Source organism: Bacillota bacterium (genome assembly GCA_012518215.1).
Taxonomy (GTDB): Bacteria; Bacillota; Dethiobacteria; order DTU022; family PWGO01; genus JAAYSV01.
Genome location: JAAYSV010000008.1, coordinates 115,344 through 230,686 on the forward strand (window position 1 = coordinate 115,344; position 115,343 = coordinate 230,686).

Annotated in this window: 103 protein-coding genes, 5 tRNA genes, 1 other RNA gene and 1 other annotated feature (2 of these 110 cut by a window edge); of the genes, 12 read left to right on the forward strand and 97 right to left on the reverse strand. The window is 52.2% G+C overall.

What is annotated here, in order from left to right:
• From nrdG to GX364_01980, 39 genes are all read right to left on the reverse strand, one after another.
• Positions 1-144: the start of an anaerobic ribonucleoside-triphosphate reductase activating protein gene (gene nrdG, locus GX364_01790; protein NLI69586.1), read on the reverse strand. Its footprint begins 363 nt before the window's first position; only the first 144 of its 507 coding nucleotides appear in the window; the start codon lies at positions 142-144; its stop codon lies off the left edge, out of view.
• Positions 141-2,240: an anaerobic ribonucleoside-triphosphate reductase gene (gene nrdD / locus GX364_01795; protein ID NLI69587.1), complete on the reverse strand. Its 2,100-nt coding sequence runs from the start codon at positions 2,238-2,240 to the stop codon at positions 141-143. Before nrdD ends, nrdG begins: the two co-directional genes overlap by 4 nt.
• A 36-nt stretch (positions 2,241-2,276) precedes the next feature.
• On the reverse strand, positions 2,277-2,741 hold the full coding sequence (gene nrdR, locus GX364_01800) for a transcriptional repressor NrdR (protein ID NLI69588.1): 465 nt from the start codon (positions 2,739-2,741) through the stop codon (positions 2,277-2,279).
• 114 nt (positions 2,742-2,855) lie between these two features.
• Complete coding sequence (locus tag GX364_01805; protein NLI69589.1) at positions 2,856-3,101, reverse strand: YlmC/YmxH family sporulation protein; 246 nt, start codon at positions 3,099-3,101, stop codon at positions 2,856-2,858.
• Positions 3,102-3,195: 94 nt separating this feature from the next.
• Positions 3,196-3,972, reverse strand: coding sequence for an RNA polymerase sporulation sigma factor SigG (sigG, locus tag GX364_01810; GenBank protein ID NLI69590.1), 777 nt, complete (start codon positions 3,970-3,972; stop codon positions 3,196-3,198).
• Between the two features lie 80 nt (positions 3,973-4,052).
• Positions 4,053-4,778: an RNA polymerase sporulation sigma factor SigE gene (gene sigE / locus GX364_01815; GenBank protein ID NLI69591.1), complete on the reverse strand. Its 726-nt coding sequence runs from the start codon at positions 4,776-4,778 to the stop codon at positions 4,053-4,055.
• A 39-nt stretch (positions 4,779-4,817) separates the two neighbouring features.
• The gene (locus GX364_01820) at positions 4,818-5,693 is read right to left on the reverse strand and encodes a sigma-E processing peptidase SpoIIGA (protein ID NLI69592.1); all 876 of its coding nucleotides are present in this window, start codon (positions 5,691-5,693) and stop codon (positions 4,818-4,820) included.
• A gap of 179 nt (positions 5,694-5,872) precedes the next feature.
• Positions 5,873-6,934: a cell division protein FtsZ gene (gene ftsZ, locus GX364_01825; GenBank protein NLI69593.1), complete on the reverse strand. Its 1,062-nt coding sequence runs from the start codon at positions 6,932-6,934 to the stop codon at positions 5,873-5,875.
• Between the two features lie 26 nt (positions 6,935-6,960).
• Entirely contained in the window at positions 6,961-8,196 is a 1,236-nt protein-coding gene (gene ftsA / locus GX364_01830; protein NLI69594.1) for a cell division protein FtsA, read from the reverse strand.
• Positions 8,197-8,364: 168 nt separating this feature from the next.
• Entirely contained in the window at positions 8,365-9,264 is a 900-nt protein-coding gene (gene murB / locus GX364_01835; GenBank protein ID NLI69595.1) for a UDP-N-acetylmuramate dehydrogenase, read from the reverse strand.
• Between the two features lie 15 nt (positions 9,265-9,279).
• Positions 9,280-10,377 (reverse strand): undecaprenyldiphospho-muramoylpentapeptide beta-N-acetylglucosaminyltransferase, encoded by a 1,098-nt coding sequence (gene murG, locus GX364_01840; GenBank protein ID NLI69596.1) that lies wholly within the window; start codon positions 10,375-10,377, stop codon positions 9,280-9,282.
• 20 nt (positions 10,378-10,397) lie between these two features.
• Positions 10,398-11,534, reverse strand: coding sequence for a putative lipid II flippase FtsW (ftsW, locus tag GX364_01845; GenBank protein ID NLI69597.1), 1,137 nt, complete (start codon positions 11,532-11,534; stop codon positions 10,398-10,400).
• Complete coding sequence (locus GX364_01850; protein NLI69598.1) at positions 11,531-12,967, reverse strand: UDP-N-acetylmuramoyl-L-alanine--D-glutamate ligase; 1,437 nt, start codon at positions 12,965-12,967, stop codon at positions 11,531-11,533. The genes ftsW and GX364_01850 overlap by 4 nt, the downstream gene beginning before the upstream one ends.
• Entirely contained in the window at positions 12,968-13,936 is a 969-nt protein-coding gene (locus tag GX364_01855) for a phospho-N-acetylmuramoyl-pentapeptide-transferase (GenBank protein ID NLI69599.1), read from the reverse strand.
• 23 nt (positions 13,937-13,959) lie between these two features.
• Positions 13,960-15,351: a UDP-N-acetylmuramoyl-tripeptide--D-alanyl-D-alanine ligase gene (locus GX364_01860; GenBank protein NLI69600.1), complete on the reverse strand. Its 1,392-nt coding sequence runs from the start codon at positions 15,349-15,351 to the stop codon at positions 13,960-13,962.
• A 43-nt stretch (positions 15,352-15,394) separates the two neighbouring features.
• Positions 15,395-16,885, reverse strand: coding sequence for a UDP-N-acetylmuramoyl-L-alanyl-D-glutamate--2,6-diaminopimelate ligase (locus GX364_01865; protein NLI69601.1), 1,491 nt, complete (start codon positions 16,883-16,885; stop codon positions 15,395-15,397).
• A gap of 78 nt (positions 16,886-16,963) precedes the next feature.
• Positions 16,964-19,051 carry a PASTA domain-containing protein gene (locus GX364_01870; GenBank protein ID NLI69602.1) on the reverse strand — a complete coding sequence of 696 codons (2,088 nt, stop codon included), beginning with the start codon at positions 19,049-19,051 and terminating at the stop codon, positions 16,964-16,966.
• Positions 19,052-19,105: 54 nt separating this feature from the next.
• Positions 19,106-19,507 (reverse strand): cell division protein FtsL, encoded by a 402-nt coding sequence (gene ftsL, locus GX364_01875; GenBank protein NLI69603.1) that lies wholly within the window; start codon positions 19,505-19,507, stop codon positions 19,106-19,108.
• A gap of 3 nt (positions 19,508-19,510) precedes the next feature.
• Positions 19,511-20,419, reverse strand: a complete 909-nt coding sequence (rsmH, locus tag GX364_01880; protein NLI69604.1) for a 16S rRNA (cytosine(1402)-N(4))-methyltransferase RsmH — start codon at positions 20,417-20,419, stop codon at positions 19,511-19,513.
• 68 nt (positions 20,420-20,487) lie between these two features.
• Positions 20,488-20,919 carry a division/cell wall cluster transcriptional repressor MraZ gene (mraZ, locus tag GX364_01885; protein ID NLI69605.1) on the reverse strand — a complete coding sequence of 144 codons (432 nt, stop codon included), beginning with the start codon at positions 20,917-20,919 and terminating at the stop codon, positions 20,488-20,490.
• 248 nt (positions 20,920-21,167) lie between these two features.
• Positions 21,168-22,487: a magnesium transporter gene (gene mgtE, locus GX364_01890; GenBank protein ID NLI69606.1), complete on the reverse strand. Its 1,320-nt coding sequence runs from the start codon at positions 22,485-22,487 to the stop codon at positions 21,168-21,170.
• A gap of 67 nt (positions 22,488-22,554) precedes the next feature.
• A non-coding RNA gene (gene ssrS, locus GX364_01895) (6S RNA) lies at positions 22,555-22,736 on the reverse strand.
• 184 nt (positions 22,737-22,920) lie between these two features.
• Positions 22,921-24,714 carry an aspartate--tRNA ligase gene (gene aspS / locus GX364_01900; protein NLI69607.1) on the reverse strand — a complete coding sequence of 598 codons (1,794 nt, stop codon included), beginning with the start codon at positions 24,712-24,714 and terminating at the stop codon, positions 22,921-22,923.
• 12 nt (positions 24,715-24,726) lie between these two features.
• Positions 24,727-25,989, reverse strand: coding sequence for a histidine--tRNA ligase (locus GX364_01905; GenBank protein NLI69608.1), 1,263 nt, complete (start codon positions 25,987-25,989; stop codon positions 24,727-24,729).
• Positions 25,990-26,317: 328 nt separating this feature from the next.
• Positions 26,318-26,767, reverse strand: coding sequence for a D-tyrosyl-tRNA(Tyr) deacylase (locus GX364_01910; GenBank protein ID NLI69609.1), 450 nt, complete (start codon positions 26,765-26,767; stop codon positions 26,318-26,320).
• A gap of 18 nt (positions 26,768-26,785) precedes the next feature.
• Positions 26,786-28,882 carry a bifunctional (p)ppGpp synthetase/guanosine-3',5'-bis(diphosphate) 3'-pyrophosphohydrolase gene (locus tag GX364_01915; GenBank protein ID NLI69610.1) on the reverse strand — a complete coding sequence of 699 codons (2,097 nt, stop codon included), beginning with the start codon at positions 28,880-28,882 and terminating at the stop codon, positions 26,786-26,788.
• A gap of 89 nt (positions 28,883-28,971) precedes the next feature.
• Entirely contained in the window at positions 28,972-31,419 is a 2,448-nt protein-coding gene (gene recJ / locus GX364_01920; protein ID NLI69611.1) for a single-stranded-DNA-specific exonuclease RecJ, read from the reverse strand.
• Between the two features lie 33 nt (positions 31,420-31,452).
• Positions 31,453-32,394, reverse strand: coding sequence for a protein translocase subunit SecF (gene secF / locus GX364_01925; protein NLI69612.1), 942 nt, complete (start codon positions 32,392-32,394; stop codon positions 31,453-31,455).
• Positions 32,391-33,617, reverse strand: coding sequence for a protein translocase subunit SecD (secD, locus tag GX364_01930; GenBank protein ID NLI69613.1), 1,227 nt, complete (start codon positions 33,615-33,617; stop codon positions 32,391-32,393). The genes secF and secD overlap by 4 nt, the downstream gene beginning before the upstream one ends.
• A gap of 50 nt (positions 33,618-33,667) precedes the next feature.
• Positions 33,668-34,327 carry an HD domain-containing protein gene (locus GX364_01935; GenBank protein NLI69614.1) on the reverse strand — a complete coding sequence of 220 codons (660 nt, stop codon included), beginning with the start codon at positions 34,325-34,327 and terminating at the stop codon, positions 33,668-33,670.
• Between the two features lie 98 nt (positions 34,328-34,425).
• Complete coding sequence (gene aroB / locus GX364_01940) at positions 34,426-35,529, reverse strand: 3-dehydroquinate synthase (GenBank protein ID NLI69615.1); 1,104 nt, start codon at positions 35,527-35,529, stop codon at positions 34,426-34,428.
• 34 nt (positions 35,530-35,563) lie between these two features.
• Complete coding sequence (gene aroC, locus GX364_01945) at positions 35,564-36,760, reverse strand: chorismate synthase (GenBank protein ID NLI69616.1); 1,197 nt, start codon at positions 36,758-36,760, stop codon at positions 35,564-35,566.
• A 162-nt stretch (positions 36,761-36,922) separates the two neighbouring features.
• The gene (locus tag GX364_01950; GenBank protein ID NLI69617.1) at positions 36,923-37,732 is read right to left on the reverse strand and encodes a histidinol-phosphatase HisJ family protein; all 810 of its coding nucleotides are present in this window, start codon (positions 37,730-37,732) and stop codon (positions 36,923-36,925) included.
• Positions 37,716-38,372, reverse strand: a complete 657-nt coding sequence (locus tag GX364_01955; protein ID NLI69618.1) for a bifunctional phosphoribosyl-AMP cyclohydrolase/phosphoribosyl-ATP diphosphatase HisIE — start codon at positions 38,370-38,372, stop codon at positions 37,716-37,718. Before GX364_01955 ends, GX364_01950 begins: the two co-directional genes overlap by 17 nt.
• A complete protein-coding gene (gene hisF / locus GX364_01960) occupies positions 38,372-39,121 on the reverse strand; it encodes an imidazole glycerol phosphate synthase subunit HisF (protein ID NLI69619.1) in 750 nt (249 codons plus the stop codon). Before hisF ends, GX364_01955 begins: the two co-directional genes overlap by 1 nt.
• Positions 39,122-39,132: 11 nt before the next feature.
• The gene (gene hisA, locus GX364_01965; protein ID NLI69620.1) at positions 39,133-39,861 is read right to left on the reverse strand and encodes a 1-(5-phosphoribosyl)-5-[(5-phosphoribosylamino)methylideneamino]imidazole-4-carboxamide isomerase; all 729 of its coding nucleotides are present in this window, start codon (positions 39,859-39,861) and stop codon (positions 39,133-39,135) included.
• 13 nt (positions 39,862-39,874) lie between these two features.
• Positions 39,875-40,462, reverse strand: coding sequence for an imidazoleglycerol-phosphate dehydratase HisB (hisB, locus tag GX364_01970; protein NLI69621.1), 588 nt, complete (start codon positions 40,460-40,462; stop codon positions 39,875-39,877).
• On the reverse strand, positions 40,440-41,738 hold the full coding sequence (gene hisD, locus GX364_01975; GenBank protein ID NLI69622.1) for a histidinol dehydrogenase: 1,299 nt from the start codon (positions 41,736-41,738) through the stop codon (positions 40,440-40,442). Before hisD ends, hisB begins: the two co-directional genes overlap by 23 nt.
• A gap of 185 nt (positions 41,739-41,923) precedes the next feature.
• Positions 41,924-42,196 carry a YkuS family protein gene (locus tag GX364_01980; protein NLI69623.1) on the reverse strand — a complete coding sequence of 91 codons (273 nt, stop codon included), beginning with the start codon at positions 42,194-42,196 and terminating at the stop codon, positions 41,924-41,926.
• Positions 42,197-42,501: 305 nt separating this feature from the next.
• Here GX364_01980 and GX364_01985 point away from each other — a divergent pair, with 305 nt between their 5' ends.
• Complete coding sequence (locus tag GX364_01985; GenBank protein NLI69624.1) at positions 42,502-42,912, forward strand: hypothetical protein; 411 nt, start codon at positions 42,502-42,504, stop codon at positions 42,910-42,912.
• Between the two features lie 91 nt (positions 42,913-43,003).
• Here the strand turns inward: GX364_01985 and aroA are convergent, their stop codons facing one another.
• The 17 genes from aroA to GX364_02070 form a co-directional block, all read right to left on the reverse strand.
• Entirely contained in the window at positions 43,004-44,293 is a 1,290-nt protein-coding gene (gene aroA / locus GX364_01990) for a 3-phosphoshikimate 1-carboxyvinyltransferase (GenBank protein ID NLI69625.1), read from the reverse strand.
• A gap of 18 nt (positions 44,294-44,311) precedes the next feature.
• A complete protein-coding gene (locus tag GX364_01995) occupies positions 44,312-45,427 on the reverse strand; it encodes a prephenate dehydrogenase (GenBank protein ID NLI69626.1) in 1,116 nt (371 codons plus the stop codon).
• The gene (aroF, locus tag GX364_02000; GenBank protein NLI69627.1) at positions 45,399-46,427 is read right to left on the reverse strand and encodes a 3-deoxy-7-phosphoheptulonate synthase; all 1,029 of its coding nucleotides are present in this window, start codon (positions 46,425-46,427) and stop codon (positions 45,399-45,401) included. Before aroF ends, GX364_01995 begins: the two co-directional genes overlap by 29 nt.
• Before the next feature lie 49 nt (positions 46,428-46,476).
• Positions 46,477-46,734, reverse strand: a binding site (T-box leader).
• Positions 46,735-46,886: 152 nt separating this feature from the next.
• Positions 46,887-48,143, reverse strand: coding sequence for an aspartate kinase (dapG, locus tag GX364_02005; protein NLI69628.1), 1,257 nt, complete (start codon positions 48,141-48,143; stop codon positions 46,887-46,889).
• Positions 48,144-48,169: 26 nt separating this feature from the next.
• Entirely contained in the window at positions 48,170-49,189 is a 1,020-nt protein-coding gene (gene asd, locus GX364_02010; protein NLI69629.1) for an aspartate-semialdehyde dehydrogenase, read from the reverse strand.
• Positions 49,190-49,313: 124 nt separating this feature from the next.
• A complete protein-coding gene (gene dapF / locus GX364_02015; GenBank protein NLI69630.1) occupies positions 49,314-50,129 on the reverse strand; it encodes a diaminopimelate epimerase in 816 nt (271 codons plus the stop codon).
• Positions 50,126-51,475 (reverse strand): diaminopimelate decarboxylase, encoded by a 1,350-nt coding sequence (lysA, locus tag GX364_02020; protein ID NLI69631.1) that lies wholly within the window; start codon positions 51,473-51,475, stop codon positions 50,126-50,128. Before lysA ends, dapF begins: the two co-directional genes overlap by 4 nt.
• Positions 51,445-51,675, reverse strand: coding sequence for a hypothetical protein (locus tag GX364_02025; protein ID NLI69632.1), 231 nt, complete (start codon positions 51,673-51,675; stop codon positions 51,445-51,447). Before GX364_02025 ends, lysA begins: the two co-directional genes overlap by 31 nt.
• Before the next feature lie 268 nt (positions 51,676-51,943).
• On the reverse strand, positions 51,944-52,390 hold the full coding sequence (locus GX364_02030; protein ID NLI69633.1) for a SoxR reducing system RseC family protein: 447 nt from the start codon (positions 52,388-52,390) through the stop codon (positions 51,944-51,946).
• Between the two features lie 250 nt (positions 52,391-52,640).
• The gene (locus GX364_02035) at positions 52,641-53,489 is read right to left on the reverse strand and encodes a heterodisulfide reductase subunit F (GenBank protein NLI69634.1); all 849 of its coding nucleotides are present in this window, start codon (positions 53,487-53,489) and stop codon (positions 52,641-52,643) included.
• Positions 53,486-54,523: a 4Fe-4S binding protein gene (locus GX364_02040; protein ID NLI69635.1), complete on the reverse strand. Its 1,038-nt coding sequence runs from the start codon at positions 54,521-54,523 to the stop codon at positions 53,486-53,488. The genes GX364_02035 and GX364_02040 overlap by 4 nt, the downstream gene beginning before the upstream one ends.
• A 12-nt stretch (positions 54,524-54,535) precedes the next feature.
• Entirely contained in the window at positions 54,536-55,519 is a 984-nt protein-coding gene (locus GX364_02045) for a coenzyme F420 hydrogenase (protein ID NLI69636.1), read from the reverse strand.
• A gap of 13 nt (positions 55,520-55,532) precedes the next feature.
• Entirely contained in the window at positions 55,533-55,964 is a 432-nt protein-coding gene (locus GX364_02050; GenBank protein ID NLI69637.1) for a hydrogenase iron-sulfur subunit, read from the reverse strand.
• Positions 55,961-57,958 carry a CoB--CoM heterodisulfide reductase iron-sulfur subunit A family protein gene (locus GX364_02055; GenBank protein ID NLI69638.1) on the reverse strand — a complete coding sequence of 666 codons (1,998 nt, stop codon included), beginning with the start codon at positions 57,956-57,958 and terminating at the stop codon, positions 55,961-55,963. The genes GX364_02050 and GX364_02055 overlap by 4 nt, the downstream gene beginning before the upstream one ends.
• A 59-nt stretch (positions 57,959-58,017) precedes the next feature.
• Positions 58,018-58,995 carry an electron transfer flavoprotein subunit alpha/FixB family protein gene (locus tag GX364_02060; protein ID NLI69639.1) on the reverse strand — a complete coding sequence of 326 codons (978 nt, stop codon included), beginning with the start codon at positions 58,993-58,995 and terminating at the stop codon, positions 58,018-58,020.
• A gap of 1 nt (position 58,996) precedes the next feature.
• Positions 58,997-59,785, reverse strand: a complete 789-nt coding sequence (locus GX364_02065; GenBank protein NLI69640.1) for an electron transfer flavoprotein subunit beta/FixA family protein — start codon at positions 59,783-59,785, stop codon at positions 58,997-58,999.
• A 32-nt stretch (positions 59,786-59,817) separates the two neighbouring features.
• Positions 59,818-60,945, reverse strand: coding sequence for a (Fe-S)-binding protein (locus GX364_02070; protein NLI69641.1), 1,128 nt, complete (start codon positions 60,943-60,945; stop codon positions 59,818-59,820).
• A gap of 410 nt (positions 60,946-61,355) precedes the next feature.
• Here GX364_02070 and GX364_02075 point away from each other — a divergent pair, with 410 nt between their 5' ends.
• On the forward strand, positions 61,356-61,535 hold the full coding sequence (locus tag GX364_02075) for an aspartyl-phosphate phosphatase Spo0E family protein (GenBank protein NLI69642.1): 180 nt from the start codon (positions 61,356-61,358) through the stop codon (positions 61,533-61,535).
• 16 nt (positions 61,536-61,551) lie between these two features.
• Here the strand turns inward: GX364_02075 and selD are convergent, their stop codons facing one another.
• The 5 genes from selD to GX364_02100 all read right to left on the reverse strand — a co-directional run bounded on the left by selD (position 61,552) and on the right by GX364_02100 (position 69,456).
• Positions 61,552-62,595: a selenide, water dikinase SelD gene (gene selD, locus GX364_02080; GenBank protein NLI69643.1), complete on the reverse strand. Its 1,044-nt coding sequence runs from the start codon at positions 62,593-62,595 to the stop codon at positions 61,552-61,554.
• Between the two features lie 14 nt (positions 62,596-62,609).
• Positions 62,610-64,523, reverse strand: a complete 1,914-nt coding sequence (gene selB / locus GX364_02085) for a selenocysteine-specific translation elongation factor (protein NLI69644.1) — start codon at positions 64,521-64,523, stop codon at positions 62,610-62,612.
• 37 nt (positions 64,524-64,560) lie between these two features.
• Positions 64,561-65,979, reverse strand: a complete 1,419-nt coding sequence (locus GX364_02090; protein NLI69645.1) for an L-seryl-tRNA(Sec) selenium transferase — start codon at positions 65,977-65,979, stop codon at positions 64,561-64,563.
• A gap of 395 nt (positions 65,980-66,374) precedes the next feature.
• Positions 66,375-67,562 (reverse strand): acetyl-CoA C-acetyltransferase, encoded by a 1,188-nt coding sequence (locus GX364_02095; GenBank protein NLI69646.1) that lies wholly within the window; start codon positions 67,560-67,562, stop codon positions 66,375-66,377.
• 109 nt (positions 67,563-67,671) lie between these two features.
• A complete protein-coding gene (locus GX364_02100) occupies positions 67,672-69,456 on the reverse strand; it encodes an acyl-CoA dehydrogenase (protein NLI69647.1) in 1,785 nt (594 codons plus the stop codon).
• 467 nt (positions 69,457-69,923) lie between these two features.
• Here GX364_02100 and GX364_02105 point away from each other — a divergent pair, with 467 nt between their 5' ends.
• Entirely contained in the window at positions 69,924-72,368 is a 2,445-nt protein-coding gene (locus GX364_02105) for a glycogen/starch/alpha-glucan phosphorylase (protein ID NLI69648.1), read from the forward strand.
• Positions 72,369-72,483: 115 nt separating this feature from the next.
• Here GX364_02105 and GX364_02110 read toward each other — a convergent pair whose 3' ends face one another.
• Together GX364_02110 and GX364_02115 are read right to left on the reverse strand one after the other, a co-directional pair.
• Positions 72,484-73,089, reverse strand: a complete 606-nt coding sequence (locus tag GX364_02110; protein ID NLI69649.1) for a hypothetical protein — start codon at positions 73,087-73,089, stop codon at positions 72,484-72,486.
• Between the two features lie 133 nt (positions 73,090-73,222).
• A tRNA-Sec gene (locus GX364_02115) sits at positions 73,223-73,318 on the reverse strand.
• 187 nt (positions 73,319-73,505) lie between these two features.
• On the opposite strand from GX364_02115, the gene GX364_02120 reads away from it, so the two are divergent.
• A complete protein-coding gene (locus GX364_02120) occupies positions 73,506-74,951 on the forward strand; it encodes a 4-hydroxybutyryl-CoA dehydratase (protein NLI69650.1) in 1,446 nt (481 codons plus the stop codon).
• 2 nt (positions 74,952-74,953) lie between these two features.
• Here the strand turns inward: GX364_02120 and tatC are convergent, their stop codons facing one another.
• From tatC to GX364_02160, 8 genes are all read right to left on the reverse strand, one after another.
• Positions 74,954-75,709 carry a twin-arginine translocase subunit TatC gene (gene tatC / locus GX364_02125; GenBank protein NLI69651.1) on the reverse strand — a complete coding sequence of 252 codons (756 nt, stop codon included), beginning with the start codon at positions 75,707-75,709 and terminating at the stop codon, positions 74,954-74,956.
• Entirely contained in the window at positions 75,706-76,374 is a 669-nt protein-coding gene (locus tag GX364_02130; GenBank protein NLI69652.1) for a hypothetical protein, read from the reverse strand. Before GX364_02130 ends, tatC begins: the two co-directional genes overlap by 4 nt.
• A gap of 26 nt (positions 76,375-76,400) precedes the next feature.
• On the reverse strand, positions 76,401-77,135 hold the full coding sequence (locus tag GX364_02135; GenBank protein ID NLI69653.1) for a hypothetical protein: 735 nt from the start codon (positions 77,133-77,135) through the stop codon (positions 76,401-76,403).
• A 67-nt stretch (positions 77,136-77,202) separates the two neighbouring features.
• Positions 77,203-78,315, reverse strand: coding sequence for a Nif3-like dinuclear metal center hexameric protein (locus GX364_02140; GenBank protein NLI69654.1), 1,113 nt, complete (start codon positions 78,313-78,315; stop codon positions 77,203-77,205).
• The gene (locus GX364_02145; protein ID NLI69655.1) at positions 78,287-79,000 is read right to left on the reverse strand and encodes an SAM-dependent methyltransferase; all 714 of its coding nucleotides are present in this window, start codon (positions 78,998-79,000) and stop codon (positions 78,287-78,289) included. The genes GX364_02140 and GX364_02145 overlap by 29 nt, the downstream gene beginning before the upstream one ends.
• Before the next feature lie 453 nt (positions 79,001-79,453).
• Positions 79,454-81,265: an elongation factor 4 gene (lepA, locus tag GX364_02150; protein NLI69656.1), complete on the reverse strand. Its 1,812-nt coding sequence runs from the start codon at positions 81,263-81,265 to the stop codon at positions 79,454-79,456.
• 202 nt (positions 81,266-81,467) lie between these two features.
• Entirely contained in the window at positions 81,468-82,454 is a 987-nt protein-coding gene (gene dapA / locus GX364_02155; GenBank protein NLI69657.1) for a 4-hydroxy-tetrahydrodipicolinate synthase, read from the reverse strand.
• 327 nt (positions 82,455-82,781) lie between these two features.
• A complete protein-coding gene (locus tag GX364_02160; GenBank protein ID NLI69658.1) occupies positions 82,782-83,186 on the reverse strand; it encodes an iron-sulfur cluster assembly scaffold protein in 405 nt (134 codons plus the stop codon).
• 364 nt (positions 83,187-83,550) lie between these two features.
• On the opposite strand from GX364_02160, the gene GX364_02165 reads away from it, so the two are divergent.
• Together GX364_02165 and GX364_02170 are read left to right on the forward strand one after the other, a co-directional pair.
• Positions 83,551-83,835: a hypothetical protein gene (locus tag GX364_02165; protein NLI69659.1), complete on the forward strand. Its 285-nt coding sequence runs from the start codon at positions 83,551-83,553 to the stop codon at positions 83,833-83,835.
• Positions 83,836-83,837: 2 nt separating this feature from the next.
• Entirely contained in the window at positions 83,838-84,212 is a 375-nt protein-coding gene (locus tag GX364_02170; protein ID NLI69660.1) for a hypothetical protein, read from the forward strand.
• 92 nt (positions 84,213-84,304) lie between these two features.
• On the opposite strand, the gene GX364_02175 is transcribed toward GX364_02170, so the two are convergent.
• Complete coding sequence (locus GX364_02175; protein ID NLI69661.1) at positions 84,305-85,522, reverse strand: 6-phosphofructokinase; 1,218 nt, start codon at positions 85,520-85,522, stop codon at positions 84,305-84,307.
• A 234-nt stretch (positions 85,523-85,756) separates the two neighbouring features.
• Entirely contained in the window at positions 85,757-85,897 is a 141-nt protein-coding gene (locus GX364_02180; GenBank protein ID NLI69662.1) for a hypothetical protein, read from the reverse strand.
• Between the two features lie 206 nt (positions 85,898-86,103).
• On the opposite strand from GX364_02180, the gene GX364_02185 reads away from it, so the two are divergent.
• Positions 86,104-87,525, forward strand: a complete 1,422-nt coding sequence (locus tag GX364_02185) for an aspartate aminotransferase family protein (GenBank protein NLI69663.1) — start codon at positions 86,104-86,106, stop codon at positions 87,523-87,525.
• Positions 87,526-87,697: 172 nt separating this feature from the next.
• On the opposite strand, the gene GX364_02190 is transcribed toward GX364_02185, so the two are convergent.
• Positions 87,698-89,083, reverse strand: a complete 1,386-nt coding sequence (locus GX364_02190) for an aminotransferase class III-fold pyridoxal phosphate-dependent enzyme (protein NLI69664.1) — start codon at positions 89,081-89,083, stop codon at positions 87,698-87,700.
• Positions 89,084-89,313: 230 nt separating this feature from the next.
• Between GX364_02190 and GX364_02195 the strand changes: the two genes are divergently transcribed.
• The gene (locus GX364_02195; protein ID NLI69665.1) at positions 89,314-89,562 is read left to right on the forward strand and encodes a hypothetical protein; all 249 of its coding nucleotides are present in this window, start codon (positions 89,314-89,316) and stop codon (positions 89,560-89,562) included.
• Positions 89,552-89,746 carry a helix-turn-helix transcriptional regulator gene (locus GX364_02200; GenBank protein NLI69666.1) on the forward strand — a complete coding sequence of 65 codons (195 nt, stop codon included), beginning with the start codon at positions 89,552-89,554 and terminating at the stop codon, positions 89,744-89,746. Before GX364_02195 ends, GX364_02200 begins: the two co-directional genes overlap by 11 nt.
• Positions 89,747-89,888: 142 nt before the next feature.
• Here the strand turns inward: GX364_02200 and GX364_02205 are convergent.
• The 8 genes from GX364_02205 to GX364_02240 form a co-directional block, all read right to left on the reverse strand.
• A tRNA-Val gene (locus tag GX364_02205) sits at positions 89,889-89,963 on the reverse strand.
• Between the two features lie 4 nt (positions 89,964-89,967).
• Positions 89,968-90,043: transfer RNA gene (locus GX364_02210), tRNA-Glu, on the reverse strand.
• A gap of 29 nt (positions 90,044-90,072) precedes the next feature.
• Positions 90,073-90,148, reverse strand: a tRNA-Ile gene (locus GX364_02215).
• Between the two features lie 4 nt (positions 90,149-90,152).
• A tRNA-Asn gene (locus tag GX364_02220) sits at positions 90,153-90,227 on the reverse strand.
• Between the two features lie 105 nt (positions 90,228-90,332).
• A complete protein-coding gene (gene rpoD / locus GX364_02225; protein NLI69667.1) occupies positions 90,333-91,481 on the reverse strand; it encodes an RNA polymerase sigma factor RpoD in 1,149 nt (382 codons plus the stop codon).
• Positions 91,482-91,483: 2 nt separating this feature from the next.
• Positions 91,484-93,319, reverse strand: coding sequence for a DNA primase (locus GX364_02230; protein ID NLI69668.1), 1,836 nt, complete (start codon positions 93,317-93,319; stop codon positions 91,484-91,486).
• A 408-nt stretch (positions 93,320-93,727) separates the two neighbouring features.
• Positions 93,728-95,809, reverse strand: coding sequence for an FAD-dependent oxidoreductase (locus tag GX364_02235; GenBank protein ID NLI69669.1), 2,082 nt, complete (start codon positions 95,807-95,809; stop codon positions 93,728-93,730).
• A gap of 117 nt (positions 95,810-95,926) precedes the next feature.
• Positions 95,927-96,538 carry a flavodoxin family protein gene (locus GX364_02240; GenBank protein ID NLI69670.1) on the reverse strand — a complete coding sequence of 204 codons (612 nt, stop codon included), beginning with the start codon at positions 96,536-96,538 and terminating at the stop codon, positions 95,927-95,929.
• Positions 96,539-96,681: 143 nt separating this feature from the next.
• Between GX364_02240 and GX364_02245 the strand changes: the two genes are divergently transcribed.
• On the forward strand, positions 96,682-97,887 hold the full coding sequence (locus GX364_02245; GenBank protein ID NLI69671.1) for a D-alanyl-D-alanine carboxypeptidase: 1,206 nt from the start codon (positions 96,682-96,684) through the stop codon (positions 97,885-97,887).
• Positions 97,888-98,104: 217 nt separating this feature from the next.
• Here the strand turns inward: GX364_02245 and GX364_02250 are convergent, their stop codons facing one another.
• The 14 genes from GX364_02250 to GX364_02315 form a co-directional block, all read right to left on the reverse strand.
• Complete coding sequence (locus GX364_02250) at positions 98,105-100,756, reverse strand: pyruvate, phosphate dikinase (GenBank protein NLI69672.1); 2,652 nt, start codon at positions 100,754-100,756, stop codon at positions 98,105-98,107.
• 158 nt (positions 100,757-100,914) lie between these two features.
• A complete protein-coding gene (locus GX364_02255) occupies positions 100,915-103,002 on the reverse strand; it encodes a glycine--tRNA ligase subunit beta (protein ID NLI69673.1) in 2,088 nt (695 codons plus the stop codon).
• A complete protein-coding gene (glyQ, locus tag GX364_02260; protein ID NLI69674.1) occupies positions 102,992-103,879 on the reverse strand; it encodes a glycine--tRNA ligase subunit alpha in 888 nt (295 codons plus the stop codon). Before glyQ ends, GX364_02255 begins: the two co-directional genes overlap by 11 nt.
• 23 nt (positions 103,880-103,902) lie before the next feature.
• Complete coding sequence (gene recO / locus GX364_02265; protein ID NLI69675.1) at positions 103,903-104,652, reverse strand: DNA repair protein RecO; 750 nt, start codon at positions 104,650-104,652, stop codon at positions 103,903-103,905.
• A gap of 8 nt (positions 104,653-104,660) precedes the next feature.
• On the reverse strand, positions 104,661-105,593 hold the full coding sequence (locus GX364_02270; GenBank protein ID NLI69676.1) for a GTPase Era: 933 nt from the start codon (positions 105,591-105,593) through the stop codon (positions 104,661-104,663).
• 135 nt (positions 105,594-105,728) lie between these two features.
• Positions 105,729-106,154 (reverse strand): cytidine deaminase, encoded by a 426-nt coding sequence (locus GX364_02275; protein ID NLI69677.1) that lies wholly within the window; start codon positions 106,152-106,154, stop codon positions 105,729-105,731.
• 15 nt (positions 106,155-106,169) lie between these two features.
• Positions 106,170-107,252, reverse strand: coding sequence for a DUF881 domain-containing protein (locus tag GX364_02280; protein ID NLI69678.1), 1,083 nt, complete (start codon positions 107,250-107,252; stop codon positions 106,170-106,172).
• A 191-nt stretch (positions 107,253-107,443) separates the two neighbouring features.
• The gene (gene ybeY / locus GX364_02285; GenBank protein NLI69679.1) at positions 107,444-107,896 is read right to left on the reverse strand and encodes an rRNA maturation RNase YbeY; all 453 of its coding nucleotides are present in this window, start codon (positions 107,894-107,896) and stop codon (positions 107,444-107,446) included.
• Positions 107,877-110,000, reverse strand: a complete 2,124-nt coding sequence (locus GX364_02290) for an HDIG domain-containing protein (protein NLI69680.1) — start codon at positions 109,998-110,000, stop codon at positions 107,877-107,879. The genes ybeY and GX364_02290 overlap by 20 nt, the downstream gene beginning before the upstream one ends.
• A 30-nt stretch (positions 110,001-110,030) precedes the next feature.
• Positions 110,031-110,993, reverse strand: coding sequence for a PhoH family protein (locus GX364_02295; protein ID NLI69681.1), 963 nt, complete (start codon positions 110,991-110,993; stop codon positions 110,031-110,033).
• Positions 110,994-111,057: 64 nt separating this feature from the next.
• Positions 111,058-112,230: a sporulation protein YqfD gene (gene yqfD, locus GX364_02300; protein ID NLI69682.1), complete on the reverse strand. Its 1,173-nt coding sequence runs from the start codon at positions 112,228-112,230 to the stop codon at positions 111,058-111,060.
• Positions 112,231-112,245: 15 nt separating this feature from the next.
• On the reverse strand, positions 112,246-112,527 hold the full coding sequence (gene yqfC, locus GX364_02305; protein NLI69683.1) for a sporulation protein YqfC: 282 nt from the start codon (positions 112,525-112,527) through the stop codon (positions 112,246-112,248).
• Between the two features lie 175 nt (positions 112,528-112,702).
• On the reverse strand, positions 112,703-112,879 hold the full coding sequence (locus tag GX364_02310) for a 30S ribosomal protein S21 (protein NLI69684.1): 177 nt from the start codon (positions 112,877-112,879) through the stop codon (positions 112,703-112,705).
• A gap of 72 nt (positions 112,880-112,951) precedes the next feature.
• Positions 112,952-113,311, reverse strand: a complete 360-nt coding sequence (locus GX364_02315) for a histidine triad nucleotide-binding protein (GenBank protein NLI69685.1) — start codon at positions 113,309-113,311, stop codon at positions 112,952-112,954.
• Between the two features lie 86 nt (positions 113,312-113,397).
• On the opposite strand from GX364_02315, the gene mnmH reads away from it, so the two are divergent.
• Together mnmH and GX364_02325 are read left to right on the forward strand one after the other, a co-directional pair.
• Complete coding sequence (gene mnmH, locus GX364_02320) at positions 113,398-114,642, forward strand: tRNA 2-selenouridine(34) synthase MnmH (protein ID NLI69686.1); 1,245 nt, start codon at positions 113,398-113,400, stop codon at positions 114,640-114,642.
• Complete coding sequence (locus GX364_02325; protein ID NLI69687.1) at positions 114,639-114,971, forward strand: hypothetical protein; 333 nt, start codon at positions 114,639-114,641, stop codon at positions 114,969-114,971. Before mnmH ends, GX364_02325 begins: the two co-directional genes overlap by 4 nt.
• A gap of 67 nt (positions 114,972-115,038) precedes the next feature.
• Here GX364_02325 and GX364_02330 read toward each other — a convergent pair whose 3' ends face one another.
• On the reverse strand, positions 115,039-115,343 hold the 3' portion of the coding sequence (locus tag GX364_02330) for a hypothetical protein (protein NLI69688.1). 211 nt of this gene lie beyond the right edge of the window; 305 of the gene's 516 nt are visible here — the last part of the coding sequence; the start codon falls outside the window, past its right edge; its stop codon occupies positions 115,039-115,041.

A 115,343-nucleotide genomic window follows, 5' to 3' on the forward strand; every position in this document is an offset into this window, starting at 1 on the left:
CTCCACCCCGCCGTCGAACGGCTGCGCTTCAGGATTGTGGCACCCCGGGCAATTGTGGTTACAACCCTGCACGAAGATCACGTAACATACGCCCGGCCCATCGACCAGACTCTCTTTCTTTATCCCTGCAATACGTAGCTTCATCTTTTCTCCCGGTAAACATGAGCTTTCCTGTCCTTCAATTCGGATATCTTGGCCTCGTTGAAGCGGTCTTCCGTGGAGAGATAACCCGTGATACGCCTGATCCTTCTGATATCGGAACTGCCACACGAAGGACACTCTTCGGGAATCAATCCGTTGTAAGAACAGCCTCTGCACTCATCCACCGGATAGTTGACCCCTCCGTATCCGACGTCCGAGTCGGCCATGTGCCGGATGATTTTTTCCATGGCACCAAGATTATGCTCCGGTGGAGAATCAAGCTCAACATAGGTGATATGCCCGGCATTGCAGAAACGATGGTAATCACCCTCGATCGATATTTTATCAAAGAGGGAGATGGCATAATTGACCGGTATATGAAATGAATTGGTATAGTAGTCTTTGTCCGTAACCCCGGGGATAATGCCGTACTTCTCCCGGTCCATGGCCACAAAGCGGCCCGCAAGTCCCTCCGCCGGAGTTGCATAGAGGACAAAGTTCAGATCGTATTCATTTTCGAATGCATCCGTGTTACGGCGCATCTGCTCGATGATAGCCACTCCCACCTCATGGGCTTCACTGTCCTCCCCGTGGTGCTTCCCGATCAAAGCCACCAGCGTCTCGGCAAGCCCGATAAAGCCGATGGCCAGTGATCCGTTCTTGATAGCCGCACCGATAAAATCTTCGGGGCCAAGATCCTCTGAACCGATGTAGAGGTGCTGCCCCATCAGAAACGGCAGATCTTTGAGCTTCAGACGGGAAAGAACTTCAAATCTGTGAAGCAGCTGGCTCACCGCCAGGCGCATAATACGGTCGAGTTCATCCGTGAACTGCTTGAGATTGCCCTTGCTTTCCAGGGCCAGTTTCGGAAGGTTGATGGTTACAGGAGCGATATTGCCCCTGCCGGCAGACACCTCGGGCCCATGGCGGTTGGCAATCACCCGGGAACGGCAGCCCATATACGAGACTTCATCGCCATACTTGCGGTTGATCGATGCGTCCATGAAGCTGAAAGTCGGGTTCAGCCGGCGGGAAGCAACCTTGACGGCCAATTGAAAGAGATCGTAGTTGGGATCTCCGGGATCAAGGTTTATCCCTTTCTTGAGGCGGAATACCAGGTTGGGGAAGATCGGGCTCTCTCCGTTTCCCAAACCTGCATGGAATGCCTCAAGCACGGCCCTGGTGGCGTTCCTGCCTTCGGGTGTAACGTCGGTTCCAAAATTCAGGGAGGAAAAGGGAACCTGGGCACCGGCACGGCTATGCATGGTATTCAGATTGTAGACAAACCCCTCCATGGCCTGGAATATTTCCTCATATTCCACCTTTTTCCCCATATTGCGGATGACCTCTCCTATACTTCTGTCAAAATGGGGGAAACTCTGACCGCCGAACATGTCATTCTGGTTGCTCTGCAGGATAATGGCCGCCTGGGCGGCAGCGGAAGCAATCCTCTTGGGCGGCCTTATATAGCCATAACCGGTATTGAATCCTTCTTTCAACAAACGTGTCAGATCGATTTGCAGGCAATTCAAAGTCTTGCTGTAATAATCAAGGTCATGGATATGAATGCTACCCTCTATATGCGCCCTTGAAAACTCCCTGGGCAGAAGGTTGCTCAAATAATATTTCTTGCTGGCCGCACTGCCTATCTGCAACATCTTCGCCGACGGGGAATTGCTGACATTTGCATTTTCACGGCTTGTTTCCACCAGAATCTCCTTGACTGCATCCATCAGTTCCGATTTGGCATCGCGGATACGCGTTCTCTGGGCCCGGTACAAAATATAAGCCTTGGCTGTCCGGGCATGTCCATTTTCAATCAAAACCTTCTCCACCACATCCTGGACATCCTCAACAGCGGGTATGATGCCACTGTATCTTTCTTCTTTTTTCAACGATCTGATCACATGCAAGGTCAGATTTTCAGCAATACTGCGATCCCGGCCGCCGACTGCACAGGCAGCTTTGAAAATGGCCTCGGTTATCTTTTCGGGCTCAAACGGTACGACCCGGCCATCCCTTTTTCTTATTTCGGCAAAATCCGTCCCCTTCTGTAAACCTTCCTCACCTTCAACTGAATGCACAAACGCCTTTGCCATGCGGTTATCCTCCCATTCAATCGATTGCCTTCATTGTCAATCGGTCTCCCTCGTCTTTATCATCTTTTCCAGTTCTTTCTTGAAAGTCTCTATATCCTGGAATTGATGAAAAACTGAAGCAAAACGCACGTAGGCAACCTCATCAATTTTTCTTAATTTGTTGAGCAGTATGTCGCCGATCTGATCGGCATCAACCTCGTGGGTGTAGGTTACACGAAGTTCCTGTTCCAGTTCTTCAACCAAACCTTGTAGTATTTCTACAGGCAGGTTTCTTTTTCTACTGGCTATCAGCAAACCGGTAAGTATTTTGTTTCCATCAAATATTTCACGGCGCCCGTCCCTCTTTATGACCATGATCGGGTTCTCCTCGACTTTTTCCATCGTGTTGAACCTTTTCTCACAGGAAATACATTCGCGGCGCCGTTTGATCGTTGTCCCTTCCTCTGTCATCCGGGAGTCGGTAACCCTGCTTTCCAGCTCTCCGCAGAAGGGGCATTTCATCTATTCATACTCCTCCTTTCCTACATGTTGTTGTAGTCATGATTATAATACACAACATATAGGATGTAAAGAAGTTATTTCGGATATTTTATTTTTTTATTTTAACAATAATCATTACAAGATTTCCCGTGGATAGTCCACCAGAATCGTGTCCACACCGATCCTGACAATCTTGCTCCAGGAGATTATGTGGTCCTTGGGACCCGACAATCTGCCCCAGAACCCTTTCTGTGACGGGACGACAATGGAGTTCACCACCCCTTTTTGAAGATCGATGTCAAGATCCATGATTGTTCCCAGGCGGCGGCCATCATTCACATTGACCACATCACGATTTTTTAACTCCGATATCTTTATCATCATCTTTCTCCCCCCGGTGGCAGGTTACATTGTGTACAAAACCGGATTCTTCCGCCGACCCTTTTTGTTGAATACCCGGGCTTGCGGAACCATTTTACTGTATCTGTTTCCTCAAGAACTTCAGGGCAGCTTTTTCCAGCCGCGACACCTGAGCCTGCGAGATGCCAATCTCGTCGGCCACCTCCATCTGCGTCTTGCCCTTGAAAAAACGCATGGTCAGAATCAGCCGTTCCCTCTCGTTCAGTTTTGTCAACGCCTCCTTGATGGCCAGATCAACGAGCCACCTGTCATCTGCACACTTCTCGTCGCTGACCTGATCCATGACAAAGATGGGATCTCCCCCATCATAATATATCGGTTCAAACAGCGATATCGGTTCCTGGATTGCATCGAGGGCAAACACGATATCTTCCCTCGGCAGGCCCAGTTCACCGGCTATTTCCCGGATGGAGGGTTCTCGTGACAGCCGATTAGCAAGTTTATCCCTGATCTGCAAAACCCGGTAAGCGATATCACGCAGTGAACGGCTCACGCGAATAGGATTGTTATCCCGCAGGTATCTTCTTATTTCCCCTATAATCATCGGCACAGCATATGTAGAAAATTTCACGTTCTTGCCAAGATCAAAATTATCGATGGCCTTGATAAGACCGATACATCCCACCTGAAACAGGTCATCCACATTTTCTCCCCGGTTGTTGAACCTCTGGATTACCGATAGCACCAACCTGAGATTTCCCTTGATAAGCGCCTCCCTGGCACCGGGTTCATTGCGGAGCATGCGTTCAAAAAGTTCGGTCATCTTCTGATTGGGGAGAACCGGAAGTTTGGAAGTATTGACACCACATATCTCCACTTTATTCAAAGCGATTACCTCCGTGATGCAATTAAGGGGTCAAATAAAGTATTTCCTGCCCTCCCTTTTTTATACTGTGGCAGAACAAAAGTTGTCTATTCCATCTTTTTTATCTCTTTCTGCAATCTTTTGATGATCCTTTTCTCCAGGCGGGATATGTAGGATTGCGAGATGCCCAGCATCTCGGCAACCTCTTTCTGTGTTTTCTCCACTTCCCCCTCCAATCCAAACCTCAGCTCCATGATCCTTTTTTCCCGGTAAGTCAGTTTTTCAATGGCCAGATAAAGCAACTTCCTTTCAATTTCCTGCTCTATGCTTTTGATGACCAGATCCCCTTCGGTACCCAGAATATCGGAAAGGAGGAGCTCGTTCCCATCCCAATCAACATTCAACGGTTCGTCGAAAGAAACTTCCAGTCGGACCTTGTGATTGCGCCGGAGAAACATGAGTATCTCGTTTTCAATGCACTTGGAAGCATAGGTGGCCAGTTTGATATTCTTGTGAGGGTCAAACGTATTCACGGCCTTGATGAGCCCGATTGTTCCGATGGAAGACAGGTCATCGATGTTCACACCCGTATTCTCGAATTTGCGGGCAATGTAAACCACCAGCCGCAGATTGCGTTCAATCAAGGTTGTTCTGACCGTGTAATCTCCCTTTTTGAGTTTGTTCAACAGATCGTCTTCTTCCTCATGGCTCAATGGCGGAGGCAAGGTTTCACTGTTGCTTACATAGAAAAGATAGCGGTATTGTTTCAACCTTTCCCAGGGAAATAAACGAAAAACAAACAATCTCAATCTGGAGCGAAACCGATTTAACATTTTGTACATATTGGCCACCCTTTCAGATCATGAATTTGATTAACTGACGAGCTGCAACACCTCCGGAGGAATCAAAGCTTCATATTCCCCCGAATTGTTGAAGTTGTGTTTATGAATACCGATTGCCACCTGCGACCCGATTTCCCGGCTTTCCCTGCCCCGCATTATTTTGATCCGATCGGGCCTGAATCCAAGCAGAAGTTCTGTCCTCCCTCCCAATCCCGTGACGGGGATAAGGTAGAAACGAAGGCTTAGATCCGGATCGGAGATGCTTTCCATCACTTTTACCGAATCAAAATCGCTCTTGAACAGTTTATAAACATCACCGGGGATTATCTTCTGAAGGCTTTGATGGTTCACGATTATTACCGGTTTCCTGGAAAAGGGCTCCCTGACACGGTTTCCCGTGTCAAGATAGGCTGCTATGGTCTGCTTCCTGTCATCCATGCAGACCTGGACTCGCGCATGCATGAGAGCCTGCCATTTGCGTCCTTCCAGGAAAGGTTGAAAAAAAGAGAGTACGCCGGTGAACAGAAAGCCGACCATCAATAAATGGAACAGGAACACAGGTTTGTCTACGGCCATTGCGACCGGTTGCAGATTGAGAAGCACCAGAATGCAACCGCAGAAGACAAAGGCCAGCAGGAACATGAGGCTACCCATGAAAATAAAATCCCTTCTCCTGAGAGGAAAATAGGCAAGGCCCACCATGAAAAACGGCGTGATCATCACGAAGACTATCCAGAGGAAGTTTGAAGCGGGAAAAATCGTAAAGCATATTGCCGGCAACACACCGGCCAGCGCCCCGAGAAGCAGTTTGCCGGCTCCGGACCGGCGATGGGTCAATCTGCCCACCGCATACAACAAACAATAATCCATGCACAGATTGGCGATGATCAGTAAATCAAGATACACCTTGTTCTCCTTTGGGTACAGTTGCTAATTATTTTTATGACATTGCATAATCGGGTATGCTTGATTATACATGAGGGTGGGCATATAATTTGTCGCTCGTTGGGGATGTTAAAAAAAAATAAAAGGCTTTAATCAGCCTTTTATTGAGGTTTTTTTCTTTCCGGTCCTGTGAAGATTGATTATTCGTCTTTTTTCTGATGGCGTATGAACGCCGGCGTATCTATATCGCTCCCATCCGCAAATCTGGCTTTCCCGAAATCAGCCTCAACCACGTTCTGGTGCTTGCTTTTCCGGTCAAACCCCGTGGCGATGACCGTGACCCTGATCTTGTCTTCCATCGATTCATCGATCACCGCGCCAAAGATGGTGTTTGCTTCAGAATCGGCTTGCTTGGAGATAATGTCCGCAGCTTCCGTGATCTCGTACAGGCCCAGATCCTTCCCCCCCGTGATGTTGATCAATATCCCCTTCGCCCCCTCGATCGATGTTTCCAGCAAGGGGCTGGTGATGGCATTCTTGGCTGCATCAACGGCTCTATTTTCACTGTTGGAAACCCCCACACCCATCAGGGCCGTGCCTGTTTCCTCCATTATGGTTTTAACATCGGCAAAATCCAGGTTGATGATCCCCGGCACAGCAATCAGGTCGGAAATACCCTGAACCCCCTGGCGCAACACATCGTCAACCATACGGAATGCTTCCAGTATGGGGGTTCTTTTCTCCACAATCTGCAACAACCGCTCGTTGGGAATGACGATGAGCGAATCGACCTCATCCTTCAACCTTCTGATACCTTCCTCGGCCTGTTCATGGCGTTTGCGAAGTTCAAAAGGAAACGGTTTGGTGACCACCCCGACCGTCAATGCACCCAGTTCCTTGGCAATTCCGGCAATAACCGGTGCCCCGCCGGTTCCAGTCCCCCCGCCCATCCCGGCGGTGATAAAAATCATGTCGGCACCTTCCAGGGCCTCGCGGATCCGGTCCTGGCTTTCCTCCGCCGCCTGCCTCCCTATTTCAGGATTGGCTCCCGCTCCCAGCCCCTTGGTGAGTTCCTCCCCGATCTGTATTTTGGTGCTTGCTTCGGTCAAATACAGAGCCTGGGCATCAGTATTGACCGCAAGGAAATCAACTCCCTTGAGGCCCACCCCGATCATACGGTTCACGGCATTGCTTCCACCCCCACCAACGCCGATAACCTTGATTGTTGCGAAATGTTCCATCTCGATATCAAAATCAATCACCGCGTTACCCCCCTTGTGCATTCAGATTACTCAAAAAAATCGTTGAACCAGCTCAGAATCTGCTTCCAAAGCTTTGCAAAAAAACCGAATGACCCGGCCGCTTCTTTTTTCTCGGAATAACTTACCCCCACCCCGATGTTGTGGATAACATAATAAATGATACCCACGGCAGTGGTATAGATGGGACTCTGAACACCGACCAGCTGCGGTTCCCCGATCCTGATGGATGTCCCGATCACTTCCTCGGCTATCTCGGTCAACCCTTCCATCAGAGAAACCCCGCCGGTCAAGACCACCCCGGACGACAATGCATCGCTTCCGGCCATCTTGAACATCTCTTCCCGTGCAAACTGAAGGATTTCCTGAACGCGGGGGCCTATGTAGCGAGCCAGATCTTGCGCGGATACTTTTACTTTTTCCTTGCCCCCGACAGTGATGATCTCTATCTTTTCTTCCGTATTTGCAGCCGACTGGAGGGCACAGCCGTACTCGATTTTCAAGTTCTCGGCAGCATAATAACTGGTATGCAGGCCCACGGAAAGGTCGTTGGTAATAAGATTACCGCCGATGGGCAGAACGGAAAGGTCTTGCAAGATCCCATTCTTGAAGAAAGCAATCTCCGTCGTTCCCCCACCTATGTCTATAACAAATACCCCCAGTTCTTTCTCGTCCCTGGTAAGCGTGATTTCCCCGTTGGCAAATGATTGCAGTACGATTCCCTCTATTTCGATACCCGCCCTCTTGATGCACCTGATGAGGTTCTGCAAGCACGTTGCCGAGGTGGTCACGATCACGGCGTCGACTTCAAGCCGCACTCCCAACATACCCACCGGATCCTTGATACCATCGTACCCGTCCACGATATATTCATGCGCGATTACCTCTACAATTTCGCGTTCGGAAGGAAGGGCCACCTTTGTATTTTCCAGCGCCCTTTCCACATCCTGGGGACGTATTTCCCTGTCTTCGGCCGTTATCGTAGCCACGCCACGGCTTTTGAGCAACTGCACATTCAAGCCCACCAGGCTGATAAAAGCGGATTCTATCCTTATCCCGGCCATCCTTTCCGCTTCCTCGACCGCCCGGCTTATTGCATCTATGGTCTTGTCCTGATCAACGACAAAACCCTTTCTTATCCCCTCGGAGGGGCTCAAACCAACGCCGATTATATTTATAGTTCCATCGGAACGGTGTTCCCCGACAATCACTCGTATATGCGATGTTCCTACATCCATTCCAACAATTATTTCCTTTTGTTTCAAACTGTTACCTCCTAGCCGGCTCTATTCCATATATAAAGTTAGATTCAACAACGAAATTAATTATCCTCTAATATTTTATTTTTTTGCCATTATTTTTGCCCCGAACCAGGCATTGGAAGCTTGTCCACTTTTAACTTGAATTCCCTGCACCGGGAGATGAAACCCCGATCATCGATCTTCGCCAACGATCTCGATTTCGAGTTCCAGATCGATACCATGAGTCTTCATCACTCTCTCCCTGATCATATCGATGAGATCCAGAATGTCCCCTGCCGTTGCCCCACCCGCATTCACAATAAAATTGGCATGCTCTTCCGATACCCGGGCACCCCCCACGCACAATCCTTTTCCCCCCGCCGTTTCCACCAACTTTCCCGCAGGGATACTGGGGTGGTTTCTGAAAACACTGCCGGCGCTGGGAAGCCGTGGCTGTCTTTGCCGCCGGACTTCTATCATTTCACGCATACGTTCTGCAATCTTCCCGGGATAATCTTCCTCCAATGACAGACGACAATCGGTGATCACCCCTTTGTTTTCCCGGAGGCTGCTCCAACGGTAACCGAATACAATTTCCTCATGCCCGATGCGCCCGGGTTCACCGTCGAAGTTCACAAAACCCAATTCCCTGACAAGACCCCCGACCGTGCCCCCGAAAGCCCCCGCATTCATGATCACTCCGCCCCCCACGGTACCGGGGATACCGGAAGCAAATTCAAGCCCGGATAGCCCACCATCCACCGCTTTCCGGGCCAGATGCGAAAGAAGGGCCCCCGCACCGACTACCACTTCTGTACCCTCGGCCCGGAAATAGTTGAAAGCGCTGCCCAGCTGCACGGCCACCCCCCTCAGGCCGCCATCCCTTACCAGCAAATTGGTACCCTTTCCCATGATCAGGAGGGGCACCCCGGCTGATTTTACAGTTCCGAGCAACAGCTTAATTTCATTTACATCAGCAGGGAAAACCAGGTAATCGGCACTTCCGCCTACCCCGAAAGATGTGTACCTGGACATCGGTGCATCTTTCTCGAATTTGACCTGGATCGATTTCAACAACCGCTCCGTATCCATTTTTTCCTCCCGATCTTATTGTTCCATCGCTTCCAGAAGGCAACGATACATCCTGGAGGCGGCATCAGGTGTCCCCATACCCCTGCTCTTTCGGGCCATTTCTTTCAACTTTTCCGGAGCGCCGAACATTTCCTCCATCATTCCGGCCAGCCGAACCGCGGTAAAATCCTTCTCCATCATGATGCGGGCGGCGCCTTCCCCTTCCAGTAACCGCGCATTGAAATATTGATGGTTGTGAGCAACATTGGGAGACGGTACAAGAAAGGCCGGCACCCCCCGCGCCGTTATCTCCGCAAGGGCCGTGGCCCCTGCCCTGCTGATGATCAGATCCGCAATGGCAAGAGCCGCCGGCATATCATGCAGGTAGGGCATCAGCAGTATCCCCGGAAGCGATTCTCCCCCTATCTTTTCCTTCACCCATCCGTAATATGAATTTCCCGTGATGTACAGAAGCTGGCTTCCCGAAGGAAGACCACCACGCGTGACAAGGTCAACCATGACCTCGTTCATTCTGAGAGCCCCCTGGCTGCCACCCACGACCAGGATGGTCCTTTTACGTGGATCAAGGCCTTCAAACCGTTCAAAGCCTTCTTCACGTGTCAGATCAACCACCTCACCGGCCCGTGGATTTCCGGTAAGTACCACTCTTTTATCCTTGAAATGAACACGGGAAGCCTCGAAAGAAATGCAGATCCTGTCGGCCCAACGTGCCAGTATTCTGTTGGTTCGGCCAGGTATAACGTTCTGCTCATGAATGACGATCGGCCGCCGTCTCATTCTTGAAGCCAGAACGGCCGGCCCGGCCACGTATCCCCCGGTGCCGACAACAACATCGGGCTCGAAATCTCTGACAATCTCGAGGGATTGTTTGATACTCCGGCATAGATCGACCGTTGCTCCCCACAATTCTGCCGGGGGATATTTTTTGAAAGCCCGCACCGTTATTTCTTTCAGGTTGAAACCGGCCTCCGGGACAATTTTTTTTTCCAATCCCCGCGCTGTTCCCACGAACAGGATCTCGGCATCCTGCCTTTTTTTCCGGATGTAGCGAGCCAGTGCCAGGCCGGGGTAAATATGCCCTCCCGTTCCCCCGCCACAGATCAAAATGCGCATTTTTGTCCTTTCTCTTACCCTTATTGATTGGCATATCTGGATATATTCAACAGAATGCCGATACCGCAGAGGTTGAAAAATAACGAACTTCCTCCGGCACTGATCAGGGGGAGGTTCAGCCCCGTGACCGGAAGGCTACCGGTTACCACACCGATATTTATCAAGGCCTGGGCACCGATCATGAATGTGATCCCCGCCGCCAACAAGCCTCCAAAAAGATCCGGTGACGACAGTGCCACCTTCATCCCCCTCCATACCAGGATGAAGAAGAGGAGAATAACCGCCGTCGCCCCCACGAAACCCAGTTCCTCCCCGATGATTGCGAATATAAAGTCGTTGTAGGGTTCCGGCAGATAGTACAGCTTCTGCCTGCTTCTTCCCAGCCCCACTCCGAAGATGCCCCCTGGCCCCAGGGCATAGAGAGATTGGATGATATGGTAGCCGTCTCCCAGTGGATCCGCCCAGGGATCAAGAAATGATGTCAACCGTTTGAGACGGTAAGAGGCGCTGAACACAAGATAGATGATGGCCGGAAAAGACAGGCCGGCCAGCGCCGCTATCTGTTTGAAAGGCATTCCGGCCAGAAAAATGACCATGGCAATACCCAGAAGAATGATCAATCCGGTACCCATATCCGGCTGCCACAGTATGAACAGAAAGGATAGCCCGGCTACCGACAGGGGGATGAAACTGCTGGACCAGAAATTTTCCATACGGATACTCTTGCTGCTGAGGTACGCCGCCGTGAAAATAACCAGGGCAAGCTTGGTAAATTCGGAAGGCTGGAAAGTCAGAAAAGAACCGATTCCGATCCACCTTCTGGCATCGTGAATTTCTATCCCCACCCCTGGTATATATACGGCTGCCAGCAAAACAAAACTGATGATGACCATGGCCGGGGAAAGCCGTTTCAGATGACGATGGTCAAAACGTGAGAAAAACAGCATACCCGTGATCCCCAGCAATGCCCAGAATATCTGACGTCTAAGAAAAAAATAAGGGTCTCCCCTGCTTTCCGCGGCATCCACATAGCTGGCACTGAAAACCATTACCAGTCCGATACCCAGAAGAATAAGGGTTACCAGAAAGATGGTGAAATCGGGATCCTTTTTTTTCCCTTCCTGCCCGGGCCTGGCCCGCAACCTTCTTCTGCTCATCCCCTCAAGGCGTTGACCACTTCCTTGAAACGCCGACCCCTTTCTTCATAATTGGCGAACATATCCATGCTGGCGGAAGCAGGAGAGAGAAGGATGATATCCCCGGCTACCGCGTTCTTCCATGCCCCCGCAACTGCCTCCTCCAGCGAGGCCACGATCTGTGTATCCTCAAATCCTGCTTCATGCGCGGCCTCTTTAATTTTATGGGCTGTCTCCCCCAATAATACTATCATTTTAACTCTGTTTGTAATGGCCGCCCTGACCAATCCCTCATAATTCAGACCTTCTTCCTTCCCTCCCGCAATGAGGATCTTCTCCTTTCCGGGAAAGGCCTCCAGGGCGCCGATCGATGCTTCCGGGTTGGTTCCCTTGGAATCATTTACAAATGTAATGCCGTCCATGACCCTTACATGTTCGAGTCGGTGTTCCAAACCTTCAAAAGACTCCAGCACATCGCCGATCGTTTTCAAGTCCACGCCGCCGGCCCAGGCAGCGGAAGCCGCCGCCAGGGCGTTCTCCAGATTGTGATTGCCGGGAAGGGCCACCTTTTCCCGGGAGCAGAGCGGTTCAAATACCCCCTCCCTGTTGAGGCCGATCGTTCCCTTCCTGACACAGAAACCTTCCACCATTTTTTTTCGGCTGAAAAACAGGGGAGAAGCCCTGGTTTTGTTTTTGAAAGATAATACGAGCGGATCATCGGCATTCAGAACGGCTACATCCGATTCCGTCTGATTGGCCAGGATCTTCTTCTTTGCGTCGGCGTATTTCTCTCTTGTAAGATGATAATCCAGATGGTCTTCCCCGATGTTCAGTATGACCGCTATCAGGGGACGGAAATTGATGGTGTTGTCAAGTTGAAAACTGCTCAATTCCGCAACGATCATGTCCCCGGGGGTGGCTCCGGCCTCCCTTGCCGCATCAACGAGGGGACTGCCGATGTTGCCTGCCGTAAAAGTCCTTCCGAACCGGGCTCTCTGGAAAATTTCGGAGACCATCATGGTCGTGGTTGTTTTACCATTGGTTCCCGTAATGCCTATTATTGGCACTCTGGTAAAATGATATGCCAGTTCAATCTCTGAAATTATCGGTATTTTTGCATCATGCGCTTTTTCCAGGATTCCAAGATGTGGGTTGACACCCGGGCTCTTGACAACCAGCCCCGTTTTCTCGTTGATCAGCGAAGTTGGATGCTCACCCGAAACCACGGATATCCGGGGATCATTCTTCAACCGGGTCATTTCCTGTTCCAGTTCGCAAAGCCTGCGGCGGTCATTGACCACCACCTTGCTGGCACCCAGTTCCAGCAGGAAACATACCGTTGCCAGCCCGCTGAGCCCCAGGCCTACAACCACCGTTTCTTTTTTTCTGATCTTCTCCAGTAACATCTCCGGCCACCTCTGCTCGATAACGATTCGAAAACCATGACCGACCATTCAAAAATATATCTTTCCCGCACCCATGAGCCCTATCAGGGCAAAGATGAATGAGAGACCCCAGAACCCCATGACCACCTGCCATTCGGAATAGCCTTTCAACTCGTAATGATGGTGGAGCGGGCTCATCAAAAACACACGCCTGCCTTTGAAGCGAAACCACAATACCTGCATGGCCACGGAGAGGGTCTCGATTACAAATACCGCCCCGATAATGACCAGGTGCAATTCACACTTGGTAAGGATGGCCACCACCGCCAGGCTTCCCCCCAGCGCCAGGGAACCCACATCGCCCATGAATAACCTGGCCGGATGCAGATTGAAGATCAAAAAACCGAAGGTCGCTCCGATCAGCGCACCACAAAAAAGGGCTATCTCCGGCAGGCCCTTCATGGAGGCAATGATCATGAAAGCCATCAGCGCTATGATCGATGTACCGGCGGCCAGGCCATCTATACCATCGGTCAGATTGGCCGCATTGGTCGCACCCATGACCATGACCAGTACCACGAGCGGGTAGAACCATCCCGCTTCGAAAGTAATATGTGTGAAAGGTATCTCCAGGGTCGTCGGATGGCCGGTTTGATACAAATATATGACGAGCAAGGCCGCAACCAGAAACTGCCCCGCCAGCTTGGTTCTCGCCTTGAGCCCCAGGGACTGGCCGCGCACCACTTTGCCGTAGTCATCAAGAAAGCCAATCGCTGCATTGCCGATGACCATCAACAGGCAAACATGGACCAGGACACCCGGCCGGGGCTGAACAATGAAGAGTGAAATCGTGGCCGAGACCAGAAACACAATCCCCCCCATGGTGGGTGTGCCTGTTTTGGAAAGATGCCGCTGCGGTCCGTCTTCCCTTACGTTTTGCTGAAATTGCCTGCGCCTGGCATAAAATATATACAGGGGGCATCCAACAACGCTTATTGACAAAGACAATAATATGGCTTTTGATACCGTCGATAACATCCTTCCCTCCATTTTTGAAAGGGTCAGTTTTCCTGCAGCCCGTGATATTTTTTCAATCTGTGGATCATCTTCTCCAGTTCCATTCCCCTGGATCCTTTGAAAAGGATCATGCTACCCGCTGTAATGGGTATATCATGCAATTTGTTCCAGGCCTGTTCCCTGTCCTTGCAAACCCGCACCTTCACTTTGCCCCCGTGGGCCTCTTCGGCGATGAACCGGGCCCATCCCCCGATTGTAATCAGATAATCAATGCCGCTACCGGCTATTTTCCTGCCAACTTCCCGGTGGGCATCTTCCGATATCTCGCCAAGTTCCAGCATATCCCCAAGGACGGCAATCTTCAGGCCGGGCACTTCCATCTCCTGCATCACTTCGATGGTAGCTTTCATGGAAGCGGGATTGGCATTGTATGTGTCATCGATGATCTTCAGCCCCCCCATTTCCGTTATCCGCAGCCGGCCCGGTGAATGATGAAAATCCCATAGATCAAAATTCAAAGCATCGATATCTATTTTGAAAAGAAAACCCAGCGCCAGAGCGGCAAGGGCATTGCTGACATTGTGTTTCCCGGGAAGGGGCAGCTCAAATGGGCGCCTCCGGCCATCGGGAAAAGCCACTTCAAAACTTGCCCTTTGGCCATGGCCGGCATATGCACAAGCCCGAAAATCAACGTTCTTTCCCCAGCCATAATAGAAAACCTGTCGGCAGCACCCCTGCCCCAGTTTCCGCAGGTGCGGATCATCCCCGTTGAGGATGGCAACCCCGCCATCACCCAGATTTTCGAGCAGTTCACCCTTGGCCCGGGCAATGCTCTCCACCGATCCTAGAAGCTCAAAATGCGCCGTGCCTATATTGGTGATGACTGCCCAGCGGGGAACCGCGATCCGGGCCAGATGGGCAATTTCACCCGGGCCCCGCATGGCCATCTCCAGAACTGCCACCCGATGACCTTCATTCAGGCCCAGTAGAGTCAGGGGCAGGCCGATATGATTGTTGTAGTTACCACCGGTTTTCAGCAGGTTGAAATGGCTTCCCAGCACCGTGGCTGCCAGATCCTTGGTCGTGGTTTTCCCGCTGCTACCCGTTATCCCGATCACTTCCGTATCGAATCGGCGTCGGTAATACCCCGCCAACTTTTGCAATGCATCGAGCGTGTCACCGACCCTGAGGACAGCCCCGGAACCCGCACCCCGGGGGGGATCCTGTGCAGTGAATACCCCACCGGCTCCCTTCCGGAAAGCTTCGGAAATGTAACGATGGCCATCAGTTCTCTCCCCCTTCAGGGGGACAAACCAGTCCCCGGGTTCAAGACTGCGGGTATCGATTGAAATTCTTTCTATCAGCCTGCCGGGGTCACCTCCAACGAGGGTCCCCCCCGTAGCCGCGGCAAGCTCGCGTAAAGTAAGTTTCATCATGATATTCCTTTGTTACAGACATTGCAAAATGGACAGGCCCGGTTCAGCTATCTCCCGGTTTTGCGACAATCAATTCTTCCACTGTTTTCCGGTCGCTGAAATATATGGTCCTATCCTTGAAAATCTGGTATTCCTCATGCCCCTTGCCGGCAATGACGACGATATCCCCCGGTGCAGCCAGATCAACCGCCTTCTTGATCGCATCATGGCGGTCCACCCTGACATGGTACCCGTCTTTTACCGTCTTTTCCAGGCCCGGGATGATCTCGTCTATTATTGCCCCGGGATCTTCCCCCCGCGGATTGTCCGAAGTAACGATACATATTTCACTGTATTTCCCGGCGATCTCTCCCATCAGGGGCCGCTTGGACCGATCACGCTCCCCGCCGCAGCCGAAGACCGTGATCAGCCGTCCCTCTTTCAGGAGCTGCCTGGCCCCCTGCAGTATGTTCTCCAGGCCGTCTGTGGTGTGTGCATAATCAACGATCACCAGATAATCCTGCCCGCATTCCACCAGTTCAAATCGCCCCGGTATCCCCGTGACCGCTTCCAGCCCCTTTTTTATATCCTCGATCTTCATCCCGTCAGCCAGCCCGGTAGCAACGGCAGCAAGGGAATTGTAGACATTGAACATACCCCTCAATTTCAGGTCAAGATCAAACTCGCCGGCAAAGGAACGCACCCTGAAGCGAGTACCCCCCCGGTCGACAACCGGATTTACCGCATATACATCGGCAGGCTTTCTGACCGCGTATGTAACTTTTTCCACGGGAACAAGTGAGGAAAAATAATCAAAATGGGGATCGTCCCTGTTGAGCACGGCCACTCTGGGGCGCCCCATCTTGGAAAGTCCCCCCCCCATCCCGGCAAAAAGCTTGCCCTTGGCTGCACGATAGGCTTCAAAATCATGATGAAAATCAAGATGCTCCTCGGTTATATTGGTCAAAACAGCGATATCGAACTCGCACCCGGAAACCCGGTGCCAGTCCAGAGCGTGGGATGAAACCTCCATCACAGCATAAGGAACTTCTTTTTCGACCATGAGAGCCAGCAAAGCTTGAAGTTCCGGGGCTTCCGGGGTTGTGGAAAGGGCCGGAAATGTTTCCCGGCCGATTCTGTACTCCACCGTCCCCATCAGGCCGCCGGTAACTCCCTTTGTTTCCAGCAGTTTCTCGATGAGGAATGTGGTCGTCGTCTTCCCGTTTGTCCCCGTTACCCCCACGAGGCGTAATTTTTTTGAAGGATGGCTGTAAAAAGCCGCCGCCAGCGCTGCCATGGCCAGGCGGACATCGGGGGTGCGGATACAGGGAAGATCCATGCGAGGTGCATCTTCCCCGACAACTACGGCCAGTGCCCCCTTCCTCATTGCCTCCCGGGCATACTCCCAGCCCGCGGCTTTTGTTCCCGGCAAGGCAAAAAAAAGGTACCCTTTCTTAATCCTGTCGCTGTGGTACGCGAGTCCGGTAACCTCACCGTCGATTCTGCCATTGATCTCCTTCAACAGCAAGCTGTCTAGCAACCTGTTTATATGCATGGACCTTTCCTTCTGTTCAATTTTTGGCTCCAGATTTATTATAAACTAATCAAGAAAAAGATAAACTTTCACCGCGGGTCACGGCCCGCCAGAACCGGTTCTGCGGAAGACCACGCTGACTTCCCTCCCGGGGCTCATTTCGGTACCTGACTTGGGATACTGTTCAACGACCGTGCCGCTTCCCTCTTCATTAAGTCCCAGTCCCAACCATTGCAGGATCTCCCTGGCCTCCTCCATGGTCATGCCTTTCAGGTCGGGAACAACAACTTTCCCGGTAGGCAGTACCTTGCGGTCAAGGTAAACTATTATACGCGAATGGATCGGAACCCGCCCCCCTCCCTTGGGGGTCTGATCGACGATCCTGGCACCCTCGCCTATTGTCTTCAACAACAAACCTTTGTTATCCAGTATCTGCCCGGCTTCGTCCAGAGTAAGATCGATCAAATCGGGCACCTCGATGACCCCGCCCTCGGGAAGCACGGTGTCCTCTCCCGGTTGCACACCCATATAATTGAGAACATCCTTCATGATACGATGAAAGATCGGTGCACAGATCTGTGATCCCCATTGAGATCCCCTCGTCGCCCCGTCTACGGCAATAAAGAGTATGATTTGCGGTTTTTCCATGGGTGCAAATCCCACAAAAGAAAGGATCAAGCCTCCGTGGAGATAACCTCCGCCGGGGCCCACTTTCTGAGCGGTGCCTGTCTTGCCGGCAACCCGAAACCCTTCTATGTAGGCGTTTATCCCGCTGCCGCTGCTGACCACTTTCTCCATGATCCCCGCTATTTTGCGGGACGTTTCGGTGGAAATCATCTGCCTCACGGCCTTCGGTTCATTCTTCACCACCACATTACCTTCATGATCTTTTATCTCCTTGACCACGTAGGGTTTCATGAGATACCCCCCGTTGGCGATGGCCGCATAGGCCATGACCTGCTGCAAGGGGGTGACGGATATTCCCTGCCCGAAAGATGAGGTGGCCAGCTCCAGCGGCCCCACCTGGGATGGTTCAAAGATAATCCCGCTCCCCTCACCTGGATAATCGATCCCGGTCCTTGCTCCGAAACCGAATGTCTTGTAATATGAAAACAATTTTTCTTTCCCCAGCCGCTGTCCCAGAACCATGAATGCAGGGTTGCATGAACCGAGTACCGCCTCAAGATAATCTATGCTTCCATGACCGCCACGCGAGGAAGTCCAGCACCCTATTTTTGTGCCGGCAACCTCCAGGGATCCGGAGCAGTAGAATCTTTCATTCTCATTGTAAATACCCTCCTCCACTGCAGCCATCAATGTGGCAAGTTTGAAGGTAGACCCCGGTTCAAAAGTACCGGTAAATGGCGTCAGCTTCCAGTACCTGGAGTCGTATTTGGAATACTGTGCGGGATCAAAATCGGGTTTGCTGCATACAGTCAACACCTCGCCGGTAAAAGGGTCAACACCGAGTGCGATCGCCTGTTTGGCTCCATATTCATTGAGAGCCCTTTCCAGTTCCCTTTCCACGATATACTGGATCGTATCATCGATGGTCAGATAAAGATCTTTTCCATCCCTGGGGGGAACAAATCTTCGCACCTCATGGGGAATGGGCCTGTTCCGGTTGTCTGAAGGGAAGTAGAGATGGCCTTCTTTCCCGCGCAGCTCTTCCTCGTACATTATTTCCAGGCCGCTCCAACCCTGATCCATGCCGACAAAACCAAGAAGCTGCGATGCCAGCGTACCCTGCGGGTAGAAACGCTTTCCCTCCGTGGTAAATGTGATGCCGGGTAATTTCAGGTCGCGAACTTTCTGGGCGACATCTTTATCCACTTTCCTTTTGAGATAAACTGCTGCACGGGAGCGGGTGAGAAGTTCTTTCAGCCTCGCCGGATCCTCTTCAAGAACTTCTGACAGCAGAGTTGCGGTTTCCTGTGGATTTTCAATCTGTGCGGGGATGGCCACCACCGTTTCGACGGTACAACTGCCCGCCAGCAACCTTCCGTTCCGGTCATATATCGACCCGCGGGGGGAGCGGGCAGGTATACTGCGGTTCCATTGCTCCCAGGCCTTCTGATAAAGATCGTCTGCCTGGACAACCTGGATCCAGAACAGCCTGATTGTTAAAATGGCGGTTACGAGCAGAAATGAAAGAAATATGGCAATCAGCCTTTTGCGGACATTCATCTTGGAAAACGAAGCATTGTACAAAGACGCAACCTCCCAAAAAACCGGTTGACATTACCTGTTTTGCGCTACGGTATAAATTTTGATCTTTTGCGCTTCTTCCAGTTCCAGTCCGGCCCGGGCAATCCCTTCAATTCTTTCCAGAGATTTCAAACTGGCAATTTCAAGTTCCAGTTCTTTGCGCTCATCCGCAAGCCTTTCTATTTCTTCCTGAGCTTTCACGATTTCAAAGTTTATGGTCACTGTTTTGCAGTACTGTGCTACCGATGCAACAGACAACACGAAACAGATCATCAAAAATAAAAACAGAGGCAACCTGGCCCTTGCCCCGCCTCTTTCCTTTGCCTGACGGGATCTGGTTGGGGGCACGGTGGTGTATCTCTTCCCATGTGAATTGTGGCGATATTGCTGGAAAGAAACTTTCCGGGCCTGTAACAATTTATTCACCTTCTTCATTGTTTAGAACTGAATCCTTTGCGCAACTCTTAGCAGGGCACTTCTTGAACGGGGGTTGCCCGCTATCTCTTCCCGTGTCGGTTTCAACGGATGCCTCGTCATGATTTTTATCCTTGCCGTTGCATCGCATACACATTGGGGAAGCCCCGCCGGACAGTTACAGGTTTCCGCCTGCGATTTGAAATAATTTTTCACGATCCGATCTTCCAGCGAGTGGTACGAGATGACACACAATGTCCCCCCTCTTTTGAGCAAATCAATGCACTGCGGGAGGGCCTCCCTCAATTCATTCAATTCCTCGTTCACCGCTATCCTCAAAGCTTGAAAACACCTTCTGGCCGGGTGCGTTCTCCCTTTCCTTGCCCCCTGCGGAATGGCTGCCTTGATGATTCTTACCAATTCCAGGGTTGATTCCAGCCGCTGTTTCCGGCGGCTTTCAACCACAAATGATGCAATTCTGGAAGCCCATCTTTCCTCCCCGTATTCCCTGAATATGCCTGTCAGTTCCTCGGCGCTGCAATTGTTCAGCAGATCGGCAGCGGTAATCTCCAGGTTGCGGTCCATCCTCATGTCCAGTGGGCCGCTTTTACGAAAAGAAAAACCTCTCGATGGTTCATCGACCTGGTGGCTGGAAATGCCCAGATCCAGAATGATGCCATCCACATGCCGGTAGCCTGCCTCTCCCACCAGCGTTGCAAGCTGTCCGAAATTTCCCTTCTTCAAAATCAGGCGGTCTCTGTAGTCTTTCAAACGTTCGGCAGCGCGATGAAGCGACTCTTCATCGCGGTCTACACCCACAAGCCACCCCCCGTGGGAAAGTAACGCCCGGGCATGCCCTCCATCCCCGACCGTGGCATCGACATAGACACCGCGGGCCCGGGGAGCCATGAACCGTATCACCTCATTCAGCATTACCGGTTTGTGAATGGTCTTTCACCCTCCAAATGTCACCTGGCCAGAATCGCATTCATTTCTTCGTTTCAAAGATCAAAATCTACAAGCTGCTCGGCAATCTGTTCAAAAGATGAATTCTGTTTCTCGCTGTAATTCTTCCAGACGGTATCAGCCCATATCTCCACCCTGCTTGAAACACCAAGAACCGTTACTTCCCGTTCCAGATGGGCATAACCCCGCAAATTCTGGGGGATCAGTATCCGGCTCTGTTTATCCCTTTCCACCTCGACCGCACCGGAAAAAAACAGACGCATGAATGCACGAGCATCGGCACGGGTAAGCGGCAAAGCTTTCAGCTTCTGTTCCATCACTTCCCATTCCGGCAGGGGATAGGCAAAGAGGCAAACATCCAACCCGCGGGTGATGATAAATCTTTCCCCGAGCCCCGCGCGCAATTTGACCGGTATGATCAGTCTACCCTTGCTGTCCAGCGCATGGCTGAACTCACCCATGAACATATTATCGATTCCCTCTTCCGGTTGCATATTCCCCACTTACACCCACTTAACCCCACTTATATACTTACATTCTCCCCCGACGCCCGATCTCCTTCTTTTTTTAGAAAAAAATAAAAAAATCGGTTATTTTTTTTTAACCGATTTGTTAAGCCGTTTTAAAAAGCTTTTTTCAACAGGCCAGATGTTATTATATTGTACCCGGAACGCAGGGATCTCCGCTTGTTTTCCGGAAATCTGTCATGCGTTTTTTATTGAATAAATCGAAAAAAAATCGTTGCCGTGCCGAAATAAATAAGCAGGCCGGTAACATCCTTGATGGTGGTAACAAAAGGCCCGGAGGTGATGGCCGGATCGATCCCCACTTTGTGGCATAACAGGGGAACCAACGTGCCGATCACGGTAGCCAGGCTGACGGTCAGAAGCATGGAGAAACCGACCACAATTCCCAGGTAGACGTTTCCCTGCCACAACAGGGTAACCAGACCGGCGATAAAACCAAAAATCATGCCCATCATCAACCCCACCCGGAATTCCTTGAAAAAATAATTCCAGACCTCATCCGCACCAATTTCCCCGGTGGCAATGCCCCTGACAAAAATGGTCGATGATTGCGTTCCCACATTGCCACCCATGTCCATGATCACCGGTATGAAGATGGCCAGAACAACGACTGTTTCGATCATCTGCTCGAACACACCGATCACACTTCCAGCCAGCAACCCCCCGGCCAGGCAGATTGATAACCAGGGGATCCGCCTGCTGGCCACCTGATAGGCGGAAGCCTGAATAAGGTCAACTCCTTCAACCTCGCTTGTCCCCACCATCTTGTAGAAGTCCTCGGTGGCCTCCTCCTGCAACACGTCAAGGATATCATCGACAGTAATAACCCCCAGGAGCCGCCCCTCGTCTTCCACGACGGGGAGAGCCAGCAGGTCATAACGGGCCACGATACGGGCAACCTCCTCCTGGTCAACTCCAACATGAACACTGATAACATTTTTGTTCATGATTTCTCTCAAAGGAGTTCCATCCGTGGCCGAAATCAGATCCCTCAAGGAAAGGACGCCTATCAGACGTGTTTCCTCATCCACCACATATACATAGTAGATAATTTCTGCCTCGGGAGCGATTTCCCTCAACCTCTGTATAGCCTCTTCCGCCGCCATCTCCTGCGAGAAGGAGATTATATCGGTGGTCATGATCCCGCCGGCCGTGTCTTCCGGATACTTCAGCAAACCCTCTATCTCTCCCGATTTGCCATCGATGAGTTCGAGAAGTTCTCTTGTTTCATGCGGTGGAAGTTCGGCCAGCAGGTCGGCAGCGTCATCCGTATCCATTTCTTTCAAAATGGAGGAGGCCCTTTTTTGGGTCAGCAGGTTGAAAAGGGCAACCTGATCAAATTCCTCCATTTCCTGGATGATCAAGGCGGCCTCTTCATCTGAAAGGAGGGAAAACAGATCCTGCTTCTGTTCATCGGTAAAATCCTCAATGTACTCGGCAAGGTCACTGGGATGTGTACCCTTCTTCACTTCCGACAGTATCTTCTGCAAGGTGTTCTGCATGGACATGGGCTCATCCCCCCCCCCCTCAAAAAATCCTTTATAATTATATCACCGTCGACTGAAAAAAAGCAAAAAAAACCCCGCCGTGCCGTGAACCGATCGTTTTGAACTTGTCCCTCTCAAAGTGGGTACCCTCCTACGATGTTTGTATGTCCCCTACCTGGAGGGCTTATACGCCGATCGTAAAGCCAGGTTCCCTTTGTATCCCTGTTAGCTCAAAACTTTATGCGGTAAACACGTACAAAGCAGGGTTGTTTTCGAAACGGTTTTGCAATGCAATAATACCATACCATCATTGCAAAATCAAGCTGTCGGCCCTTCCGCGTTCATCCCTGTTAATTAAGATAACCCTATTTTTTCAGATTAAACCTCCATGACAGCGATGTTGTGCTGAATGGCCGTACAGCCAGGGGGTGCCATCCCCACGGTTGCAGGGATATCACTCGTTACCGCCCCTGGATTTCTCGGGCTTCGCCGTTGCCACCCTGATGTGAAGTTCCTTCAGCTGCCGGTCATTGACAGGTGCAGGCGCACCGGTCAGGAGACAGGCGGCATGCGCCGTTTTGGGAAAAGGAATTACCTCCCTTATACTCTGATCTCCGGCCAGGAGCATGATCAAACGGTCAAGTCCGAAAGCGATACCTCCATGCGGTGGAGCACCATATTCAAAAGCCTCGAGAAGAAACCCGAATTTTTCCGCGGCGGCAGCAGCATCAATACCCATCAATTTGAACATGCGTTCCTGCAATTTTCGCTGATGAATCCTGATACTCCCACCCCCGATTTCCACACCGTTCAGCACCAGGTCATAGGCCCGGGCGCGCACCTTCAGGGGCTCTGCCTCCAGCAGAGGCACGTCCTCTTCCAGCGGAGCGGTAAACGGATGATGTATGGATACATGCCTTTTCTCTTCCGGATCATACTCCAGCAATGGAAAATCGACGATCCAGACAAACCGGTCATCTGTTGTAGAGATAGAATCGGTTTTCCCCAGTTTCAGGCGGAGAAGGCCCAGGACCGAACAAACCGTCTTCCGGTCATCGGCCACAAATAAAAGCAAGTCTTCTTCCTCGGCCATGGTCTTTCCGCCAATTTCATCCAGAATATCCGGCGCAAAAAATTTACTGATGGGGGATTTCCAGCCTTCCGCAGTCTTGACCATCCAGGCCAGCCCGCTTGCCCCCGATTCACGAGCATAAACGACCAGATCATCGATCATCTTGCGGGAAAAATGGGCCCCTCCGGGAACCCGCAACCCTTTTACCACCCCGCCCCTGTGGATCGCCTCCTTGAACACCCTGAAGTTGCTTCTGGCCGCCGCCGCGGAGACATCGGTCAATTCCATTCCTATACGCAAGTCAGGTTTGTCGGTTCCGAATCGATCCATGGCCTCCCGGAAACTTATTCTTGGAAATGGCTCCAGTTCACGCCCCTTTATCTCTTTCCACAACCTTCCAAGCATCGATTCAACGACCCCGAATATCTCCTCCTGGTCGGTAAAAGACAGCTCCATGTCTATCTGGGTAAACTCGGGCTGCCGATCGGCTCTAAGGTCCTCATCCCTGAAACAACGGGCTATCTGGAAGTAGCGTTCCACCCCTGCTACCATGAGAAGCTGTTTGAAAAGCTGGGGGGATTGGGGCAATGCAAAGAATGATCCAGCCCGGAGACGTCCGGGAACAAGGTAATCACGCGCTCCTTCGGGGGTACTTCTCGTCAGCATCGGCGTCTCCACCTCGATGAAACCCTCGCGATCAAGGCAATCCCTGATAATCCTGACAATATCATGCCTGAGGCGAAGTTTTTTGAACATTTCCGGCCGCCGCAGATCCAGGTAACGGTATCTCAGCCTCAGATTTTCATCGACATGGATACCATCTTCGATATAGAATGGCGGTGTTCGGGAAGGGTTGATCGTCGCCATGTCTTTCACCCTGATCTCTATTTCCCCGGTTGGCAGTTTGGGATTCACGGTGTCCGCCGAACGGCTTGCCACCGTACCGTCTGCAACAATCACATATTCCCCCCTGAGCCGTTCTGCCGCTTTGAACAGATCCGGGTTCACATCATGATCAAATACAAGCTGGACCAGGCCGGTGCGATCCCTCAGGTCAACAAAGATCAGCCCTCCATGGTCCCTTGAACCCTGAACCCAGCCGGCAAGAACAACCCTTCTGCCTTCGTCCCCATTCCTCAGCTCCCCGCACCAATGAGTCCTTTTCAACCTCATCATCCTGCCCTCCCGCTAGATAGAATCCCTGTCCTCACGTATCAATGCAATGGCTTCCGCCAGAGTGAATTCGTCCTGTTTTCCCGTGTTCATGTTCCTTAGCGTTACCTTTCCCCGCTTCTCTTCACGTTCTCCCAGAATTATTACATGGGAAAAGTCTTTTTTCCCCGCATATTTCATCGTGGCTTTCATGCTTCGGCCCCCGAAATCAACTTCCGCCGCAATGCCCGCACGGCGGATCTCTGCCACTATCTTCAGTGATGGTAACAGGCGAGAATCCGTATCGGCGATCACGAATACCCTGGCCTGCCCCCTTCCTTCCCGGCCCCGGCCTTCCAGTGAAAGCAAGATCCTGTCCATTCCCATCGCTACCCCCACGGCAGGCGTATGCTCCCCGCCAAGGATTTCGACAAGATTGTCATAGCGACCCCCTCCGCCGATCGAATTCTGCGCACCCAGGTCATCGCTGACAAATTCAAACGCTGTGCGGGTATAATAATCAAGCCCCCGAACCAGCCCGGGGTCCACCTTGAAGTCCACGCCAAGTTTGATCAGGTAGTCCTGAACCGTCTCGAAATGGGTCCGACAGCCAGGGCAAAGATTGAAAGTTATCTCCGGGGCATCCCGGAACAGATCCCGGCATGATTTCGTCTTGCAGTCGAGAATCCTCAAGGGATTGCTTTCAAAGCGAACCCGGCAGTGTGAACATAGTTCTTCCCGGTGCGGGGCGAGGTGGGCGAGCAGGCGCTCCTGATAGAGCGGACGGCAGTCGGAACAGCCCACACTGTTCAGGAGAAGAACGGTCTTCTCCAACCCGATCAGATCGAGGAAGTCCCGGGCCAGGCATATTACCTCCACATCGGCCGCCGGCCGCTCCGATCCGAAACACTCCACCCCGAATTGAAAAAACTGGCGGTAACGCCCCAATTGGGGGTTGTCATGGCGAAACATCGGACCATAATAATAGAACTTGATCGGCTGGGGCAGGGCATCGAAACGATGCTCCAGATAAGCCCTCACTATCGATGCGGTTCCCTCCGGCCTGAGAGCAATATCCCTTCCTCCCCTATCTTTGAAGCTGTACATTTCCCTGGCCACGATGTCCGTGTCCTCGCCGACACTGCGTGAGAACACTTCCGTGTATTCAAAGATGGGCGTGCGTATCTCCCGGTAACCATAGTTACGGGCAACCTCGTGCAGTTTCTCCTCCAGATGGTACCAGTCCCTCATCTCGTCAGGGACGATGTCACGGGTACCCCGGGGAACTCTTATCCTCATTCTTCTCCCTCCGCCATCCAATCCCCTGGTAACAGGAATGGTTTCATTCTATATAAATTTGTAGATCCGTTCAAGTTGTCGGCTCCAGGGCCTGCTTCTTCAACGTGGTTTGATTTTTCGCCAGCCCCGGCAGCAGGCGCGCCCTGTTACTTGTATTTGCTTCCCGGCATAACATCATGAAGGCAGCTTTCCAGCTGTTTCCCCCGGAGCCCGGAAAGTCCCGGAATGTTCCCAGGGGGATCGCCGCCGGCAACGGTTTTACCCGGAAAGGATAGCCGCAATCCCTTCCAGTATGTCTGCTACAGGTTTCCTGTGTCTTCGAGGCTGATCAGAATAACTTTTTGCTGTCCAGCATGATCGTTACCGGGCCGTCATTTTCCATCTCCACCTGCATCATGGCACCGAATTGACCTGTTTCCACGTGCAGCCCTCTTTCCTTCAGTGCGGAACAAAAATCGAGATAAAGCCCGGCGGCCACCTCCGGCCTTGCTGCTGCGGTGAAGCTGGGCCGATTTCCCTTCCGGCAATCACCAAAAAGGGTAAATTGCGAGATGCAGAGCAGGCTTCCACCGGTCTCCCTGATGGAACGATTCATCTTGCCGCTCTCATCTTCAAAGATGCGCAGTGACTGTATCTTGTCGGCCAGGTATCTGATATCATCGGGTCCATCTCCTGCTGCCACGCCAATAAAGATGACCATACCCTTGCCGATCTTCCCCAGGATGCGGGTATCAACCCTGACCCGTGCATGGGTAACCCTCTGCACTATGACTCTCATCTCCGGTTTTCCCCTTTGCTAGGTAGATGTATGACGGCGGACGGAAATAACGTCCTCGACCTTCTTGATGTTGTTTATGATTTGCTGGAGATGATCGTGGTCCTTTACCATCATAACCAGATTTATGGTCGATATGAAATTTCTGTCCGTCCTGCCTTCCACGGCCGTGATGTTTATTTTTTTCTCGCTGATCGCGGAGACGATATCGGAAAGAAGCCTGGGCCTGTCTGAAGCAGAAATTTCTATCTCCACCGGATAAAGGGTATCGGGATCATCCAGCCATGAAGCGTCCACGAGCCGCTCGGGGGCAATCTTGTCACCCCTGATATTTATGCAGTCCTTGCGATGGACCGATATCCCCCGACCCATGGTGACTACCCCCTGGATCTCGTCGCCGGGGACCGGGTTGCAACAACGGGCAAAGCGGGTAAGGATATTGTCCAGGCCATGTATACATACCCCCTTGTCTCCCTGAAGAGCCTTCCCCGTTTTTTTCCCGAATTCCGGCAAAACCAGCTTCTCCTCGGAACCGTATTTCTTCGCGTATTCTTCTTTCAGACGGCCGATAACCTGGTTTGTGCTGACACCCCCGTAGCCCACCGCCGCATACAGATCATCGGCATTGTGGATATTGAAACGGTTGCCCACGGCCTCGATGAGGCTATCTTTCAACAAATAGGAAGGGTTGGTTCCCTGACGCCGGAGCCCCTTCTCCAGAAGTTCCCTTCCCTTCTCGATGTTCTCCTCCCGGCGCTCTTTCTTGAACCAGGCCCGGATACGGCTCCTGGCCGTGGAAGTCTTTACCATCTTCAGCCAATCCCGGCTCGGGGACCCCTGTTTGCTGGTGATTATCTCCACGATATCGCCGGTCTTGAGGACATAATCAAGGGGTACAAGCCTGCCGCTGACCCGACAACCGACACACCTGTTGCCAATGTCGGTATGAATACGGTAGGCAAAATCAAGGGGTATGGCCCCCGAAGGCAGATCGATAACGTCCCCCCTGGGAGTGAAAACAAAAACTTCGTCCGTGAAAAGATCCAGTTTGATGTTTTCTACAAATTCCAGGGCATCTCGTGAATCCTGCTGCCATTCCAGGAGTTGCCGCAACCAGGACAATTTTTTGATGAATTCCTGATCTTCCCCTTTGTGTTTTTCCTTGTAGTACCAGTGGGCAGCAATCCCGTATTCGGCAGTACGGTGCATGTCCCAGGTACGTATCTGGATCTCGATCAACTCGTTTTCTGCCCCCACCACCGTGGTGTGAAGGGACTGATACATGTTGGGCTTGGGCATGGCGATAAAATCCTTGAATCTTCCCGGTATCGGCCTCCAGATGGTATGCACCACGCCGAGGGCACCGTAGCAATCTTTCACAGTGTCAACGATGATCCTTATGGCCGTGAGGTCGTAAATTTCCGACAACTTCTTGTTCTGCTGCTTCATCTTCATGTAGATGCTGAAAAGGTGTTTGGGACGGCCCTGTATCTCGGAAGGGATGCTGACTCTTTCCAGATTGGATTGCAGCACCTTGATCGCCTTGTTGATAAAATCTTCCCTCTCCTGGCGTTTCTTGGCCAGTTTATCCACGAGATCGTAATATTTCTCCTGCTGCAGGTAGCGGAAAGCAAGGTCCTCCATCTCACCCTTTATCTTGTAAATCCCCAGCCGGTGGGCCAGGGGGGCATATATATCAAGCGTCTCCCGGGCGATCTCCTTCTGCTTGTCGGCATGCAGGTGGCGAAGAGTTCTGAGATTGTGGGTGCGGTCTGCCAGCTTGATCAGGATAACCCGTATGTCCTGGGCCATGGCCAGAAACATCTTGCGCAACGTTTCTGCCTGCTGTTCTTCCTTGGTTTTGAATTCCAGCCGGCTCAGCTTGGTAACCCCATCGACGAGGAGTCCGATCTCCGAACCGAACTCTTTCTCCAGGGCCTCGATCGTAACTTCGGTATCCTCGACCACATCATGAAGAATTCCGGCCACGATGGTCACGGGGTCAAGTTCCAGTTCTGCCAGTATCATGGCTACACCCAGGGGGTGCACGATATATGATTCCCCGGACACCCGTTTCTGCCCGGAATGAGCCTGCAGGGCAAAATTGTATGCCTTCATTATTTCCTTCCAGGCATCAGAATCGGGATAGTGGGTATCTATGATTTTTTTCAGCTCTTCAAGTTCCTTCTCTTTTACAGCCAACCCTGTTACCCCACCTGTTCTTTTTTCCGTTTTATCCCTTCCATGTAGGCACACAGATCCTGCGGGCCGCTTTCCAGAAGGAATTTCTGGTAAGCCAGGGATTCCTCTTTCAGCTCTGAACCCTGGCGGTAGATGGCCGAATCTGCCAGTTTTTCACTGATCGCCTCTCCGGAGCCGACAGCAAAACCTCCCGCGGGGTTTTTCTCTATAACTCCTATTTCCGCCAGTATGTCCGTACATCGATCCTGCATCGCCCGGGTCATCGACCCTGCCGGGAATCTTTCACGGAGCTCATCCCATTTTTCGGGAGAAAAGACGCGATTTTTCCCCGCCAGCGCCAACATCAGCGCGTGGAATTCTTCCACCTGCCCGGCAGTGGGAATCGCCGCCCTGACAATCCTGTCATTGAACTCCCTGTCCTTTTCATGGAACAGGAGATGAACCTTGAGGCCACCGGAAGCGGACACCACCACCCGTTCCATGATATCGGGCAACATGGGAAGATGATAGAAAACAATCTCACCACCGTGGCCCCGGAAATCATCCTCCGTGAACCGGGAACGGATAAACCTTGTCCCTGCCGGCAGTTCCAGCTTGTTCCGTATACGAGAATATTGCCTCTCGTTGCCGACATAGATCAGGGGTTTCACACAATGTTCCAGCAACCCTTCCAGGCAAGAAATCCTGTCGCCGTGAAGGCGGTAGTCAAACAATTCGATGCCGCCTTCGCAAACATCGGCCCGTGCACCTGTGTGGGCAATATCCTTGATTTCCATATCCAGGACAGGGCGATCACGCCACCATCCGTGTTTCAATGTAACAGCTATGTCGACTTTCTGGCCAGGGGCAATCTTGTCTTTGTACCTGTCGGCAAAGAAATAGATCGGATCGATATGTACGTCATTTTTGAACAAATTCAATTTCAGATGGTTCCCGCCCCTGCCGACCATCCGCAGCCGATTTACTTCCCACCCCTTTGTGCCAAAGCAAGGATATTCATTTCCTTCCCCGAAAGGGGCCAGTTTTTCCAGCTGCCCGGCCAGTTCCATATCGATTTCCGGCCCGGCCAACTCCCCATCAAGTTCAAGACTGGGGATCATCTCCTTCAGTTCCCGTTTCCGGACTGCAGCCGACAGCCGCTCCCTCAATTTTTCAATGTTGGCACGCCTGATCGTCAACCCCGCCGCCTGCCCATGACCGCCGTAGCTTTCAAGCAACGGGCTGAATTTTCCCAGAGCCTTCGTGATATCAAAACCGGGGATACTGCGCGCCGAACCCCTGGCCCTGTCGCCGTCGATGCTCAGCAGCACCGCGGGCAGATTGTACTCGTCCACCAGTTTCGAAGCGACAATACCGATTACTCCGTGAGGCCATCCTTCCTTTTCCAGAAGAATGATATCTTCCGGACTGCCGCCGTAAAGATCGTCAATCATCTGCCGGGTTTCACCATTTACAGCATCGGCAAGGTTGCGGCGCTTCTCGTTCTCTCCGACCAGGAAAAGAGCGGTTTCCTTCGCCTCCCCCGCCTGATGATGGAGCAACAGTTCTACCGCCGGATCTGCCGTTCCCAGGCGGCCGGCAGCATTCAAAATCGGTGCCAGCACGAAAGCCAGTTCCCTGGTGGTTATTATTTTATCGTCGAGGTCGGTGGCCTCGATCAATGCTTTCAAACCCGGCCACGGGTTGGCATTTACCTTTTCCAGCCCATGAAAGGTCAGCACCCGGTTCTCGTCAATCAGTGGTACAATGTCGGCCACCGTCCCCAGGGCTACGAGATCGAGATATTCATGTGTCTCGAGGTTCTCGCCCATCCTCTCCTCGAGGGCACAGAGAAGTTTGAAAGCCACCCCCACCCCCGCCAATGATTTCCAGGGGTAGGAACAGCCCTCCTGCAGGGGGTTGACCAGCGCTGCCGCCCCCTCCAGTTTCGGGCCCATCTGGTAATGGTGGTCCGTGATGACAACATCCACCCCCATGCTGTGGCCGAAAAGCACTTCCTCCCTGGCGTTCACCCCGCAGTCAACGGTAACGATAAGCGTGTAACCTTTTTCATGGTAATCCTCGATCACTTCTTTCTGCAACCCGTAGCCTTCCTGAAAACGGCTGGGCAGAAAATAACTCACACATGCTCCGAGGCTTTTCAGTGCGGTGACCAGCAATGCCGTCGCCGTGATCCCATCAACATCATAATCGCCATAGATAAGAATTTTTTCATGTTTTTCCAGTGCCTGCAGAAGTCGATTCACGGCCGCATCCATCCCCTTCATCTCCCAGGGAGAGTAAAGGGCATCGAGTGAAGGGCTCAAAAAATACCGGGCTTCCGCGGCCGAAGTTACACCGCGGTTGACCAGGACGCCGGCGACAGAAGGAAGGATACTCAGTTCCCGGCTCAGTTCCTCAACCAGGCCGGATTGAAACCGGGGATATCTCCATGATCTGGCTCCCGCATACAAGCATGATTCCCCCTCAGCAACGTCGATATCTGGCTAGCGCCTGGCTTTGGCCAGGCGTTGAAATTCTTTCTCTTTCATCGCCAGCCACAGCGGACTGGCCAGAAAAAGTGAAGAACAGGTTCCAATGATGACCCCCGTGGCAGTAGCCACCACAAAGACAATCAGGTCATGGCTTCCAACAAAGAGGATAAACCCGACCAGCAGCGCTATCAAGGCCAGCAAGGTGGTCAGGGAGGTGTTGATCGAACGGGCCATGTTCTGCCTGATACTCTGATCAACCATGGCCGGGTAATCCTGCCTCTTCCTGTGCTTGATATTTTCCCTGATACGGTCGAAGATGACGATCGTATCGTTGATCGAATACCCGATGATGGTCAGCAGGGCGGCTATGAATGTGAAATTGACCTCCATCTGCAAAATCGAGAACAACCCGACCACAAACAGAACATCGAAAGCCAGCGCGGCCATGGAGGCAATGGCAAACTTGAGTTCAAAACGGATGGTGATATAGATAACCATTCCCACCAGGCCCAGGCCCAGGGCGATCGCCGACCATCTTTTCTGCTCTTTTCCCACCGCGGCGCCGACACTCTCCACGCGCTTGTCTTCACGATCAAGATCGGGCCAGCGGTCATAGAAAGCGCCAAGCAGATCGTCCCTGGTTTCCTCCGGTAGCAGGGCTGTCTTGATCAGCACCCCTTCATCGGCAAGCCCCCCCCCTGCTTCCCCGGTTCTAACTTTCTGGATGGCCGCTCCTTCCAGTCCAAATTCAGCCAGTATCTCCTTCACCTCTTCAATTTTGAAATCTTCCCCCGGATTCAACTGGATGACCGTTCCCCCGGTGAAATCTATACCCAGATTCAATCCCAGGCTACCCCAACCTTTTACAGCCATGTGATAAGTCAGGGAAGCCAGCACCAGAAGAATCAATGCACCGGAAATGATGAAGATCGTTTTGCGATGCCTGGTAATCATGACATTTTCACCCCCAGGGAAGAAGCTGTGCCAAGAATCCTGCTGCGGAAAGCCAGTCTCAACAGCAGGCGGGTAATGACCACGGAAGTCAACATGCTGCAGATGATCCCGATGATCAGCGTGACCGAAAAACCCCTTACCGCCCCGGAAGAAAATGCAAACAGGATGACGGCAGCGATGACGGTGGTCACGTTGGCATCAAGGACCGTGCGGAAAGCACGCTCAAACCCCGATTCCAGGGATGAAAGCATCCCCTTGCCCCCCCTGAATTCCTCCCTGATCCGCTCGAAGATGATCACGTTGGCATCCACCGCCATGCCGATGGAGAGGATGAAACCGGCGATCCCCGGCAGGGTCAGGGTAGCCTTCAGCAGTATAAGGCAACCGATCACCAGCCCCAGATAGAAAGTCAGCGCCACACCGGCCATCAGGCCGGGAACACGGTAATAGATCAACATGAACAGGAATATGGCCAGAAACCCGAAAGCCACCGTCCAGAGCCCGATTTCCTCCGTACGTTCCCCCAGGGTAGGCCCCACAAGACGGAACTCCTGTTCCTTCAATGTTACGGGGAGGGAACCGCTACGTAGCATCAAGGCCAGATAAGCCGCCTCATCCGCGGTACGGGAACCGGTGATAAGTGCATTGCCATCCTCGATAACCGCCTGGACCGTGGGTGCAGAAAGAACGTCCTCATCCAGGAAAATGATGATCGGCTGCCCAAAAAATTCCTTTGTTGCCGCTGCAAATACAGCGGCCCCTTCCGCATCAAGTTCTATGGCCACCTGGGGTTCCATCGTGTGCGGATCCCTGACCACCCGCGCATCCTTGAGATGGGCTCCCGTCAATATCTCTTTTTCATCGGGACCGACAAATTTGAGCTGCGCCGTCCGCCCAATGGCATCGCGAGCCTGCACCTCGTCCTCGTAGCCGGGCAATTCCACCCGGATACGCCGTTCCCCCTGCTTCTGAACCAGGGGTTCAACCACGCCCAGCTCATCAATCCGGCGCTGTATAATGGCTATGGCACGTTCGATGGCCTCCGCATCCACTTTCTGCCCCTCGGATTCAACCGCTTCGAGCAGGATATAGATGCCTCCGCCAATATCCAGCCCGCGGTTGATATTCCTGTCAGCCTGTGAAAAAATGCCGACGGTAGCACCAATCAGGCCAAGGCAGATGAGAAACAAGATGGCGGTTCTTTTCAAATCAAGTTTTTTCATTCTGTTTACCTTCTTTGCACTTGTCTTCATTATTGTATTGTATGCCCGGATCACAACAGCTGGGCTCCATTGATAATCAGGTTGAAACAGGTATCAAGAAAGGTAGCCGCTCTTCTGCACATTACCATCCTTGTCAGGAAAATCTCGAAATATTCCATCACATGGCTTATCTCCTGGTCGATGCTCAACTGCAGGGTGATGATCTTCTCTTCCCTGTTGATGAGCAGGCGAGATTCATCAACCGCGTAGTTGACTCGATCATGGATATCATAGGTTGAAATATCCGGATTGCGCACCCTGCTGCGATGGACATCCGACTTGTCGGAGAGGATCAGAGCAGCCGATACCCTGTTGACCACCCGGCCCTCGGGTTCATCGTGGTTGCCTATCGCAGCAACGACTTCCGCCACTTCTTCCGGGGGCATCCCCATCGATTGTAAAATATCCAGGGCGATGATCGCCCCTGCCCGGGCATGGCCTCCCCGGCCCACGACATTGCCGATATCGTGGAGATATCCGGAAATGGCGGCAAGCTCCGCTTCCCGGGTGGAAAAATTCAGATCGAGCATTATTTTCCTTGCCACCCGGGCTACCAGTTCCGTATGCCTGAAACCATGTTCGGTAAAGCCAAGTTGTCCAAGATACTGGTCCGCTTTCTCGATAAAGACTCGCACCCGGTGGTCCTGTCGTACATCATCCAGCAGGATCATCTACGGCCTCCTTCAAGAAACATCCCCTTTATTTTAACGAAATTATGCGCAGGTAACAAGTGTTTATGAAAATTACCGCAGGAGCCTGTTCAACAACATCAGCCTCTTTCTCCCGAAATGTGGGAAGATATGATTTCCTCAACCATACCGGCGGGTGGTGCAGAATATATTACCGCCTCGCCGTGATCGACAGGAAGAACAAAGGCCACTGCCCCATCCTTGCGTTTTTTATCAAGGGCAATCTTCTCCATCACCCTGGCGGGGTCAAGTCCGGGAGGGGGTGTTTTGAAACCCACCGATTGCAACATCTTCCTTATCCTCCCGGCATAATTCCCATGGATGAGTTTGAGCCTTTCAGCCAGGGAGACAGCCATCCCCATCCCCAGCAAAACCGCTTCCCCGTGAAGATAATGACGGTAGGCGGTAGCCGCTTCCAGGGCATGGCCAAAAGTATGCCCCAGGTTCAATATCCTTCTGTAGCCCCCCTCTCGCTCATCCAACTCCACCACGGCAGCCTTGTTTCTGATAGATGAAGTGACGGCCGTCAGTATGCTTTCCCCGTCTCCATCAAGCAACGATGGCAGATTCTTCTCCAGCCAGAAAAAGAAATCCCCATCCCTGATCAGCGCATACTTGATCACTTCGGCCAGCCCGGCCCTGAATTCGCGCTCGGTCAACGTGTTCAACGTGGTGATATCGGCCCATACCTGCCGGGGCTGGTAAAAGGAACCGATCAGATTTTTTCCCCGGGGATGATTTATCCCCACCTTCCCCCCCACGCTGCTGTCAACCTGGGCCAACAACGATGTCGGAATCTGGATAAAGGGAACCCCCCGCAGGTAGGTGGAAGCCACGAACCCGGCCAGATCCCCGACCACTCCCCCTCCCAGGGCAATGAACGGTGAAAATCTGTCCAGGCCCGCCTCCACGGCCTGATCATAAAGAATCTGCACCACGGCCATGTTCTTGCTTGCTTCGCCCGGTTCCAGCACGGCGGTAAAAACTTCGAACCCGGCATCTTCGAGGGATTGACGGCATATCCCCCCGTAAAGGGGCATGACTTCCCCGTCCGAGATCAGCAACACCTTGCCACCGGCAGACACCTCCCCGAGTTCCCCACCTATCTTTGCCAGGATATTCCTGCCCACATGAATGGGATACGAACGTGGCCCCAGGTCAAGATTTATAGTGATCATGGCCATGAAAAATTTCCCCTTCGATATTCTTTGGTCCCATCTAGATGCCTTCAGGATAACGGGCGATCATATCGAGGTAAGCCCGGTACGATTCCTGCAATTCCCTGACTGTATCCCGCGAAAATGCCTCCAGCAGGACCGTTGCCAGTGTCCAGGCGACAATGGCCTCCCCCACCACGGAAGCGGCGGGAACCGCGCATACGTCCGATCGTTCCACGGCAGCTTCTGCCTTCTTGCCCGTGGAAAAATCTATGCTTTGAAGTGGTTTCATCAGGGTTGAGATAGGCTTCATGGCCACCCTGAAGATCAGGGCCTCCCCGTTGGAGACACCGCCCTCGATCCCGCCGGCCCTGTTTGTGGAACGGCATACTTTGCCTGAAGTGGTATAACTGAAAGGATCATGAACGGTGGAGCCCCTTCTGTCCGCAGCCTGGAATCCCATCCCTATTTCTACACCTTTGGCCCCTTGCAAGCTCATCAGTGCACCGGCCATCAGTGCATCAAGCCTTCGGTCCCAATGTGCATAACTTCCCAACCCCGGGGGAACACCGAGCACGATAACCTCGAAAACACCTCCCAGGGTATCTCCGGCTTCCCGCGCCTCATCGATCAGGTCCATCATCTTTTTTTCCGCATCCCGGTCAGCACAGCGCAGCGGTGAAGATTCGATTCCGGTATATATTTCCGTTTCCGCGATCCGTACACGATTGTCATCCTGCCCCGACAGAAACTCGCCGCCGACGATGCCGCCTATGGAAAGCACGTGGCTGTATATATCCATTCCCAATTCTTCCAGTATACGCCGTGCCACGCTGCCAACAGCAACTTTTATAGCTGTTTCACGAGCACTTGACCTCTCCAGAACATCGCGAAAATCACGGCGCAGGTATTTCAATCCACCCGAAAAATCGGCATGCCCCGGGCGGGGAGAAGTTACGGTCTTGAGATCCCGCGGCCTCCTTCCCTCCGGAACCATTGTCCTCTTCCAGTTCGCCGCATCCCGATTGTCAATCTTCAGCGTAAGCGGACTGCCGATCGTCTCGTTGAAACGCAAACCTGACAGAAACTTTACCCGGTCACTTTCTATCTTCATCCGCTCCCCCCGCCCGTAGCCATGTTGCCGCCGCCGCAGGTGAGCATTGACATATTCCGAAGTGATCACCAGCCCGGCCGGCAACCCCTCGATAATGGCCACCAGGCTGGACCCATGTGATTCTCCACCGCTGAGATAACGCATGGCCCGACTCTCCTTTCCCCGATGCCTGCCACTTTTATTCAAAAAATTTAGCGCCGGGCAAAGCCCGGCGTTGATATCCGGCCCTTCCCTCTCTCCGGCCGGAAAACATGGATTGCAAATCGCGCATCCGGCTGACAGCAGTATGGCCGTCGTCAGCCAGATTCATTCCAGGGGCTGCAAAACACCTTTTCTCCGGGAAAACACAACCGTCTCCCTGACCCCCATCTCGCGCAACATGTCCATCGCCAGCGGGAAATGCCTCCCCACATCTTCAGGAGTGTGGGCATCGGATCCAAGTACAATATTTACCCCCTCATCTATGCAGCGGGACAGGAGCGCGGGAGCGGGATAAAATTCCCCGGCCGGCATATCCAGCCCCGAGGTGTTAAGTTCCAGGCAGACCCCGGTTTCCCTCAACAGCTTTGCCAGTTTCTCGTACCATGGTTGCAAAAATTTTTCCGATGGTCGGTAATTGAACTTCTTGACCACATCTATATGACCGATGATATCGATAAGGCCGCTGCGACATGCCCCGCAAACGAGGGTAAAATACTGTTCATAGACCTCTTCTATGGGGCGCTTTTCAAATTCCCCGGCGGAATAGGGATGGGTAAAATCCCAGTCACCCATGAAATGCACCGAACCGATGATATAGTCAAACGGATAATCTTTCAGCACCGTGGCCAACTTCTCCATTTTTCCGGGAGCATAATCAAGTTCTATCCCCGTCTTTACCGTGATGCCCCCGGTTCGAGAAGCTTCCCGGACCATCCGGAAGTAAAGCTCCAGTTCATCCGCATCCATTGAAACCTTGGCTTTGGGTGTTATACCCATCAATTCCAATGGAAAATGATCGGCAATGCCGATCTCCTTCAACCCCTTTTTGAGAGCCACATCGACATAATCCCGGGGTTCCCCCAATGCGTGGCGGCACAGATAGGTATGCACGTGGTAATCAATCATGTTCATCACCTGCCCGTCTTCTCGCCAATTCTTCGAGAACCCGCGTGAAGGCCACCCCGCGAGATTCCAGCAACACCATCAGGTGAAACAGGAGGTCGGCAGCTTCCCGGACAACCGCCTCGTCAGTCTCATCCCCCATGCAAGCGATGATCGTCTCCAGGGCCTCCTCCCCCACCTTGCGCGAGATTGTTTTTATGCCGCCATCCTGCAGGGAGGCCACGTATGACCCTTCCGGCCGTAGAGCCAGACGCTCACGGATTACCCGGGCAAGTTCCGGCAGGACCGCAGCCACGTCGAACTTCCTGTTTTTGTTCTTTTCCTGCATGACGTTGAAAAAACAGGAGTAATGGCCGGTATGGCAGGCCACGCCCGTCTGCCTGACCTTGATCAACAGCGTGTCGGCATCACAATCGTATTTGACCGTATCCACCTCCTGGATATGCCCCGAGGTCTCCCCTTTCTGCCAGAAACACTGACGGCTGCGGCTCCAGAACCAGGTCTTTCCCGTTTCCAGTGTCCTCTGCAATGACTCCTCATTCATGTAGGCCAGCATCAACACCTCTTTGCTGTCCACATCCTGCACGATAGCCGGGATAAGACCGTCTTCGTTGTATCTCAGTTCTCCCGGTTTTTTTACCTGATCCTTCATCAATACACCTCGATCCCCCGATGTTGAAGAAATTCCTTGACCTCTCTTATTGAGAAAACCTGCCGGTGAAAGACCGATGCCGCCAGGACAGCATCGGCGCCTTCTTCCAGCGCCGCGGCAAAATGTTCCAGTTTTCCAGCCCCGCCGGAAGCGATTACAGGGATGGACAGTTTGCTGGACAGTGCGGAAATCATTTCCAGATCGTAACCATCCTTGCCCCCGTCACGGCCGATGGAAGTGAGCAAGACCTCACCCGCTCCCAGCTCCTGCGCCTCGACCGCCCAGGCAACGGCTCCCTTTCCTGTCGGACGCCTGCCACCGTGGGTGTAAACCTCCCAATCCTTCAAAAAATCATTCCATTGTGCATCGATAGCCAGGATGATCCTGTTGCCATAAATGCGGGCGGCCTCGCGGATCAGGGCGGGCCGTGCCACCGCGGGGGTATTGACCGAGAGCTTGTCCGCCCCTGCTTCAAAAAGTTTTTCCATGATTTTCAGGCTACTGATCCCCCCGCCCACACAGAAAGAAATATCAATCTCTCCCGCCACCCGCTTCACCAGATCGATGACCGTCTGGCGGCCCTCCTCGGAAGCGGATATATCCAGGAAAACAAGTTCGTCTGCACCTTCCCGTGCATAGAAACGGGCCATTTCTACCGGGTCGCCCACCTCCACCAGCCCGGTGAATGATTTGCCTTTTACAACCCTGCCGCCCTTTATATCCAGGCAGGGGATTATTCTCCTGGGCATGACGCTCACCTTCAAGTAATGTTTACCGCTGCAAAGGCATCCGCCAGGGTCAGCTGTCCGTCGTAGAGTGCCTTGCCGATGATGGCCCCCTTGATCTTGCCTTCTTGCAGTTCTTTCAATGCCACCAGATCCGCAACCCTGGTAACCCCCCCGGCGACGATGATCGACAGGCTCGTTGCGGAAGCCATCTTCTCCACCGCTTCCAGGTTGGGTCCCATCAAAGCCCCATCACGGTTGATATCCGTGTAGATGATCTCCCTGACCCCGTATTCTTCCATCTTCCGGGCCAGTTCCAGCGCATCCACCCTGGTATCTTCCTGCCAGCCTCTCACCGCCACCTTCCCCTCGCGGGCATCTATCCCCACCACGATCCGTTCGCCGTAGTTTTCCAGCAACTCTTTCAGCAATTCCGGGTTGGAGATGGCCATGGTGCCGACGATAACACGTGTAACTCCCAGCTCGAAAGCATCTTCAACTGCCTTGCGGTTGCGGATACCGCCGCCCAGTTGAAATGGCACCTTGACTCTTGCCGCAACACGCTCTATGGCCCTGGCATTTGCTGTTTGACCGCTGAAAGCACCGTCAAGGTCAATGATGTGCAGATAACGGGCCCCCAATTTCTCCCATTCCAGAGCCACGTTAACGGGGTCATCACTGTAAACAGTTTCCTTCCGGGGATCACCGCGCAGAAGTCGCACACAACACCCCCGCCGCAGATCAATAGCAGGTATGATCAACAAAATAAATCACCTCTTACAAAACTCCCTTGGTAGAAAGCACCCCATCCAACCCTTCTCTTCCCGATGATGCTTGATGCATGGCCCTGCCAGCGCCTTTGAAGAGAGCCTCCACCGCATGGTGGCGGTTGGAACCATCCAGCAATTTGATGTGAAAATTCATGCGCGCCTCGTTGGTCACCGCACGCCAGAATTCTTCGATCAATTCCAGATCCAGTTGCCCGATCATCCCCGGTACGAGAGGCATTTCATAATTCAGATACGGACGACCGGAAAAATCAACGGCAACGAGGACCAGTGCGTCATCCATGGGCAGGATTGCTGACCCGTAGCGGCTGATACCTTCCTTCTTTCCGAGTGCCTCGTTCAGTGCCATCCCCAGGCAGAGCCCGATGTCCTCGACGAGGTGATGAGGTTCAACCTCCAGGTCGCCGTCAGCCTTTATCTCCAGATCAAAAAACCCATGGCGGGCCCACAGTTCCAGCATATGTTCCAGAAAAGGTATGCCCGTGTCCAGGCGTGATTCCCCCTTGCCATCCAGGTTCAAACCGAGGGTAATACACGTCTCCTTCGTTTCTCTTTCAATCCTGGCTTTCCTGTTCATCACTTCTCCCCCTTATTTTGATTGATCGGGCATGGGCATCGAATCCCTCCGCCCCGGCCAGCTCCTGAATGGCGGTAGATACCTTTCCCAGCGCCCCTTTCTCGTAGGAGACGACCTGCGTGTATCTCATGAAATCGTCCACTCCCAGCGGCGAGGAAAAACGTGCCGAACCGCCGGTGGGCAGGACATGATTGACCCCGGCCCAGTAATCCCCGAGGGGTTCGGGCGAATACGGCCCCAGGAAAACGGTACCCGCATTTCTAACCTCCTCGATATATTTCCATGGTTGTGGAAGAAGTATCTCCAGGTGTTCCGGAGCAATCAAATTTACAATTTCCCAGGCTTCCCCGAGGTTGCCGACCAGAACCAGCCCCCCCTGTTTTTCCAGGGAAACAGAAGCTACATCACGGCGGGGCAAATCGGCCAACTGTCTGTCCAGTTCCTTCCCTACCCTGTCAATCAGTTCCGCGCTGTCCGTGACCAGGTAGGAACGTGATAGCGGGCCATGTTCGGCCTGGGAAAGCAGATCGGCGGCGATATAATCGGCCCGGGCAGTGGAATCGGCGACGATCATGATTTCACTCGGGCCGGCGAGCATGTCGATGCCGACATCCCCGGCAACCTCCCTTTTGGCCAATGTGACGTAGATGTTTCCCGGCCCCACGATCTTGTCCACCGCCGGAATGGATTCGGTACCGTACGCCAACGCCGCCACAGCCTGTGCACCGCCGATTTTGAAGATTGTTCCTGCCCCGGCCTCCCGTGCAGCAAAAATAACGGCGGGGCTTATTTTCCCGTCGGGTGCAGGTGGCGTGCAGACATTGATCTCTTCAACACCGGCCACGTGAGCCGGAACCACCGTCATCAGGACAGATGAAGGATATGAAGCCGTTCCGCCGGGAACATAGGCCCCCACCCTCTTCAGCGGACGATAAACCTGGCCGATACGTATGCCATCACCCTCTGACCAGATGGATGCGGGTATCTGCCGACGATGGTAGTCCTCGATGTTTTTCAAAGCTTCACGGATGCTGTCCTTCAATATGGAAGAAACCTCGCCAACCGCCGCATTCTCTTCGTCAGCGGTAAGTGCCAGACCGGTGATCACCGCACCATCGAAGAGTGAAGTATATTCAAAAAGCGCCCGATCACCTTTTTCCTGCACCGCTCTTATTATCTTGCGCACATCATCAATTTCGCGGTCATGATCCATCCACAATCCGGGCCGGGCATGTTTTTCTTTGAATCGGGAAAAACTGAAAACCCTCGGGGACAACGGGAACTCTCCTCTCCTTGAAAACCCTCTTCTTACACGATGAATTCTACATGTTATTTGTTAAACTGTCAATTATCAGCATTGTGTGAACAAGTTCCATAACGGGGGCTTCCGGGGAAGACAAACGCTTCAAGAACACCCCGTCAAAAACCCGCCCCCGACCGTAAAATCGCCCCCGATCACTTTCAATCCGGCATTGGCCCCAGCCTGACATGGAGTTCATCAAGGATCTCCTCCGGGCTCTTGCCGGCTGCATCTATGATCGGTGCACCTCCAAACAGCCGGTGAACGCCCATCAGATTCCTGTCGATGCCGGTAAGAATGATGGCGTCATAATCATCCATACCTACCCCGCTGAGCTCCTCTTCATTTTCGATGTTGAAGACGTCATACCCTTCATAATTCAACAATCTCTTGACCGGTGAAAGTGCATCACTTACTGCAATCTTCTTTGCCATCCCGTCTGCCCCCCTTTTATTGTGCCAATCTGGCCGGTTGTAATATTTTGTCTTTATCCATGGACTTTATGTATTGAATCCGGCCGCCCGGTAACCGCGGCAGACTTCCGACATGCCGGCAGGCAGCTCTTGCTATTTTTTTCATTGTTGTCTTTTTTTCTTTCTGCTATATTGAGAAAAGAAAGAAAGGATTTCCGGAGGAGGGGAATACCATATCGAACAGGATAATTTTTGCCGTCGCCATAACCCTGCTGGCCATTGTCCTGGCCCTCGGGGGCTGTGCCGCGGAGGAAACGGAAGATGCGGTGCCGGAAGAGAATCAGCAGGGTGCCGGAAGGTCTGAACAAGTGCATGCCCATGCCGCCGACCATGAACTGATTGCCGTCTACAACCTTCCCGCGGGAACCTGTACCCTGGAATTGGGCCCTCTCCGGGAAGCCCCTTCCCTTACCCTTCTTTTCCTGAAAGAGATACCGGGCCGGAGAGCAGAGCAGGACCGCCTCGCCCGGCATCTCATGGGGCGCAAATCCATCAAGGTGGAGAAAGGTGATAGTTTCAGGGTAAGGGATCGGGGACTCTACGAGCTCGCCGCGGAACCCCGTAAAACGAAATTCTTCCTCGATGTGGCGAAAGAGGGCCGCTACATCATCTATGCCGAACATGATGTTTCCATCAAGATCATGGATGGGAAAACCGCAGTCAAAAAAGAGAGATGAAGGAATGGCTGACAGTGGCATCCAGAAACAGCTGGAGCCGTTCCCGCTGATGGGGCGGCTCCATTCTACTATCATCGGAACACCTTGATTTTCAGGTCAGCCGGGCCAGGTCACGGGCAAAGGAAGGGTATGAAACCCGGATACAACCCGGTTCCCTGATCAGCGTCTGCCCCGTTGCCCGAAGGCCAGCTATGGCCAGGGCCATGGCCAGGCGGTGATCCCCGTGGCTCTCACAGAGACAGCCGTGCAGGGGAACTCCCCCCTCGATGATCAGGCCATCCGGCCTCTCCTCGATCCGTGCCCCCATCCTGCCGAATTCCCGCACCAGGGAAGCAATACGGTCGGATTCTTTCACTCTCAGCTCGGCGGCACCCCTGATCACCGTCATCCCCCTGGCGGCCAGGGCCGCCACTGCCAGAGCGGGTATTTCATCGATCAACCGGGGAATGATCTCTCCTTCCACGGTCACCCCGGTGAGCGTACCTTCCCCCCTGATACGGATATCGCCAACTTCTTCATTGCCATGAACACGCCTGTTCAGTATCGTTGGCCGTGCTCCCATCCGCTGCAAGATGTCGATGACGCCCGTACGGGTAGGGTTGATGCCCACGCCGCGGACAAAAACTTCCGACCCCGGTATGACCGCCGCCGCAACCATGAAATATGCCGCCGAGGAGATATCACCGGGGATGTCTATGCGGCACCCTTCGAGGCTCGCCGGCCCCCTTACAGCCCTGATGCTACCCTGACTGCAAACTTCTGCTTTGAAGGTTTTCAACATACGTTCGGTATGGTCACGTGTGGGGGCAGGTTCCCGGACCGAAGTTTGCCCTTCAGCGAAAAGGCCCGCAAGCAGAACCGCAGATTTTACCTGGGCACTGGCCACCGGCAGATCGTAGCTGATCGGCCGTAGATTTCCTCCCGTAATTTTTAAAGGCAGTCCGCCTGCCCGATGGCCCACCGTGGCACCCATCCTGCGGAGGGGCTCGGTCACACGGAGCATGGGGCGGCAGCTCAGGGAATCATCCCCATGAATTTCGGATGTGAACTTCTGTCCGGCCAGCACCCCTGCCAGGAGGCGGACCGTGGTCCCCGAATTCCCTGCATACAGGGGCCGATCCGGTGGTTGCAGGTGCAACCCCCGCCCGGTGAGGTGTATCTGTTCGCCCGCCTGCTCGATCTCGACCCCGAGGGAACGCAGGCAGCTGATCGTGGCCCGGCAATCTTCCGAGCGGAGAAAATTGTATATCATGGTTCTCCCCTCCGCCAGGGAACCGATGATCACGGCACGATGGGATATGGATTTGTCTCCCGGAACGGTCAGTTCCCCGCAAATCTTGCGGGAAGGTCTGACGACAAGAACGTCTTCGGCATCTTTCAACCGTATCTCTCCTTCCGTTCAGCGTCGGTGGACACGATAGCCCCTTTCTTTCAATACGGCCAGGGCCCCATCACGTTGTTCTTTCTGCCGGAAACCGAAACGGATCGAGCCGCCCTCCTCTTCACGCACATGGAGGATCTCGACTTCCGCAATATTGAACCCCGCCCCTCCCACCAGCGATGCTATTCTCCCGATCGTCCCCGGTGTATCCTTGACCAGAACGATGATGTCAAACAGATCGGGAAATATCCCCCTGCTGCGGAAAGGTATCTTGCGCCGGAAACTGCGCGCCCGTTCAAGCGTGGCTGTGATCTTGTCCTCCTGCCCGCCCGTGATCATCCGCCGTACCTCCTCCAGCTCATGAAGGTAACGACCCAGAAAAATGTCGATCGCCTCCCGGTTGGTCGCGAAAATATCGCGCCATATCTCCGGGTTCCCCATTGCTATTCGTGTGGTATCCCTGAACCCCCCGGCGGCCAGCGTCTGCACCATCTCTTCCTTCCCTTCCTCCGCCGCCACCTCCACCAGGGCAACGGCAGCCAGATGGGGCAGGTGGCTGACCAGTGCCACGAGTTGATCATGCTCGGCCGGGGAGATAACCAACGGCTGGGCTCCGATCCCCTCGATCAGGTCGACCATGCGCCCCCATTCTTTTTGAGATTGCCCTTCGTCGGGAGTCAATACGTAGATTGCATTCTCCAGCAAAGCCGGATCGGCTGCCTCGATACCCGATTCCTCGGAACCGGTCATGGGATGCCCGCCAACATATATGACACCCCGGGGAAGGATTCCGCGCAACTCTTCCGCCAGGAACTGTTTGGTGCTACCCAGGTCCGTGACCACCGTTCCGGACGAAAAATGAGCTGTGCAACTTTCCACAAGTTGGCGGCAGAATCTGATCGGAACGGCCAGAACCACCAGCTCCGCTCCCACCACCGCTTCCCGGGGACTGCCAACCGCGCGGTCAACCGCCCCCCTTTCAAGTGCCGTGGTCAGTACTTCCGGATCGCGGTCATACCCGACCACTTCCGTGGCGAGGGTACACTCCCGGATGGCCATGCCCAGGGAACCGCCCATCAGACCCGTTCCCAACAGCGCTATCCGTTCAAAAAGTCTGGATCTTTTTCCCGACACAGCTAGCCACCTCTTTCAAACTGTCCATCATGAGCAAAAAATTGTCGAAACTGAGTGACTGGGGCCCGTCGGAAAGCGCCTCTTCCGGGCACGGATGAACCTCGATGATCAGCCCGTCAGCTCCGGCGGCGATTGCCGCCTTGCTCATCGCCGGCACCAGCTGCCAGCGGCCGGTTCCATGGCTCGGATCGGCGATCACCGGAAGGTGGCTGAGTTCCTTGACAACGGGGATAGCACTGATATCGAGGGTATTGCGGGTATATGTTTCAAAGGTACGGATTCCCCGTTCACAGAGGATCACCCTGTGATTGCCCCCGCTGATTATATACTCCGCTGCCATCAGCCACTCCTCGATGGTGGCCGACATCCCCCGTTTCAACAGTACCGGTTTGTCGATACGCCCCAGTTCTTTCAACAGATAGAAGTTCTGCATGTTTCTCGTTCCTACCTGCAATATGTCCACGTAAGCGGCTACCATCCCCACGTTTATGGGGTCGACAATCTCGGAAACTGTCAGCAGGCCGAACCTCTCCGCGACTCTCTTCAGTATCTTCAACCCTTCTTCTTCCATACCCTGAAAACTGTATGGCGAGGTGCGCGGCTTGAAAGCTCCCCCTCTCAAGACCCCCGCCCCTGCTTCTTTCAATATCCGGGCAGTCTCCATCAGCTGTTCTTCCCCCTCGACAGCGCAGGGGCCGGCCATGATGACCAGCTGTTCGGCGCCTATGTTTGCGCCCTTTTTGCCCAGAGGAATGACCGTATCCCGGGGATGAAATTCCCGGCAGGCCAACTTGAATGGTTTGGATATGGGCAGAACCTTCTCCACACCGGGGCTGACCTGCAACTTTTCGAACATCCCTTCGCGTGGCCTTCCCACAACCCCGAGTATGGTCCGGTCTTCACCGGTGGATCTGTGAACGCTGTATCCCATGTCCTCTAGCCGTGCCGATATGTCGGCAATAACTTCGGCCGGAGTTCCGGGCTTCATCACCACAATCATCGTCCTGGGACCTCCTTTTTTGTTTTGAATCAAAAAAGCTTCCGTCCGGTATAAGGACGAAAGCCAGATTTCGCGGTACCACCCTATTTGAGCATAGCCCCACTCGTTCAGAGCATGACGTCATTCTATCTGCCATACCCCCCCCTGTAACGGTAGAGGCATCCGTCGGAGCCTACTGGCGGTCAGACAATCCGCTTTCGGTCCGCACTCCGGGGTGTACTTCACACGCCGCCAATACCGTTTTGCACCACTACCCCGGCTCTCTGCAATTGGACAACGTGCTACTCTTCCCCTTCATTGCTTTCGCAACATCCTGTTCAAAGAAAATTTTACTACAAGCAAAAAAAGATGTCAACACGGTCAAGGCACACGGGGTGGCAAACAACTTGCTTCAATTCATGAGCCAAAGATAGAATAAAGACTGTGTTGACCGCAAGATCTCCTTTTTCGGCAGAGATGCTACTTTACCCTGGCAAAGGGAGTTTTGATCTTGTTTTCTTTCTGCAGTTCAAAATGGTCATGCAGTGTCTTTATGGCCGCAACCAGATCCCTGCCGTTGATCAGGAGACAGATGGAAATATTGGAATCTCCTGTCTGCAAGATTTGAATGTTTTGCTGCCGAAGAGCCTTGACAATTCTGGCCATCACCCCGGGTATGTTACGCATCCCCGCCCCGACCACCGATATCTTGGCGCACTCTTTCTTGAGGGAATAATGAAGGTTCAGTTTTTTCAGTATTCTTTCCGTCCGCCCGATCATCTCCCCATCCACCGAAAAAACCTTCAGGAGGGGGAATACGCCGATGAGATCGATACTGATCCCCGCTTCCCCGAGTTTTTCGAACATTTCCAGTTCCAGATCGGCATCGGAAGCAGTAAAATCAACCATGAATTGTGCCAGGCCGGGGATATGGGCAATGCCGGTAATGATCTGTTTCGGGTCTACGCCATAATTCTTCCCCATGCCGCTCCCAGTACCCGTGATGATCGTCCCGGAACCTCCATCACCCAGGTTCCTCACCGCGATGGTGACATTGTTCTTCATGGCCACCTCGATGGCTGCGGGATGAATAACCCTTGCTCCCTCGTAAGCCAGCTGGGTGACCTCGTTGTAGCTCAATCTGCTGATAAAGCGAGCATCCTTGAAAACATTTGGATCGGCCGTGGCAATACCGCTGACATCGGTAAAAATATCCACACGATCTGCATCCAATGCTGCCCCGAGAATAACGGCAGTGGTGTCACTGCCGCCCCGGCCCATCGTATTTATCTCCCCCTCGGAGGTAGCCCCCTGAAAACCGGCTACTACCGGAACCTCACCTTTTTCCAGACAGTGAAGCAGATAATCTGTACGACAATCAATGACCTGGGCCTGACTGTAAACTCCATCGGTTACCAGGCCGGCCTGCTGGCCGTTCATCACGCGGGAAGGAATTCCATGCTTCCAGAGGGTGGCCACCAGAACCCCGGCGGAGATGATCTCCCCGCAGGACATCATCAGGTCCAGTTCCCGCAGGGGAACATCCGCGCATATGTTTTCCAGCAACACCTTCAACGTATCGGTCGCGTAAGGATCCCCGGCCCGGCCCATCGCCGAAACCACGGCCACCACCCGGTGTCCTTCCCCGGCAGTTTCCTTGATCCGTTCAACCACCTTCTCCCGCAACTCCGGCGTGGCAACGGATGTACCGCCAAATTTCTGTACAGCAATCTTCACCTGTCTTCCCTCCCCGGGATTCCGGACTAGAGCATCAGTTCCGCAATCTGGACAGAATTTGTTGCCGCCCCCTTGCGCAGGTTGTCAGCGACCACCCATACATTCAACCCATGCCTGACCGAACGGTCCCTTCTTATTCTTCCCACGAAGGTCTCATCACGATCAGCAACCTCCAGCGGCATCGGATAGATCAGGTTTTCCGGATCATCGGAGACGATAATTCCTGCCGCGTTGTTCAAGATGTCACGGGCTCTTTCCGGAGAAAGTTCCCGTGCAAATTCGATGTTGATCGATTCCGAATGGCCGACAAAAACAGGTACCCTGACCGTCGTGGCAGTGACGGGCAAATCGGGCAGCCCCATGATCTTGCGCGTCTCATATATCATCTTCAGTTCTTCCTTTGTATAGCCATCCTCGTCGAAAACGTCTATCTGTGGAACCAGGCTGAAAGCCAGCTGATAATTCCTTGCCGCCCCCCGGTACGGCACATACTCGGCCTTTACCTCGCCCCCTTCAAGGTAGGAACTGCTCTGCAATTCCAACTCACCCATGGCCTCTCTTCCGGCACCGGAGATAGCCTGGTATGTTGAAACCACCACTCTTTTTATCTCCGCTTCCCGGTGCAACGGTTGAAGAACAACCACCATCTGGATGGTCGAACAGTTGGGATTGGCAATGATACCCCGGTGATCTTTGACCGCCTCCGGATTCACTTCCGGAATTACCAGCGGTACATCATCGGACATACGGAATGCACTGCTGTTATCAATCACAAGTGTCCCGCGTTTTACTGCCTCGGGAACCAACTTCTTGCTTGTATCCCCTCCGGCACTGAAAAAAGCAAAGTCCACCCCTTCAAAAGCCCGGGGACATGCCTCCTCCACCTGGTATTCCCGGCTACCAACTTCAATTTTTCGGCCGGCAGAACGGGATGATGCCAGCAACTTCAAACCCTTGTAAGGAAAGCGCCTCTCCTCAAGAATCTGCAAGATCTTCTGTCCCACCATACCCGTGGCACCCACCACGGCAACGTTGTACCTGGTCATCCGGTCGACCCCCCCTATCTATTATCATATTGATGAACCAAAGCCGGGGTTCATATTTTGCCTTGGCACCGGCACGATATGTGCCCGGCCTGCTTCCCCCCGGGCAGTTCTTCCATTCAAACGATCATATTTCTCCGGTAAAAACTTCCCGGGCCGTCCCTTCCAGGAATGCCTCGCTGCCCGGTTCCCATTGTACGCGCAAAGTGCCGCCGGGCACAACCACATCCACGGGGCCAGGCAGACGCTCCAGTTCGTCCCTCAGCATCCCGGCCACGACTGCTGCACAGGCCGCACTTCCACAGGAGAAAGTTTTACCCATCCCTCTTTCCCAGGGATAGACCATCAATTTTCTCGGATTTATTACTTTGACAAATCCCACATTGGCCCCTCGAGGAAAAAACTCGTGCTTTTCCAGATAAGGGGCTGTTGCATGGGGTACAGCCTCATCTTCTTCCAGAAAAATAATGATATGCGGGGTGCCAAAACCCACCGCCGCAAACTTGAAAGTTCTCGTTCCCACCCTGATTGTATCGCTCAAAATTGCCCTGCGTGCACCCGCAACGGGCACCAGATCGCTACGCAATTCCGGTTCACCCATATTGATCCTGGCCAGATCATCCGCAAGAGCTATCGCCTTCTTCAACCCTCCTTTGGTTTCCAGCACCATGCCTTTTTCATAGTTGCAACGGGCATCAATATAACGACAGGTACAGAGCAAAGCATCACCGCTCATCTCCGCTTCACTCCCGTCCCGATTGAAGATACGCAGGCGGTAATCTCCCTGATCGGAAGGCTGGATCACCAACAACCCATCCGCACCTATGGAAAAACGGCGACGGCATAGATCGCATGCCAGGGAACCCGGGGATTCAAAATTCCCTTCCGGATCTTCCATGACGATAAAATCTTTCCCCAACGTCTGCATCTTGGTAAATTTCATTCTGCCGGCCCCCCGTTCTTCCGATGGTTCTGCTTGAAATGCGGGGGCAAGATGTCAAGGGCAACTATATCCTCGTAGGACTCGCGTTTCACGACCAGTTTGGGCTGCCCCCCCTGGACAAAAACCACGGCGGGGCGGGGATTGCGATTGTAACCGCTGTACATTGAAAAATGGTAAGCCCCGGTGCTGAAAACGGCCAGAATATCACCCCTCCGGGGACGGGCCACCTTCAGATCCCTGATCAGGATGTCCGCGGACTCGCAGGCCTTGCCTGCAATGGTCACGGTACTGTCAAGGGGAGCACGGACACGATCTGCAATGATACCCTCGTAGACTGTATCGTAAAGAACAGCCCTCAGACTATCCATCATCCCGCCATCGACAGCCACGTAAGTCCGCACCCCGGGGATTATTTTGATATTACCTACCGTATACAGAGTCAGCCCGGCCTCTCCAACGATGGATCGCCCCGGCTCGACCATCAGTCGGGGCAGGGGAAGCCCCTTTTCCACGCACCCTTCCTTTATGGCCCCGGTCAACACTGTGATGTAATCGTTGACCTCTACCGAACTATCCCCTGAAGTATAACGTATTGCCAGACCGCCACCTAGATTCAACTCCTCCATTTCCATACCGGCTGTACGGAGCTCATCAATGAAAGTGATCATCTTGCCTGCCGTCAAGCGAAAAGGTTCTCGAAAATTGTATATCTGTGAACCGATATGGCAGTGCAGCCCTTTCAGCTCTGTATGCGGGAAGGATGAAGCCATCCGTGCAGCCGCAAGGGCCTCCCCGTCATCGATACCCAGCCCGAACTTGGAATCAGTCTGGCCGGTCTGGATGAAGCTGTGTGTATGCGCGGTAATCCCCGGTTTGATCCGTAACAGTATCCTTGCTTTTCGCCCCCGTGCGCCGGCAATACTGTTCAAAAGCTCAAGTTCTGCAGCGCTGTCGACCACAACGCGCCCCACGCCTGAATCCAGGGCCATGGCCAGTTCGTCAGGCGACTTGTTGTTCCCGTGAAAATAGACGCGATCCATGGGAAAATTGGCAGCAATGGCCGTATGGAGTTCACCCCCGGAAACAACATCCAGGCCGAGACCCTCCTCGGCAATCAAGCTACACATCGCCATGGCAAGAAACGCTTTTCCCGCATAAATTACCTCTCCGTGAGGGTAACATTTTTCCAGGGCATGAAGGTACTCCCTGCACCTTCGCCTGATCTGCCCCTCATTGTAGACAAAAAGAGGCGTCCCGTAGTTGTGAGCCAGTTCTACAAGGTCACAACCTTCCATCTCCAGATGCCCTTTATCATTTACGCCCAACCATTCCAGAAATAATACCATTCCTGTTTCCCTTTCTTCGCCAGGCAAATAAAAACGGCTAACCTGTCATGCGCTAGCCGGGAGACACAGATTACCCCTTTTACCTTGACGAGATAGCGCACCACCACAAAATCCGGGTAAACCTTGCGGTGACAGTTCGTCAGCTCTTTGCAGACGACCCAGCATCCGATCCACAGGGAGGATGGATACTTCGGCGGCAACCCCTTTCCTTCGGTTCATCGGGCCCCTTCTTAACCCTCCGCAGAAATACTCTTGGCAACCGCGCCTCTACCCCATCCCCGGTGAGATGAGGTATGCTTTATTATTTTTTTCTTCATGACATTTTACCATGACCTTCGGGCAAAGACAATACAGCCATGTGCCCATTGCCAGCACATTGTATGTCATCATCCATTCCGGAAGCCTTCACTGATGGAACAATGGTGACAACCGACTACAGGTACAGGTTGCCCCTGTAAATCGAAACAGTCAGCTTTCTTCCTCATCAGCCAATGCTGTTATCACCGGCCTGTACCGAGGGTTGTCCTTGACCCTTCTGTCCCAGATCCTGATGCCCCCGAAGGTCATTGCAGCCAGGCTCAGCCCCGAAACAGCCGCAATCAAAACATGATCACCCTTGAAACCTACTGCCGCCGCCAGGGAGAACCCCGCCCAGATTCCCGCAAGAAGAACGATAACGGGTACGAGATAAAAAACAAAAGAGAATAACAGCAGCTTGCCATCATCAACTTCGATCTTGACCGTCTGTCCGGGCAGTGCATCGATGGGGTTGTCCACTTCAACATGTGAGTCCATGGTGTCCGGTCCACCCAACAACCCCCCGCATCGGCCGCATCCTTCACAGGCCACATGGCGCCTCATCAGCACAACAGCCCTGTTTCCACGTTTTTCGATTACCTTTCCGAAACGTTCCACCCTGTCCCCCCTTCCAGCAGTCATCCCTATTTTACCACACCGCCCCCCGATTATAATAAAAAGGAAAAAAGGGCCGGGTTGTTGCAAGTTTGAAAGGGCCCTTGCCCGGAACATCGTTCAGCCAGCACCGCAACAATTGGCTGACAGCAAGTTTCCCATGAAAAGAACCGACAGCATGGAGGTTAAAATGGAGAAGGCCTGTTCCGGTAACAGGCCTTCTCTTCTTTTTCTTTACCATCCGAACCGGCCTTCAAGCCGAAGCTTCGGGAACTCCTTTGAGCACCGCGTAACTGAATACCGGTCCATCCTTGCAAACATAGAGGGGGCCCGCATTGCAACGGCCACATTTGCCTATGCCACACTTCATCCTGTTTTCAAGAGTCGTATAGATCTGCTCATCGGCAAAACCCAATTTTTTCAGATTCTCGATAACAAAACGAATCATGATCGGCGGACCGCAGGTGATGGCAATGGTGTTCTCCGGAGAGGGAGCCACCTCCATCAGCAAGTTGGGAACAAATCCGACATAATGAGGCCATCCTTCTTCTTCCACGTCCACCGACAGGTGGCAACAGATTCCATCCTGTTTGGCCAGGTTTTCAAACTCGGATTTGAAACAGAGGTCGCCCGACGTTCGTGATCCGTAAATCGTGGTCAACCCCTCGTAATCACCGATATTGGCCTTCACATGCTCTACTATGGGGCGTAACGGCGCCTGGCCGATACCCCCTCCGATAGTGACAATATTTTTACCTTTCCAGTCCTCGACCGGAAAACTATTACCGTATGGTCCCCTGACCATCATCTTGTCACCCGGCTCCAATTGATGAAGTGCCCGGGTAACTTTGCCCATGCGCATCACTGAAAACCGCAGAAATTTCCCTTCCGTGGGCGAACAGGATATCGATATCATGCTCTCTCCCACACCAAGGACTCCGATCATTGCACACTGCCCCGGCCGATGTTCCCAACTATCTTTTATCTTCTCATCATCGAAGACCACTTTCAGGGTTTTTATGCAACGATCACCGTACGTCTCGTGCCAGGCTTCCTCAACGGTAGCAATATGGGGTATATAAGGATTAGCGTTGTTTTTCATAGCGCCTCCTTTACCTTTGAAAGAATGTCCAGTATATCTATATTGGCCGGGCAGTACTCTATACACCGGCCACATCCAACACAGGCTGTTTTCCCGAACTTGCTTACGTAGTAGTAATACTTGTGATTGATCCGGTTGCGCGTTCGTTCGCGGGTCGTCGGGCGTGGATTGTGACCGGATGTATGAAGGGTATATTCTGCAAACATGCAGGAATCCCACATCCGGCAACGGCGGCCTTCTTCCATTTCCACTTCATCCTGGATGTCGAAGCAGTGACAGGTTGGACAGAGGAAAGTGCAAGTTCCACAGCTGATACAAGCGTTGGAAATGTCCTTCCACAATTGGTCCTCCCACAATTCCGGCAACCCCTCGGCAATGCCTTCGATTTCAATGGAGCGTCCTATCTTCTCCTCCGCCGCCCTGGTCAGAGCATCTGCAGCGCTCCTGTCTTCGGCGGTTGCATCGCTCAGCAAATCACCGTTCGAACCGAGGATTTCCTTGCCCTTTTCCGAAATTTCCCGGAGCAAATACCGATCGCCGAGGTCTACCATCAGAACATCCAGCCCCTCGGTCGAGGCCGGGCCACCCCCCACGGATGTGCAGAAACAGTTCACGCAGGGTTCGTTGCAGGCCAACCCGATCAGCAATGTCTGGTTTCTTTTATCCTGATAGTACCCATCATCGTAATCCCAGGAAAAGAGGCTGTCCACGATGGACATGGCCCGGGCATCACATGGGCGGATTCCCAGTACCACCATTTCCTGTACCCCTTCGGGGACAGTTACTTCCTGCTGGCCCAGCTCGAAACTGAACATCGTCTCTGTTTGCGGAAAGACCACGCTTTTGGGAGGTACCGTGGTGTTGTGCCTCTTTGCTCCTTCGAAGGGAGGCGCCAATGTTGGTTGTGCTTCCCCTTCAGCATAGGGAACAAACTTCACTGCATCCTCGCTGTCAACCAGCCACACCTTCCTGGAGGAAGCCATCTTCTCCACAAATTCAGACCACTTATCTTTTTTCAAAATCTTATCAGACATATTCACCCACCTCTAGAGAACAAAGTCTTCCTGATCATCAGGATGAAAACTGGCCTGAAACGGCTTTCCTTCCACATCCAACCCTGGTTCATAATCAAATTGGTTCCGCACTTCCTGAGCCAGTTTACGGTTAAGTTTACCCAGCGGCAATCCGGCGGGGCAAACTCTTTCACATTCGCCGCAATCCACACAGCGGCCGACCAGATGAAAGGCACGGGCCAGATTGAAAATGGTGTTTTCACTGTAATTTGCCGCCCGGTTGATCCACGTCGGATTCAACCGATCAAGGACACAATCCTCGCAGTAACACATCGGACACACGTTGCGGCAAGAGTAACAGCGGATACAGCGGGAAAATTCTTTTTCCCAGTATGCCCACCGCTCTTCAAGAGACATATCTTCGATCTCTTTTACTTCCGGCGACTCCCCGTTACCGCCTGGTTGCACCTCGCTACCAAGACTGATATCGGCTATTACCGGATTTGGATGCCGGCATATCAGGCAGTTGTCCGCCAACACCTCTTCCCGTGCCACCTCTTTCTCCCCATCAGGGAATTTGAATACGATCTTGTCATCTTTCCATGCCGCCTCGACAGAATCCAGAGTTTCAGGATACTTTTCTCGTACTTTTTTTAAATCAACGACGCCCCGGCAGGGGCATCCGATTACAACCACCCGCTCCCTTTCTATCCCTTTTTCCACCAGCAATTGGACCACAGCGCGGCTGTCGCACCCTTTGACCAGCAATGCAACCTTTCGCTCATCTGGCTGCTGGCCGCGCGGGACCGGCAACTTTTCGGCATAAGTGAGATAGCTGGCCAGGTTTGATACACACAACGGAGAAAAAATCAGTTTTTCCGTTTCTTCGGGCTTTTCAATAACACAGGGTGAAACCCGGTAACCGAAAGTCCCCTTCTGCCAGCCTAGCAAATGCTTCACATCGTCGCGTGAAACCACTTCTGCAGCGGTACTGCGAAGTTTTTCCAGATCTACCAAGCGCTCCTCCCCCCTACCAATTGATCTTGTTACGTCGAAACTGTTCAAATGGTCCCAGTTCGCGAGTATCTTCTACAATTTTTTCCACGACTTCCTTCCATTTGGTGGGCTCCGAAGCAGAAACCCAGCTCATCTGGAAACGACGGGGGTCGATACCCACAAACTCCATCATCTCTTTTAACAGTCCCATCCTGCGGCGGGCATACATATTGCCCTCCATGTAGTGACAGTCACCCGGGTGGCATCCGGAAACAAGCACGCCGTCAGCCCCCTGCTGAAGCGCATTCAGGACAAAGAGCGGGTTGACCCTTCCCGAGCACATCACACGTATTACCTTGATATTGCAAGGATACTTCACCCGGCTGGTCCCAGCAAGATCAGCCCCGGCATAGGAACACCAGTTGCACAGAAAAGCAACTATGTTTGGTTCAAAATTCTCCGTCATTCTCCAACCCCCAATGCAGCAATTTGCGGTAATATCTGGCAATCCATAAACGACCGCGACTGGATTGATCCAGACAGACATCCGGCCACACAGGCGCCGCATCCCTTGCAGAGTGCCTCGTTGACCCTGGCCACGTTGACCGTACGGCCCATGCGATTGATTTCAACCAACTCGATGGCCGTGTAAGGGCATATCTCTACACAGAATGCACAACCGCGGCAGGTGCTCTCATCCACGCAGCTTACCTGCGCTTCAACCTTCACCTTGCCGGAAGAAAGGGGAATCAGTGCCGAGGCAGCAGCCCCCTTGGCCTGGGCCACCGTGTCCGGTATGTCCTTGGGAGCCTGGCAACAGCCGGCCAGGAAAACCCCGTCCGAGGATGTATCCACCGGGCGCAGTTTGGGGTGCGCCTCCATGAGGAACCTGTCCGCGGATTGAGACAACCTCAACAGATCGATCATCTCCCGTGTATCTTTCCGCGGCTCGAGCCCCACCGAGAGAACGACCAGATCCACCTCATCCTCGAGAGGCGTTGCTGTAAGCGTGTCCTCCACCTTGATGACCATCTTCTCCCCGCGCCGGAAGATCTCCGATGGATTCCCCCGGATGTACCTGACCCCTTCACGGCGAACCCGGTCATAGAACTCCTCGAAACCTTTTCCGAAGGCCCGGACATCCATGTAATAAACCCTTACCCTGGCATCGGGAATCTTCTCTTTTACCAGGTGAGCCTGTTTGGCCGTGTACATGCAACATACCCTTGAACAGTACTCGTTGCCGACACTTGTATCCCGCGATCCCACACACTGGATGAAGGCAATATCCTTGGGTTCCCTGGCATCTTCACCTTCGCCGATCAGGATATTACCACCGGTCGGCCCCGAAGCCGACACCAGGCGCTCCATCTCCAACCCGGTGATCACGTTGGCATTCCCCGTGTAGGCAAACTCCGGCTTGCGGGCAGCATCGAATACATCAAATCCGGTGGCCACGATGATCGCACCGACCTTGAATTCCACAATCTCGTCCGTCTGCTCGAAATTGATCGCTTCCGCACGGCAGACCTCCACACATTTGGGCCCCTTGCCGCATTTACCCCTGGTCAGAAACAGGCAGCGTTCGGGATCGATGGTGTAGACGGCCGGCACCGCCTGCGGAAACGGCAGATAGATTGCCGAACGTTTTCCCAGTCCCTCGTTGAACTCATCGGGAATACGATTGGCGATGCGACAGCTTGTAGCACAGTCGCCGCATCCGGTACACTTGCTGAACTCCACATAACGGGCTTTTTTTCTGACTTTAACATCAAAATTCCCCACAAAACCGCCGATTTCCTCAACTTCCGCGTAAGTCATCAGCTCGATGTTCGGGTGGCTGGCCACATCGACCATCTTGGGGGTAAGGATACAGGCCGAGCAGTCCAATGTAGGAAAGGTCTTGTCCAGCTGGGCCATGCGCCCCCCCACCGAGGGTGTCTTCTCGACAAGATAGACCTTGAAGCCCGCATCAGCAATATCCAGTGCCGCCTGGATACCGGCCACCCCTGCACCGATGACCAGCGCAGCCGGTTCGGCATCGACGAATTTTTCCTCCAGGGGTTCGAGCATCCGCGCCTTGGCCACTGCCGAGGCCACAAGTCTTTTAGCTTTCTGTGTAGCTTTCTCCCGATCGGAATGGACCCAGGAACAATGTTCCCGTATGTTGGCCATTTCCAGATAGAAAGGATTGAGGCCCGCTTCCTTGAGTGTCTTCCGGAAAGTGAGTTCGTGCATACGCGGAGAACAGGAAGCCACCACCACCCTGTTTATACCAGATTTGCTGATATCCTCGCGGATCAGCAACTGCCCGGGATCGGAGCACATGTAGGCATAATTTTTGGCGATGACGACGCCGGGAAGCGTCGCCGCAAAATTGGTTACTTCCTCAACATCGACGGTTGCTGAAATATTTATCCCACAATGACAAACATAAACACCCAATTTTGGTTTTTCCATCTCGAATTTTCATCCTCCCACGCAGATTAGCTTTTGATAGTGCTGAACCAGCTTGGGGGCTAAGCACCTTTCATTTCTTTGATTTTTTCGGCCAGTTTTGGAACCACCTTGAACAGATCATCAACAATGGCGTAATCCGCCTCTGCAAAAATCGGCGCATTGGGATCCTTGTTGATAGCCACGATGGTTTTGGCTCCTTTGATTCCGGCCAGATGCTGGAAGGCACCCGAGATTCCCACTGCAATGTAGAGCTTCGGCTTCACCGTTTTACCCGATGTCCCCACCTGGCGATCATGAGGTATCCAGCCCGCGTCGGTCGCCGCACGGGAGCCGCAGATATCTGCCCCGATGCTTTCTGCCAGCTCTTCCATCAGGGGCAAATTCTTGTCTTCACGCACACCACGGCCGATCCCTACCAGCAATTCCGACTGGGTGATATCAACGTCGCCCACTTCAGCTTCCACATACTCGACAAACGTGCGGTAATCAAGATCCTCTTTCAAAGGGGAATCGATTTTCTCAACACTTCCCTTTTTGGAAGGCTCGATCGCTTCAAAAGCGGATTCGCGGATGGTAAACAGATAGGTCTCCGCATCCTTGAAAGAAAATTCTCCGTTTACTTTCCCCTGATAATACTGACGCTCGGCAATCGGTTTGCCTTCTTCAATTTTCAAAGCCACCAGATCGGTAAGAAAGGGAAGCCCCTTCTCCACAGCCAGCGCGGGTGCAAAATCCACGCCCTGAGCGGTATGCCCGACCATCACGATAAAAGGCTTGTATTCATCAATCAGGGCTGAAACGATTTTCTGGTATTTATCACCGTTGAAATCTGCCAGCAGGGCATCATCGATACAGAGGACCCTGTCACATGCCCCGGCCAGTTCGGAAGCAAAATCATCCACACCGTGACCCAGCAGCACGGCCACAACTTCTCCCTGGGCATCTGCAGCGACCTGGGATGCCAGATTCAGCATCTCCCAGGAGATATCACGCAATGCCCCCTGCCTGTGCTCCGCCAGTACAAATACATCACCCATCTTATAAATGACCTCCTTTTACGAGAATGGAAGCAAGTTTTTCCGCCTTTTCTTCCGGTTCACCCTCGATAAACTCCGCTGTCGAAACAACTTCCGGAATGTAAAGCTTGTTCAGAACGATCAACGAAGCAGACTCGTTCACCTGATCGGCAGGCATGGACAGATCGTCAAGATTCATTACCTTGAGTTCTTTTTTCTGCGCCTGTCTGATTCCCCTGATCGGGGCATAGCGGGGTTCGTTGATACCCGTCTGTATGGTCAGGACGGCCGGAAGGGCCACTTCCACAACCTCCATCAGCCCACCTTCAAGCTCCCTGCTTGCTTTTACCTTGCCATCAAGGACTTCAACATTTTTGACCATCGCCGCATGTGCCACACCCAGTTCTTCTGCCAGGGCCACCCCCACGGCCATCTGACCGTCATCGTTGGCCATGCAACCGGTGAGAACCAGGTCAAATTCTTGCCCCTTGATCGCTCCGGCAAGGACCTTGGCTATACAGATGGGGTCAAAGCTATTGATCCGGGGATCTTCTATGCGAATGGCACGATCCCCGCCCTTGGCAAGGGCCATACGGATCATGACTTCGGATTTCTGTGGCCCGATGGAAACGACCGTGACCTCTCCTCCCTTGTCTTCCTTGATCAGCACGGATTCCTCGACCGCATAGTTGTCAGCATCGTTGATATCGAATGAAAATCGGCTGGAATCCACTGCCTTTCCGGTTTCGTCTAGTTTGATATCGGCTTCCGACGTATCCGGAACATACTTGATACAAACAAAAGTCTTCACAAAACTCCACCTCCAACTTTCTAGTATTCGATTTACATCACAGTGTCGATAATTTCCATTATTTCCGCTACCCTCATCTCTTCTTCAAGGCCCAATGCCTTGACAGCATCATCCAGAGTGAGTACACAGAAAGGACAGGCTACGGCCACCACCTGTGCCCCCAGTTCTTTCGCATCCTTGATCCTTGTTTCCGCCAGGCGTTCCTCTTTCGATTCCGATTCCACCCACATCTTCCCTCCGCCACCTTCACAGCAGAGGCTGCGTTCCCGGGAACGTTCAAATTCAACAAGTTCCACACCGGGGATGCTTTTCAGAATCATCCTCGGTTCATCAAAAATGAGGCTCTGCTTGCCCAGGAAGCATGGATCATGATAAACGATTCTCTCCTTCAACTCGCCCGAAAAACTCAATTGCTCTTTTTCAATCAATTCGGCCAGAAGCTGTGTATAATGTATAACCTCGTGTTTCAGGCCTTCCATTTTCTTCAAAGCAGTCAGGCAATGGGGCGATAGGGTTACAATTCTTCCGGCGGAGAATTCATTGTATTTCTCCACCGTTTCCTCGGCCATCTCCCAGAAGAGTTCTTCCTCCCCCAGGGCTATGATCTCGCTGCCGCAGCAGGATTCATCCTCGCCCAGAAAGGCATAGTCCACACCCGCTTTGTTGAGCAGCTTGACCATGTTTCTGGCTGTCGCCTGTACACGAGGATCGTAGGCAATCGTGCAGCAGACGAAAAAGAGATTTTCCACCTCCTGATCGGGATCGGCCAGTTTCACGTCCAGCCCATCCATCCAATCGTAACGGAGAGCCTTGGCCTTGTTCCAGGGGTTTCCTTCCAGGTATGTGCTTTCCAGAGCATCCCTGACAGTCGGCTGAACCTTCCCACTCTCTACCAGAAGATTGCGCAGGCCGAACAGAACCTCCACCGGTTTCAACCCCTTCGGGCATCTTACCGCGCAGGTATGACATCCGGTACAGTCCCATACTTCGACAAGGTGGGCAAGTTCATCCAGAAGGTCCTCGTTGTAAGCGTCATATACAAATCGACGTGGATTCAGATTTGTTCTGACTGTAACCGGGCAACCCCCGGTACACTTCCCGCACTGGATACAACCAAGTAAATCAAATTTTTCTGTAAAAGAAATGTTTTCAACGCTCATCTTCATACCCCGCATAGAGATATATTTTGTTTGCCTCTAGTAAACCGGTTTCGATATAGATTTTCTACGTTTGAAATTCCAGAAGCAAAAGACCGGACAGCCTTGATTCACCTCCTTTTCAACCCATGATTATTCCAATTATGAACGGAATATAACAAACATCGATTATGCTTGCCCTGACCCGGTTGGAAATGTTTTCCTGCCGGGATTTGACACGATTGCATAATTCATTTTCTACTCTTTCGACATTAATTTGAATAAATCCTGCTAAGTATATAGAAATTAAAGAAATATAAAACAAATTAGAAGATAATGTATTTGCGCGAAATATTTTTTTCAAAAAAAGAGGATATTTCCATTTTATGTCGAAATCAACCAACCGACCCAAAAATCGGGAGGATAAAATGACGATGAAACATGAATTCAGTAATGCGCAGAAGACCAAACATCTTCAGGCAAAAATTGAAGGGCTACGCACCAAAATGTACAACACCAGTTTTATCCATGGATGCCCTCTCGATAGCAAGACCATCCGGGCCAGCAAGAATCTGGATAAAGCTATCAACGAGTACATGAAAATAAAACAGTGATTCAAAGGCCACGGATCTATTTTTCCACAACGAGCAAACTGCCTGAATAATCAAGGACTTCTCCGACTGTATAACAGCCAAGGCCTGCTCCGGTCATGGCATCTGTCAACCCCGGCAGCCGTGCAGGTGGTACGGACATAAGAAGCCCTCCGGATGTCTGCGGGTCAGCCATGAGCATCAACTTGCTGTCATCATCTACCATTATTTCCATTCTGGGCCGGTAAAAATCCAGGTTGCGGTAGGTACCGCCGGGAACAAAACCTTTTTCGAATAGCTCCTCCGTCCGGGGGTAAAGAGGCAGTGAACCCTGCCTGAGTTTGATGGAAACACGGCTTGATTCGGCCATCTCCGCTGCATGCCCCAGCAGTCCGAAACCGGTAACATCCGTACAGGCGGAAACCCCGGACTGCTTCATGATCCGCGCAGCTCCATCATTCAACGCGGACATCCCGTCAAGAGCCTCTGCCACCTCCTCTTCCCTGACTGCCCCCCCTTTCAGGGCAGTGGTAATGATGCCGGTCCCTATGGGCTTGCTGAGTACCAGAACTTCTCCCGGCCGGGCTCCCGAAATGGTGACGAGTTCGCGTGGGTCTACCAGGCCCGTGACAGCCAGCCCGTATTTGGGTTCATCATCCTCGATGCTATGCCCTCCAACCACGACCGCTCCGGCTTCCTGGATTTTCACATGGCCGCCATGAAGAATATCTTTCAAAATATTACTTTTCAATTTTTGGCAAGGGAAAGAAACTATATTCAAAGCAGTAAGGGGTGTTCCGCCAACCGCGTAGATATCTCCCAGGGCGTTTGCCGCCGCGATCAAACCAAACAGGTAGGGATCGTCCACCACCGGGGTAAAATAATCGACCGATTGTACCAGGGCGGTATCCTCTGCAATTTGAAATATTCCCGCGTCGGAGTTTTTTTCCTCACGGTTCAAGAAACGCCGATCCTCCGGCAGGGGCAATTGACGCAGAACCTGCGCCAGGGTCTCCGGACCTATCTTGGCTGCTCACCCGGCGCTACGTGCCAACGAGGTCAACCTCATTTTTTTCTCCGACATCTGCCCACCCCTTTTCAAAGTTTCCAGGGTACACGATAATCCCCCACCCTTTTCGTGTACTTCTTCTGGTCAAAATGTTCCAGCAATGCTTGCATGTATTTCCGCGAACTCTGCAGGCAGTCACGAAATTGAGCCATCGTAAGCCGATCATGTTGGCGAAAATGATCCCGCAACATCTCCAGTGCCTCTTCATACAGATCCTGGAGCAGATACATATCTTCACTTATTTTGATTATCCAACCGCGATCGCTCATGTATTCCAGCAGAGATTCGAGGTCAGCAATCTTCCGGTCAGTGGAAGCCGCTATTTCTCTTGCCGGAGGAGGCTGGAACCGTGCTTCGCTCAGAATCGACTTGATCTTGCTGATGAAAATCTCCTCGCCGGGTGTCAGTTCAGGTACAAAACCGGCTCTGCAAACCTTCTCTCCCTGACAGCTCACCACCCCTTTGGCCTCCAGATTGTCCAGGAAAGCATCGTATTCCCTGATGGAGAGTTCTGCCGGAATTACGCCCCTCAACTGCGCCCGCGGAACCCCGGCCAGAAGAGGATGCTTGCGATGATAGTCATCCAGAAAAGCAGTTACCTCCTCTTCCCATTTTTCCAGCGTTTCCGCCGTTATATAACTGCCCCCCAGATCCATGATCTTTCCCTCATCCTTCAGTTCCCCGATAAGTGATTCCAGCTTCTCCTTTCCCAACCGGGCCATCGTTTCAAGCCGTGAAAAATCGGCCACTTTCAACTGGCTTATCTTCTGGACCACGTATGATCTGTCCGTTCCGGAAGTCAGAATCTCTCTCTCCAGTTCCCGGAGGGTTTTTATGATTGTGCGGCGGGCGCGGCGCGGCCTCCTTTCCGAGAAAGGGTCGAGGACCATCCCCCCACCAATCGTCACCACCGGCGAATAGGAGCGGATGATGAAACGGTCCTTCCTGTCGGCGACCAGCGGCGACTCCAACCTGAGCTGGACAAGCCCCCTTTCCCCGGGCCGCAGGATCTCTTTATCCAGAATAGCCATACGCGCCACCACCCGGGACGTGCCAAGATAAAGATGCAGGGGGTCCAGGTTCTTCACGTCCCTGGTAACTCTATTCAATATCGTCACGGAGGCATCGAGCATCGATGTCCGCCTGAAATAACCCGGGGAACAGATCACGCTTCCCCGTTCCAGTTCACTCTTTTCCACCCCCGAAAGATTTATGGCCACCCTGTGTCCGGCAAAAGCTTCCTTGACACCGTGATTGAAAACCTCGATGTTGCGCACGCGCGCTTTCTCCCCCGCGGGCAACACTTCCACGATATCACCGATGCCCACGCGCCCCTGGATGAGCGTGCCCGTCACTATCGTGCCAAACCCGGATATGATGAAGGAACGGTCAACGGGAAGCCGCATCGGTGCATTCAGGTCGCGGGGTGCGACCATCCTTGTAAGCCGATCAAGCATCGCCCGCAATTCCTCTATCCCGGATCCGGTTACCGCCGAAACCCGGCAGAAAGGGGCTTCCTGCAGGAAAGTACCCCGAAGTTCTCCTCGCACCTCTTCCTCCACCATGTCCAACCATTCTTCATCGACAAGGTCGATTTTGGTCAGCACGACCAGTCCTTTTTCCAGTCCCAGCAATTGCAGAATGTTGAGGTGTTCGCGGGTCTGGGCCATAACTCCCTCGGAGGCATCGATCACCAGCAGTACAAGATCTATGCCCGCGGTACCCGCCAGCATATTGTTGATAAATCTTTCGTGGCCCGGAACATCTATTATTCCCGCTACCCGGCCTCCGGACAAAGAAAAAGAAGCAAAACCCAGATCGATGGAGATGCCCCTTTCCTTTTCTTCCTTGAGCCGATCCGTGTCCACCCCGGTAATCGCACTGATCAGCGCCGTCTTGCCATGGTCAACATGGCCGGCCGTACCGATTATCACCGCATCCAATTCTTATCACTCCGCACCATAGAGATTGTTTTTTGATCTATTCCCCGGGATTTACCGCCTTCATCATCACGGTAACAATTTCTTCCTCCTGTCCGGGCAAAACGGTCCGCAAATCCAGAAGCAAATGTTCCTGGTGGACCCTCGCTATCAGGGGGGGGTCTCCCCACCGCAATCTTTTCATCAACTCCTCCGCCGAAATGTCCCCGGATCGGTAGGAGATCAGATACGTGGGCAATTCTGCCAGGGGCATGGCTCCACCCCCCACACAGGAGGTCCCTTTCATTATCTGCCAATCCCCTGCCTTGACCTGCTGTTTCAAACGGCGCAGCAAACGGTCAGCCCTCGCCTTCAGGTCACGGGTATCAGCGGTCAACATCCCCAGAACGGGAATTTCACATCGGGCCTTCTCGTGGTCATGATAGAGGCGTAAAGTCGCCTCCATGGCCGCGATGGTTAGTTTATCAACGCGCAATGCCCTTGACAGCTGGTTATCACGCAACCGCCGGATCAGGTCCCTGTCCCCTACAATTATCCCTGCCTGCGGTCCGCCAAGGATCTTGTCCCCGCTGAATGAGACTGCCCCGACACCCTCTTCGAGGCATTCTTGCACGGTGGGTTCCGGAGGCAACCCGTATTCGGTGAGATCATAAAAAGCCCCACTGCCCAGATCTTCCACCACCGGCAAGCCAACCTGCCGACCCAGGGAAACCAGTTCTTTCCGGGAAACCTCCTCCGTAAAACCAATGATACGATAATTGCTTGTATGTACCTTCAGGAGCAATGCAGTCCGATCAGAAATGGCTCTTTCATAATCATGCCGGTAACATTTGTTCGTAGTTCCCACTTCCACCAGCGTTGCCCCGCTGGCTTTCATGACATCGGGAACACGGAACCCTCCCCCTATCTCGACCAGTTGCCCGCGGGAAACGATAACTTCCCTATCCCTGGCCAAAGTATTGAGAAGAAGCAATACCGCCGCGGCATTGTTGTTGACAATCAGGGAAGCTTCCGCCCCGGTCAAGGTGCATACCAGCCCCTCCACGTGGGCCAGCCGTGAATCCCTCCGGCCACTTTCCAGCGAAAGTTCAAGATTGGAATACTGCCCCGCCGTGGATGTAACTGCGTGGATAGCCTGTTCGGCCAGCGGCGCCCGCCCCAGATTGGTATGCAATATAACCCCTGTTGCATTGATCACATGGCGCAGCCCGGAAAAAAACCGCAGCCTTGCCCTTTCCGCGGCTTCGGCAGCAATCACGGCGGGGTCGATGGCCAGGTTTTCAAGTTCCTCGCCGGAGGAAGAAGCGATGATTTTCTCTCTGAAATGATCTATGCTCTCGCGTGAAACTTCGAGCAGGAGACCGTGGGGAATCCGATTCGCGATTTTTTGCAGGGGCTCTTCCTGCAAGATACGGTCCACCGCCGGCAAGGCCCTGAGAAAAGAGTTTTTAACGTCCATCCCGACACCTCTGACATATGATTTGATCATTTACTAAAAACTATCATACCACAAAACAATGGAATGATTAATCGAAGTGGCCAGTTACGGAAGATCCGCCCGGGCTGCAACCTGCATCCCCGTGGCCTCCGGGGAAAAGATGGGCCCTGTCGGAAGCCGTTCGCCGCCTCCGGAGTAAAGATGGAAAGGCCGACAATCCATCAAAAACTGGCCTTGCAAAAGCTCCCATAACCATGCGGAAAGGGCGGTGAGGCCTCTCCCTGATGGAAGCAAAACGGCCAACAAGACAGCCGGACCAAACCGGCTGTCTGCATCCCGCCCTGTTTTTCTGGTAGAATCACTGGCCGCGATTCGATCAACGCAACACCCGTTTGCCGGAACTGATCACGTACAGATTACATCCCTTTCACCAGCGTGGCAACGCCCTGCCCGCCTCCGATACAGAGAGAAGCGACACCCAGGTTGCTTTTTCTTCTCCTCATCTCGAAAATCAAAGTGATGAAGATCCTGGCGCCGCTGGCCCCGATAGGATGGCCCAGAGCAATCGCCCCGCCGTTGACGTTGACAATCTCCGGGTTCACCTGCAGCTCTTTCAGTACAGCCAGGGATTGGGAAGCAAAAGCTTCATTCAATTCAAAAAGATCGATATCTTCAACGGAGAGGCCGGTCTTCTTGAACAGGCGCCGGCAAGCAGCTATGGGGCCGGTTCCCATCACCCGGGGTTCAACCCCCGCCGAGGCAAAATTGATCACCTCCACCATGGGCTTCAGGCCAAGCTTCCCCACCACCCTGCCGGAAGCAAGGACCACTGCAGCAGCACTGTCGTTGATGCCCGAAGCGTTGCCTGCCGTAACCGTACCATCTTTTTTGAATGCCGGGCGAAGGGCCGCCAGTTTTTCCAGGGTTGTCCCCCGCCGGGGATGTTCATCGGTGCTGAAAGGCAGCGGTTCACCCTTTCTCTGCGGGACAGGCACGGGTATTATCTCATCATCAAACCTTCCTTCATCAATGGCGGCGATGGCCCTGTGCTGGCTCTGCAAGGCAAAAAGGTCCTGATCTTCCCTGCTGATATTGTAATCATCCGCAATATTCTCGGCCGTGATCCCCATGTGTATGTCCTCGAACGCACACCAGAGGCCATCCAGAATCATCGCGTCCTGCATCACCGTATGCCCCATCCGCCCCCCCCATCTGGCCATCGGCGCGAGATAGGGAGCCGCACTCATATTCTCCATCCCCCCGGCCACAACGATATCTGCATCCCCGAGCATGATGCTCTGGGCACCCAGATTGATCGCCTTCAGCCCGGAACCGCAGACCTTGTTTACCGTCAATACCGGTACTTCCACGGGTATCCCGGCATTGACAGCAGCCTGTCGGCCGGAACTCTGCCCGAGCCCCGCTTGCAGAACATTGCCCATGATCACTTCATCCACATCTTTCTTGTCCAATCCCGCCCTTTTCAGCGCTTCCTCGATGACAATAGAGCCGAGCTTCACCGCCGTTACATCTCTCAAGGACCCACCGAAGCTACCTACCGCTGTTCGCACCGCACCTACCACATATACTTTCTCCACTTGCAGTTTCACCTCTGATTCTATATGTTAAAAAATTGCCCCTGGTTCATAAAAAGGCGGGTGGCGTAACCAACGCCGCCCGCCTCTTTCAACTCCCGCTTACCCTTTCAACAGTCTACTTCTCCAAAAAGTATTTCTTCGCCTTGTAAGCCTCATCTGCCAATTCGCGCTTGATAACATAGGTGTTGAGCGGAATATTACGGCTCAGCAGGAGGATGTTATCCGTATTTCTTGCTGCTTTTTCCGGTTCAAAAGTACCGGCAATGACCTCGTTGGTCCATGCCTGGCATTTCGGAACCATTTCGCTCACCAGGCACTGGGTCATCAACATCGGCAGGCGGGCAGCTTCCTCACCACTTTCAGCGGCAATCTTCCTCGCCCTCAGCAAGGAGCTTTCAGCGGCGAAAACTTCCATGGCAATATTGGCCAGGGCCACCAGAATCTCCTGTTCCTGCTCGATGGCCTGTTCAAACTGACGTGCTGCATTGCCGCAAGCCAGCAGGAATAGTTTCTTCATGTTTTCAATGACGAAGGCTTCCTTCTCCGGTGACTCCGTGGGTACCTCCATCTCTTTCAGCTTGTCAAGTTCCCCTTTCAATCCGAAGACAGCGTCCATGAAAGGAAGGTCGCCGCTCATCGCCTTGGGAAGAAGGGTTCCGGGGATAAGCATGCGGTTGACCTCGTTGGTGCCTTCAAAAATCCGGTTGATACGGCTATCCCGGTACAACCTTTCCACGATATATTCGGCCGAATAACCGTAACCACCGTAGATCTGCACTGCCTCATCGACGATCTGATCCAGCCCTTCCGAGCAGTAAACCTTGTTGATCGAACATTCAATGGCGTATTCACGAATCGAATTGACAACCTGCTGGTTGGCATCCTCGGCATCCATGTCCACATCTTCCATCTTGGTGTCGATCAGTCCCACGGTGCGATAGACCATACTTTCCATGGCATAGGTCTTGATCAACATGTCGGCAATCTTGTTCTTGATCAGGTTGAACTGCGCGATGGGCTGGTTGAACTGATGCCTCTCCAGTGCATATTCGATCGAAGCTTCAATTGCTTTCTTGGCCCCGCCGACTGCACCGGCAGCCAGCTTGAAGCGGCCGATATTCAAGATATTCAGCGCCACCTGATGTCCCTTGCCGATCACATGAAGAACGTTTTCCACGGGAACCTTGCAGTCTTCCATGATCACGCTGCAGGTCGAAGATCCATGGATCCCCATCTTCTTCTCCTCGGGACTGATGGAAAGCCCTTCCGAATCACGATCAACGATAAAAGCGGTGAACTTCTCTCCGTCAATCTTGGCGAATACAATGATCACGTCCGCCCAGGCAGCATTGGTAATAAACATCTTGGTCCCGTTAAGTATGTAATGCTTGCCGTCTTCAGTCAGAACAGCCGTGGACCTTGCGTTCATGGCATCGGAACCGGCTTCCGGTTCAGTCAGTGCATATGCCGCAATTTTGTTTCCCACTGCCAGATCGGGAAGATAGCGTTCCTTCTGCTCCTTGGTACCGAAATAGACGATCGGCAGGGTACCGATACCCGTATGAGCACCGAATGCCGTGGAGAAGGAACCTGAATAGGTCAGGGCTTCGGCAATGAGCGCCGAAGTAGTCTTGTCCCCACCGTCTCCGCCATATTCTTCGGGAATATCGCTGCCAAGAAGCCCCAGTTCCCCCGCTTCTTTCAACAGGCCTACCGTCACCCCTTCGGCTTTGGCTTCGATCTCATCAGTGAGGGGAAATACTTTGTTCTCACCAAAATCATCACACGTCTTCTTGATCATAAGATGCATGTCATCCAGTTCTTCGGGGGTAAAAACATCATCTGGACCAAGCTGGCTGAGCAAGAAAGACCCACCTTTTACATAATCCTGTTCACTCATACAACAATTCTCCTCCTTGATTTTTTTTAAATAAAACATTTTTGGTTGAAACCAATAACTATACTTACTTAACTATTTCGCTAGTTAAGTTTTATTCCCTGCAAGATTCCAAAAAAAATATATTTAATTTTGCCACATCCTGCAATATTGCCACTTCATGCGCAAGTCCCGCAAATTTAACGGCCCCATTCAGCCGGTACATTGTCCCCCTGTACCATTTTTGAAAACAAATCGGTTATTTCCCGGGCAAGCGCAAAATGCGATTCCATTCCCTGTTTTTTGCCAAAATCAGTTTTCGTCCCCTCCCCGGGTCTGAAAAAGTGTATCCTTTCCCCGCGCCTCCGTGTTTCTTGGTTTCGCGCACTGTTGTAAAACATTGATACAAATCTGCCATTATTTTTACAATTAAAAATAAACGAATCTGTGTTTTAATGTAATAGCGATCATGTTATGGGACGTGGTATGTCATGTTTGGAAACAAGGAACGATTCAAAGCATGTTTTGTTGAAAAACTCAAAAATCTACGCGGGAAAGATTGCCTGCAAGCAACTTCTCTGGATATTTACCAGGTTCTGGGCACGATGATCCGTGAAGCGATCACGGATGAATGGTCGGCTACGATGGCGCGGTATCATGAACTGGGTGCCAAGCAAGTTTACTATCTGTCCATGGAATTTCTCCTGGGGCGTCTGCTGGAAAGCAACATGATCAATCTTCATATCCTGGAACTGTGCCGCGAAGGGTTGCACGAACTTGGCATCGAACTGGCCGACATTGTCGCTGAAGAACCCGATGCCGGCCTGGGAAACGGCGGCCTTGGCCGCCTGGCGGCCTGTTTTCTGGATTCCCTGGCTTCCCTGGGCCTGCCTGGCCATGGATGTGGAATCAGATACAGATACGGGCTTTTTGAACAAAAAATTGTCGATGGTTACCAGATAGAACTCCCCGAAAACTGGCTCAAGGAGGGCAATGTCTGGGAAATACGCCGGGTAGAGGAAACGGTTGAGGTAAAGTTTGGCGGGCACATCGAATTTGAAGAAAGAAATGGCCGCTACTTTTTCCACCATAGAAATGCTGAAATAATCAATGCGGTTCCCTATGATATGCCCATGATCGGCTTTGATGGCAAGACTGTCAATACGCTTCGCTTGTGGGATGCCGAGGCATCCAAAACCGAACTGTGCGCCATCATGGACTGTTACCAGCGTATCGTTGACTACAAGCATAACCTGGAATCAATCTCTGCTTTTCTCTATCCCGACGACTCACATCATGAGGGCAAAATACTGCGTCTCAAACAACAGTATTTTCTTGTTTCCGCCGCCATCCAGAGTATCACCCGCTGTGTCAAAAACAGGTATGGTTCCCTGGAAAGATTGAACGAGCTGGTGGCAATCCATATCAATGACACTCACCCGGCTCTGGCCATTCCCGAACTCATGCGCATCCTGATGGACAGGGAGGGAATGTCCTGGGAAAAAGCATGGGAAATCACAACCGGGACAATCTCTTACACCAACCATACCACCCTCGTGGAGGCTCTTGAAAAATGGCCCGTGGGTCTGTTCAAACCATTGCTGCCACGTATCTACATGATCATCGAGGAGATCAACAACCGTTTCTGCCAAACCATAATGAAAGAATACCCCCTCTACCGGGACAAGATCGGCTCCATGTCCATCATTGCCGACAAACACGTGAAGATGGCTCATCTTGCCCTGGTAGGCAGTCACAGTATAAACGGTGTAGCCAGGTTGCATACCGAAATCCTCAAACACCGGGAGATGAAAAATTTCTACGGGATATTTCCGGGGAAATTCAATAACAAGACCAACGGGATCACTCACCGCCGTTGGCTTTTGAAGGTCAACCCGCTGCTGTCAAATCTGATCAACGAAACCATCGGGCCGGATTGGATCAAACACCCCCGTTCCCTGATAGCATTATCTGATTATGTCGAAGATTCAGCTTTTCTGGACAGGCTTTACGATATAAAACAGTGCAACAAAGCTGCGCTGGCCCGGATTGTAGAGGAAAAACATGACCTTAAAATCGATACCCATTCCATCTTCGACGTCCAGGTAAAACGGCTCCACCTTTACAAACGCCAGCTGCTCAACATCATGCACATCATGGATCTCTACAACCGCCTTCTGGAAAACCCGGATATACAGATAACCCCCCGCACCTTTATTTTTGCAGCCAAGGCATTCCCGAACTATTATCTGGCCAAAAAAATAATCAAGCTGATCAACACCGTGGCCGGGGTTATCAATACCGACCGCAGGATAAGGGACCGCATCAAGGTCGTCTTCCTGGAAAATTACCGTGTTTCGCTGGCTGACATCATTATCCCCGCAGCAGATCTGAGCCAGCAGATCTCGACGGCGAGCAAGGAAGCTTCCGGTACAGGCAACATGAAATTCATGTTGAACGGCGCGGTGACAATCGGCACCCTTGATGGTGCCAACATCGAAATAATGGAAGCCGTCGGTGAAGACAATATCATCACATTCGGATTGACGGCCGATGAAGTCAACAATTATCATGAAAAAGGTCATTACCGTTCTACCGATATCTACAACACCAACCCCCGTATCAGGAAGGTAACCGACCAGCTGATAAACGGTTTTCTTCCCACCGGGGAACATGAATTCAGGGCCATTTTCGATCATCTCATCGGCGGCAACGATGAATTTTTTGTGTTGAAGGATCTCCCCTCTTTCGGTGCCGCCCGTGAAAGGGCGGAGCATGCATACGGCAACAGGCAAAGCTGGCAGAAAAAATGCGCTGTCAACATCGCCCACGCGGGCAAATTTTCCAGCGACCTTACGATAAAAAGATATGCCGATGAGATCTGGAAAATCGAGCCCGTTACCACAGCCCTGCCGACAGAAATCGGTCAGCGGTAACTGCTGCACCCCTGTTTCCTTTCGATTGCAGCCATAAAAATTCATAAAAAATGGGGAGAACGCAAATCGTTCACCCCGGTTGTTACTTCCTCCACCCCATCAAGCCCGAAAAGGTCTATCCGTTTTCTTTTTCTTTCAGGGCCTGGATCTTCTTGGACAATATTTCAATCTTCTTCTCCAGTTGTTCCACATCCTGCCTGGTAACGATCTTGCTTCTGACCGCCTCGACCCCCTCCATCAATTTGATCAGATAGATATTTTTCTGTTCTTCAAATTTATCCATGAACGAATCGACCAGACTGTCGGCATCCTCGATGTGCAGGCCCCCTTTTTCGGCCAGAGACCTGGTCAGCTCCTCGGCCCTGTCTTTCCATTCCAGGACAAAATCGATGGCCTGCGATATAAATTCACCGGACAACAATGCCTCCACGATGCCACTTTCCTTGATACAAAAACCCTTTTTCCCCTCCGGAACCCCCGGTGAGGCGTCCGCGGCTGGAGAAGACTGCGGATCGGTGTCGGTAACCGCCTGTTCCACTATCCGGTCGGCTTTTCGCATCCGTTTCCTTTCAATTTCCTCATCTGTCAAAGATACCAACCAATGCCCACGATTGTCTTTGCGCGCCTCTATTGTTTTACGTTCTATCCTCCTCTGGATCGCGCTCGGTGTAACTCCAAGAAGCAACGCCGCCTCTTTCTTCGAATATTCCCTTCTGCTCATGCTTTACCCCCCTGTCAAATCAACTTCAAGTCTGCCCCCGGAAACAAACTGATGGAATGGCACCACTCACACTTCATTTTACCACAAATTATGTTTTACGTTAACCCCAACTTCTCTTCTTGCAACACAGCAATGGCGGGAGTAGATGGGAATCGAACCCACCGTGGACGGATCGCGCCCACCACTGGATTTGAAGTCCAGGAGCGTCACCAGACCGCCAACTACCCCCGTGCAGGAAACTTGTCCACACATTATCTTACTAGAATCATCCGAATTAATCAACCTTGAACAGCTCCCCCGGAAACTGCTTCAAAACGGGGCTGTGCCAAAGAAATTGGCATTCAAGCAGGACATCTTCTCCCTTTGTTTGAATATTTTAAACATATATCTATCAAACATCGGGAGGGAAAAATAATATGCCTGAAAACAAATATATCAGCAGCCTGAAAAAATTGAAGCGCAAAGTCTATATCCGGGGCACCCCGGTCGATGCACCGCAGGAACATCCGCTGGTGCAGCTCAGCACCGCAGCAGTAGCCCGGTCCTATGCTCTGCAGGGCCAGCCGGAACACGAACAGCTGATCTATGCGAACTCTCATCTGGATGGCCGCCGCATCAATCGTTTCACCCATATTCATCGCTCGGCAGAAGACCTGATCAACAAGGTAAAGTTGCAGCGTCTTCTTGGCCAGCAGACGGGAACATGCTTTCAGCGTTGCGTGGGCATGGACGCTTTGAATGCACTGGAAATCACCACTTTTGAACTGGAACGGGATCTGGGCACACCCTATCATCGTAATTTCAACCATTTCCTGCAGCAGGTTCAGGAGGAGAATGCTGTCTGTGACGGGGCAATGACCGACCCCAAGGGGGATCGCAGCAAGCGCCCCCATGAACAGGCCGACCCCGATCTATACCTGCGAGTAGTCAGCCGGAACAGGGAAGGTATCGTGGTCAACGGTGCGAAATGCCATCAGACCGGCGCGCTCAATTCCCACTACATCATCGCCATGCCAACCACGGCAATGCGTGAAGAGGACCGTGATTATGCCGTGGCCTTTGCCGTGGAAGCGGATAACCCGCAATTGATCTACATTCTGGGGCGCCAACCTTCGGATCTCCGCAAAATGGAACCTGATCGTGCCGACACCGGCAACATGTATTTCGGTGGACAGGAATGCCTCATCATCTTCGATCATGTTTTTATCCCCTGGGAAAGAGTATTCCTCTGCGGGGAATACGATTATTCCGGCCGGCTGGTCGAACGTTTTGCCGGTTATCATCGCCAGAGCTACGGCGGCTGCAAGACCGGAGTGGGCGACCTGCTTATCGGTGCAGCGGCCTCATTGGCAGAATACCATGGCCTCGACAGGGCTTCCCACATCAAGGATAAACTTGTGGAGATGATTCATCTGAATGAAACGATATTCTGCTGCGGTATTGCCTGCTCTTCCCGGGGCAACCCCACCGCTTCGGGAACGTATCTTGTTGACCTTCTGCTGGCCAATGTCTGCAAATTGAATGTGACCCGTTTTCCCTACGAGATAGCAAGGCTTGCCGAGGACATCGCCGGCGGTCTGGTGGCCACCCTGCCATCACTGAAAGATCTGGAACATCCGGAGATCGGGCCGTTGTTGAAAAAATATTTTCAAGGCGTTGCCGGCATGGAAACCACCTGCCGCCTCAGGATGCTGCGTTTTGTGGAAAACCTTACCCTGGGAGCAGCAGCCGCCGCCTACCTGACCGAATCCTTGCATGGCGCCGGTTCACCTCAGGCCCAGCGGGTGGTCATCGCCAGGCAGGCTGATCTGGAAGGGAAGAAAAGAATGGCCCGGAAGTTGGCTGGAATCAAGGATGATTGATTTCAAACATCCAGGAGATTGTCGGCATCCTCGATCTTCTTCTGTTTCCGCCGCTGTACCAGCACCACCATGAAGATGCCAAGCTCGTAGAGAATCATCAGGGGGAGAGTCATCAAAACCTGGGAAAAAACGTCCGGCGGGGTAATTATTGCCGAAAGAACCAGCATGACCAGCAGGGCATACTTGCGGTTTGCCCGCAAAAAAGCCGGGCGGACCAATTCCAGGGCCCCCAGGAACAGAAACACCAGTGGAAGCTGAAAAGCCAGGCCGAAAGCAAACATGAATGATATCGAAAAGGAGAGATAGTTGTGCAGGGTGAAAACGGCTTCCAGCGTCTCATCTTCAAAACTTTTGAAAAACTGTATGGCCATGGGATACACGACCATGTAGGAAAATACCAGCCCGGCAACAAAAAGAAAGATCATGAAGAGCGGAAGGAAGATCATCAGTTTCTTCCGCTCCCTGGTCAGGAATGGCCAGAACAGGGCGATGATCTGATATATCAACAGGGGAGAAACGAGCACGACCCCTGCAGCAAAAGCAAGCCGGATATTGGCCATCAATGCTTCTGCCGGTGAAATATAGATCAACTCCGGGTTTCCAGCCGGTTTCAACAGAAGCACGCGGATTTCATTGATATAGTAGAAACAGACGATGCCGGAGACAAAAACACATACGATCATGATCACCAGGCGCTTTCTGAGGTCCTCGAGCCTGGCCAACCAGTTGCCTGCCCTGTTGCCCCCTTCCTCCATCACCGTTCCTCGCTTTCCCCTTCATTTCCGGTTCCATCAAGACCATCGTAGCGGGCAATCTCCTGCCGGGCATGAAGATACAGATCGGAGCCTTCCGGTTCGGAAGCCAATATTACCTCCAGCTGTTCCCGGGCAGCCACCGGATCGCGACGGTATTCATCCAGCAATTTACTCAAATAATAACGGTCAAGATTGTTGTCAGGATCCCCTGCAAGCCGTTCCCTCAGAAGCCCCTCCCCCTGGACCGCTTTCTCCGCGGCTTTCTCGTCAAGGCCCATCATGCTGTAGACATCGTAAAGCTGCATATAATTCTCGGGTTCACGGGGTTCCATTTCAACAGCCTGTTCCAGAACCGAAGCTGCTTTTTCCAGATACTTTTGCCTTTCCTCGACGCGATCAAGATACAAAGAACCGGCAATATATGCGGAAGCCAACTCCCTCAACAGATATGCCCCGGGCTCATTTTCCTCCAGGTATTTTTCCAGGGAAGCAATCCATTCTTGACTTCGCTCCACGGCATCCCCGGAACCGGAATTGGTCTGGCCATGGTTATTTCCCGCACCCTGTCCGCCAATAATATTTACCATATTGTAAAGGGGCAGAATCATGGCCACCACAAGGACAATGACCACCAATGTTGCCCAGAATCCTCTGCCGCGCCCGATCAATGTGCAGCAGCCCCTTTCGATCCATATTATTTTCTACTGATTTTATCTTCACTGAACATGACCAGCAGCCTGCCGCAGTTCTCACAATACACCAATGATTGTGGATTGTAAAGGTTGCCCCTCTGGGCCGAAGAAATGAATACCCGACAACCTTCACAGATATTGTCGGCAACACGTGCCATCCCTTTTTTGTCCGGTCTCTGACACACTATCCTGTACCTTTCCAGGTAAAAATCATCTATCTTTTCCAGAAGCCCCTTTCTCTCCGTTTTCAGTTCGGCGATATTCCGCTCGATTTCGGCCATCCGTTCTTTCAGATCGGAGCGTCTGCTCTCCATGATCTTCTTGCAATCTGCCACCATCATCTTCCCGGATTCCCGGGTTTTCTCCACTGTTTCCAACTCCTCGATCAATTCGAGGATTTTGTTTTCCAGGGCATCTTTGTTTTTTTCAACGCTGGTCAGACGCTTCTCCATCATCTCCAGTTCACGCACGTTGGAAACCTCACCGCCGTACAGCCGTGTCTTCAGGTTCTTGATCTCGTCGGTTGCAGATTGCAGGTTGAGTTCCTGCCGCTTTATCTCCTTCTGCCTGGCTTTGATGTCTTCGCCGATTTCTTCCAGCCTCTCCTTCTCCCTGCGGAATCTGTCCTCGCTTGCCTTTGATTCCGCAATCAGGGGATCTTCTTTGAGTTGTTTTTCCAGCTCCGCGATGGATGTATCGCACTCCTGCAGATGCCACAACAGTTCCAGCTGTTCCATGCAAGCCCTCCTCTCCTTGTAAAAACCTTTTCAATAAAAAAGGATAGGGTTTCGACCCTATCCTTGCTCAAAACTTTCCCGTATCCCTGTTCGGTACGGGCCAGACCTTGTTCGAATGGCCCCGTTCCCGTATTTTATCTTGCAAATATCCGGCCAACCAGGGGACGATGGGATATTCGGTTCCATAATGCCCGGCATCAACGAGGGCCAGCCCCAGCGCCCGCGCCAGTTGAACATCATGATATTTCAGATCCCCGGAAACGAGGACATCGGCTCCCCTCTCCGCTGCGGTTCTGACCAGACTGCCACCACTGCCGCCGCAGAGGGCAATTGTCTTCACCGACCGCTGCGGATCCCCCCACGTTTGCACCTCACCGATCTCCAGCAACTTTTTACATCTTTCCGAAAAACTTTTCAGCGTCAGCGATTTTCCCAGGGTTCCCAACCTTCCCAGGCCCAGGGGAATCCCCTCGCGGGCCAGTTCATACAGATCGTAGGCCACCTCCTCGTAGGGGTGGCTTCCTTGCAGAGCTTCCAGTACCTGCGTTTTCATGGAAAGAGGCATGACCGTCTCCAGGCGAAATTCCCTGGCCCGGTTGAGTCTACCCTCCTCTCCGCTGAAAGGCCGGCTGCCTTCCCGTGGCATGAAAGTGCCGCTTCCCTCCAGCTGAAATGTACAGTGGCTGTAATTTCCGATCCACCCGCCCCCTGCATCCGTGATCGCTTCCCGGACTCCGCCCTCGTACCCCCCGGGAACAAAAACCACCAATTTCAGAAGAGGATCGGATGCGGTTACTTTCAGAACGGAAGTGCCCTGCAACGCGAAAAGCTCCGCCAGCAATGAATTTACCCCCCGTGGCGCAACATCCAGATTGGTATGCGCCACGAATACATTCACATTATTGTGAATAATTGTTTCAATGAGCGCACCTTCGGGTGAACCGGTGTTTATCGCCTTCAAGGGATGGAAAATAAGGGGATGATGGCTGATAATCACATTTGCATCCCGGGACAGTGCCTCATCGAGCACCGCAACGTCCATATCCAGAACGGTGATGATATTTCTGACTTCAGCAAGGGGATCGCCTATCTGCAGGCCAACATTGTCATGATCAAAGGCCAGATGAGGGGGAGCCAGGCCATCCATCAGATCAATCACTTCCCGAAGTTGCAACGACAAGAGAAAGAACCTCCTTCAATCGCTTTCCTTTGCTTTTGTAATATCTCAGTTTCCTGAGAGCGGTGGTTCCCCTGGCCGTGCCCAGCGTATTCATGATCCTTTCGCACCGTGAAATTTTTTCTTCGAGGTAGGGAATCAGCAGCGGATCCTTGTTCTCGATCAGCCCTGGCCCCACCTCCGACAGAAAATCATCCGGTTGCACCTGCCTGCCCTTCTCCACCACCATGATTTCATAAAAACGCCCTTTTTCGCGGGCCAGGCTCTCATTTTTGATACAGAAACCATGCGCCATCAGCCATCTGCGCAGCAGATAAACATCGGACATCGGCTGCAGAACGAAATATTTGAAAGCATCCAGTTTCCCGGCCCCTCCCTGCAATATCCTGCAGATTGTGCGGCCACCAAGGCCAGCGATGACAGCTACATCAACCTGCTCATCGCTCCCTATGGCCGAAAAACCGTCGCCGCAGCGCAACTCGATCCGGGAAGTTAGATTGAACAGGTCAACCGTCTTCTGCGCTTTTTCCAGGTTCCCGGCAAGCTTTTCCACACCGATCACCTTGCGGCAAATACCTTCCATGACGAGATGGGCTGGAAGATAAGCATGGTCGGTTCCGATGTCCACCACGACACTTTCCGGTATGATACGGTTTGCCACTTCCGCCAGACGCGGCTTCAGTTTCATGTAAAGACCACACCACCCAAAGTTAGCGGACAGAACACATTGTAACCGCTCGGAAAGTACTATTTACCTATTCCATAGAATTTATGAAAAACCCTTTTGTCAGAGGATATAATTTTCATGCACCGGCCACCTTCCTGGACATATTGGCTGCTCCGCCCGATAACCCTTGCAAGGGTAGCCCGGCGATCCCGGCCAGCCCGGAGCGGTTTGACTCGATCGAAACACTTTGATGACCCTGGATTATTTTTTGGTGGGGCCGGGTTGCTCTGTCCACTCCTCGGAAACAGAACAATGTCACGGATATGATCGGGCACCGGAGCGGACGCTCCGGCATTGTAACACCATACCACCCGATTCTGTTACAGCAGCTCCTGTGATTCCATGATTTCTTTCTGTGCAGGTGCCGGGGTTTGCGGATGTTTTCCGGGAACGGGGAAAGAACCACGAAAAGTCCTATTTTTCAAAATGCCTGGCCGTCAGGATGGCCGTGAAAGCTTCCTGCGGTATCTCCACCCTGCCTACCTGTTTCATCCTTTTCTTGCCTTCTTTCTGTTTCTCCAGTAATTTTCTCTTCCGGGTTACATCGCCGCCATACAGTTTTTCCGTGACGTTCTTGCGGTAAGCCTTGATGGTTTCCCGGGCAATCACCTTGTTGTCAATCGAGGCCTGAACGGGCACATCGAACATCTGCCTGGGGATAATCCCCCTCAGTGCCTCCACCATCTCACGAGCCCGTCGGTAAGCCCGATCACCGTGGATGACAAAAGAAAGAGCATCCACTTTATCACCGGCCACCAGGATATCGACGAGCAACAGATCGGAGGCCCTGTACCCGGACAGGGAATAATCCAGGGAAGCATATCCGCGTGTTCTGGACTTGAGAAGATCAAAGAAATCATGGATAATCTCTGCCAGGGGAAGAAAATAAATCAGCCTTACCCGCCCGGACTCCAGATATTCCGTGTTCAGATATTCCCCCCTGCTCTCCTGGCAGAGTTCCATTACCGCGCCCATATATTCCGCCGGCAGGAGTATCGAGGCTTTCACATAGGGTTCCTCGATACTGGCCCTTTGTTCGAGCGGAGGGAATTGGGCCGGATTATCGATCTTCATCACCGTCCCGTCCTTGCAATGGACTTTGTAGATGACACTCGGTGCGGATATGATCAGGGCCAATCCATATTCTCTTTCCAATCTTTCCCGGACGATATCCATATGCAACAATCCCAGGAATCCGCAGCGGAAACCGGGGCCCAGGGCCAGGCTGGTTTCCGGCTCGTATACAATGGCCGCATCGTTCAGTTTGAGTCTTTCCATCGCTTCCCGCAGGGAATTGAAGTCATTGCTATCCTGGGGATAAAGCCCACAGAAAACCATGGGTACCACGCGCCGATAGCCGGGAAGCGGTTCGGCTGCCGGTGTTGATGCGGATGTAACCGTATCACCCACCTGCGCATCGGCAACATTTTTTATGGAGGCAACCAGGTAACCAACTTCCCCGGCAGCCAGGCTTTCCGTAGGTTCCATTTCCGGTTGAAAAACCCCCGTCTCCAGCACCTCGAAAGCCTGTCCCGTACTCATGAATTTGATCATCGTTCCTTTTTGAACCCGGCCTTCCATGATACGGATGTAGACGATAACCCCCCGGTAAACATCATAGCAAGAATCAAACACCAGGGCCCGAAGAGGTGCATCGGGGAGAACTGTCTTCGGCGGAGGAACCCTCCCGACGATCGCCTCCAGCACCTCGCTGATGCCCGTGCCCTCCTTGGCTGAAACCAGCAAGGGAGCATCTCCCCCGGCCCCCGGGATTTCCGCCAGTTCATCACCAACTCTTTCCGGATCGGCGTTCTCCAGATCGATCTTGTTGATAACCGGAATGATCCTCAACCCGTGTTCCAGGGCCAGGTAAATGTGGGCCATGGTCTGGGCTTCCACACCCTGAACAGCATCCACAACCAGGATAGCCCCTTCGCAAGCAGCAAGGCTTCTGGACACCTCGTAGGTGAAATCAACATGGCCGGGCGTATCGATCAGGTTCAGGACATATTCCTCCCCGTCCCCGGCCCGGTAGGCCAGGCGGACGGCCTGCAATTTTATGGTGATACCCCGTTCGCGTTCCAGATCCATCCGATCAAGAACCTGTTCTCTCATCTTCCTGTCGGAAAGAGTTTCCGTCGCCTCCAGAAGACGATCGGCCAGGGTAGATTTGCCGTGATCGATATGTGCAATGATACAGAAATTCCTGATCTTTTCAGAAGACAATGATTCAAGCCTCCGTCATCCATGTACTGACTCTCATTTTTGGGTAAAGACAGCATTGCCTGTCCATCTTCAATGGGGAAATGAATATCGTGCGGAACCGATCCTTCGTCACCCGGTCAGGTAAATACAACAGACAGGGATCTGTCAATCTTCACCGGGATGCCGGACTATCTTTCACTGTTTGAACAGAAAAAATCTCCCGTTAGAACCAATTGGCCTTGTTTTCCAGCCGTTCAGTGACATTTACCCCGTAAAAATGCTCAATCGGCTGCAAGATTTCGGGGTTCTTCTCCCACACTTCCCTGATCGCATTCCTTGCCTTTTCCACACCTTCGGGGAGCATCCGGCCCAGGGGTTGCCGGCACCCGCCCGCAGGCATACCCAGCCCCCGCATCATCGTCTTCACGGGAACCGGATTCCTGAATTTATGTTGGCCGCAGGCAACCGTTACCATGCTCAGCAACGGCTCCAGCGCTTCTTTGATCTCCCGGGCCCTGTCGGTCTCGCCCCTCAGGATACAGTCACACATTTCCTTCATCGCCCGCGGCGCAATGTTGGAAATCACGGAAATCACGCCGGATGCCCTTATCTGTTCATCGGTCATCATTTTGTAAGTCAGATCATCATCCCCGGAAATGATATGAAATCGGTCGGGCATTATCCTTCTTGTCTCTCTCATCCTCTCCAGATCCCCCGTCGCCTCCTTGACCGCTCTCACATTGGGGTAACGGCGGGCCAGAACCTCCATATCTTCCGGTAACAGGGCGCACCCGGTGCGTCCGGGGATCACATATGGGCAGATGAGCAGATCGGGGAATTTTTCCGCGGCAGGGCGGTAATACTCTTCCCGCAATTCAAGCGATGACGGCCCATTGTAATAGCAATCCACCAGCAGCAACCCGTCACATCCCACCGCCCGAGCCGACTCCCCATATTTTAACATCTCCCTGGTGGAGTTGGAACCGGTCCCGGCCATGACAAAAACATCTTCCCTGGCCATCCTGGCAATCACGTTGGCGTGTTCCATCGGGGTCAGGGTCGGCGATTCGCCCGTTGTCCCGGCAGGAACCAATCCCCTGATCCCTTCCTGTATCTGAAATAGAATATTTTTGTTTAACCCCGCCCAATCGATATCCCCCGTTTCATCGAATGGGGTTACCATGGCTGTAAAACATCCTATACTTTTCATTTTGAACCTCCTCATTGATTCGGAATCATTTTCCTTGCAGCCGTTCCTGACACAGCTTGATTGAATGCCGGAAGCAAGCCGGAATCACCGCCAGCTATCATTATAATATGGCAAATGGACCACCATTGTAAACTTTTTGCTTGTTATTCTATCATTCCGATTTGCGGCCCATTCCTTGCCCGTTCCCCGCGGATCGCGATCGGAACATTCACCGACCATGAAAAAACACCTTGCAAGTGAAAAATAAAGGTGGCATGATTGTCAATCAACAGGTAAAAACATCCGTTTCCGGGATGCATTCCCCCGCTGCTGCTCTTCGGCGCCTGCCTATTTTTTGTATTTCTCCCGGTAAGGTTTGCCCGTATCCGTACGTTTGTTGAGGTAATCCCTTACAGCCGCTTTCAAGGCACTTGCACCCAGATTGGAACAATGCATCTTCTCTTCGGGCAGCCCTTCCAGGGCCTCGACAACATCCTGTTCGGTCATCTCCAGCGCCTCCCGAAGTGTCCGCCCCCTGGCCATCTCGGTGGTCATGCTCCCGACAGCTATTGCAGCCGTGCATCCGTAAACGATGAAACTTATATCCTCGATAACCCCCTTGCCCACCTTGATGAAGATGGTCATGGAATCACCGCAATTCGGATCGCCGCACAGACCCACGCCATCGGGATCTTGCATGGTACCCACATTTTGAGGGCTTAAAAAATGGGCAATGACCATATCCGAGTACATTTCCGCCATCCTCCAAGGGAAAACTACCATTAATATTATTTTATATGGGCCTCGATTGCAACACGGCCGCTGAATTTCATGTCGGTTATTTTCCGTGCATGGTGACAGAAACCGACATGAAGCCACGATGCAGTCCGGAAAAAATGCCTCTGGTCAGAAATATTTTCACCGTTGCAGATCGTGAAAACAAGGATGAACATGTAAATCCGGACGTCAGGATGTTGGCGCAAAACTGCCGTATTTATGAACAGGAAATAGCGAATAATATTATCAGGCAACCTGCAGGACACTGCACTGCTATTTTTCTTTACCTTTTGATTCGTTTTTATTATAATATGAATAAAAGAAAACAGAGGTGATGGATATGAGTAACAAGGGAGGTTTCATACTGGGTGTATTTATCGGTGGCCTACTCGGAGCGGCAGCAGGGCTTCTCTTTGCTCCCTCCGCGGGGGAGGAAACCAGAACCCAGCTCATGGAGAAGGGCAGGGAATGGAAAGATATCGCCACCGAGAAGGCCTTGATCAAATCGCAAGAGGCCATAAGCTCCACGAAAGAATTGATTGCCGGCCTCAAGGAACGCTTCCTGAACAGTGAAGAGGTTCAACTTGTCCTGGATCAGGTCGATGAAGGATTGTCGGGTGAATAAGTATGGACAACATGTGGATCTATGTTCTATTTTTCCCCACTATATTGAATACGATTCTTCTGCTCATCATGGTCGTTGCTCTTTACAAACTGGTCTCGGCCATGGGGAATTTGACATCGAAACTGGAAAGTTTTCTGGTTCGCAGCGAGGAAGAACTGTTCACCACTGCCGGTGCTTTTCGTGAACTTGCAACCCAGGGAGCAAATCTTCTTCAGATGGTCATGCAGATAGCCGACTCCTTTTTCTATACATACTCCATGAGGCAAAGCCCTTTCGTGGGCCAGAAATTGCCACAGATACTTTCGGGACTGAGTGTGGGTTGGGATCTGTTCAATTTCATAAAACGTCTTTTCAAAAGAGACAAAGCAAATAATTAGTTGATCGCCATTTTGAAATAAAGACTGCAACCGAAATTGCAGTCTTTGTTTTTTGGTGTACGATTCTGCCCTGCATGCTGCACTGCCGTCATCTACTTTACCGACAATCTGGGAACGGCGGGAGCACGGAATCTGTAGCTGCGTGGCTGGCCCGAGCCCAGCAGGGGCCTCACATAATCGATGAATGCCGATGTAACATCATTTCCATCCCTGTTGATAAAATCATCCGGCATATATCTCGTTTTACCGGCAACTTCCTCCAGGGGGGACAGCCTGTAGTCCACGGCATAATTGCCACAACGCTGGATGGTAACCGAACCATCCCTGCCTTCCCAGATCGCGAACTGCACCCCTTTTTCTCCGACCTCCCTTGCCTCCTTCCGGTCCACATCCGATACACAACCGAAAAAAGACCTTTGCAGGTAGCCGAAGGTATCGGATCTGACCCTTTTGATCTTCAACCTGTCCCGGATAACATCACCAAGGAGATCGCCGAGAGCACCCGTTCCCGACAACTGCACGTTGCCATGAGCATCCTTCTCGATATTTTCTACCAGTTTGGCCATTACGGGGTTGCCCTCTTCATCCTGGATACCTTCGGAAACAGCGACCACACAACGCCCGAATTTTTCATGTGCCGCTTTGACATCGGCTACGTAACGCTCCAGATCAAAAGGCCTCTCCGGCAGGTAGACGAGGTGGGGGCCATCGTCATCGTAATGCCTCCCCGCAGCCGCCGCCGCAGTCAAAAATCCGGCATGCCGCCCCATGACCACCCCGATATAAACCCCGGGCAGGGAACGGTTATCCAGATTTACCCCCATGAAAGCCTGGGAGACAAACTTTGCTGCCGACCCGTACCCCGGGGTATGATCGTTGAGTACCAGGTCATTGTCAATTGTCTTGGGTATATGTACCGCCCTGAACTCGTAATCTTCCTGCCGGGCATGTTCCTTGACAAGATGCAACGTATCCGAAGAATCGTTGCCACCGATATAAAAGAAATAACGTATATTGTAAGCTTTCAAGACGTTGAATATTTCGCGGCAGTACTGCTGGTCAGGTTTATCACGCGTCGACGACAGTGCTGCCGAAGGCATGGCCGCCACCTGTTCAAGGTTGTGAGTTGTCTCCTGTGTCAAGTCTATGAATTCCTCGTTGATGATCCCGGAAACCCCCCTGATCGCACCGTAAACCTTTTCAATCAGCGGATACCTCTTCGCTTCCGTTACCACGCCGACAACCGATTGATTGATTACAGCCGTCGGGCCCCCTCCCTGCGCAACAACAGCATTCCCTTCCAGTTTCATAAAGAACCTCCTTGATTGATGTTGTTAACTATGCGGCAAGTTTATTGCCGATCATGCCCTCTCCCTCCATATACATATATTATATTCTTTCCCGTTTTTTTAACTCGATGCCATCCCCCGATGTCTGGATATCGCATGCCCGACCATTTCCTGAAAAATTCCCATGCCAGGATAAACCAGGGGGAGCCTTTGTTCCGGAGAATACAATCGTGTCCTTTATTTTTCGATATTTCGTTACATGATTCCTTCAATACAATAAAATTCGGCAACCGGGTACCCGAAACCGGTGGCCAGGTACAGGAAAGAATACACGATGATACAATCAATAACTCTGCCTGCCCGTCCGCAGGGGAGTGTGGAAAAATCATGCAGCATGTACCGCCCGCTCCGGGGTTGGAAATCGCTTCATCCGGTCCATGCCCGATTTTTTGTGGACAATCAAGTTCTTCAATATCTCCGGCAAGAATATTATTAATTGAATAGCCTGATTCTCGGGTACAGCAGGAAGTTTTTTATCAACCGTCGAATACACCCAATAACTGCGTTTGGAATTTTCCAACAATTACAAGGGAGGGTTTACCATGGCTATCAAAGTTGATCTTGATCCAGGCATGGAACATGAGCTGGACGATTTATCGTTCAAGGAGGCTCCCAAAATTGTCAGCGAGGTCCCCGGACCAAGAAGCAGGGAGATACTGGCTGCCGAGATGGAGAATGAAACACCGACCAGGGTCACACCGACCGTCCTTTCCACGGTCTGGGAAGAATCGAAAGGAGCAACGGTTAAAGACCCCGATGGCAATATCTTCATCGATCTTACCGCCGGTATAGCGGTAAACAATGTCGGGCATTGCCATCCCAGGGTGGTAGAAACCATCAGGCGGGAATGTGGCCGCTTGATGCACAATCCGGATGCCACCACCGCCCACCGCGCGCAGCTGGGAAAGAAACTTCGGGAAATCGCCCCCGGTGAACTGAAAGGCAAAGCCAGGGTAGCCTACGGCCTGAGTGGTAGCTCCGCCGTGGAAATCGCCACCAAATTTGCCCGTGGGGTAACGGGGAAATCTCATATCATTGCCTTCCATGGAGCTTACCATGGTGTAATGGGCAGTACCCTGGGCTACACCACTTCCCAGCAGTTCCGCGCCAATTACAGACCGCTGAACCCCTTTGTCTATCACGTGGGACCGTATGCTTACTGCTACCGCTGCCCCTGGAAAATGGAATACCCGCAGTGTGATCTGGAATGTGCCAGATATGTGGAACACCTCTTGCTGAGCCCCTCCACCGGTATCGATATCGAGTCGGTCGCCGCCATGGTTGTCGAACCGATTCAGGGTGAGGGAGGATATGTACCTCCGCCGGATGGCTTTGTAAATGCCCTGAAGAACATCTGTGAGAAAGCCGGAATCTTCTATATCGATGACGAGGTACAGGCCGGCATGGGGCGGACGGGCAAAATGTTTGCCATCGATCATTATGGAATCACTCCCGATTTCATCACCCTTGGCAAGGCCCTCGGAGGTGACCTGCCTTTCAGTGCCGTCATCATGAGGGAAGAGATTGCCGAAAATCTTGGACCCATGAGCCATATACTTACCGCAGCCGGAAATGCCACCTCCTGTGCGGTCGCCTGTACCAACCTGGATCTTCTGCAGGACGGTATCGTGGACAGGGCCGAAAAATTGGGCCACTACACCCTGGCCATGCTCAAGGAGATGATGAACGAAATCGAAATAATCGGCGATGTTCGCGGCAAGGGGATGATGATCGCCATCGAGCTGGTCAGAAACAGGGACACCAGGGAGCCTCTCGATTATGGAGAAATACTGCAATTGCTTTGGGCGCTCAGGGACAGGGGGGTACTCTTCCTCCCCTGCGGCCAGTACAGCAATGTCTTCCGGATGATGCCCCCACTTGTGATCACCAGGGAACTCATCGATAAAGCGCTGGAGATCATACGCGAGGTCTTGAAAGATAACGAAAGCAGTATGTTGGCGTAAGGTAAAATCAATATCAACCGTGGAAAGCGGCGGTTATTCCCCCGCCGTTTTCCCGCATGGCATATCATACTTCGGCAGATCTGCCACCGCCGCCACCGGCCAACATGAATGACAGGTCAAAAAAAGGACCCGTTTCTTGCGAAAGGGTCCTTTTTCATTTTTTTGGAGCTTCTCAGTTTACCAATTCCTCTACACATTCCCCCACGACCCGGACATAGTGATCAACATCTTCTTCCGTGGTCACCGGAGAAACCAGAGCCATATCGTGTACCGGTGAAAGCAGGATGCCGCGGTTGGTGCAGTAAACATGAATCAGCGCCTCCAGCGGCCCGGTAAGGCCTTCGCTGATCAGATCAACCTCGTTGTATTCGACATCCATGAGCGTATCGATCCCCCGTCGAGGCGGTTCGGACAGGAAACGGAATTCAACCCGGCAACCGACACGGCCGACATACCAGGGAAGACTGTGCCGTTCAATGACCGCGGCAATGCCCTCTTCCATCTTCCGGGCCAGCGGAATCATGTGTGCAAACGATTCCTCGGTCAGAAGGTGATCCAGGGTGGCCTTGATTGCCGCCACCGCGGGGGGGTTGCCGGAAAGGGTGCCCCCGAAGCCAAAAAAGTTATGCCAGGGAACTCTTCGGGCAACCATCTCCGCAATTTCTCGCGAAAAACCAAGCACAGCGGCCGGATAGCCGCCGGCAATCAACTTGCCCAGTACGAAAATATCGGGTTCAAGGTTGAGTTCACCGGTCATCCCGGCCGGCCCCCCGCAGATAGAATGGGTCTCGTCGATCAGGAGCAGGGTGCCGTATTTCCTCGTCAGGCTGCGCAGAGTCTCATGAAAACCCGGTTCGGGATGGATGATCCCCACGTTGGTCATCACCGGCTCGGTGATGACACAGGCCACGTCGCGGGGCGAAAGAGCCTCTTCAAGTGCTTCAACATCATTGAACTCGACTATACGCGTCATCGTGGATGGATCTTCAACCAGGGGGCCCATCAATCCGGGCATGTTCAACAAATTTCCGTAAAAGTCAACGACCAACGTCTCATCAACACTCCCATGATAGGAGGCGTTGAAGGCCAGGATCAGCCTGCGGCCGGTAAACTCGCGGGCCACCTTCAGCGCCATACGATTGGCATCCGATGCCGTCATCAACACTTGCCAGAAAGGCAGTCCGAACCGGCGTGACAGTTCTTTCCCGACTTCAATGCAACCTTCGTGAGGAAGCATCGTGGTGATACCCTTGCCCAGTTGTTCCGCAAGCGGGCCAATCAAGGCCGGGGGTGAATGGCCCAGCAAGGCCCCGGTATCTCCCAGGCAAAGGTCAAGGTAAGTATGCCCATCCACATCTACAAGTTTTGCCCCTTCTGCTTCGCGGACAAAAATGGGAAAACCACCCGGCCATATACGCATCCAGCTCATCGGCACTCCGCCAACATAATGATGGCATGCTTTCTCGTAAAGCTCCTTTGATTCTGGACGCTCCCTGGCATAACGCTCCTCTTCCCTGGCCAGAAGACCCTTTACCTTCTCAAGCGTGATTTCAGCCATTGATCGATCCTCCCCTTCAATTATTTGTTACTATATGTATTCGTTCCCCCGTGTCGGATTCCCTCTATCCCGACAATTGCATCATCGTTGATGGAAATACAGAGCGACAAAAAGGTGCCTGCAGTACATCAACGAACAAAATGTAAAATAGTATTGACATTTACACACGTCTGGTTCATAATGAAAATGTAAAACATGTTTTACATTATCTTTACCCGGAGGGAAAGCAAATGAAAAGATTTTTCAGGAAAATCGGCTTCCGCTACATGGATGAGATGGAAATGGAGATCATGTTCAGATCACTGCGGTGGGCTTTTATTTTTTCGGAGGCTGCGCTGCTGGCCCTGGTCATTTATGAATTGGTCACGACCGCTGAACTGGGTTGGCCCTTCGCCATCCTCCTGGGCCAGAACCTCGTTCTCCTGATCACCAATCTGGTTTTGAACGGGAAGATGGGCGGTGGGGAAAATGCAGAATAAAATCAGAAAACTACGCAAGGAACTGGGTCTGCGACAGGAGGATCTGGCCCGGAAAACAGGTGTTACACGCCAGACGATCAACGCCATTGAAAATGATAAATACAATCCCACCCTGGTCCTGGCCATGAAACTGGCCCGGCTCCTCGATACATCGGTCGAGGAACTTTTTCAGCTTGAAGAATGAACGGACCGACCCGTCCGGGCGGATTGATATCCGGACCTACCTCACGACCGATGCCCCGTACATACATCCAAACATTCCCGTGAATTGGTAATCGAACGCCGCAGTACAAAGATGGCGAAGCCGTCTGGCTCCGCCATCCGCATGGTGGGCGATGTAGGATTTGAACCTACGACCCCCTGCTTGTAAGGCAGGTGCTCCCCCGCTGAGCTAATCGCCCGGATTGGTGACCCCTAGGGGATTTGAACCCCTGCTGCCAGCTTGAAAGGCTGGTGTCCTAACCGATTAGACCAAGGGGCCGGCCATATCAACATTATTGTACAAATAGGTGGTGGGCCCACCAGGGCTCGAACCTGGGACCGACCGGTTATGAGCCGGCTGCTCTTCCGGCTGAGCTATGGGCCCACAATGGCACCCCAGGCAGGATTCGAACCTGCAACCTATCGGTTAACAGCCGATTGCTCTACCGTTGAGCTACTGAGGTATGCCTTCACGCGCAAGTAATATTATACTTAATCGGGGGTACGAGGTCAAGCATCTGAATGGGCAATCAGAAAATAAGTTTGCCGCAGGCAATGGCAGGCCGGATCTATTCAAGATAATCTTTCAAGCGCTTGCTGCGCATGGGGTGGCGAAGCTTTCTCAACGCCTTGGCCTCGATCTGCCGGATGCGCTCACGGGTCACCCCGAAGTAATGCCCCACCTCTTCCAGGGTACGTGAACGTCCATCATCCAGGCCGAAACGCAGGCGTAGCACTTTTTCCTCGCGGGGAGTCAACGTTTCCAGAACATCCTCGAGCTGCTCCTTGAGCAGTTCGAAAGCTGCCGCATCAGCCGGAGCACGGGCTTCCTGATCTTCAATAAAATCACCCAGGTGGCTGTCATCTTCCTCCCCGATCGGTGTTTCCAGAGAAACCGGTTCCTGGGCAATTTTCAATATCTCCCGCACGCGCTCCGCACTTATATCCATGACTTCGGCAATTTCCTCGGGAACCGGTTCCCGGCCAAGTTCCTGGACAAGTTGCCGGGAAGCACGGATAAGCTTGTTGATCGTTTCAACCATATGGACGGGTATCCTGATCGTCCGGGCCTGATCGGCTATAGCTCTGGTTATGGCCTGGCGGATCCACCAGGTTGCATAGGTGCTGAACTTGTAACCCTTGCTGTAATCAAATTTCTCCACCGCTTTGATGAGCCCCAGATTGCCCTCCTGGATCAGATCGAGAAAGAGCATGCCCCGCCCCACATATTTTTTGGCAATGCTGACCACGAGCCTCAGGTTCGCCTCTGCCAATTTTCTCTTTGCTTCCTCATCCTTCTGCTCGATTCTTTTGGCCAGCAACACTTCCTCCTCTGCAGAAAGCAGGGGTATCTTGCCTATTTCTTTCAGATACATCCGCACCGGATCGCTTACGCTTACACTGTCCTGCATTCCGGCGATCGCTTTTTTCACATTCGTTTTTTCGCCAGTTTCATCCTCATCATCTTCATCAGCCTTGTCATTGATCGAATCTTTATCATCGGTTTCCAGATCAAGCTCGGTATTTTCATCGATAACGTCGATCCCCAACTGCTCCAATTTATCGATAATGTCATCTATCGCTTCCACAGATAAATCAAAGAGTTGGAGGGTTTCCTCGATTTCTTTGTATGAAACCGTCCCGTTTTTCTTCCCCAGCCCGATCAATTCCTGCTGGGCTTCTTCAAGCGACACGGTTTTTCCCACGTTCTTGGCCATTGCTAACCCTCCCTTTTACCCTCACCACAAAGCTCCTGCTCGGCCTGTTTTATGTTTTCCCATTCAGCCAGCAGCAGCCGGATCGTCTCGCCTTGCCCTCCCGCCAGTTCCATCTTTTTGATCTTCTTCTCTATCAGCGTGCGATCCTCGGCCATCTTTTTTATCTTTAGCCTATGTATACAATCATCAACTACCCTCATGATTTCCTCATCGGGAAACCCTTCCCAGGGGTTATCGAAACCTATGGATGCCACCAACCCGTACAGGGACTCATCGGAAAGATAATCACGCAATCTGTCGATTTTCAATTCCGAACCCATCTCATAAATTTTACTACAGGCCGCAAAAATCTTTTCCATATTGTTGCTAAAAGAAATGTCTTTTCTTCTTTCTACGACCCGGTTAAAAACTCCTTCATCCACGAATAAAAGACTTAAAATAACTTTTTCGGCCGGATCGATTTCATTTGGCCGAATATACATAGTTTGTTCAATTTTTCCCAGATTATTACCCTTCCTCTCTTCTTTTCGCTGCTTTTGTGTAAATTTCTTGATTTCAGTCCTCAGGGCTCCCTCGGAAACATCCAATTCCTCGGCCATTTCTTTGATATATTCCTCTTTTTCCAGCCTGTTGTTGATCGAAACCAGCACCGGCATGGCCTCCTGAACGTAGCTCAACCTGTCTTCCATCCGATTCAGATCATATTTCTCCTTTATCTTGTTCAATCGATAAGCTGTCAGAGGCAACGCCGCATCCATCAATTTTTCGAAAGCGTCCCGGCCATTGCTGCGGATGAAACTGTCCGGGTCGGCTCCACTGGGGAGTGAAACCACCTTTACCGTACAACCCGATCTTTTCAATATGTCGAGGCCCCTCTCGGTTGCCGCTTCCCCGGCTGAATCCGCATCGTAGGCGATGACCACTTCCCGGGCCTGGGCTCTCAGCAGATGAGCCTGCATCTGTGTAAGTGCAGTTCCCAGGGAAGCAACAGTATTGGTGATTCCCTCCTGGTGAGTCAGGATCACATCCGTGTAACCTTCCACCACCACCGCCTTCTTTTCTCTGCGTATCTCTTTCATCGCCTTCTCGATCCCATACAATACCCGGCGCTTGTTGAAAAGTTGTGTCCCCGGAGAATTGAGATATTTGGGATTTCTTTCATCTTCTTCAAGGCTCCGTCCGCCAAAACCGATCACCCGTTCACGATAATCAAAAATAGGGAAGATGATCCTGTTTCTGAATCGATCGTAAAACCCCCCCGTTTTCTTGGCTACGACCAGACCTGCTTCCACCAGATCCCGGGGTTCATGCCCTCTTCTGACCGCCTCTTTCAGCAAGGTATCCCACCCCGGAAGGGCGAAACCGACCCCGAATGATTCCAGGGAAGACCTTTCAATTCCCCTGTTCTCGAGATACTGCAAGGCCTTCCTGCCGGCGGGTTTTTCCAGCAGAATATGTTGATAAAATTCCATTGCCATCCTGTTCAGGGAATACTGCATCGCCTTCTGTTTATCCGCGCGGTGCGAAAACCCTCCGGTTTTATCGGGTAAAACCACCCCGGCCCTTCTGGCCAGAAGAGACTTTGCCTCGGTGAAAGATATATTTTCCGTCTGCATTACAAAACTGAATATATCCCCGGAGGCCCCGCAACCAAAGCAGTAATAAAGCTGTTTTTCCGGGGAGACAGAAAAAGAAGGTGTTTTCTCCTGGTGAAAGGGACACAACCCCACATAATTTTCCCCTCTTTTTTCCAGGCTTATCCGTTCGCCCACTATCTCCACCAGATCGCAACGGGACTTGATTTCTTCCACCTGGCTTCCGCTGAACTTGCCCGACAAAATAATCACACCTTCTTCGATTCAAACTTGCCATCACCGCATAAAAAAACCTCACTAACAGGAGGCGAGGTTGCAGGGTACCATGCTTTTACGGCATCAAAATTTTATGCCGCTCCCCCCTCCTCCGCAACAACATCCTCTGCTCGACATAAAAATCTATTTACAGACATTCTCTTTCTCTCCACGCTTTTGTAATAAAATTTATCGTGTATTATATTCTCTATTTCTTTACCATATCCTTCTTTTTTTTGATCTTTTGCTGGATGAAACATGACGGGAAATTTACGGGTATTTGTTGGATGGCATGATAATACTTTTTGTTAATATCTATTTTGGATTGTCAAAAATAATACCCGGTAATTACCGGGTATTATTACAAAATCATTATCTTTTTTCACGAACGGATCATCATTTTTCCCCGGCCGCCGGGGCAAAAGCCTCCTCGGTTTCCTTGATTATATCCCTTACAGCCTGCTCAAAATTCCCAACCCCCGCCTGGGAAAGAGTTGCAAATACCACTCTCTCCGGTGCAATGCCGATTTCACCCAGCACCTTCCTGGCCCTCTGCACCCGGCGTTCTCCCCAGAAGAAAGTATCACGGAAGGGGCAATCTCCATTATCCTCATCCTCGCATCCAACCACAACTACCCGCTCTGCCCCCGCTTCAAAAGCTTTCAATATGTGCAAACTGTCAACCTTGGACACACAGGGGAAACGCACCACTCCCAGTTCGGTCTCCCTGTCCAGAATATATTTTTTCGTGAATTCAGGATCCGCATAGGCACCGTACGCGCAACTGAAAACAACCACGGCCTCCTTGCCATCTTTCCCCCGGGAAACGGATTCAATCCGGGAAGCAGCCTGTTCGATATAATCGGAACGGAATTCAATGGCTACAGCCGGGCAGATACCCATGCACAGGCCACAGGCCTGGCATTGTTCCTTGCGGATATTGATAACTCCCTCCTCATCAATTACAGGAACACCGTAGGGGCAGACCCTCAAACAAGTCAAGCAATTCACACACAATTCCTCGATGCGGCTGGCCCCAGCCAGGCATCCCAGGCATCGTTTAGCTTCCGTGAGAGCCTGCTGTCGGCTGAAGCAGCTTTCTACATGTTCGAAGTTGGAAACTCTGACTGCCGGATCGATCAGGACCATTTCCTGGCGTTCGCTTCTTTTCACTTCCCCGGCCACTTTCTCGTCCAGTTTCTCGGCTGGTTCCGGTTCCTCGACGGAATCGATCGTGAACGGTTGGCCCTCGAGATAGGCCATGATCGAAAGTGCGGCCCGACGGCCCGAAGCCATCGATTCCACCGCCGTTCCCGGGCCCGTTGCTACCTCCCCGCAGGCAAACACCCCTTCCTGGGAAGTGACAAAATTGTTGCGATCATAAATCAGATTTCCCCTGGCATCGAGCTCGACCTCACCTTTCAGGGTATCCAGATCGGATCCCTGTCCCACGGCAAAAATGATGATGTCTCCTTCCAGATCGCCGGTACATTCTTCATTGTACTCCGGATTGAAACGGCCCTGGTCATCAAACACACACACACATTCTTTTATTTTGAGCCCTTTTATGTTATCTCCATCTTCCAGCACGGAAACCGGGCCGTTGGAACAGACAATTTCCACTCCTTCATCCCTGGCTTCCTCGATTTCCCATTCAAAGGCCGGCATTTCATCCTCGGCTTCCAGGCAGACGGCCTTGACTTTTTTGGCACCACAGCGTACCGCGGAGCGAGCCACATCCATGGCCACGTTGCCACCGCCGATGACGATCACCGTGGGATTGCCCTCGAACTGGAAACCATCCCGTTTGACCGCTTTCAGGAAAGGCAGCGCCTTCAGAACTTTGGGGTGTTCCACTCCGGGGATGGGAACGGTGCGGCTTTCCTGCAACCCCAGGGCAAGCAATATGGCCTTGTATCCGTTATTCTTCAATTCAGCGATCGATATATCCTTACCCAGCTCCACGCCATCCTTGAATTCGATCCCCGCATCGCGGAATACATCGATATCACGATCGATTTCCTCGTCCGGGAGCCTGTACAACGGAATGTAATGCCTGACGGCTCCCCCCATGAGTTTTTCCCGATCAAAAACTGTAACCGTGCAACCCTGCATGGCCAGATCCCATGCCGCAACCAGGCCGCTCGGGCCACCGCCAATCACAGCAACTTTTTTCTCGGGATCGGGCTTGGGCATCTTCTCCAGCATTGCCTTCCCGTTTTCTACAGCAAACCGCTTTAACCCCCGTATGGAAAGAGGTTTATCGACATCATTTCGACGACATTCTTCTTCGCAGTGATGAGCGCAGATCGTTCCACATATTGCAGGCAGGGGGTTTGTTTCCCTGATCTTGTCCAGAGCTTCATCAAAATTGCCAATAGCTATGGAATAAATATATTCGCGGATACCCTGGTGGATAGGACAGGCCGCCTGACACGGAGGAACCAGAGCCTCATCAGTGGGCAGGTGTTGGGACACTAATATCACTCCTTCTTCATATTTATGAACAATAATCTAATTATTCTATGCAACTGATGAATATTCCTGCAAATTATAAATATTTTTGACAAAATAGAGGAAATTCTCATTTTTGAATCAGCAGATAAATTTCCCCTGGCGCAAAGAAGCCGTTGCCGTGGTCACCTGAACGATGCGCCGGGCCAGAACCAGGGCCCTTCCCAGAGCGGTACCATCTTCGGAAGACGGTTGTTGGGAACATACTCCATGATGGCCGGCATCGTTGTCAATATAACCATCGCCAACGATGATCATACCTTGCACGAGCATCATGTCAAACAACGCCTTCAAGGTGGTCTCCTGTCCGCCAAAACGCGCCCCGCCCGATGAAATTGCCCCACCGACCACGTTGATAAGCGCTTTCTCGGTACGTAACCGGCGTGATTTATCCCAGAAACATTTCAACTGGGAGGAAACCGTGCCAAAGTACACGGGGCTTCCCAGAATCAAAGCATCGGCCTTTCTCAGCTGATCGTAGGCTTGCGCCAGTGCGGAATCGCGGTAACATTTCCCCTCGCAGGGAGAAGAGCAAGCCCGGCAATACGGGAATTTCTGCTCCTTGATGATTTCCTGTATATAAAGAAGTTTTGTTTCACAGCCGTTCTCTTTTGCTTCATGGAGAACAGCCTCCAGAAGATGGGCGGTGTTACCATGGCGGTGTGGGCTGCCGTTGAGTGCCAGTATGTACATGCTCGTCTCTCCCCTTCAAATACAAAATACCGTTGAAATTGCTGTATACATATAATATCATTGTTGGTGTTTATGGTAAATACTGCGGGGTATGATATGCCAACGGTCAAATTGGTATAATAATTCCTGGGAGGTCGATTGAAATGAGATCCAAAGATCTGAAACCGAAGATAGCTGTTCTGCTCATGATCATGTTCCTGGCACTGCCTCTATCCACCTGGGCGGAAGTAACCATGAAGCTTGATGTTGATCTGCCCCTTGCTGCCGAGGCAGCTGTTCTGATGGAAGCGCACAACAACCAGGTTCTTTATGACAGGAATGCGGAAACGCGCATGCACCCGGCCAGCTTGACCAAGATAATGACCCTCTTGCTGGTTGGTGAAGCCCTTGACCAGGAACTGATACATTGGGATGACCAGGTCAAGGTAAGCCTGAATGCTTACAGGATGAACATAGGCTCTCGAATGTTCCTCGAACATGAACAGTTGGTTTCCGTGGAGGATCTGGTCAAGGGTATCGCCATCATCTCTGCCAACGATGCCTGCGTGGCCATCGCTGAATATATCCACGGCTCCGAGCAGGCGTTCGTGCAGAACATGAACAAACGGGCCGCGGAGCTGGGGCTGAAAAACACTTCTTTTGTCAACTCGCACGGTCTTCATGATCCCGGCCAGTACATGAGTGCCATGGATGTCGCATGCCTGGCCGCCTTCTTTATCCGCACCCAGCAAAAAATAGCCAGATTTCAGGCAGAAAAGGAATGGACCTTCAACAACATCAGGCAATTCAACCGCAACCCCCTTCTGGGTAAATATGAAGGGGTCGACGGAATCAAAACCGGTTTTCTCAACGAGGCCGGCTGGTGTCTGGCCGCAACTGCAAAAAGGGATGACCTCCGTCTCATTTCCGTGGTGATGAAATCCCCCGATGCCGCCACCCGCAAGACGGACAGCGAGGTTCTCCTGCAGCATGGGTTCAATCGCTATGAATCGATCAAGATAGCCGCTGCCGGTGAAACGATGGAATCCATAAAAGTTTCCCGTGGAAAAGAAAAGACCGTTCCTGTGGTCCCCGCCGAGGATATAGATGTCGTGATCCCCAGGGGGCAGGAACGTTTTATCAAAGAAAAATTGACCATGGAACAGAAAAAAGTAAAAGCACCCCTGAAAAAAGGAGATGAACTGGGGCACCTGAAGGTTTTTTACGACCAGGACCTCCTGTTGGATAAAAAACTGGTTGCCGGCAAGGACATCGAGCGCCAGGGCTTTTTTGCCCATATCGGCAGTTCGATCAAGGGATTCTTTGTCGGTATATGGCAGCGCATCTTCGGCCCGGGGAAAAAAAGTTGACGGGCAGGGCAGTTATTCTGCCCTCCACCCGGTGATTTCGCCAAATAATTTTCATCCGCCCCCTGTACGGAGTACAATACCCGGGTTGCAAGAACAAAACAAAAAGGGCACTGCACCCTGTCATTGATAGATGCAATGCCCTTTTTCCTGTCAGTCGATGGCGCCGCTACATGTTCAAATTCAATATAGACGTCCCGATCAAGCGGGACGTCGCCTGTTAACGTGACTGATTTATCGCAGCCTGTGCCGCAGCCAGGCGTGCCACGGGAACGCGGAAAGGAGAACAACTCACATAATCGAGCCCGACTTCCCGGAAAAATTTGACCGAAGCGGGGTTACCACCGTGTTCCCCGCAGACACCCTGCTCCAGGCCCGGTTTGATCAATCGGCCTTTCTCCACGGCAATTCGCACCAGTTCGCCAACCCCGTCCCGATCTATTTCCATGAAAGGATTTCTGGCCAGGATTTTATTTTCAAGATAATGCGGAAGGAATTTGCCTTCGGCATCATCCCGGCTGAAGCCAAACGTGGTCTGGGTCAGATCGTTGGTGCCGAAGGAGAAGAAATCGGCATGTTTGGCAATCCGCTCCGCGATCATGCAAGCCCGGGGAAGTTCGATCATCGTCCCCACGGGGTATGATAATTTTACCGATGTCTCCTTCTCCACCTCGGCCATGACCCCTTCCACCAGTTCCCTGATGGCCTTGATCTCACCCTCATTCCCGACCAGCGGAATCATGATCTCCGGCATGATCCTGGCCTCCTCGACCCCTTCCTTGATGAGTTCCACTGCCGCTTCCAGAATGGCCCTGACTTGCATCCTGTAAATCTCGGGAAAGACCAGGCCCAGGCGGCAGCCCCGATGCCCCAGCATGGGATTGAACTCATGCAGGGCATTGACCTTCTGCCAGAGTGCCTCCTTCTCCTTCAACGCCGCGGATTCACCCTTTTTTCTCAGATCATTCACTTGCAGCAGCAGTTCATCGCGATCCGGTAGAAACTCATGTAGTGGCGGGTCAAGCAGCCGCACCGTGACCGGATAGCCGAGCATTGCTTCAAAGATTCCCTTGAAATCGTCCCGCTGCAACGGCAAGATGCGTTGCAGGGCCGCCTCTCTTTTTTCCATGGATTCGGCCAGAATCATCTCCTGGACCACGGGCAGGCGTTCCGGTGAGAAAAACATATGCTCGGTGCGGCAGAGGCCGATCCCTTCCGCACCCAGCTCTATAGCCCGGGCAGCATCCCCGGGGGTGTCAGCATTGGCCCTGACCTTCATCGTCCTGACCTGATCGGCCCAATCAAGGATGGTCTGGAAATCCCCGCTGATCCGGTGTTCGACCATCGGTACTTCACCCCACATCACCCTCCCCGTGGCTCCGTCGATGGAAATGACCTCCCCCCTGGTCACGGTCCGTCCGTCAACCTGCAAACACTGGTTTTCATTGTCTACCCGGATCTCTTCACTCCCGCAAACACAAGGTTTTCCCATTCCCCGCGCCACCACCGCTGCATGGCTGGTCATCCCCCCCCGGCTGGTAAGGATACCCTCGGCGGCGATCATTCCGTGAATATCATCCGGCGTTGTCTCCGTCCGGACCAGGATGACCTTGCGTCCTTTTTCACTCCATTCCTCGGCCGTATCCGCATCGAAAACCACCTGCCCCGCAGCGGCCCCCGGAGATGCCGGTAGCCCGCCGGCGATGACATCCAATGCCGCCCGCTCATCGATCTGGCGGTGCATCAACTGTTCAAGCTGATCCGGCTCTATCCTCGATATGGCCTCTTCCCTGGAGATAATCCCCTCCTCAACCAGATCCACGGCCACCTTCACTGCCGAAGCCGCCGTCCTCTTTCCCGTCCTCGTCTGTAGAAAATAAAGTTTCCCTTCCTCTATGGTAAATTCTATATCCTGCATATCCCTGTAATGCTTCTCGAGTTTCTTGCAGAGGCGGATCAATTCATCGTAGATCCGGGGCATTTCGTCTTTCAATTCATCGATATGTTTCGGGGTACGAATTCCGGCCACCACATCTTCACCCTGGGCATTGATCAGGTATTCCCCGTACAGTTTGTTTTCTCCGGTGGAGGGGTTGCGGGTAAAGATAACCCCCGTACCACTGCTCTCGCCACGGTTGCCAAAAACCATCGTCTGCACATTTACCGCCGTTCCCAGATCATCGGGAATATTGTTTGCCCTTCTGTAAACGTTTGCCCGCGGCGTGTTCCAGGAATCAAAAACAGCCTGAATCGAACGAAAAAGTTGTTCCCGGGGATCGTTGGGGAATGGCTGCGCGGTTTCTTTCTCGGTCACAGCGATGAACCGATCTATGATTACCTCCAGCGCCTCTTCATCAAGTTCAATATCGGTCTGGAAGCCCCTTCTATCCTTTTCCTCCTGCATGATTCCATCAAAATCATGTTCCACCTTGAGCACCACATCACTGTACATCTGTATAAAACGACGATAGCAATCCAGAGCAAAGCGGCGGTCGCCAACCTGCCTGGCCAGACCCTCCGTTGTTTCCCGGTTCAGGCCCAGATTCAAGATAGTATCCATCATCCCGGGCATGGACACCACTGCCCCGGAACGCACGGAGAGCAACAAGGGTTTTTCTGCATCACCGAACCTCTTGCCCATCTTCTTTTCCAGCGCTTTCAGATGCTCCTCGACTTCCTCTTTCAAGGAAGAAGACATCGTCTGCCCTTCCTCGTAATAACGGATACAAGCTTCTGTAGTCACCACGAAACCGGGGGGAACGACCAGCCCGATGCGGATCATTTCCGCCAGGTTGGCCCCTTTCCCTCCCAGCAGTGCTTTCATCTCTGCTCGCCCTTCCTCAAAACTGTACACCTGCTTTTCGGGGATGATGGCCATATTCTTTCAAAAACCTCCTTGGTAGATATTTTTCCTGACGCAGGGCTCTACCCTTGCGTTCCTCGGCTCCGAAAAGATGGGCCCGCCGTTGGACTCTACAAAGATATCGCTTTTATTATTAACGGACCGGGAACCGTTATTCATATTTTATTTCAAGTGATCTGGATTAATGAAAATTCCGCATAACGGTTGAACATTTTTTTTATCCGCGCCAGCATGTTGAGGCGATTATTCCGCAGCGATTCGTCATCGGCCATAACCAGGACTTTATCAAAAAACAGATCGACGTCTGCCCTCAGGCTTCCGAAGGTGGATAGAACCCCCTCGTAATTGGATTCCGCCCATTCCTCCCCACTTTGGATTTCAGCCTCCTGCAAGGCCTGCCAGAGCCGGGATTCAGCCGGGTCTTCGAACAGGGAATCATCTACATCACCACCGCCCGGAATGTGGCGGACCATGTTATGCACCCTGGTATAGAGAGCCAACGCATCTTCAAGATATTTTTGTCCACGGGCCTCCTGCAAAACCGATGCCCGTTTGAACAGATCGGCAATGATTTCGTACGGCACTGCCAGAACCGCATCTATTATATCATAGGGTAGATTTTTTTCCTTCAAAAACAGGTATCTGATCCTCTGTGTAACAAAATCCCCCATCTTCTGCCTGGCCTCTTCCCCTTCTGCAGGTTCTTTCCCGCCGTTTTGCTCGATCTGCAAAAATGCTTCATTGATGGCCCGGGGGAGAGAGACCGGGATCTTTTTCTCCAGGAGGATACTTGCCATCCCCAATGCCTGCCTTCTCAAAGCATAGGGGTCTTCCGACCCGGTAGGCTGTATACCGGCGTAAAAACAAGAGGCCAACGTGTCCAGCCTGTCGGCAAGTGACACGAGCAATCCGGCATTGGAAGAAGGCAGATCATCACCCGCAGATCTGGGCAGGTAATGTTCATACACTGCCCCGGCAACCCCTTCCCCCTCTCCGCTCAGAATGGCATATTCCCTGCCCATGACTCCCTGCAACTCGGGAAATTCCTTGACCATGTTGGTGATCAGATCGGCTTTGCATAGATAGGCTGCCCTCCCCGCTTCTTCCAGATCCCGGGAGGAGAGGCCCCATTGTTCCCCCATGTATTGCGTAAGATGTTTAATCCTTCCGGTTTTTTCGAACAGGGAGCCCACCGCTTCCAGAAAAACAACCTTTTTCAGATCGGGTACATACTCATCCAGCCCGATCTTCGCATCTTCGCGGTAGAAAAAAACTGCGTCGGCCAGACGGGCCTCGATCACCTTCTCGTAGCCCCGCTGTGTATGTTCGCTGTGAAGATTGTTGCTGATCCCCAGAAAATTGGGCATCAATTCTCCCGTAGAAAGCGAAACCACGGGGAAAAAACGCTGATGCACCTGCATCGTCGTCACCAGAACTTCCGGGGGTATGCTCAGATATTCTTCCGGGAACGACCCGCTGATCGCCACGGGATATTCAACAAGGTAAGAAACTTCTTCCAGCAATTCCGGCGTGTACAGGGGTTTCCCGCCCAATTCCGCTGCACTTTCCATCAGCATTTCCAGGATATACTCTTTCCGTTCCTGCCTGTCGATGATGACATGATTATCCTTCATGGCCCGGAAATATTCATCTGCATCCACCAACTCGATGGCCCCACCGGAAAGAAATCGGTGGCCGTATGTTTTTCTTGAGGAAAGCACGCCGGCAAAATCAAAATTCACTTCCCGGTGTCCAAAAAGGCATAAAAGCCAGCGTACGGGCCGCGCAAAGCGGGTTCCTTTTTTCTGCCAGTACATGGATCTCGGAAATCTGATCAAGCTGGCAATCTGGTACATCAATGCCGGAAGCAATTCCATGGTTGGTTTTCCGTAAACCTCTTTTTGGGCCACAAGGTATTCCGTCCCGTTGATCGTTTTTCTGGCGAGATCCTCCACTTCTACCCCGGCACGCCGGGCAAAACCTGTAGAAGCAGCGGTGGGGAATCCATCATGGTCAAAAGCGTTCTTGACCGGAGGCCCTTTCAGTTCTTTCACCAGATCCTCCTGGCCTTCGGCCACCCCTTCGAGCATCACGGCCAATCGGCGCGGTGTGGACCAGCTTCGTGCCCCGCTGAACCTGATTCTTTTTTCTTCAAACAGTGACGTTGCAATATCCTTTATCTGTTGCGTGGCCGAAGCCAGATACCGCGAAGGAATCTCCTCACAACCTATTTCCAGGAGCAGATTAGCGGGCAATTGTTTCGCCTCCTTGCATCAGTGGATAATTGATCTGCTCACGTTGTTCCAGATATTTTCGGGCACAGGTCCGTGCCAGGGAACGAACCCTGGCAATAAAACCTGTTCTTTCGGTGACACTTATCGCCCCCCTGGCCTCCAGCAGATTGAATACATGCGAACACTTCAGAATATAATCGTAAGCAGGTATGATCAAATCACTCTGTAGTAGAGTGCGTGCTTCTTCCTCGTAGAGAGTGAAAAGCCGAAGCAACATATCCATATCGGATGCCTCGAAACTGTAAGTGGAATGTTCCCATTCCGCCCTTCGGAAGATCTCCCCGTAAGATACACCCTTCTTCCATATGAGGTCATAGACGTTATCCCTGTCCTGAATATACATCGCTATCCGTTCCAACCCGTATGTGATCTCCACCGCGACCTCTTCCACATCAAAGCCCCCGACCTGCTGAAAATATGTGAACTGGGTTATCTCCATCCCGTCGAGCCATACCTCCCACCCCAATCCCCAGGCTCCGAGTGTCGGTGACTCCCAGTTGTCTTCCACGAAACGGATGTCATGTTCGGCCGGATCAACCCCCAGAACTCTCAGGCTCTCTATGTACAGATCCTGTATATCGGCCGGAGCAGGTTTGATGATCACCTGGAATTGCAAATGCTGGAAAAGCCTGTTGGGATTCTCCCCGTAGCGCCCATCCTGCGGCCTTCGCGAAGGCTCCAGGTAAGCCACCGCCCATGGTTCCGGGCCGAGCGCCCTTAAAAAAGTAGCCGGATTCATGGTTCCCGCCCCCTTTTCCATATCATAGGGGTACCAGAGCAGGCAGTCCTGTTCCATCCAAAATTTTTGCAGAAAAACAATGATGTTCTGAAAAACCAACGCTTCAACCTCCTTTCAGTTCTTCATTCCCCGTCGGGGAAATGCCGCCTGATATATTTCAGAGATTTACACTCTCCCACTTCCAGATAATAGCCGATCATTCCCATGGTAAAGTCACGGATCTCGCTTTTCTGTGAAGGGCTACCCCTTACAACCCCTATCTCCTCGAAAGAATGATCCATAAAATATTTCACCAGTTTCTCTGCCCCTCCGGAGAAGCTCCGTGCCTGAAGATCTTTCCCTGCACAACTTCTGCAAACCAGCCCCCCCATCCCGGGGCTAAAATACCCTTTTTCTTCCGCATTGCAACCCGCGCATGCGGTGAAATGGGGGTGATATCCAACCGCGGAGAGCAGCTTGATCTCGAAAGCACGCGCCAACAAGAAAAAGTCCCGATCTTCCTTCAAAACCCGCCATGCATCGATCAGAAGCCCCAGTACCTTCCTGCTCCTTGCCTCCTCGACCAGTACCTTGTCCACGAGTTCGCTGAAATACAGGGCATGGGCATAGGCAGCCGGATCTTCCTTCAGATGAGCGAACGTTTCCAGGATCTCCTGTTGGGTCACCGTTGCCAGCGTTTTCCCCTGGTAGAGCATGTAATTGCCATGGGTAAACAGATCCACCCCGGCAGCCAGCTTGCTCTTGATTTTACGAGCCCCCCTGGCCACGGCATTGATCTTGCCTCTCTCCCGCGACAACAGGGTTACCAGCCGATCGGCCTCCCCCAGTTCGCGCGTCCGCAGAACAGCCGCTTCCGTTTTGAATAGCTTCATTTTCTACCTCAATCGCTCCTGTAGCCCAGATTCCTCAGCGCCGCCTCCCTGTCACGCCAGCCCGGGCTGACCTTTACCCACAGATCCATATAAACCTGTTGACCAAGCAGCGCTTCTATCTCGGGTCGCGCCTCTGTCCCTATTTCCCTCAGCATGCTCCCGCCTTTGCCGATGACGATACCTTTCTGCGATTTCCTGTCCACATGGATGACCGCCCGGATATCGATCAGTTCCCTGTTTTCCCGTTCCTTCATCTCCTCGATCTCCACGGCCACCGCAAAAGGAACCTCCTCGCGGGTAAGCTGCAGCACCTTCTCCCGGATCAGTTCACTGACCAGGAAATATTCAGGTTTGTCCGTTACCATATCGGGGGGATAATAGCGAGGGCCTTCCGGCATGCAAGCGATGATATCTTTCAACAGGGTGCCGATGTTCTCACCATGAAGGGCCGAGATCATGTATTCTCCACCAAAAGCATGCAGTTGACGATAAAGAGCAAGGTGTTCCTCGCCCCTTGCCTGTGAAACACGATCGATTTTGTTCAGAACCAGAAATACCGGTGTGTCTATACCCTTCAACCATCGGCTGATAAAAACATCCCCCCGTCCCGGCGGATGGTCTGCTTCCACAAAAAAGAGCACTACTTCCACGTCGTTCAAGGTGCTGTGAGCCGCCCCGACCATGTAGTTTCCCAGCCTGTGCCTGGGTTTATGGACACCCGGTGTATCGATAAAGATGATCTGGTATTCCTCATCGGTAAGGATGGCACGTATCTGATTGCGCGTGGTCTGGGGCTTGTCCGAAACGATTGCCGCTTTCTCCCCGACCACCTGGTTCAAGAAGGTTGATTTTCCAACATTGGGCCTGCCGATGATGGACACAAATCCCGAACGGTACACCCCTTTGCCAGACCCCCCTGCCTGGATATTTTGACCCCCCATACCCCGTGCCTTGCCGCCATCCAATTATACATTTTCCCGCACCACCATGCAAAATGATTCACCTGCGCCTGTACACACGGCATGGCCTCCTCTATCATCCGGATCCCTGGCCCTCCCGTTTGCCGGAGGTAAAAATCACCTTCCGAAATATCTCCGCGGAGAAGAAATCTTTGTAGTAACAAAGGGGTGGGGCAATATGTTGGAAAGCGGGGTTATTATAATTTTGTGTTCCAGGTTGGCGGCAATGATTTGAATATCTCCTGCCAATTCCCATAGCACCTGGCGACAGGAACCGCAAGGGAAAACCGGTTCCGGGCTGTCGGCAGTCACGGCCAGGGCAAGAAAATTGTAATACCCCGCGGAGACCGCCGTGAAAACAGCAACTCGCTCGGCACATATTGTAAGGCTGGAAGAGGCATTTTCCAGATTTGCCCCGGCAAATATTTGCCCATCCTCGGCCAGCAATGCCGCCCCAACGGCAAACCCCGAATAGGGCGCATATGCCCCGGCCCGGGCCTTCTCCGCCGAAGCAATGATAATGTCAAGTTTCTGTTCATTCATTTTCATCCCCCGTTTTCAGGAACTCCTGGCATAACCGGGCAAGGTCAAGCTATCCACCTTCTCGACCTCGAAGGAAAGCCCCCGATCCCTCTCCATTGTATTTTTGATTATCTCCATACCACTGTTAAGGAGATCGGGGTCGCCCACAACCTTGATTTCCACGGGGTTCACAGCAACCAGTTTGTCATCAACCTTGATCAGGGGGCCGGTGCATCTGATCGATGAAGTGGTAGTCAGCCTCTGGTCGCCCACGGCTATCCCCACGGCACCGGAAGCAAACAGCTCATTGACCACGTCACGTATATCGGTGTCGTGCACAAAGGAAGGATTGTCCACCGCCCCGATCTGGTCATAGATCCTGACGATCAGCCCTGAACCGGTCATCTCCGTCAAACCCGCGGAAACCCTGAGTTCCCTCAAGGCGACTCGCAAGGAATTGATTTCCTCCGTAAGTATCTTTTTCAATTCCTCGGGATTTTCGTTGACCACCATGTGGACTTCGCCGTTGACCACTTCCATCTCCATAACATGTTCACGTCCCAGGTCATCAGATGATATTATCTGCTGGATCCGGGCCAGAGTCGAAGGGCTCAACATATTGTAAGGTTCAAGCGTTATTTCATCTCCCGATATCTTCAGATTGATGCGCATCTGTTCGGTTATTTTCTTGACCTCTACATCCCGATTCAACGTCAGGATGATCTGGTCCTGCAATTCCGCTTCCCACTCCTGAAGGATTATCTCCTGTACCTTGCGCGGATGGCCAAGCAGAACCTGGGTTATCTCCTCCTTGGTGGAGGCTATTTCAATGTCATAGCTGAAATCGGCAAGGGCCTTCTTGACAGCAGACCGTTCCATGATCTTCAACTCCGTGGCCAGACGGCGATTGTAATCAAGAAGGCTGTTGGCCACGTACTGTTTGTAATTGAACTGCGAACTGCTCCCGGGAAATTGGGAAAACAGGATAAAAGCAACATAACCGGTCAGGAATACGTTGGCTGCCAGAATCACAACCATGGCTATGGCCAGATAGAAAATTGGTTTGTTGCCCGTGATCACCTTTAACGGATTGTTGAATTGTTCCTGAACTTCGGACAAGAAAGAACCCTCCCCGGTTATCCTGTTTTTGCCTGCTGCCTGTTATTAATATTAGAAACAGAGCGAGTCAATTCCTATCTGAAAAACGGAACAGAAAATTAAAATTCCTTAATATGTTGAGTGATCATGAATCGGCCCTGCAGGGGAAATGTGAAATTGATGGACTGCACCCTTGCGATGGAGAGTATGTCCTAGAATGCTTTTCCAACCAGGTCTTCCACCAGCATCTCCATCTCCCGCCTGCCGGATTCATCGGCATGATCAAAACCCAGTAGATGATACAGGCCATGAGCCAGAAGGTACAAAATTTCTTTCTCCAGTGGTTCCCCGGTTTCCTCGATCCGGGCCAGGGCCCTGTCCACGGAAATATAAATCTCCCCGAGCAGCTGTCGCCTTTTTCCCCCGGGCATTTTTATCTCCCCGTCATCGTCAAGGGAAAAAGAAAGGACATCCGTTGGGCCCTTCTCCCGGCGGTATTTCTCATTCAGATGGGCCAGATGGTCATCCCCGGACAGGATGACGCCCATTTCAACATTCAAAATGTTTTCCTTGACCAGGAAAAACCTGATCATTTTCATCATCTGCCATCTGAGCAAGGAATTGTATTTGACTACCCTATGCACGTTATTCAGATAAACTTTCATCCGGCAACCTCCCTATTTCTGCCCGCAATTCGCTTTCGGGGTATTCGATTCGATGATGGTATATACCGGTAAGGATATAGACGAATGCATCCGCTATTTTATCAATATCCTTCAGTGTCAGATCGGATTCATCCAACTGCCCATCATTGAGTTTTTCCCTGATTATCTTGTGAACCATCCCTTCCATGCGGTCACTTGATGGTTGAGAAAGAGATCTGACCCCCGCTTCAACAGCATCGGCAAGCATGATAATTGCCGCTTCTTTTGTCTGCGGGCGGGGCCCTTCGTAGCGAAAGTTCTCTTCCATTACCTCTGCACGTTCATTTTCCAGGGCCTGCTGATAAAAATATGAAATCATACTCGTACCATGGTGTTGCTTGATAATATCGATGATGATCTCCGGCAAATTTTCACTGCGCGCCAGTTCCACCCCTTCCTTCACATGGGCGCTGATGATCAACGCGCTCAAATTGGGGGATAGTTTCTGGTGTGGATTCTCGCCGGCAATCTGGTTCTCGGAAAAAAAATAGGGTCGGTTTATCTTCCCGATATCGTGATAATAGGCTCCAACCCGGACCAGTAGCGGATCGGCGTTAACCTTCTCTGCTGCTGACTCCGCCAGATTCCCCACCACGATGCTATGATGATAGGTTCCGGGTGCCTTTATCAGCAACTGGCGTAACAGGGGTTGGTTCGGGTTCGAGAGTTCGAGCAAGGTAACGGAAGTGGTAAGGCCGAAGCCACTTTCCAGAAAAGGCAGCAATCCTATAGCCACCACAGCTGAAAATATCCCGTTCCCTATTCCCGCCGCCAGGCTGTAGCCAAACTCCCGCATGTAGCCGTATTCCAGGCGCAGATTCCCCAGAAGGAGAAAAACGGCAATGATGATCACCGCATTTACCATGGAAACATAGAGGCCCGCCTTTACCAGGTCGGTCCTCCTGCTAAGCCGGGAGACGGTCAATATAGCCACCAGCCCACCGATCAGGGACATGATGATGATGCTGGTTTCCCCACCCGTTATCAGGCCGACCATCAGGGCAAAGATTGCATTCAGCAGGATCGCCAATCGATAATCGAAAAGTATGGTAATGAGTATGACCGCAGCTGCGATTGGCATCAGGTATGCGGAAAAATAATTGACTGCCATGGCAAATATGAGGGTGATGACGACGATCAAACCCAGCAACACCAACATGGAAGTATTGGCGTAAATATCTTTCTGAAAGACATAAAGATAGATGCCCACCGCAAAGAAAAAAATCACCAACAGGAGAAATAGCCCTGTATATCTCAAATAATCGGCATGCCCCCCACGGACCAGACCGAGCGTCTCCAGCCTGGCCAGATGCTCCCTTGTTACCGTTTCCCCTTCGCTTATGATCCGTGTTCCCCGGTGAATCACCGTCGGCTCAACCTCCTGCCGGGCTGCCTCTTTCTTCTCCGCCGTGGCCGTGGGATTGAAGATCATATTGGGACGGACCAGTGGCTCGATAAGCTTTTCGGCGACTTTTTTCAGTTCAAGGCTGAAGATCGAGATGCCGATCTCCTGCATTGCCTGTTTTTTGGCCGTCTCCACCCCTTCCACCTTGATCCCCTGTTCCTCGATAATTCTGGTCAACATGACTTCCAGCTGCCCATGTAGATCATCCAGGGTGGCCTTGCCCGTCTGGAGCAGGGTAACCAGAACCGTTTCCGGCACATCATCTCCCAGATACTGCTGCAACTCACCTGTTTTTTCGGATAAATCCTTCTCTGTATCTTCCCTCAACCGGGAAACGACATCGAAGAACTCGTCCATGGTACGGAGAGCATCTTCCAGAATACGGGAATCATGGGTGAAGACATCCTGTACCGCACTGGCAGCTTCCTCCCGTCGGAGGTTGGTTGAATATTCATCCAGAACATCCCTCGTGGCAAACACCGTCCGCGGGCTGGGCTTGCCCAGCTCCACGGTCACCCGGGCAGGGGCAATCATTACCGCAAAAAGCAGATAGATAAGACCAAAAACAACTGCTGTTAAAAAAAATCTTTGGGTAACCAGATTGCGGGCCAGGGAAAATATATTTTTTAGCCATTTCTTTATCGTGGGGCCTGATTTCATCACATATCGCCTGCTTTTTTTGACAGAGAGCTAGCTGTTGTTTCTTTCCTCGTATCTCTCATAGGCCGTTATGATCTCTTGAACCAGGGGATGCCTTACCACATCTTTTTCTGACAGATAGATGGTTGCAATACCCTCGATCCCTTTCAAAACTTCGGAAGCTTGTACCAAACCTGAATAGCGCCCTTTGGGCAGATCAACCTGGGTAATATCCCCCGTGATGACCGCTTTTGAACCGAAACCGAGGCGGGTCAGAAACATCTTCATCTGTTCCGGCGTGGCGTTCTGCGCCTCATCCAGAATAATAAATGAATCATCCAGGGTTCTTCCACGCATATAAGCCAGGGGCGCCACTTCGATGATACCCTTTTCCTTGTATTTCTGAAATACGTCTACCCCCAGCAGATCAAACAGCCCGTCGTAGAGCGGCCTCAGGTAAGGATCCACCTTCTCCTGAAAATCGCCGGGCAAGAAACCGAGGTGTTCACCCGCCTCCACCGCCGGACGGGTCAGAACGATGCGCTCCACGACCTTGTTCTGCAGCGTATCGATTGCTCTGGCCAGGGCAAGATATGTTTTTCCTGTCCCCGCCGGGCCGATCGATAGTACAATATCACATTCACGCATGGCTTCAAGATACTTTTTCTGCCCCAGAGTCTTGGGCCTGATCTGCCTTCCACGACGTGAAATGAGGACCACATCGGAAAAAATTTCTCCGATTTTACCGGCCTGGCCCTTCCGGGCCATCGCCAGAGCATACTCGAAATCACGAGAAGATATATAATGACCTTTTCGCACAACCCCCGTCAGTGCATTGAACAGGAGATGCAGCTTGCTGACCTCGTTCTTCTCCCCTTCAACAATCAATTCATTGCCCCGGGGGATTACACGAACGTTGAAGTGCCTCTCGATCAGATCAATATTCTCGTCAAAGCGACCCAGAAGGTACAAAGAATCCTCTTCTTTTTCCAGTTCCAATCTCTGCGTTATTATCTCCGTCAAATAGAGAACCCGCCCCCATTGCTGCCCTTTTTATATACATATTTTATTTCATGGATCACTGTCTGGCAATATTCTCCCTGGTTTCGGCGATGGCCCTCATCGTCCGTGAACCATCATCCCCGTGTTCCTCACAAAACAATCGTTCAACAATGGCTCCCTCGGGCAACTGTTTCAGCACCGATTTCCTGGCTGCCTCCCCGGCCTTGCGTACGGCCTCCTCCGGAGGCCAGCTCCTCCGTTCCAGATGGAGTTCATTGTAAGTTATAATTACTAATTCTACAGGCAATGATATATTCCTCCAACTCCAGCCCCAACTCGATCTTTCCTCGCCATATTCATGGTAAGGTGCCTTGCCCGGCCCCATCACCCTGTACTCTTTCCCCCGATAAATAAAACATATACAGCTTCGTTTCTTTCCTGTCGGCTTTCGGGATGTCTCCTCGGTGATGATCGGTTCACGCGCTTCGTACCATACCCTGGCGATCACTTCACCCCGCGCCCGCACCTTCCTGGGTTTGGCCTCCTCCGGAGGAAATTCACCGTAATCCTCGATTCCCTCGATCAACAGGTCCCCCCGTGAGACAATGTCCCCGGGAGCAACCGTTGCCTTGCCCTCTATGACCAGTACCTTCAAGACCAATCCATCTTTTTCGGCAATAATATCGGTTGGCTGCTCATCAACCGTCGGCTCGGGAAGATGTTCGGCAATCTCGATACGCAGTTTCGTCCCCCTGAAACTCAGGCCCACCCAGGTAATCTCACGATGCAATCTGGCCAATTCCCTCTCCAGTCTGCTCAGATCAAGGTTTCCCTTGTAGGCGCCCCTTTTTATACCGATGCTTTCTGCCAGCCGCAAAACCTCAACTTCTGTTATATTCTCCAGTCCATCAATCTCTATAAACCAGATAAACAGGGAGGAAACGTATATCGCTGCCAGAAAAATAACCAGTCCCCAGGCAAAACCCTTGCGGCGGCGTATTTTCTTCAGAAGAAAAGGCAGGCCTGTCCGCCGGGAAATCCTTACCCTGCTGCGGGATTTACGAGCCAGGGGACGTATTTCCCGGAAAGATCTGACCGGAATCCTGAACGTGGCCCCACGATTGTTTTTTTTGAAATCCCAGAAATTTATTCCCCTGGCAATGGCCAGATTGACCAATCGTTCCGTGCCTTTTCCCTCGGCACTGACGATCAGATAACCCTTGATGTAGCGCCATAATCTTGACAGCAACAGGATCTTCTCCCCTTATTCCTCGTAGATGATTCCCTCGATCTCGCCCTCGATGGACAGGTCCCGGCTCAGAAGAGTTCGAATCTGCAAGCCCTTGCCGCATACTGCAATCTCCCCGTTGCCCACCGCAATTCTGATTTTTTGCTCCCCGTACTCGATGATCCCGCGATGATTTTCCAGGAAAAGTTGAAGATTCCCGATCAATACGAGGCGAGGCATATCCAGCATGATATCTTTGGGCAACTCGAAAATATCGGCAAACACATCCTTCCAGTTCATTCCCCTCCTTCTTTTCATCCGGGCACCTCCCCATGATTACCATAACCTTTTATCAATTTATGCTTTACAAAAAATCGATATGACCGGCATGGTGGAAAAGCAACGCCACAGCCCGTTCTTCCGGATGATCGGAATAAAAAAAACGGGGCGCGAAGCCCCGTTTTTTACGGATCAAAGCAACAAGCATACAGCCCTAGTAATACCTTCTCTTTCGAGCCGCTGCCGACTTTTTCTTTCTTCTTACACTTGGTTTTTCATAATGAGCACGCTTGCGGATTTCTACCAGTATCCCGGTGCGGGCACATTGTTTTTTGAACCTTTTCAAAGCCTTGTCCAACGGCTCGTCCTTGCCTACCCTGACCTCTGTCAATTGTCTCCCCCCCTCATCTCTCAGATCGGACCGTCCGAGGAGCCCGGATGCTGCTACAAACTACTGCTGAACCTAAACTCCCCGCCCAGCGGCAAAAGAGTTCGAGAGCGGCTGACCGCCCAGAAGATGTAGATGAATATGGTAAACTGCCTGCCCCGCATCCTGGCCGCAGTTGATTACCGTTCTGAACCCATTCCTGTCTATTTTAAAATCCCTGGCCAACTTGTTGGCCACCAGATGCATCCTGCCAATCAAACCGGCGTCCTCTTCTTTCAGATCTAACAAGGTACTGATATGCTTGCGAGGAATGATCAGCAGATGGATCGGTGCCGCTGGAAAAATATCCTTGAACGCAACAATCTCATCGTCCTCATAGACAATATCGGCCTCGGCTTCTTTGTTGGCAATTCTACAAAAAAGGCAATCAGACAACTTTACTCCCTCCCATGGCCGCATATTCAAAATGGCAAACTCCATTCGATTATAGCATGATTGATGCGTCTTGGAAAGGCGCACCCGTGGATCTTGCCACCATCCGTTCGGCCGCCGCCTCTGTCAATGGCCAATCAATTACTTCTTTATCACTGGTGATATTACCTTCTTGCCACGATAAAATCCACCGTTTTTCTTGCGCCCCGCCTCTCTTATTGGCTATAATAAATTTAATCTGCTTGCAGGAGGCTGTCCATATCGATAATCAGATTGATGTCCACGAAGCACTGAAAAGGAAAGACCTGATCTTTGTCGATGTTCGTTCTCCCCGGGAGCATCGGAAGGAGAAGATACCCGGTTCCCTGAATATTCCACTGTTCTCCGACGAAGAACAGAAAGAGCTGGGGACAACCTACAAACATGCCGGCCATCTCGAAGCAAGGCAAAAAGGCCTGGAATATGCTGCGCCGAAACTTGCCAGGCTGGCAAGCATGCTGGGTGAAGTCGCTTCCCGGAAAACCCCGGTTCTCTACTGCAGGCGCGGAGGGCTTCGCAGCCGGAGCCTCTCCCAGATTCTTTCCCTGGTCGGAATCCCCGCCCTGCGGCTCAAGGGGGGATACAAAGCTTACCGTCAATTCATTTTTCAGTCGCTGGGCAACTACCATCTCCATCCCCGCCCGGTGTTGTTACATGGCCTGACGGGAACAGGCAAGACACCGATCATCCAAACATTGATCACTTCAGGTTATGCAGCCCTTGATCTGGAAGGTATGGCCTGCCACCGGGGGTCAGTTTTTGGCAAGATCGGTTTTACGACCGAGCGTTCTCAGAAAGATTTTGAAGCACTGCTCTGGAACCAACTGGAAAAACATGGCCGTTCCCGCTATCTGGTGATCGAGAAAGAAGGGCGGAGAATCGGTCGGCTGGTCCTGCCCGATTTCCTCGTACAATCCATGGAAGAAGGCATGCATATTCTTCTTGAAGCCCCCCTGGAAACCAGGGCTGAAAGAATTGTTTCCGAGTATATCGATGGCCCCCTTTCGGAAAGCGAAAAAGAGGAATTCACTCATGCCATCACCTCCCTCGTTCCCCGCCTGGGAAGGAAAACGGCGGAAAAAGTGTTATCCCTGTTTGAAACGGGCGATTACCGGCAAGTAGCCCTGATCCTCTGCCGGGATTATTACGATCGTTTCTACACCGATGCCCGCCCGGACAGATATCCCTACGCAGCCGTGTTCGATTCCTCGTCGATTCCCGTTGCCACGGAACAGGTCATCGCTTTCCTGGAAAATAACAAACTGATCGAAAGAAGAAAGGAGGTGAAGACATGAACCCTTACGATTCTGCTCATGCCCTGGCCGCGGCACTCAAAAATTCAACCGAATTCGCGGACTATTCAAAGGCATTTCATCGATTGAAAGACGATTCGACCGCCAGTTCCATCATCGAAGATTTTTACAAGATACAGACGGAGATCCAGCAACTTCAGCTGGAAGGGCAAGAAGTGTCTGCCGAGAAAGAAGAGAAATACAAGAAGATGGCGGAGATAGCAAACATGAATCTGGTGGTAAAAGAATATATGGAAGCCGAATACCGCCTCGCGGTGCTGGTGGGAGACATCCAGAAGATCATTGTCGAGGCCATCGAGGTGAAAAAATAACAGGGCAGCCTTCCACATCCTTGGCAAGGGGCAGGAATGACAGAATGTTGTTTTCTACTGCCCCCGGCTACCCTTCTTCCATGACCATCTCTCCCTGTGGTACCACTTCCTGCATCAGTACCTTCCCGTCTTTGTCGAGAAAGGTCCAGCATACGTTTTCCGCGTTCAATTTGTCGCGGTTGACCATCACGATGTGGTAATGATAGGGATGCAATTTGACCTGAACCTCTATTTTTTTTACCCCTTCTTCTTCGGGCAGTATCTGCAAGCCCTCTATCTCACTGTTGACAGTGCATAGCGCCACTTCATAGGAATCATTGAAAGGGTAATCGGGCAATTCGATCATCGGATTTTTCTTCAGCTCGTTCCACT

Bases quoted from the DNA above. Each gene is read 5' to 3' on its own strand.
- GX364_02240 (NLI69670.1), bottom strand. From the start codon at position 96,538: ATGTACATACTGGCACTCAACGGCAGCCCACACCGCCATGGTAACACC.
- GX364_01805 (NLI69589.1), bottom strand. From the start codon at position 3,101: ATGATAAAGATATCGGAGTTAAAAAATCGTGATGTGGTCAATGTGAAT.
- GX364_02050 (NLI69637.1), bottom strand. From the start codon at position 55,964: ATGACGGAGAATTTTGAACCAAACATAGTTGCTTTTCTGTGCAACTGG.
- GX364_02290 (NLI69680.1), bottom strand. From the start codon at position 110,000: ATGAAATCAGGCCCCACGATAAAGAAATGGCTAAAAAATATATTTTCC.
- nrdD (NLI69587.1), bottom strand. From the start codon at position 2,240: ATGGCAAAGGCGTTTGTGCATTCAGTTGAAGGTGAGGAAGGTTTACAG.
- GX364_02190 (NLI69664.1), bottom strand. From the start codon at position 89,083: ATGGCTGAAATCACGCTTGAGAAGGTAAAGGGTCTTCTGGCCAGGGAA.
- aroF (NLI69627.1), bottom strand. From the start codon at position 46,427: ATGATTGTGGTGATGAAGCCCGGAACTCCGGCCGAAGTTATTGCCGAC.
- GX364_02160 (NLI69658.1), bottom strand. From the start codon at position 83,186: ATGTACTCGGATATGGTCATTGCCCATTTTTTAAGCCCTCAAAATGTG.
- aroB (NLI69615.1), bottom strand. From the start codon at position 35,529: ATGGCCATGATCACTATAAATCTTGACCTGGGGCCACGTTCGTATCCC.
- GX364_02200 (NLI69666.1), top strand. From the start codon at position 89,552: ATGCAGAATAAAATCAGAAAACTACGCAAGGAACTGGGTCTGCGACAG.
- lysA (NLI69631.1), bottom strand. From the start codon at position 51,475: ATGGTATTATTTCTGGAATGGTTGGGCGTAAATGATAAAGGGCATCTG.
- aroC (NLI69616.1), bottom strand. From the start codon at position 36,760: ATGCGTTATCTCAGCGGTGGAGAATCACATGGGTCCAGCCTGGTGGCC.
- GX364_01915 (NLI69610.1), bottom strand. From the start codon at position 28,882: ATGAAGGCATACAATTTTGCCCTGCAGGCTCATTCCGGGCAGAAACGG.
- GX364_01860 (NLI69600.1), bottom strand. From the start codon at position 15,351: ATGATGAAACTTACTTTACGCGAGCTTGCCGCGGCTACGGGGGGGACC.
- GX364_01935 (NLI69614.1), bottom strand. From the start codon at position 34,327: ATGATCCTGCTGGATGATGTACGACAGGACCACCGGGTGCGAGTCTTT.
- secF (NLI69612.1), bottom strand. From the start codon at position 32,394: ATGATTACCAGGCATCGCAAAACGATCTTCATCATTTCCGGTGCATTG.
- murG (NLI69596.1), bottom strand. From the start codon at position 10,377: ATGCGCATTTTGATCTGTGGCGGGGGAACGGGAGGGCATATTTACCCC.
- GX364_02145 (NLI69655.1), bottom strand. From the start codon at position 79,000: ATGAAACTGAAGCCGCGTCTGGCGGAAGTGGCAAACCGTATCATACCG.
- GX364_01910 (NLI69609.1), bottom strand. From the start codon at position 26,767: ATGAGAGTCATAGTGCAGAGGGTTACCCATGCACGGGTCAGGGTTGAT.
- hisB (NLI69621.1), bottom strand. From the start codon at position 40,462: ATGAACAGGAAAGCCAGGATTGAAAGAGAAACGAAGGAGACGTGTATT.
- GX364_02165 (NLI69659.1), top strand. From the start codon at position 83,551: ATGAGTAACAAGGGAGGTTTCATACTGGGTGTATTTATCGGTGGCCTA.
- asd (NLI69629.1), bottom strand. From the start codon at position 49,189: ATGACCAGGTACAACGTTGCCGTGGTGGGTGCCACGGGTATGGTGGGA.
- GX364_01870 (NLI69602.1), bottom strand. From the start codon at position 19,051: ATGAATGTCCGCAAAAGGCTGATTGCCATATTTCTTTCATTTCTGCTC.
- GX364_01980 (NLI69623.1), bottom strand. From the start codon at position 42,196: ATGGCAAAGAAGATTGCAGTAAGTGATGCACTTTCACCGGTCAAGAGA.
- nrdR (NLI69588.1), bottom strand. From the start codon at position 2,741: ATGAAATGCCCCTTCTGCGGAGAGCTGGAAAGCAGGGTTACCGACTCC.
- GX364_02100 (NLI69647.1), bottom strand. From the start codon at position 69,456: ATGAGTGAACAGGATTATGTAAAAGGTGGGTCTTTCTTGCTCAGCCAG.
- GX364_01850 (NLI69598.1), bottom strand. From the start codon at position 12,967: ATGGTCGGTCATGGTTTTCGAATCGTTATCGAGCAGAGGTGGCCGGAG.
- GX364_02270 (NLI69676.1), bottom strand. From the start codon at position 105,593: ATGGGGGGTCAAAATATCCAGGCAGGGGGGTCTGGCAAAGGGGTGTAC.
- ftsL (NLI69603.1), bottom strand. From the start codon at position 19,507: ATGAAGAAGGTGAATAAATTGTTACAGGCCCGGAAAGTTTCTTTCCAG.
- rpoD (NLI69667.1), bottom strand. From the start codon at position 91,481: ATGGCCAAGAACGTGGGAAAAACCGTGTCGCTTGAAGAAGCCCAGCAG.
- secD (NLI69613.1), bottom strand. From the start codon at position 33,617: ATGAAAAAACTTGATTTGAAAAGAACCGCCATCTTGTTTCTCATCTGC.
- GX364_02090 (NLI69645.1), bottom strand. From the start codon at position 65,979: ATGGACGTTAAAAACTCTTTTCTCAGGGCCTTGCCGGCGGTGGACCGT.
- dapF (NLI69630.1), bottom strand. From the start codon at position 50,129: ATGAAATTTACCAAGATGCAGACGTTGGGGAAAGATTTTATCGTCATG.
- GX364_02275 (NLI69677.1), bottom strand. From the start codon at position 106,154: ATGAATGAACAGAAACTTGACATTATCATTGCTTCGGCGGAGAAGGCC.
- GX364_02135 (NLI69653.1), bottom strand. From the start codon at position 77,135: ATGGAACAGCTGGAACTGTTGTGGCATCTGCAGGAGTGCGATACATCC.
- GX364_02120 (NLI69650.1), top strand. From the start codon at position 73,506: ATGCCTGAAAACAAATATATCAGCAGCCTGAAAAAATTGAAGCGCAAA.
- murB (NLI69595.1), bottom strand. From the start codon at position 9,264: ATGGATACGGAGCGGTTGTTGAAATCGATCCAGGTCAAATTCGAGAAA.
- GX364_01955 (NLI69618.1), bottom strand. From the start codon at position 38,372: ATGAAGGATCAGGTAAAAAAACCGGGAGAACTGAGATACAACGAAGAC.
- GX364_01855 (NLI69599.1), bottom strand. From the start codon at position 13,936: ATGTTATCGACGGTATCAAAAGCCATATTATTGTCTTTGTCAATAAGC.
- yqfC (NLI69683.1), bottom strand. From the start codon at position 112,527: ATGAAAAGAAGGAGGGGAATGAACTGGAAGGATGTGTTTGCCGATATT.
- GX364_02055 (NLI69638.1), bottom strand. From the start codon at position 57,958: ATGGAAAAACCAAAATTGGGTGTTTATGTTTGTCATTGTGGGATAAAT.
- GX364_02070 (NLI69641.1), bottom strand. From the start codon at position 60,945: ATGAGCGTTGAAAACATTTCTTTTACAGAAAAATTTGATTTACTTGGT.
- GX364_02075 (NLI69642.1), top strand. From the start codon at position 61,356: ATGAAACATGAATTCAGTAATGCGCAGAAGACCAAACATCTTCAGGCA.
- GX364_01865 (NLI69601.1), bottom strand. From the start codon at position 16,885: ATGCATATAAACAGGTTGCTAGACAGCTTGCTGTTGAAGGAGATCAAT.
- mraZ (NLI69605.1), bottom strand. From the start codon at position 20,919: ATGTTCATGGGTGAGTTCAGCCATGCGCTGGACAGCAAGGGTAGACTG.
- GX364_02060 (NLI69639.1), bottom strand. From the start codon at position 58,995: ATGGGTGATGTATTTGTACTGGCGGAGCACAGGCAGGGGGCATTGCGT.
- GX364_02180 (NLI69662.1), bottom strand. From the start codon at position 85,897: ATGCTGCATGATTTTTCCACACTCCCCTGCGGACGGGCAGGCAGAGTT.
- GX364_02245 (NLI69671.1), top strand. From the start codon at position 96,682: ATGAGATCCAAAGATCTGAAACCGAAGATAGCTGTTCTGCTCATGATC.
- hisF (NLI69619.1), bottom strand. From the start codon at position 39,121: ATGCCCAGGAGAATAATCCCCTGCCTGGATATAAAGGGCGGCAGGGTT.
- recO (NLI69675.1), bottom strand. From the start codon at position 104,652: ATGAAGCTATTCAAAACGGAAGCGGCTGTTCTGCGGACGCGCGAACTG.
- GX364_02105 (NLI69648.1), top strand. From the start codon at position 69,924: ATGTTTGGAAACAAGGAACGATTCAAAGCATGTTTTGTTGAAAAACTC.
- dapA (NLI69657.1), bottom strand. From the start codon at position 82,454: ATGAAAAGTATAGGATGTTTTACAGCCATGGTAACCCCATTCGATGAA.
- sigE (NLI69591.1), bottom strand. From the start codon at position 4,778: ATGTTAAATCGGTTTCGCTCCAGATTGAGATTGTTTGTTTTTCGTTTA.
- GX364_02185 (NLI69663.1), top strand. From the start codon at position 86,104: ATGGCTATCAAAGTTGATCTTGATCCAGGCATGGAACATGAGCTGGAC.
- aspS (NLI69607.1), bottom strand. From the start codon at position 24,714: ATGATGAGGTTGAAAAGGACTCATTGGTGCGGGGAGCTGAGGAATGGG.
- mgtE (NLI69606.1), bottom strand. From the start codon at position 22,487: ATGTCCATGCAGAACACCTTGCAGAAGATACTGTCGGAAGTGAAGAAG.
- GX364_02110 (NLI69649.1), bottom strand. From the start codon at position 73,089: ATGAGCAGAAGGGAATATTCGAAGAAAGAGGCGGCGTTGCTTCTTGGA.
- GX364_02170 (NLI69660.1), top strand. From the start codon at position 83,838: ATGGACAACATGTGGATCTATGTTCTATTTTTCCCCACTATATTGAAT.
- GX364_02035 (NLI69634.1), bottom strand. From the start codon at position 53,489: ATGAAAAACAACGCTAATCCTTATATACCCCATATTGCTACCGTTGAG.
- rsmH (NLI69604.1), bottom strand. From the start codon at position 20,419: ATGCTGAATGAGGTGATACGGTTCATGGCTCCCCGGGCCCGCGGTGTC.
- ftsW (NLI69597.1), bottom strand. From the start codon at position 11,534: ATGAGCAGAAGAAGGTTGCGGGCCAGGCCCGGGCAGGAAGGGAAAAAA.
- GX364_02175 (NLI69661.1), bottom strand. From the start codon at position 85,522: ATGAAACTGGAAGGGAATGCTGTTGTTGCGCAGGGAGGGGGCCCGACG.
- ybeY (NLI69679.1), bottom strand. From the start codon at position 107,896: ATGAAAGTTTATCTGAATAACGTGCATAGGGTAGTCAAATACAATTCC.
- GX364_01905 (NLI69608.1), bottom strand. From the start codon at position 25,989: ATGAGGATAAGAGTTCCCCGGGGTACCCGTGACATCGTCCCTGACGAG.
- GX364_02325 (NLI69687.1), top strand. From the start codon at position 114,639: ATGAACCCTTACGATTCTGCTCATGCCCTGGCCGCGGCACTCAAAAAT.
- GX364_02195 (NLI69665.1), top strand. From the start codon at position 89,314: ATGAAAAGATTTTTCAGGAAAATCGGCTTCCGCTACATGGATGAGATG.
- GX364_02040 (NLI69635.1), bottom strand. From the start codon at position 54,523: ATGTCTGATAAGATTTTGAAAAAAGATAAGTGGTCTGAATTTGTGGAG.